Consider the following 115,343-nt stretch of genomic DNA (forward strand, 5'->3'; position numbering starts at 1 on the left):
GTCTACATGACCCCTTATTTTTACTTTGTCACAGCCCTTTTTGACCCACGGATCCCACTCTGTTGCATAACTTTTTGCTTGTTTCCATTTAATAACCTACCTATCACTGTGCGCCTGACAACAAAATGGTAGCTCAGCAGTGACACGCCCATGGTGGCCGCAACACTGATAAAAAACTTGATACCAGCAGGCAGTGTCACACTTATGAGCGGCATTTGTATGTAAAGCAGCACGGGAACATGAACTAAATACACCCAATAAGAGGCGTCGGATAAATAGCGACTAATGCGATTGTCGTGATTTAAAAAGTGATGGCCAAGTAACAGTATTAGGGCTGTCCAGCTGACAATGGCCACCGCTTGAATGGCGACGATGTATACATGCTGTTTGCCGTTTGGTGTCAATGCGCCTTGCTTTGCCGCTGCGATGACTTGCTCGATAGTGGGGGGATCGGTTAAGTAAATTAAGTAGGCAGTGAGCGATAAAATCGCAACCAATAATAAGGGCAGGATTGCCCCAGCAGAGCGTGTTAACGCGCTTTTATGATGATACAGGATGATGCCAAATACATAGAATGCGCCATAAAAAGCCAGTGCCCAAGGTTGAGGAGAAAGTTTATCCGGTGCTGGAAATGGCGTGGGTTGCCAAAGCAGTGCCGCAAAGCTGATAACAACTAACGCTAAGCCCAACACTGGGCCCCAAGCAAACAAAGGCAGTGTTATTAGGGGAAGCTTTGCTTTGAAGGCGCTCATTGCACGGGATACAGACCAATGTATGAGGCAAAATTGCATTAATAGCCATAAAAACCATAGATGCGCAGTGCTTACTTGAGGCTCTGTCATGGCGCTAAAGGCGGCATAAATAGGCGGTAAAGGCTTGGCGATTTCAGCGCCCCAACTGAGGACGTGAATAAATGATGCAATGACTAGAGGTAAAAAGATCAAAAATGGCAGCAAGATCCGTTTTAACCTGTGCTTTATAAATAGCGTATTGCCCTGTTTGACTATCACTAACGCACTACAAAATCCGGCGATGACAAAAAAGAGTGGCATGCGAAATAGGTGCAGCCAATGGGTTAAGCCATCAAAGATAAAGGCTTTGTTGGGATCTGCACTGAGCCAAATGGTGTGAAAATAAGGGCTGTAGGCCAAAGCTGCATGAAATAGCACGCCAAGTAATAGCGCGATGCAACGTAAGTTATCGATAAAATAAAAGCGTGGTGTGGACGACATGCTTGCTTTCCTTGATGCTGAGAATGTTGACATGCTAGCGTGCACGGGGTTGTCTTCACCAGTCACAAATGGTCTATTTTACCTATGACATCTGTCACTGTTTTTGGCCCTTGATATTTGCAATAATGATGCAAAAAATAATAACCTCCCAACGGCAATGGATACTCAAATAAGACATACAACGGACTGGCGATTTTCAACCATCGCCTCGTGGTTAGGTGTAACCTCGGCCTGTGCCTATTTTGCTAATTCGCCAATAGCCTTGATGTTGCAGCTGCCAATCAGCTTGTCGATATTATTGCTCCTATTTTATGTGTTAAAACATCCAAATGAGCGTGTTATTGCTGTGTCGATAGGGTATTTTGTGTTGATACTTGCCCTTATCCCATTGACGTCGACCTCTCTAATTTTTATTCATTTAGTGATGTTTGCTGCGGTATTTAGCCCGCATTTTTCGTTGCTGAAAATCATGACAGCCATCATCTTGGCAATGAGTGTGTATGGCATTGAGCATGCTGATAGGTGGCAGGGGGATATCCCTTGGATCACATTTGTTGTTTGGCTGTTTTTTTGTAGCATGAACTGGTTTGTGAGCCGCCGCATTGTTGAGAGCTTAAATATGCATTATCAATCGCGGCAAAACTATAAAGAGCTTAAGGCGGCACAGCATGTGATGGGGGCCATGTCGGCGCAACAAACGCGTCAACATATTTCTCGAGAGCTGCACGACTCGCTGGGTCATAAACTTACCGCTTTGAGTATTCATCTTGATTTTGTAAAACGCACTGCGCCCCAGAGCGTGGCTGAAACCGTGAATACTTGCCATCAATTAAGCCAGCAAGCACTGTCTGAAGTGCGAGATATAGTGTCTACACAGCGCAGTAATAAACCTCTTTTAAAACAGGCGCTAGAGGGCATATTTGCATTGACGCCAACACTGGCGTGTAGTCTAGATGTTGAGGTAAAGGATACGCTTATTTCACAGCAGCACGCCTTATGTATCGTACGTTTTTGTCAAGAAATGGTCAGCAATACGCTAAAGCACACTCAGGCAAATCAGTTTCATTTTGAGGTTCACATTGTTAGTCAATCAAACAAACCCAGTGTATTGGCCAAGGCATGGCACAATCAGCCTGAGTCCAGCCTCCCTAAAGCGGGAAATGGACTGTCTGGGTTAAAAGATCGTATGGCGCAACATCACGGGCACTTTGAGCAGTTGATAGAAGGTAGAAGTTTAATCAGTGTGATTTCTTTGCCGCTTGAACAAGGAGATGAGCATTGATTTCCTGTTTGTTGGTTGAAGATCAGACGCTTGTGCGGCTAGGACTTGCAAACCTATTAAATTTAAGTGATGAGATTGTGGTTGATGGTCAAGCTCAAAATGGCGTAGAGGCACTGCAACAACTTGAACACAGAGATTTTGATGTGGTGCTTTTAGACATGCGCATGCCTGAGTTAGATGGCTTAGGGGTCTTAACTGCCTTACAAAAACGTGCCTGTCTTGCTCCGAAAGTGTTAATTATCACGACCTTTGAAGATTGCGACGTGCTGGTCGAAGCGATGGCTCTGGGCGCGAAGGGCTATGTACTGAAAAGCATCGAGCTCGAAGAACTCATTGATGCCATCAAGCTGGTGGTTGCTGGGGGAAAAGTGCTGCAACCTGCACTGACCGATTATCTGCTGCAAAAGCAGATAGCGCCACAAGTAATATTAACAGCCAAAGAGCTTCAGGTATTAAAGTGCTTATCGTTAGGAATGGCGAATAAGTCCATTGCCCATGCGTTAAATAACTCAGAGGGGACAATACGTAATCATGTGTCAAATATACTCGCCAAACTTGAAGTGAAAGATCGTACGCAAGCGGTATTAAAAGCGATAAGCAATGGTTTAGTCTAGCCTCCTGCCATTATGATAATGATTGCCTAGTCAGTGTTATATCTCGCCTATTCATCTCATTTTATTCATTCGACTTAGTAATAAAAAATCATTAGTATTTTGATGAGTTAATTACAAGGAGAAAGTAATAATGGCGGAACAGGTGATCCCACTTAATATTAAAACCAAATGTTTATTCTCAGCACTTGCTGAGCATGTTTTCTTGTTTATAGGAATTTTGGGGTTTTTCGCCTCAGGTGTACTGCTAATTTATGTAGGCTGGACTGATGATGAGGGCATCGTTTTTTTGCCAGTTTTTGCGGGCTGTGTATTTACGTGTGTTAGCTTTTTTATAGTGAAGTTATCCGGTTTATCAAGCATCCGTTATTACTACAACAAAAAGCTCTGTGAACTCTGTGGTATTGATTTTCGTGCTGTGATCACTGATAAGCGGGAAGAGGTAAACTCGTATATTGAAGAAGTCGACGGACGTAAAATAGAGAAAGAAGAGGTCTTTTATTTCGTCGGTTTTAAATATCAGTATAAAGGGGAGCACAGCAGTGAGTTCGTGTTGGACAGTGAAACTTTATACAGCAAATTATCCGAAGGGGATAACTTACCAATCAAGGTGCTGCAAAGCCAGCCAGAGACTGCCTTTCCTGAACTAGTGAAGCTTGGTAAAGCATACAGCTTAAAAGAGGAAGCGTGTTATTAGCGCCAGTACTGAGCGTCTGCAATGAGCATTAAAAAAGGTTAGGGGCCACTTTATTCCCTAACCTTTTGTGTTTTAGGCAGCTTGGTTTATCTTTTTGGCAGCACGAGCTGAGGTAATGGCAGGTTTATCGGCGCTTTGCTTGTATGGCGACCTGCTAAAAAGGCTTTCATGCGGGCAAGCACTTCAGGTGAGCTGGTATACAAGTTATGTCCAGCATGATTGACTGTGATATGGGTGAGGTTGCTAAGGCCCTTAACTGCTTGCGCTTGCGAGTCTGGATAGGTGCGACCATCTAGGCTCCCAGAAAACAGCAAAGTTGGGATTGGGGATTGCACCTCTGTTCTGAATTCATCGCCTAAATCGAGTTGGCTATCTAGCATGTTCAAGTGTGGCATAGGGAAGTTCAATTGCTCTGCTAGTAGTGATGTACGTGCTTGTTGCTTAACTTGTGCTAAGCGCTCAACGGAGATCCCTGATGCAATATCCATTGCCAGTGGCATCAGTTTAAACGTGATGGGCTCATCGTTAAACATACCACGCTGAAGCACCGCATTTAATAGCTCAGTATTGCCATTATCTAACCCAAGATAAATATGCAGCAGTATTGCTAAGAAGTGATTAGGGTCCGCTATCATTTTACTGGCCAGTGTTTGCAGGTGATGAGTTTGAAAAAGTAGCTTGGTAACAGAACCATCTCTATTTTGTATGGCAAGCTGCATGGGCGTTTCATCTAATTTTGCATGTACTCGTTTGATCAGTGCAGGCAAGTTCGGTATGTCCGTTTTTAGTGCTTGTTGATCGATGACTGTTTGTAACTTTTTGAAATAGAGGTCTGTTTGCGCAGGGAGCTTGACGGTTTGATTCAGTCCTTCCGCACTGGCCATGATCACCTTATCAATGTGCTTCGGCATCAGTTTCATGGCGGCCATGGCTAAGTGACTGCCATATGAAATGCCCCACAGAGTTACTTTATTAGCGTGTAAATGCTTGCGTATATCATCTATATCTAGCGCGTTCTGAATGGTGTTATATCCATAAATATCAATTCCTTGTGATTTCCATGACGCAAGGCATTCGTTTGCAGCAGCGCGGTAGCTTTGGGTTATTTGCGCTGAGCTACTGGGTTTATCTAACGGGGTTTTATAGTTTGATACGCAAGGTGCTGCCTGCTCAGAGAGGCCTGTGCCTCTTTGATCTAAGGCTATCACATCGCCAAATTCTCTGAGTGCTTGAAATAGCGGATAGCGTCGCCATTTAGCCGTGCCAATACCTGAACCACCGGGTCCTCCAGATAAATATATGATAGGTGGGCCTGATAGTTCACCCGTTGCTGGAAAGCGCACATAGTTGATCCTAATTTTACGGCTTTGCGGATTTGCTCTATTTTCGGGTACCCATAAGTGACCTTCAACGGCATCCGTTGTTTCACCACTGTTTGCTTTGAATTGAATTTGTTTTTCGTTTTCATAAAGCTGCATAGTGGATGTTTGCTCATTGGCGGTGTTATAAAAGCTACAAGCCAATGTTAAAGTGGCTACTAAATGATGTGTAAATCGCATAAGATTGCTCCTGTATTGGTCTGTGCTTATTAAACGCAATAGACACTTTACTGGGTAGCAAACTTCTTTGAATGGCCCTAAATTAAAGGGCTACAGGTTGAACGGTAGTGGATCTTCGGTAAGTGGTATAAGGAAAAACAAGCGGTTGTGAATAATCATTCTATATTTTATTTGGTGTTGCTATGGTTTGTGAGTGGCGTAGTCAATTTTGCTTATGGCGCTCAACAGCTGGTGCCTCTTTCTCGTAGTATGGAAGCGACGGTTTGTCCGTTCACTACTTCTTATCCTCCTGATTTTTTAAGCCCGCAATGTAAAACCACGCCATTATCAAAACTTGACCCGCAAAACCAAGCGATATGGGTGAAATTACAATTTGAGCGCACACCAAGGATGGATGAACTCGCGCCGCCATACGGGTTGTTTTTATTTGCCAAAGCGGCGTCTCGCGTTTACCTCAACGGGGTGTTTATCGGGCAAAATGGTCAGCCCGCTTTGGATAAATCAGAGCAAGCGGGAAAAATGGATGAGGTTTTGTATGTCCCCGAACACTTTTTAAAAGCGCAAAATACACTGGTTTTAGCCCTGTCGGCTCAGCACAGTTTAATTACGCTCAATTATCCCATTCATTACCTAGGAATTGGCCAATTTGGCGATCCTAAGCAATATATTCAATCATTTAGTAGTCTTGGTCTGATCTTGGTTGGGGCTTTTTTACTTGGCGCTTTATATTTTTTGAGTATCAGTTTTGGACAGCAGGGAAGGCGAAATTTTAAATTATTTTCTGCGTTATGTTTGCTTGGTGCTATGCAGCTGAGCGTGGAGATGTCTCGCGGATTATTGAATTACGATTACCCTTGGCAAGACATCCGGTTACTTTTGGTGTCAGGGTTGTCGTTTTTATTTGGCATTGTTTTACTGGTCTATAGTTCGTTTAAAGTGGCAGGCAGCCGTGCTTGGCATTGGATTTATATTGGTGGTTTTTCATCTTTAACTATTTTTGCATTTGCACCGGGCTTTGATGTTAAAACCACTGCGGGCATATTTATTCCTTTGCTGATTAGTTTGTTGCAAATTGGAGTATTTTGGCGACAAAGTCGCGAACAATCGCTGTTAGTTTGGTTTGGCGTTCAGTGTGTGGTGGCTGTGACCATTTGTATTGCAACAGTCAGCTTTCATGAAATTATCTATTTTGTGATCATTGCCCTTTTGCTGGCTTACTTGTTTGTGCGCCAAGCAAGGGAGTACAACGCGCAACAAGTGCAGAATACACTTGACCAGACCCACATCGCAAAGCTGGAGTTTAAGCTTGCTCAGAATGTGCAAGAGAATACACCGACTAAACTTGAATTGTCGGTGGCGGGTAAAACAGATTATGTCACGATGACGGATATCGTCTATTGCAAAGCCGCAGGTGATTATGTTGAGCTGTATTTGAAAGGCGGCACTGAGAAGCTCTATTCCGGTACCTTAAAGCAGTTAGAGTCTATTTTGCCTTCAATTTTTGTGAAAACACACCGCTCATACCTAGTTAATTTAAACGAGGTCGTCACATTAGGCGGGCCAAATAACCAGCATATTTTATCGCTCAGTGGTGGTGAGTCTGTGCCCGTGAGCCGCCGCTTGGTGCCCAGTGTGCGGGCAACGCTCAAGGAGTCGGTGAGTTAGGCTAGCAATGCCATTACTAAATGTATTAGTACACGGAAGATTTTATAAAGGATGCTTATTTTAAAAAGGATGTCTATTTTGAGTATATTAAAAACCATATTTAGAGGCGTCGCTGCGCTTGTCGTTTTGAGCATAGTGGCACTCGCTATACTTGCTGTGTTTATATTTGCTGACTTTTCGACAACCCCACCAACGCCCAAGCAAGAAAAAAACTGGATTAATGACGTCACTCAATTAAACCCCATTAAAGTCGCCAAGGTGATTCAGCCCACCAGTATTGAGGAAGTGCAAAAAGCGATTACATCGAGTACCGGTGAGATTTCTATTGGTGGTGGTCGGTATAGCCAAGGTGGCCAAATCGGTAAGGAAAACAGCTTGCACATAGACATGAGGGCACTTAATCAGGTTGTTCACTTTGCACCAGAGCAGCAGCTGATCACGGTACAAAGCGGTATGCGGTGGCGGGATTTACAAGAAGTGATAGACCGAGAAAACTTATCAATCAAAATCATGCAGACGTATGCCAATTTTACAGTGGGCGGATCTCTAAGCGTCAATGTTCACGGTCGATATATGGGGGAAGGTCCCATCATTCGCTCTGTAAAGTCTATTAAGGTGGTATTGGCCGACGGTCTAGTCGTGACAGCTTCTGCCAAGGAAAATACAGAGATTTTTTATGGGGTGATTGGTGGCTATGGTGGACTAGGTGTGATTGTTGAGGCGACGCTTGAGTTGGTTAAAAATGTCAAAGTCGCCAGAGAAACCCAGACAATGAACATTGCTGAATATAGCGCTTATTTTCAGCAAAACATTAAAAATGACAGTCGTGTGATTTTTCATAATGCTGATATTTACCCACCAAATTACACCCAAGTAAACAGTGTTAGTTGGCTAGTATCGGATAAACCACTGAGTGTTCAAACGCGTTTAATCCCCAAAGATACCAATTACTGGTGGCAACCTAAAGTTGCCGAGTTTGTTGCTGATTATAAGTTTGGCAAGTGGCTGCGCCAGTACTTGTTTGACCCAGTTCAATATGCGTTTGAGGTAGTTCAGTGGCGTAATTTTGAGGCGAGTTATGATGTTAAAGAACTTGAACCAAGTAGCCGAGTAAACACCACGTATGCATTGCGGGAGTACTTTGTGCCAGTTGCGCATTTTGACCGCTTCTCGACAAAGATGGCGGATATATTTACACGCTATGAGGTGAATGTCCTTAATGTATCTGTTCGACATGCCTATGCGGATACGGGGTCGCTACTAGCATGGGCAAAAGAAGAGGTGTTTGCATTTGTTGTTTATTATCGACAGGGCACATCAGAGCATGCGCAGCAGCAGGTGCAAACCTGGAGTAGAGCTTTGGTTGACGCAGCCATTGCTGAGGGAGGCACTTATTACTTGCCTTATCAATTACATGCGACGACAGCGCAATTTCATTCGGCTTATCCAAATGCAGAGGCGTTTTTTGCACTTAAACATCGTCTCGACCCCAATAACCGCTTTAATAACAAGCTGTGGGCACAGCATTACACCCCAAAGAGTGAGTGATCTTTGCAAGCTCTGTGCTGATTGATTTTCACGACATATTTTGAGTGAGGCGAGTGGTGCATGCTCGCCTGTTCATTTTCACGTTTAATATTTCAGCTGAATAAAAGGTTTCTAGGGTCAGGAGGTTAGAGCAAGTTTTTACTTTTTAATTGTGACTCTAGTGCGGCTTCGTTAAAGCCTCTGATCAAGCCATCAGAGACTAAAATAATGGGTAAAACTTCGCCCCCCAATGCTTCAAATTCTTTCAGTGCTTCGGGGTTTTTCTCAATGTCTACTTTGATAAATTCGATTTTTCGACTGATTAAATATTCGGTGGCTTTTTTACAAAACGGGCACCATTGTGTTGTATACAGCTTCACCGGTGTCTGCTCATTTATCCCATACAATGCATAATCGCCTTTTTCTATTTGTTGGCTGGCGAAAATATTTTGCACTGCTTGTAAGCCATAAGTGCCACCGAACCAGCCTAGTCCTAAAGTGACCACAAATAAGGCGAGGTATTTTATTATATTCATTAGGTTACCTACTTATAAACAAGTGAGCGATAACGACAGTTATCGCTCTGTGTTGTGCATACTATGCACAGTCACGCATACATTGAGCTTTAATGGTGCGGCAGTTATAGCCCGGTGTACCACCCCACTGACATACATAAAACTGATAACCACAGTAGTTTTCTAATGTACCAAACCTTTTCCAGTTACATCCATCGGTATAATTAGCAAAATTGCTTGCTGATACAGCAAGTGAAGTACCCAGTCCCATTGCTGCGCCGATCACCGCCATTGCGATTTTTTTGTTCATGTTATTTCCTTTATCATTGTTTTAGTGAACGAAATTTGTTCACCTTTGAGAAGGTAATGTTTTTGTGTATTTTTTGTCAATAAATAAGGTGGTGATTTAAATTCATATATATTCGAGATATATGGATCCTAGTTTTTTAAAGTGAAAAATGTGCATAATAAATTTAAGTTTATGACATTATTTATTTAAGGAGCTAATGAATTTATCAGGCTATTTTGTTCACGTGTGGGCGTGATGCATTTGAATGAGTGATAAGCTAGCTTATCACTCAGGTTAGGTTTATGCGCAATCAATCATGCATTGTGCTTTAATAGTGCGGCAGTTATGCCCAGGGGTTCCTCCCCATTGGCAAACATAAGCTTGGTAGCCACAGTATGCTTCTAAAGTGCCATGTACCTGCCAATTACAGCCATGTGTATAGCCGTGACCATTACTTGCAAGTACCGCTATCGAAGTACCCAATCCCATTGCTAGACCTACCACTGTGGTTGCTAATTTCTTGTTCATTTTATTTCCTTTATCATTTGACTGTTGGTTAATAATTAATCTTATTTGTGTATCTAACCCTGCTATGTGTTTTTGATCAATTCAAATTAGTCATTTCAGAAGTGAGAAATGTTCAGGTATTACCATTGTCAATAGTGAGTTTGATTATTGTGAATAATAATTAAGTCAGCTCGTTTTAGTAAGGTGACTAAAAACTGGTTGAATAAACTCCATACTTATAAAAGTTTGCTGTTTTTAAAAGAATATGGTGCTTTTACTTGTAAGGATTACCATAATCACCACTCTCTTTCTGGAATTAAAATTCACATTTTAAGAATAAAAATTCTTTTATTTTGACTTTTAATTCCTTATGATAAAGCGCTATGTGATTGTGATTTGTCAGTGCTAAAAAGGTAACTAGCTCGTGCGTACTACTGAACTTGTCGATGGTTTTCGTCAATCTACCCCTTATGTGAATGCTCACCGTGGTAAAACATTTGTCGTCATGCTTGGCGGGGAGGCTGTTGATCAGCCTGGTTATCGCAGCATTATTAATGATGTGGCCCTGTTAACTAGCCTAGGTATTAAAATTGTGTTGGTGTTTGGGGCAAGGCCTCAATTTGATACTGCATTGGCTAATGCTGGGGTCCACAGTGAATTTCATAATGAGATCCGCGTCACTGACAGTGATTCATTACAGATAATCAAGCAAGTCAGCGGTGCAATGCAGCTTGATATTACCGCAATGTTGTCCATGTCATTGAGCAGTACGCCAATGTCGGGCACATCACTGAATGTTGTTAGTGGTAACTTTGTGATTGCGCAACCGATTGGTATTGATGAAGGTGTTGATTATCACCACTCCGGTCGCGTAAGGCGCATTGATGTTGAGGGCATTCGTCATCAGCTGGACAACAATAGTATTGTTTTACTTGGACCTATTTCAGCCTCTGTGACAGGAGAGAGTTTTAACTTAACCGCAGAGGAGATAGCAACTCAAGTTGCTTTGCGTCTTGATGCAGACAAAATGCTTGGATTTTGTCATGAAGCAGGCATCTTAGATGAACATGGTGAAGCCGTCGCTGAATTAATGCCGAATGAAGCGGAACAGTTGTTAGCCACAGAACATGGTGGCAACTCACCTTGTAAAAGCGCAGCGGTATTTTTGCAAGCCGCAATTGATGCATGCCGCGGTGGGGTGCATCGCTGCCACCTTGTTAGTTATCAAGAGGATGGCGCTTTACTACAAGAGCTATTTTCTCTCGATGGGATCGGAACGCAGATAGCGCCGCAAAGCTCTGAGCAATTGCGTAGTGCGACTATTTCAGACATTAATGGTGTCTTGAATTTACTAAGGCCTCTGGAAGAACAAGGGTATTTAGTTAGACGCTCTCGAGAGCAGCTTGAGATGGAGATTGAGCAATTCACAGTCATTGAGCGGGATGGCGTGATCATTGCCTGCGCAGCACTTTATCCATTTGCTGAGGAACAGGTTGGGGAGTTTGCCAGTTTAGCCGTTCATCCCCAATACCGCGATGCTGACAGAGGCAGCTTTTTACTGCGTTCTGTCATTAATAAAGCTCGTCGTAAAGGCTATAAAGCTCTATTTGCGCTCACTACGCGCAGCATTCATTGGTTTTTAGAGCAGGGCTTTGACTGTGCAAGCATTGAAGATTTACCAGCGAAGAAAAAGTCGCTATACAACTATCAGCGGCGCTCTAAAGTTTTGAAGTTAGACTTGACTCGGTTACCTAAAAACAGAGAAAGGGTATGAAAAAGGGGCCTAGTTAGGCCCCTTTCACGTCAACATGCTATACATTTGGTTTATTGTTCAATAAACATGTCTTCCATTTTTAACCCAGTGAGCTTTTTCAGTGAGTTAATGAGGTAATAAAGTGCAACGAAGAAAATCACCATGGTGGGCAGCACGATAACTGGATAACTCAATGCGGTCATGCGACCTAATTCATTGTTGTAGGCTTCGGTGCCTGCTGGACTAACGACAATCATTTTTGCAAGTGCATAGTTCAGTACTGAAGATAAAAAGAATGAGCCTGCCAAAATATTTGACGCAACAATTTGTACTTTAGGCAGTTTGTCTAAATTTCCTTTCTCTTTTAACGCAGAGTCAATTTTGGGGATGTCCATGACATTTTCATTAAACAGCATGGTTTTTAATAATGGGTATTTAGTATATTGACTTACCACAATGGCAACCCCTATCACACCTGGGATCAAGGCTTCTTTGATAGCAATATATTTTGCATCTAGCTCGAGCAAACTGATACCGCCTGTTAATAACACAGACACGATCCCTAAACCGGATATAAAGTTAAACTTGCCTGTTTTTTTACGTTCCCATAGGCCAAAACCGACCGGGAAAGCTAAAGCGACAATGACACCAAGAGATGGGCCTAAATGTTCCTCTCCAGAAAATCGCGTCAGGATCACAACTGGGAGTATGATGTTAAATAGCATCTGACTAAAGAAGCCAGAAGGTTTATTGTCAGGTTCAGCCATTACAACCTCAAAAATAAATGCATTAATGGTCATGAGTGTACGGCAAGAGTGGGTTGCGCGGCAATCCCAATGATGGATTGTGATACTTTAATCATACTTTTTAGGCGTTTTGATGCTCAGCCTATAAATGCCGAAGTGGCTGGTGCGCATAATGCGGGATATAATGGCCTTAAAGACCTATGTGCTTGTGTTATCAATTCAAATAATGATAACCAATAAGTAAAACAGAGCATTAAGAGAGTAAATAGATATGATCACTGATCAAGATGAAATAACGAGCTTAGCAGAATTAGAAGCATTTTTACTGTTAGTTGAAAACGGTGGACTAGGTTTAGAAAACGTCGAAGGGGTTGCATTAGCCACGCATAATAGTAATGGTCGTCCATTTGTTGCCGTGCTTGATGATAAGCATCAACTGTTACTAGGTCGTTGGGTAACCCAAGATGTATTTGAAAATGGTAAAGACTTGGTGCGAATGGGGCCTAGAAAACGTCATTGATCGCCACTTTGAAAGCGATTTTTACAATTTTTTCAGGTCATAATAAATGGGGGTAGCTACCCCCATCGTACTACTATTTTGCTTCAATAAAGTTTATTAGGTCTTGTTCTAAAGAAAGATCAAGTAGTGAAGACTTGGTAAATCCTGATGAGCCTTCTGCGCTTTGCGCTGATGCTATACGTGAATGAGTGAATTCATTATTTTGACTAAGTATTTTCACTTGCTCATTACTAAGGAGCACTTTGTCACCTGCATTAAAATAAATGCCCTCAACATCATCGATTAATATCCCAGAATAACCTAGTTTTCCTGGTAGCAGAGGTTCACTTGGTTGTGCTACTTCTTTACGAATAATGGACGTCTCTTGCAACGCTGCGACTTCAGAGAGACGGTATTTTAAATAATCATCAAGTTGTGAAATGGGTACGGATGGGTTTTCACGACCTGAGTATTTAAGCAGTGTGACAGTCGACTGTGGTTGCTCTACGGTGTTTGCAAGGCTTGGGTTGAGAGAGTCATTAGATCTGGCTCTGAACTGGCCTGTTACATAAGTCCGACCACGGTTCTGCGTAATGTAGATCTGTAAGCGATGTAGTAAAATAGATGATTGCCCTTCATAATAACCGCAAAATGTCGTGTATATCCCGCGATCAGCCCTTTCCGGATCCGTAATGATGCGGCCAGAATTATCTAAGTTAGTCACGGCTGTACTCCCTGGTTTATGAGACCATTTACCATTACCATCTCTACGGTACCAGTGATAGTCTCTATTTGGTGCCAGTACTAAAGCCATGAGCGTTTTGGTACCGCTCGTGTCGGCTTTTTTACTTGCCCATTGAGAGCGGGGGACTGGCGTAAAACCATCTCTTCTAGCACCTTCCATAACACCCGCACAAGAGCGTCTGTTCGAATCAAAGCCTCTATGTCCACTGGCATAGCCCGGTTGAGATTTAGCATTGGTAGGTGAAGTGCGATTTGCAGCATAGTTATAGCAGTTGTTATACCACTGGTGAGCATTCCCTGTGTTCCAATAACCAGCATTGTATGCGGGAACAAAATGTTCCACTTTTGGGTATTCACCTAACCAGTCTCCTGGCAGGCTAATATTTTTAGTAGGACTTGCATTTACATTAAAACAGGCCAAAGCAAGCAGGGACAAAGTACATATTTTATTTGTTTTTTTCATGTTTATTTCCTTTTTGTTCCTTTTTTATAACAACACTAATTGAAAAGTTTGTAAACTGTTTACTTATTGAACATTGCTTATTTTAGATTATGATTTTATTAAATTTATTTAATTCATGGGTTTAGGTGTTTTGTTCGTTTGACTGGCTGAAAGGGTAGAAAGTATTTCATTAAAAAAATTAATGTTTAGAACGATAGTACCTAAGTTGAAATATATTATTCATTGGTTGTTCAAACTCATTAAAAGCGCTATTCAACTAAAAATTTTCTCAATTGAGTAAAAATTGAGTAGAATGCCATGTTTGTACCTTGTGAAAGTACAGCTAATTATAAATTTTTTAATACTGAGGAGGTTAAGTGTCAGCGACTGATACAGCAAAAATGAATGGCGGTGGGGTGATATCATTCATTGAAAAAGCAGGTAAAAAAATTCCAGATCCCATTATTATTTTTATGTGGTTTATAGTTGGTGCATTTGCGCTGACGGCTATGATCGGCGGGTTAACATTCGAAATCCAAGGTGCCGATGGTAGCCCAATCACGCATACCATCAAAAATATGACTGATGCTGAACATGTTGTTTGGTTTTTTGATAATGCATTACTGCAAAACTGGCTAGGCTTTGGCAATGGCATTTTAGGCGTGATCCTAATTGTTATGCTGGGTGTAGGTGTTGCAGAAAGCTCAGGGCTGTTTAATGCGATTATCAAAAAACTAGGTACTCGTCTAAAAGACACTTACTTAGCACCGGCTTTGATTTTTTTGGGGATCATGAGTTCCATTGCGACTGACGCTGGCTACTTAATTTTAATCCCATTGGCAGGCTTACTCTATGCAGGGCTTGGAAAGAATCCATTAATTGGGATGGCGGCAGCATTTGCCGGTGTGTCAGCAGGTTTTAGTGCTAACTTGATCCCAGCTACGCCGGTTGATGTGATCATCGGTTTGAATGCGCAAATCTTTGCTGAGTCTCAAGGCGTGCCATTTGAGTCCTCTACAGGTGAGGGGCTTACGCCAGCTACTATGCATTATTACTTTATTTTTGTTTCGACATTTATGTTGGTAGGTATTGGTGCATGGGTTACGAAAAAGTTTGTTGAGCCACGATTTAAAAATGTACCTTATGAATTACCAGAGGGCATGGACCTATCAAACTTTGCTGTAACTGAAGAAGAGAAAAAAGGACTAAGAGCGGCGTTTTGGGGCTTGTTGTTATCACTTGGGCTTGTTGTTGCACTTGCTTTAGGGCCATTGGCACCATACGAAACGGCTTCAGGTAAAGTTGTCACACCTTATTTGAACAATGTAATCCTATTGATCACCTTAGTTTTTACCATTGTTGGTGCTGCATTTGGTGTGGCAACAGGTAAATTCAAGAGCTTGATGGATGTAGTACAAGCGATGATCGCGCAAATGAACACCATGGGCTATATCCTAGTGCTGACATTCTTTTGTTATAACTTTTTGGGTATTTTAGGGTATTCAGGTTTAGGCACTTATATTACCTATATTGGTGCAAGTGGCTTATCAGCACTTGGCTTACAAGAGTTCCCAATCCTTCTTATTATCGGCTTTGTGATCACCACGGGTCTGATCAACTTGTTTGTTGGTGGGTTAACGTCTAAATGGATGCTACTTGGTCCCATCTTCGTTCCAATGTTGTATCAAGTAAACCCAGCGATGACGCCTGATCTGGTTGCTGCGGCTTACCGTGTTGCAGACTCCTCAACGAATATCATTACACCTATGATGACTTATGCTGGGGTTATTTTAGCCTTTATGCGTAAGTACAAGCCTGATTTGAGCTTTGGTGACGTGATCATGATGATGGTTCCTTATTCAGTGGCATTTTTACTGTTTTGGACTTCACTATTAGTTGGTTTCTTTGCATTTAATATCCCGCTAGGTTTCTAATTCTTTCTATTTCCAGTGCAGTGGCACCGCGACTGCACTGCTTTTCAATATAAATACTGATTTTTCTTACTTTAGAACAATTAATCAGCTAGACATTAATTAATCTAAATTTGTAAGTGGTAATGATTTGCGTTAGCATTTGGTTGTGTTTAAGTTTAGGTATTTGATATGAGAAAAGAACGGCCGACTAACTTGGCGATCCAGACAATGGCGCTCCCTATTACAGCCTATGCGTCTATTTTGCATCGCGTCAGTGGTGTCATAGTATGGGCAGCTTTGGTTGTTTTATTGCCACTATTAATTTTTGCAATTCAATCGCAAGATAACTTCACTACATTATCAGCCTTGTTCACTGAGAACTTTCTTGCACAGTTCATCGTGTGGGGATTGCTTACTGCACTTGGCTACTATTGCCTAGGTACAGTGAAGCATATCATTCAAGAATTTGGTTACTTTGAAGAGCTGGCAAGTGGCTGCATGATTTCCCGTGTCGCTATTGGTCTTGGCATTGTATTGAGTGTTGGAATTGGAGTGTGGATATGGCTATAACTGGAATTGCGCGCTCAGGGACTAAACAGTGGGTATTACAGCGCTTCAGTAATGCTTTAATTGTTTTATATACGTTGATTTTGATAGGCCTTTTGATTAATCAGCCTGTTACCGATCACCAAAGTTTGCTGGCTTTTTTAGAGCCTATTTGGTTCAAAGTTGCGACCACGTTATGTGTCATTATTTTTGCTTTGAATGGCATACTAGCTGGATGGCAAATTGCGGGTGACTATGTGAAAAGTGCAGGTGTATATAAGTTATTTAATACGCTTTGCGCTGTATTGAGCTTCACCATTATAGTTACTGGCATTAAGCTACTTTGGCTTTAAGCCTTATTGAGAGTGCTCTTCTTCTAGTGAGAAGAGCAAATCCAATGCCGGTAATAACACACTGACGGCTAATAAAGCGGCGCATAATGCCCATGCATAACTGAGTTCGGTATGGGTTTTTATCAGTCCTGATACACAGGTGCTGAGCCAAAAAGTATTGATCAGCATAATGCTAAAGTTAGGCTTCAATGACTTTGCACAGTATTTACACGTCAATGGCTCTCGATTAAGCAATGCCAGCCTATCACTCAGCTTGAGTGGTTTGTTGCAACATGGGCAAGTTCGAGTAGAAAAATCTTTAATCATACGCGTAGACTTGAATGATAATTGTTATCATTCAAGTCTACGCGTATTGTATCTGAATTAAAACCCCTAACAAGGATATATTTGGCTTTGTCCTCGGTCACCATGAGCACATACGCCAGAGCGCAAATAAAGGTTGAGGGAGGAAGTCGCTAAAGTAGTATTAATTAACTGCAAACCTCCCTATTTGCAGTAGAGGGCATTAGATGAGGCTCATTAGCGCGCCTGCCGACATGAAAGTAATGACTAGCCAGATGATGGGCAGTTTTATTTGCTTCATTAAGAAAAAGCCAAAGAGTACCAACGCGATATCGATAGGCGTAAATACCGCACTGATAAACACAGGTTGATATAAAGCCGCAGCTAATAGGCCGACAACCGCAGCGTTAACACCCGTGAGTGCACCTGCTACTTTTGGTTTTTGCGCCAGCGCCTGCCAGTTTTTTAGTACCGCGAGAAGCAGTAAAAAGCCGGGTAAAAAGACCGCTATGGTTGCAATTAGTGCGCCCATAATTGGACTGCTAGGCAGTAGCTCATAGCCTATGTAGGTTGCAAAGGTAAACATGGGTCCAGGCACTGCTTGTGCGGCCGCATATCCAGTTAAAAAGGCATCTTGGCTAAGCTGATCGCCAACAATATTCTGCAGTAATGGCAGTACAACATGCCCTCCACCAAATACCAAGCTACCCGCTTGATAAAAGTCATTGAATAAAGCAATTGACGGCAGAATATGTGCGGCGAGAGGTAATCCAAGCAACAGCGCAATAAACAAGCACAGTGGCCCATAGCTTGGTTTAAATGTGGCATTGACTTGCTCCGTCGCTGTGCTTTTTAAATAGCTGGCACCAATCATAGCTGCGATGGATAGCACCGTGATTTGCATCAAGATACTGGGTGCGATAAGCAAAGCAATGGCGGTGACTAAGCAGAGGCTGGTGGTGAGGGTGTTTTTACAAAAGTTTTTGTACATACCCCAAGCTGCGTCAGCAACAACGACGACGGCCAATAACTTTAAGCCATGGACGATGCTTTGAAATACATAGTGCTGCGTTACTTGGCTTGCCACAACGGCCAGCCCAATCATGATGAATACAGAGGGCAGCGTAAAGCCTAAAAAGGCTGCGAGCGCACCTGGTAGTCCGCCGCGTTTGTAACCGAGCGCAAAACCTACTTGGCTAGAACCGGGACCTGGTAAGAACTGACTTAAGGCAACAACTTGACCGTATTCTTGGTCATCAAGCCATTTGAGCTTTTCGACAAAGGTTTGTCTAAAGTAGCCAATATGTGCTGCGGGTCCGCCGAAGCTAACCCAGCCGAGCATAAAAAAAAGTTTAAATATGGTAAACATGTTTGGCACCGTGTTGGATGCAGCTGTTGAGAATACCACTAGGTTAGAAAATGCATTATAATTAATCAAATTAATAGTATTGATTGTAAATATGAATAATATGGGATTTAGATGAGTTTTACTGATGTGCCGTGGCGCAATATTGATTTAAACCTACTCGTAGCTTTTGCTTATTTGTATCGATATCAAAGTGTGAGTATTGCCGCTGAAAAAAGTTATGTGAGCCAATCGGCAATGAGCCATAGTTTATCTCGATTACGCGCCTTGTTTGATGATGTATTATTTGAGCGCAGAGGACATAAAATGATGGCCACAGAGCGTGCTCATCAATTAGCCCCAACGGTTAACAAGTTACTTGATTGTGTGAGCAACGACCTATTAACCAGTGCACCATTTGATCCCGCTGATTATGAAGGTATTTGTCGTATTGGGCTTACTGACTATGCCGAGTTTATATTTGCTCCGGCCATTTTTGATGCTATCAGATTACAAGCACCACAGGCGCAGGTAAGCTTTGTGAACGTCAATCGCAGCAATTATCTTGCTTTGGCTGAGCAGGAAAAACTTGATATCGTCATTGGCAGCATTACTGCGCCGGCTCCCGCTTTTCAATCCCAGCATTTATACACAGAAAGGCATGTATGTATTGCCGATCCGCATTGCATTGCATTTGAGCAAGGCTTGTCAAAATCTGATTTTGCCAATATTGAGCATGCGCTAGTCAGCCCGGATGGACGTCTAGCCACTGGGGTTGATGATACATTGCAAGCTGAGGGATTGAATCGCAAAGTCACGGTGGCAACACGCAACTTTATGACGATTCAAAGCTTGCTCAAAGGTCGCAAGTTGATCGCAATCGTGCCGAAGAAAATGGCTGATGTAGCGTGTGAACAAAGTCAGCTGCGTTATTTTGACCCGCCTATAAGGGTGCCGGATTTTGATATTTCGATACTGTGGTTCCAACGTAAAAACGTCGATGATAAAAGCATATGGCTTAGAACATTGTTGATGTCACTGATGGCACAGCAGTAACTTGCCGCCATATTGTATGGCGGCAAGTACTTTTATTGCATGCGTTTAATGGTGATAAAACCGATATATTCGCCACTATTAAAATGTACGCCCTCAGTAAAGTCGGTATCGCTTCTTGCGCTATTAAGCAAAGCAATTGCGGTTTGTGGATCCGTGGTTGAGTTTGCGGCGTTAAATGTAACGCCATTGTCACTGCCTGCGTCATACACTTTAAGCTGTATGGTTTGCTCATCTATCCATTGGTTGTCGTTAAAAAGCAGTAGACTATCTATTCCAATAAACCAATCTGGGCTGGGTGCAACCATAGAGACAATGCTTAGGTGAGGGTAGGCTTGGCTGGCCTCAAAGGTCAAGGTCACACTTTTACTGCCCTGGGGGATCCCCGCCTCATCAATCAGGTAGCTTGAGTGACCAAGGTTCTGTATGTCACTTATCTCGCTTTTAAGTAGCGTTTTTGAGCCTGTTTCTGCCATGCTGACAATACCTGCACTCGCAGTGCTATCGCGCTGAAAAATACGCCCTTGATCATTGTGTGTTAATCCAATCAAAGGGGAAAAATGTGTATTGCTGGGAAAGTTGGTTGGAAAAACATTCTGCTCCCAAGTTTGAGTAAATGTGAGTTCATAATTCACAGAAAGTGGCGGAGGTGGAGTTGTTGAATCGTCTGTAGATGAATCGCCAGAGGATGAACCGTCAGTAGTTGAACTGTCTGTAGTTGAACTGTCTGTAGTTGAACTGTCTGTAGTTGAACTGTCTGTAGTTGAACTGTCTGTAGATGCAGAGGTCTGGCTTGAGGTGGTCGATGAGCTCTCTGCCGTCATATTACTGTTGTTTGTTGGTGATGAGCTGCTACTTCCTCCGCATGCAGTTAATCCTAAAACCATAAACAGTGGTGCTAATTTCAGCGGGTATGACATAGTTTATTCCTCGCGGTTAAAAATACCATTCTTTCAACAGACCTGACTAACTGAGATTAACTTTCACTCATGTGTATTTTTTTTGAGCTTTTCTATATTCTAATGGCGTTTTGCATGATCTCACGCCCTTCGGTCTCCACATACGTTAAAAACACACTGGCGATGGGCGACAGCGTTTTGCGTTTGGTCCATGAAAATGACCATTTAGATCGAATGGGTAAAGACTCGACATTGATAACATTTACATCATGGATCTCACCAAAGGCTAGCGTATGAGAGGATAAAATGGAAACCCCAAGACGTGATAATACGGAATGAATAATGGCTTCATTACTGGCAATCGTCATTTTTATGTTTGGCGTCACAGCTTGGTTTTTGAAAAATGCTTCTGTGGCGTAGCGGGTTCCCGAACCTAATTCTCGAATGAGGAAGTCCTCTTGGCAAAACTCTTCTAAGGGCACGGTGTCTTTTTGGCTAAATGGATGAGAAGCGGGCGCTATAGCGACTAAGTCATTGGACATAAATTCAATGACTTCTAAATCTAGCCCTTCAGGCAGGTGGCTGAATACATAAAAGTCATCTAGTCCTTGCTCAAGGCGCTCAATGACTTGCTGTCTATTGGCCACCGTAAATTGTATATCTATGCCAGGATATCGTTCGCAAAAGGGCCCGAGTAAATGCGGGATAAAGTATTTAGCCGTGGTGACGCTGGATAGCCGCAACGTACCTGACTTGAGCCCTCTCAGATTCGAGAGGTGCATGTCCAACTCTTCGCAACTTTGCAATATTTGCTTTGCCGTCGCAACGGTAGCAAGGCCTGCATCGGTAAATTTTAACTGTTTACCGACTTGTTCATAAAGCGGCAGGCCAATTGCTTCAGCCAGTTTTTTTAGCTGCATTGATACCGTCGGTTGAGTTAAAAATAGCTTTTCTGATGCCGCTTTGACACTACCGCCTTGGTGTAGCGCTAAGAGGATTTCAAGTTGTCTAAAAGTCCCGATATGGGCATGTAATCTTGAAGCCATATTGCAACTAAATCCTTAAATTAGAGTTTTATCTATGATTACCTTAGTTACTATCTATTTTTATCTATATTTGGACTTTTGTAAAATCTTCAAAAATACAGAGGAGAGAGTTATGACATTTAAAAGTTTGGCATTACCTTTAATAACGTGCTTAAGTCTGTTGGCATTTTCGTATTTGAGCAGTGTACTTGGTCATGGCAGTACGGGTTTTATTCTGCTGGCTTTATCTATTTTCAGCTTTTCAATTGTCAGTTTGATACAGTCTTCACGTGAGACTCACACACCAATGCGCACCTCGTCTAGCCAGTTAAAAGAGGCAAAGTAGGTCATGATAGATGCGGTCGTCGCTTTTTTTTTACTTGGGATCATTGCGCAATTATTAGGTGCAAAAATCCCCTTTCCTGATGGGTTATATAAAACACTCAGTCTTTTTTTGATGGTCGCAATTGGTCTAAAAGGCGGTATTGCATTACAGCAGCATGTCGATCCTGCGCTATTAACCATGTCTATCGCCGTTGTGGCCTTTGGTTTATTGTTGCCGCTCGTTGCCTACCCATTATTACGCTACTTTGGTCAGTTAGATAAAATTAATGCAGGCGCCATTGCTGCGCATTATGGCTCGGTCAGTGTGGCCACTTATGCAGTTGCTGTCGCTTTACTTGAAGCGGGTAATATCGCGTATGAAGCTTATTTCCCCTTGTTTGTAGTGTTGTTAGAGATGCCAGCGATCTTGGTTGGATTAGTACTCGCTAAAGGTAACTTAAAGGTCATAAACCGTGCTTTTATTAAGAAAGAGCTGGTGGCTAATCAAAGTATTTTACTCATGGTGGGCAGCTTGGTGATTGGTTTTGTTGGCGGCGATAGCGTACAAAAACTCACGCCATTTTTTGTTGAGCTATTCTCAGGCGTATTAGCGCTATTCTTACTAAAAATGGGCTTGGTGGCAGGTGAGCAATTAGGTACTTTAAAGAAGAACAGTTTGTTTTTAATCAGTTTTGCGATATTGATGCCAATGTTAGGTGGCTTAGCTGGGACTGGTTTGGGCGTGCTATTGGAGTTAAGCGCGGGGGGCATTGCACTGATGGCCGTATTGGGGGCGAGTGCTTCGTATATTGCAGTGCCTGCGGCAATGAAAGAGAGCTTGCCAGAAGCCAATGCCGGTATGTCTATCACAGCGTCACTGGGTATCACTTTTCCATTCAATGTGTTGTTGGGAGTACCATTTTTCATCGCTTTGGGGCAATACCTTGGTGCTTAAGCGTTTAGCATTTTGATACCATTTGGGATTAATTAACGGTTTTATGCTGACGTCTATTGGGCGTCAGTGTAAATTAGGCACACAGCAATGAAGAAAGTACTTTAGGTTAATATTTGTGCCGGAAAAAAACTTACTAAAAGCGGAGCGCGTAGCGTATATCTTGGCAGATTTACAAGCACGTTATCCAAAGCCTCCTATTCCTCTGGATCATAAAGACCCTTATACCTTGCTAGTGGCCGTTTTACTCTCTGCGCAATGTACTGATGAGCGCGTGAATCAGGTGACGCCATCGCTATGGCAATTGGCAGATAACCCCTTTGATATGGCCAAGCAATCGGTTGAAGATATTAAGCAGATCATCCGTCCGTGTGGTTTATCGCCGCAAAAATCGAAAGCCATCAAAAAGCTTTCTGAAATCTTAGTTGCAGACTATGATGGCATTGTGCCCGAAGATATGGATGCATTGGAAACGCTACCTGGGGTTGGGCATAAAACGGCAGGGGTGGTGATGGCGCAGGCATTTGGTGTCCCCGCTTTCCCTGTGGATACCCACATTCATCGCTTAGCCCAGCGCTGGGGATTGACCAATGGTAAAAACGTGGCGCAAACAGAAAAAGATTTAAAGCGACTGTTTCCTAAAGAATGCTGGAATGATCTGCATTTGCAGTTTATTTACTATGGCCGAGAATTTTGTACAGCCAGAGGCTGTGACGGTACGGTTTGCCCAATGTGTACGACTTGCTATCCTAATCGCAAGCGACCTAAATTGGTTAAAAAGCCTTAATGTTTGTGTTTTGGCTTTGGGCATGCAGCCCAAAGCACATTATACGCTTATACACATGGCATTGACGTGCATTTGACCGGACCTCTTGAATAGCATTCCATGTAGGTAGCTTGTACTTCATATTTACCGCCGCCAATTTGCTTGGTTTGTTCAGTACGGATAACGCTAGTTCTCAATACCTTGATAGACTTTTTATTTAGTTTCATTTTCATTGCTATTTCCTTCGCATGGTTAAATTACATACTATCTTTACGGAAGGCCTCTGAAGTTATCAATTGAGTTTTTTTAATAGTAAGCCAGCAGAAGTATGGCTTGTATCAAATTGGTTTGGTTGAGAAATGCCTAGCTCGAGAGGGTTGGGGTTAATATAATCAATGATTAATTAAGTCGTGTTTAGGCGTGACCAAAAGCAGGTTACAGTGAGTAATTTTATACCATGGGATCACGCCTATTTATGGCTGATTAAGATACTTTACATTCTCTAAATTAGTACTTTAAATGGTTGCAAGCTGTTGATGGATAGAGTGCACTAACTCCTTAGGGATGCAAAGCTGATTCGCCAGAGTTTGCAAATATTGCTGTGAAATCGTTTGTTGCAGATCGATGGCACTGGCACTAGCAGCATAAACTTCAATGCCTGTTTGTGCATTAGGCACTGCTTGCACCAGCTCAGAGAGACTCATGGGTTGTCTTAATTCATCAAATAACATGGCTTTTTCTTGCACGCTGAGCGTCATGGTTTCAACTTGGGCAAATATTTTCTGGCGCTCATTGTCATCTATGTGCCCATCTGCATAAGCTGCTGCTATCATGGCCCGCATAAGTAAGAGTTGCCCAGAGCCACTTTCATCTTCGACAACCTGTTCGAAGCTGTGCTCTTGTATGGTGGCAGGTTTAAAATCGAAGTGACGCGCTGGTTGTGAGCGTGTTGCCATGGCTTTATCAAAGGCTGCGCTATCTCGCTTTTGTGCAGCTACTTCATTTTGTTCGCTATATTGCTTGTAAGCTTTCCAAGCGAGTCCGCCTACAGCTGCAAGCGCGCCATATTTTACGGCTTTTTTACCCGTTTTTTTTCCTTTTTTACTGCTTAATAAGCTACTTACGCCACCGCCAGCAACGCCGCCCAGTAAGCCACTCAATGCGCCTGATTTGTTTAAACCACTGACCAATTTTTGTAAATCTTTCATCGCGTTCTCCATTTGCTCTTATGTTTCTAGAGTAGGGCAAAGTCATCAGTTTGAGAACACTCAATTTGTTACAAATCGATTCAAATTGAATTAGTTGGTTTGCTCATACAGTAGCTCTTTTACGGGGATTTGATAAAAACGGGCAAGCTCTCTGGCGGTGCGGTGGTAAACTTTACAGCCGCATTCAGCGCGTTTTAGTGTTGCGATGGAGACGCATAGGGCTTGCTCTTGGCAGGCGCAAGCCAGTTTCTCCTGACTCAGTCCCATATTTCGTCTCAGTTGCTTAAGGATTTTACAATCCAGCGTCACTCTGCCATCCATTATTTGACTCCTTGAGTAGGGTTTTAAAGCCTAGCAATGACCGATGACTTTCGCCAATGCCCTCGCACTGAATGGGTGTGCGTTTTGGTGTACACATAAAGCGCAAAAGTTGCGTTAAATTTACGCTTTTTATCTGATACCAAAGTGATACTAAACTGATGCCAAAAAACCAACTCATTACGCCTAGACTAGGTCGCATCTAAAGTCGCTCCACAGACTGGAGCACCCATTCATCTATGACATAAAAGGATAAAACAATGTCTGAAGCAAATCGTATTTTAGGTGGTTTTGGTCCAATCGTTTTAGCACAGGATTTTGATAAAGAGTACATCAATGCATTTGAGCATATTAATAAACGTGATGGTGTCGAAATAAAGCCGTTGGCAGCACAGTCTCAAGTGGTTAATGGTAAAAACTTTGCGTTTTACTGCTTTGTTTCACCTGTGGTTGCGCCAAATGTGCCTAAAGTAAATCGCTTAGAGCTGATTGTTGTTAATCAACAAGGTGAGCACTTTACTCAATTGTCAGATCGCACATTCAGCGAGCCAGTATTAGTGCCGCCGATTGGTTCTTTTGATTCAGTTGCACTGCGTGAAAACTTCACTGATGCTGAGAAAAGTGCTGCTGAGCAAATTGAGTCGTTAGTTGGCGTGAACTACATGATTTTAGCCGCACAGCAGCAAGTGGTGGCAGGATTAAACTTTGCGTTTTACTCAGTCGTTATCCCAGTAACGCCGAATGCGCAGGCTTTCTTCGCGCGAATTGATGCGCACCGTAATTTTGAAGGCAAATTGGTTGATACCGAGCTGCATCATATCAACCCTTAATTTTGCACGGCCAAGGTGTTAGGTGATGCGACACTTTGGCCATTATCTTCTCCATCTATTCTATGAGCTGGCCAGAGACACTGGCGTTGAGGTTTGTGATTTGATCGCATTTAATACGCTCACCAATGTGTTGTGCTCACTTTGCTCATGCGCCTTTAAACTGATAGAGGTGATCTCCCCTTGTGCAGCAAGTCGAGCAATATTGACCGCGATGGCATCAACTTCAATGCGCTTGTGATTTAAATAAATACGATTTTGCTGGTCAATACGAAACTGTGGTACGACTGATTGGTTTAATGCCTGATTTGATTTCGCGGGCTTATTAATATCAAGTACATGGGCTTTTTGAAAGCTGGCAGTCACGATAAAAAAGATAAGTAAAATAAACACAATATCGAGCATTGGGTTCATGTCTACATCCGAATTAGCGGGAGCTTTGGGCTGATATTTTTTCTTCATTATTGTCACCTTACGTCATTAAACATGGCTATTTAGTATGGGTAAAACGACACAGCGTCCAAAAAGGGGTGAAATCACCAGCAATTAAAATGCGACACGCTAGCCATTATGTTTTGTCTCATCGAGACGCTCAAGAATATTAATGGCACTGGCGTGAGCGTTTTTTGATGCCTGTGTGTGGCCTCCTAGGGCATTTGAAAGCTTGAAGGTATGCTTCATATCATTGAGCAGGTCATGCTTTTTCAGCTTCGAGCCGTCCATTGAAGAAGGCGCCATGAGTATCATCATTTGTGTGGTATTGATAAAGCCTGAATCGAATAACTCGCGAGACATAGCCCCAGCTTCAGCGTCTGAAATATTGTGCACATCGTATTGATTGGCAATAGATTGCCACTTTTCTTGGGCATGTTTTGCATTATCGCTGATTTGCACTTGTGTTGAAGCCGATTGCATGGTGCTTTGTGGTACCTCAACGTCAGAGGGCTTGCTTGATGGGGTGTGTGGCGCATAAAAAGTATGGTGTGTACTGTTTACATTCATGGCTTGCGTATCCTTTGCTTTCGTAGAGTGTAAAAATTAAGCAGGGTTGATGCCATGTATTTACTGACAGTTTTATAAACTTTGTCACAATAGTGAACGTTTATTAGACAGCTTTGTCATGCGTCCGATGTTTCAATAGCTGTGACTACCAACCAACAAGGATAGCAAGATGAAACTTTCGATGATTGTTACTGTACTCGCCGCCACTTTTTCTTTAACTGCTGCAGATGTGATAGCGAGTGATGTAGACACACCCAAAAAAGAATACCTTAAAGTCATGCGTAGTGAGTTAAGTAAAAATGAACCTGGTGCCGCAGCACTTGTTAGCCAAGATGGTGAAGTGCTGTTTAAAAAGGCTATAGGGCGCGCTAATTTAGAGTTAAATGTGCCTTTAAAAGCGAAAAGTGTATTTAAAATTGGTTCTATCACTAAACAGTTCACTGCTGCGGCCATTATGATTTTACACGAACGCGGCAAATTATCTGTGTATGATGACATTCACAAGTATATCCCTGATTTCCCAACGGAAGGTCATGTCGTGACCATAGAGCAGTTACTAACTCATACCTCGGGGATTGCAAATTACACCGAGGATCATGATTTAATGCTCAAAGAGGCCACAGCCCCCGCGACCTTGGATGAAATCATTACCCGATTTGCACAGCACCCGATGAAGTTTCAACCGGGGGATGAAATGGCCTATTCAAATACGGGCTATGTGTTACTGGGTAAGATCATAGAGGTGGCGAGCGGTCAGTCATATGCTGAATTCATAAACGAACATATTTTCCAAAAACTAGGTATGAAAAATAGCCATTATGCGGGCCGGCAGATCATTAAAAACCATGCATCTGGTTACGATATGTCTGCAGATGGCTATGTAAATACCATCCATATTGATACTTCTTGGCCGCATGCAGCAGGTGCCTTGTCATCTAATGTGTTTGATTTGAATGCTTGGTATCATGCCCTTGCAAATGAGAAGCTGATTTCTAAAGAGAGTTATCAGCAGATGTTGGCACCTGTGACGTTAAATGATGGTCGTGTTTCGACATATGGGTATGGGATAGCGGTATCAACATTGGGTGACTATCAAGTGATCACCCACAATGGGGGTATTAATGGCTTTTTATCTGATGCGCTTTACGTGCCGGAAGAGGGCCTTTATGTAGCGGTACTTGCTAACAATACCGATATTAATCCTCAATTGCTGAGCCAGCGTTTAACTGCAAGAGCACTGGATATCGATATGCCAAGTTTTAAAGAAGTGACGTTAGATGATGCACAATTAAAAGCATTTGAAGGGCAGTATTCAATGCAAAGTGGTGCAACGTATGGCGTTATGTATTCTCAAGGAGAATTGTATTTCCATCGAGGTAATGAAAATTATCAAGAATTGGTGGCGATGTCCTCAGACAGCTTCTTTTTTGAAGGTAATAATGTGTATATCAAGTTTACTGACAACGAAGGGCAGTTGATACTCAACGAGTACATTAATTTTTCTTCAACACCTCACACAGGAGTTAAGCACTAGGCAGTTTATTGACGGCTTTATTAAATGTGCAAAAGGCTTGCGTAGCCTTTGCACATGTTCGGCTGATTAATTTAACAGTGTTAACTTACTGACACTGCGCACGCCGGGGTGACTCATATAGTCATTTTTAATGCCCTCAACTCTTAAGCTTTTGCCAATAAGCTGCAGGTTCAACAATGGACTAAATGTATCACGCTGAGATGATTCCAGTTTGATGTATAGCTTATTCCCCGCATTATTCGGGTCGCTCAGCTCAAGTGCATACTTATTATTAATGGGGGCCGTGATGGTGCCTGATACCACAACAGGCTGGCCATTACTCATTCCAAGGACCTCAGATACTGACAGGTCATTGCCTTGATCAGGGTTGCTGCCATTGTCGCTCGATGCTTGAGTAATACTAGATACCTGACGCACACCTGGTTGACTCATGTAACTATCGCGTACGCCTTTGATCACAAGCGTTGCATTCAGAATATCTGGGTTCAATACAGGACTAAATTCTGCACGTTGACTGCTTTCAAGCTTAATATTAATGGTAAAACTTGGGTCGTTCAGATCTTCTAAAACCAGTGCATAGATATTGTTTAAACCAGATTTTACACGTCCTGTCAGTTCAATTGACTCACCTTGTGCAGTTGCCAAAGCTTGTTCAACGGACATGAAAGAGGGAGCAATTTGTAAATCAGTGACATAGCGTATACCCGGCTCACCCATGTAACTATTGCGTTTACCTGTCACTATGATGTTCTGATTTAAAATGGCCGGGTTGAGTTGCGGATTAAAATCAGCCCTTTGATTGCTTTCCAATTTCACATAAATGTGCGCAGCGGGATTATTAAGGTCGCTCAGCTCTAGACCATAAATACCGTTGACAGCATTCGTGACTTTACCAATGACAACCAGTGACGTGTTTTGCGCCGCAGCGAGTGCATCACTGACTGAGACTGTATCACCCGGTGTTGGCGTCGGATCTGGGTCTGGATCGGTTTGGCCATCGCCATAAGGGGCATTAAAAGAGTTGTTTTTGTAAGTATCTGTATCCCATGGATTAAAGCCATTTGCTGGGGTGCCCCAAGGCTGTCCACTGTTTGGATCAGACATTTCTTGCGGGTCCATTGGTGTCGGTGTCGCAAAACCGCTAGTATGGCCATTTTGTCCATCAAAGTACTGGTAGCTTTCAGGTGTTGCAAGCCAGTTTATGATGTTGACTGCCAGTACCGAAGCGTGACCAGGGTCTGTCCATCCCGGGTAGGTTTTTTTGGTACTGCCGCTGTCTTGGCGACGATATTTAGGCGTGGCATCTTCGATTGGAGAAGAGTCGCCAATAAAGGCTGCTTTACCCGCACCAGATTTTGCAATCGCGACATAAGGCCCTTCGGCTTTGCCACCAAAATATAATCCGTCATCTTTGGCATGTCGCCACTTCACGGGTGTATCAGTTTCTGAAAAATAAACTAAGCCTTTGGCTTTTTGGGGGTCGACAATAGCAAGTGTCGCACCTGCGGCCATAAGAATAGGGTCAACGCCTTGGGTGATCCCTTCAGTTTCTGTGCTTGGCTCTACACCACTGACACCTTGCTTGTAGTCTACGCCATTGAAGCGAAAACGTATCCCGAAGTTTTCGACTAACCAACCAGCATAGGCTGATTTTGGATTACGCCAATCGCCATAAGCGCCACCCATGTTGTATTTGCTTAAATCTGAGCGGTTATAACCATTGAAGACTTCAGTGGCATCCCATGTATTGAGATTGCGGTCAGCATCATAATGATCGGCGACGAAAAAGATCCCTTTGCCACTTGCAACATATTGCTCAAGCGCAGCCTGCTCAGCAAGTGTAAAAGGTCTGTTTGTTTCTGCGAGTACAAAGACGTCCGAGTCTTTAATTGCGTCATAAGTAATGATGGCTTCGTTGTTTTGGTTACCTGTGCGGTCGTCAAAAAAGCGAATACGGCCATCGTTATTTAGGTCAACACCGCGATACTCTTTTACCGTGTAGCCTTGCTGGACCAGTGCATCTGCAAAATCTGAAAACGCACCATCGATAACCCAGTCTGCATTGCCTTCTACACCGCCGTGGGATACGTCAAAGTATACGGTTTTACCATTATTGTTTGCGGCACTCGGTACTTTAACTGGTGCAGTGTTATTCCAATCATAGGCGGCTGCCATGGCAAAGCCAGAATGTACAAGCAAGCCTGCACCGAGCAATACCGAAAGGGTCAGTTTATTTACAGTCATTTTTCAATTCCCGTTGGTTTGGTTTGTTGTTACAGCCAACTTCCAAATAGCTGTAGAGGAGGAGAGGTATGCGTTTGGGCATACCTCAATTGGGTCTTTTTCTGGGTTTTATTATTGGTTTTGAGATAAGTTCAATAGGTACAGTGCAAAGCCGTCTTCATTGGTTTTCTCCATTGGTTGGATATGACCAAACTGTTCACTGTAAGCTTTTGCATTGTCACTGTTTGAGGTTGTGAATTGGATCTGGACGTTTTCAATCGCCGTGAATGACCAGTTCATATCCGCCGATGGATCAAGACCTTTGCCATCATTTTCCTCACTTTGATGCGTAATATAGTTTGCGACCACTTGGCGGTTTTCATCAGGTGAGTCGACCACGATTTTATCTGCGCCGATCGCGGGGAAGTTGCCGCCGCCGGATGCACGATAGTTATTAGTGACCACAAGGAACTCTTGCCCATCAGCAACGGGCTTATCTTGGTAAGATAGCGCCACAATACGCTGACTATCAGACACCTTTTCACCTTTACTGTTGTATCTTGCAGGCTGAGTGAGGTCGATTTGATAGGTCACACCATCGATAACATCAAAGTTGTAAGACGGGAAGTCTGGATTGATTAAAGACTGCATATCAGCAGAGTCTGGGTTGATTTGATTAAATTGCCCAGCAGACATTTCTAGCCACTCTTTGACCTGAGTGCCGTTTAGTTTTAGCACTTTCAGGATGTTAGGGTAGATATAAAGGTCTGCTACGTTACGATAGGCAATGTCACCTGTGGCGATGTAGGTATAGTCGTCCGCGCCGCCACGACCTGCTCTAAATGGCGCACCGGCTGAGAGAATTGGCAGGCCTTCTAATTCAGTGCCTTGCACTATTTTTTGCGTGTACCAAGCTTGGGCATCGGTGACGATTTGAATTGAAGGATCATCATTGACCAGCGCAAAGAAGCTATTAACTTGATTGGTCACTTTTGCAAAAGGCTTGTTGACCCAAGTGCGGGTTTCTTCGTGCTCATGGTGCACAGCGGCTTCAACATCAGCGTCATTATCAACTAATGCGGTGATGTTTCTATCAGCATCTTGCTCAAATATCGGCATCAAAGAAGACTGAGAATCAGTCACTTGCCAAGCACCTGCTTGATAGGTCAACGTGACATCAATCACCCCTAAGTGATTACCCCAAAAGCCCGGCATGACCGCTGCCACACCATTGATGGTGCCTTTTTTTAAATCGATGCCTTTATCTTCCATCCCCTCGTAGCGCGAGCTTGGGAAGTTTGCATGAGCGTGACCAAACATGATTGCATCTATGCCTTCCACTTTTGATAGATGATAACTGGCGTTTTCTTTTTTATCCGTGTGTGCTGAGGTATCCAATCCTGAATGTGGAATCGCAATAATAATGTCCGCGCCTTTTTCTTTCATTTCTGGTACATATTTATTGGCCATAGCAATGATGTCTTTGGCGATAACTTTACCTTCAAGGTTGGCCTTATCCCACTGCATGATCTGTGGCGGTACAAATCCGATGTAACCGACCTTTATTGTGTGCGTATTTCCGTCATTATCTACAAATGCTTTATCTTGAATGAGGTAGGGTGAGAAAAGCGGTTCGTCGTTACTTTCATCCTCATCGCCATCGTATTTAAAGACGTTGGCTGAGATGTATGGGAAGTTGGCATCATCGATGGCTTCTTGTAAAAACTCTAAACCAAAATTGAACTCATGATTACCAATGTTTGCAACGTCATAGTCTAAGGTATTCATGGCTTTATAAACAGGATGCACTTCACCGTCTTGAAGGTTTTTAATTTTTGCCATGTAGTCACCTAGTGGACTACCTTGAATTAAGTCACCATTGTCTACCAGTACAGAGTTTTGTACTGCATTTCTTGCTTTGTGAATTAATGCCGCAGTTTTAACCAAGCCAACCTTGTCATCTTGGCTGTCAGAAAAGTAGTTAAAGTTTAAAACATTGGCATGTAAGTCTGTGGTTTCAAGTAAGCGCAGCTCGATAGCAGTGCCCTCAATCACTTCTTGATTTGGCGTTTTTGCTTGTGCTTTAACATCATTGTCATTTGAATCAAAACACCCGGTGAGTAATGAGCTTGCACCACATAAAATTGCCAGCGGCAGTAATTTTGTTTTCATATTCCTTTCCATTTATCGGTTTTAGTGCCGCTACTATAGAGAGCGAAAAAGACAAATAGGCTAAGGAAAAATGGCAAGTTGGTTCCAAAATTATGACAAAATGATGAGAGTCCCCTATATTCTGTTAGGTGCAGGTGGTGTTTGTTATTTTATTAATTTTTATGACTTTTTTCATACTCTCAATCGCTAGTAATTAACTCAATACTCATGGTGTTACGCTTATCTGATTCAACCTACATTAGGTAGAGTAAATTGTTTATTTAAGCATTGGTGCGGCTTTGTGTCGTCGATATGACAAGCGTTGTGCAAAGATTTTGGCGGTTTTGATTAGGAGTGGAACCTGCTTGTTTTTTAATGCGTTAGTGAATGATCCAACTGACGCAAGTGCGCCTTTTTAACTGAATATTAGAATCGAATAATGCTGTTTATCAATTTAAAGCACATAAATTTGCTGGGTAAGTATGGGTGATGTTTATGCATGATTTTATTGAAACATTTGCCTAGGGCAGGCTAGGCGCATCTAGTTACCTGCCTTTTGTAGGATAGATATGTTATTTGCTCACTTTTTCATTAAATCGGGTATAACCTTTGTGCGCTATTTTCCACTTGCCTTCTACCTCGAGGAAAAATAAATAGTCTGTATAGGCGATACCAGTTTCAATATTGACGTTATAAACTTTCGCAATTGCAGAGTCACGAGTAATGTCAATAAAGTAGATTTTTGTTTTTAACTTTTCTGGCTCACGAGATTTTAAACCTTCCGCTAATTTACTGCCTTCAAATTTCCAAGGTTTCCCTCTGACATTACCTATCATATCCATATTAGGCAAAAAAACGTTGTGTAAGTTTTCCGGTTTTGCTTCGGAAAATGCTTGGAAATAGGTATGGATAACTTCTCTGATTTTTACTTCATCGTCGGTTTGAGCCCAGCTAATAGAGGTATGAAGTAGCGTGAGGAATAATAAGCAATATCGCGTTGCAGTTTTCATGTATAAATCCTTCTTCTTTATAGTTAGTATCATCTTATGATGCTTTAGGGGCATCTCTAATAGCCTATGCTGTTAATATACAAGGAACAAGTCGCGCTGGCTCAAAAAATAGGCAGTCTAACGATAAATTACGAGAAGAGGGGCGTGAGAAATTTAAAATGGATGACCAAAAAGCGGTCATCCAATCGTTTCTTCGCGGTTATAAATTACCGTCATTAACCAATTGATGAAGCTCCTCAAGTGAAGCCGCAATTTTTACGCCTGGTACATTAGTACCGATGGTTGCCTCAAATGAGCCTTCAACTTGTGAGCGGAATGAGGTAAAAGAAATGCGGTAGACGCCACGAACAAGAGATTCCGTAGGGTTGTTTAAGTTTGTGGTTTGTCTTAGCAGTGAGTTGTAGTATGCGCCACTTGGATTAGCGGGTAATTCTCGCGTGTCATCATTGTATCCCAGCGGTTGCAGTACTTTTCCGCCCTTAGCAATGCTTTTACTATCGATTATATTCATGCGATCAAACACAATGTAAGTATCGAAAAACTTTGCTTTGTCTTTTTCCATACCTGGTGCAAAGTTGGTATGAACAAAGTCCTTCTCCGTTGGTTTTGATTCAACGGGAGATTGCATTGAAATGCCAATCTCATCTACTGCTGCTGGCACCCATGCATATAAGTAATAGGTATCTTTGCCTTTATACACGCCCTCTGGCTTTACAGTGACATCAACGTAGCCGAAATAATTCACGTAATTGGCGTAGGGGGCGCGCACTTCAAGCGGTCCAACCCCTTCAGAAATAGAGCTTTTTAAATAGGGTGACGATGAAGTACTCATACATGCAGTTAAAGTAGTGAGAGAAAGTACAGCAATTACCTTTCCAGTGGATTTAAGCGTCATTAAATAACTCCTTGTTCTGATTAAAATCAAAGCAAGCATAGTTGTGTTTTAAGGCATTGCAATGTGAATTGGGTGGTTTTTTTCTTACAGAGAAGGTGTAGGAATTTTACGTGATTAAACGCTTTATTCGGAGAGGTATTTTAGGTACATTGAATATAAATAAAAAGGGATACATACCAATCACTTAGTGGATTTGATGCAGGTAGAATCGTAATGTGTCAATGCACTATTTAGTTGTGGAGAAGCAATCATGTCAAAGGTAGCCATTATACTTGGTGGGTATGGTAATTTTGGTAAACGCATTGCTGAGTCATTATCACATCATGACATTACTTTGCTGATAGCAGGAAGAAGCGAGGCTAAGGCACAGCAAAGTATTGCGCAGCTACAAAACAAATCACGTGCAGTGCTCAAACCTTGGCAAGTGGATATTCACGCAGATGACTTTACCGAACGACTTGCTGCCCAGAATCCTTTTCTGGTGATCCATACCAGTGGGCCTTACCAAGGTCAGAATTATACTGTGCCGCAAGCGTGCATTGCCTCTGGCGCTCATTACATAGATTTGGCTGATGATAGACGGTATGTGTGTGATATCAGCACTCTTAATGGGGCTGCGAACACTAAAGGGGTGTTGATTATCAGCGGTGCCAGCTCAGTGCCTGGGTTATCCTCAGCTGTCATTGATAAGTACTCAACTGCTTTCAAGCGTATTCAAAGTATCGATATTGCCATTGCACCGGGCAACCAAGCGCAAAGAGGTGTGGCGACAATTGCAGCCATTTTAACCTACACAGGTCATCCATTTGAGGCGTTTAAAGAGGGGCGGTGGCAATCAATCCATGGTTGGATGGATGCAAAGAGTCATGACTTTAAAGGTATCGCCAAACGCCGACTTTTAGCCAATGTTGATGTGCCAGATTTGGCACTTTTCCCTAAGCGGTATGCGGTCGCTGAGCGAGTGAGCTTTCAAGCAGGGTTGGAGCTGCCATTGTTGCATTGGGGCATGGTGGGTATGGCTGCATTAGCCAAGTGGGGCATAGTAAAAAATTGGTCTCCACTTGCAAAACAGCTGGATAAACTGAGTAATTGCTTTTTACGTTTTGGCAGTGATATTGGTGCCATGGAAGTGTCTATATCAGGGCTGGCAGACAGTGAAAAACCGCGTAAAGTGACTTGGCGTCTCTATGCACCAAATGGACAAGGACCTTATATTCCAACACTTTCCACCATTATTATTGCAAAAAAGCTTCTCAATGAAACACTGGATATAACGGGGGCGCTACCCTGTTCAGGGGTGTTAGAATTATCTGAATTTGAACCGTATTTTAAAACGTTTGGAATATATCAAAAGACGCAGGTGGAGGAGTGATGGAACCGTACTTTATCGCAAAGTTTATTCATATTTTGGCCGCGATAGTGGTGATGGGGACAGGCGCGGGCATTGCTTTTTTTATGTTTATGGCGAATCGCTCCAACAATCCTCAAGCAATTTATGTGACAACGCAGCATGTTGTTTTAGGAGATTGGCTATTCACAACCCCAGCGGTGATCACGCAAATAATCAGTGGCCTATACTTGATGCATTTGCTCGGTTACGCTTTTGACTCGCCTTGGTTTTTAACGGTTGCAGGGCTGTTTTCGTTCATAGGCTTGTGCTGGCTTCCTGTGTTGAAAATACAGTATCGCTTGCGTGCGTTGGCACAGCTCGAGCAGCAAAAAGGTGAAATCTCCGCCGAGTTTAAAAAACTGATGCGACGATGGACGTTATTGGGTATTCTTGCGTTTGCAGCCATTTTGATATTACTTGCCTTGATGGTATTTAAGCCTTTATCGGTCGTGTGATTATGATAATGAAAGCCCATAAACTTGACCTATATGCGAGTTATAGCTTGGCGTTTGTTTGGGTGTTTACCGGTCTTACATCGGTATTTTTTGCCCCCGAGGTTGGCTTTGATATTTTGGCAAGCGCAGATATTACTGGGCTTGTTGCACAAGCGGCTGTGTATGGCGGTGGCGCACTGGATGTTGCGCTAGGATTGTGGATTTTGACAAGGCGCTACGTCAGACTATGTTGCTTGGTGCAGGTGAGTGTGATCCTCGTGTACAGTGCTCTTTTGACTCTTATTGATGCTTCATTTTGGTTGCACCCTTTTGGTCCTGTGACTAAAAACTTCCCTATCATCCTACTGATTATGTGTGTGTACCACACTGCCGCTAAAAGTGAGAAATAGCGCGATTTATGTGTTCGGCATATTCGATATTTTGAATATTATCCACCATCTATCTATATTTTATAAGTATCGGAACAATGAGGAGGTGGTGTGCGAACAGCTGCTCAGTTTATCTTGGTTGGACTGTTATCCAGTTCAGTGGTTGCGGCACCGCTTGATGAGATAATCAAAGAGGCGGAGGATTACTTGCGTGTCGAACCTTCCCGCTCATTAAAGCTGCTCAACGCGATACCTCATGTGCATTCGTTAACCGATATTCAGCAATTGAGATGGCATATAGCGGCCATGCGAGCGTCGGTACCCACGGGGGATATGACACAGCTAATTGATTCTTTAGAGGTGATTTTTCACCACCAAAAACACCCTTATTTTATTGATAAACTGGTTTCTATCACCAGTGCGACAGGTATTTGGCTGCGAAAAAACCATTATATCAATGATGCGCAAGTCAGCCTTGAATGTTCTTACAAGCATGCCATCAATGATCGCCAAAAATTGACGATAACTAATAGCCTCGCGTTGCTTGCACGGCAGCTTGATGAGTTAGAAAAAGCTAAGTCGTTATATGTCAAAGCGAAGCGGCTTGCACGTATCGCGGATAGGAAAAATTTACTGGCAATCATAGAGAATAACCAAGGCATGATAGCGTTGGAAGAGGGTAATATTGGGCAAGCTGAGCAGCATTTTAGAATTGCGTTAGCTGGATATCAAAATATAGATAAGCGTTCAGGTCAAATATCGGCGGGAATCAACTTACTGTTTGTTTTTGCTGTTCAGCAGCAGTGGGTAAACTTCCAAAGGCTATATAGCCCGACTGAAACCTTGGCACATGCTTTTCCCAATAAGGCCAAGCAGGCATTATTGTTTTGGCTTAATACCCGCTTTAAACATATGCATGGAGAGCCTTTATCTCGAGAAGAAAAAGCGCAGCTTATCAATGCCTTTAGGCAATTAGATGACGATAGAATTAGGGCCTTAGTATCGCTGCATTTGACTTCAGGCATGGATATATCAGTCCCAGTGATTGATAAGTCGAAAATCAAACGTTTTAATCGCCCCTGGTTCGAAAAAGTAAAGCGTTGTGAATGGTAATTGAATGTTTATTTTTAGCTGGGTTAACATACTTATCAATGCCGTACAGCAAACGCGGCATTCATTAACAGGGGAATCGGCTAGAGATTAATAATCTTGACACCAGCCACGTGTATTACAGCCCTTGTATGGCGTTGTGATACATGGCCCATTCGTCCAACATGGCATTTGGCCAGACTGACACCAATAATCTTTAGATTCAATGGCACCGCCCCCTACTTGTTTTGTCGCATCTGAGTTAATTTGTTTTTGGCTCAGTTGCTTAATGCCTTTTTTGTTTAATTTTAATTTCATTGTTATATCCTTTTGTTTGTTTTTTGTACTGCGCAATAAGAGTCACAATTTACCCAATATCAGTCAATTGCAATTTTTTGATAATCGTACTTTTAGATTAGTTGGTATGTGGATTGCTAGCGTTTAATTGTTGATGATGTGACCATGAAATGACACAAATACACTCAGTCATCGGGTGTGGTGGTGATTAGTCGCAGTTGCTTTGAATCGCAGTTCAGTTTAAGGCATCTTAGAATTGACGATGAAATTGATATAACATAACAAAAACAATCGCCTTAAGAGGGATACATTAGGTATTCAGGCGGTGAGTATAAAATTAAGAGCTTGATTATGAAAAATAACAATAAACTATCACTGACATTGCTTGGCGCTCAAATGCTTGCTTTACCCGCGCTGGCAAGTGATATCAATACTGACAAGACGTGGCAGTATGAAGATGTATTCAATATCGAATACGCAGCGGCGCCACAAGTACACCCTGATGGCTACAAGGTCATTTATGAGCGCAGAGCCATGGATATTATGGCTGACAGCACACGCATAAATTTATGGGAAGTGGATTTAAAAACCAATACACATCAGCCGATTTTATCTGGTAAAAACCAGTACCGTAGTGCCAAATATTCACCAGATGGCAAGCGACTCGCTTATATCACCAATGCCGAAGGAGATAATCAATTATATGTACGCTGGTTAGATTCGGGACAAACCGCACGTGTCACCAACGTACATCAAAGTGTTGGAAACATAAGTTGGTCACCAGACGGTAAGTGGATAGCATTTACCATGTTTAAGCCCGAGAGCAAAAGTGGCTTGTTTAAGGAGATGCCTAAAAAGCCGAAAGGCGCGCAATGGGCTGGGAATGCAACTTATATCGATGAGATGATTTATAAGCGTGATGGCAGCGGTTTTGTTAAGCCGGGTTATCATCATGTGTACGTTGTGCCAGCTGAAGGGGGGACGCCGCGTCAATTAACGCAAGGTGCGTTCCATCATCGTTCATACCTCACTTGGAGTGAGGATGGTAAATCACTCTATTTTAACGCTAACCGACACGATAATTGGCAAAATAAACCGCGCCAGTCAGACATATATCGAGTTGATATTCACGATCGTCAGATCACACAAATCACGGATGTGGATGGCCCAGAATATCGCCCAAAAGTGAGTTATCAAAGAGATAAGATTGCTTATTTAGGCTATGAAAATAAGCATTTATCAAGCCAAAACTTTGATATTTTCATGATGGATTTAGATGGTAAAAACCCAGTTAACCTAACCGCGTCGTTAGACCGGCCAATTAGCTCACATCAGTGGGATAAAAAAGGGCGCGGGCTTTATTTTAGCTATGATGACCATGGTCAAAAGTATGTTGGTCACGTGACTTTAAAGGGCAAAGTGACGGAAAAACTGGCTAAACTAGGTGGGCAGTCTTTAGGGCGTCCATACACATCTGGTCAATTTGCCGTTGCAGGCAGTAGTCGCTTGGTAGTAACAACCGGTGATACAGAGCGTCCAGCTGATCTGGCCTTGGTTGATAAGCGCCAGAAGGTCACTCAGCTAACAGATTTAAATGCTGACTTATTAGATCATAAAAATATCGCAAAAGTTGAGCCTATCACTGTAAAGTCATCTGTAGATGGCCGTGATATTCAAGCTTGGTATGCATTACCGCCTAATTTTGATGCTACTAAAAAGTACCCGATGATTTTAGAGATACATGGCGGACCACACACGGCATATGGGCCAAACTACAGTACAGAAGTTCAGCTGATGGCATCTAAGGGCTATGTTGTGGTGTGGGCAAATCCACGAGGCAGTACGTCTTATGGTCAGGAGTTTGCAAATCTAATTCATCACGATTACCCATCAAAAGATTACAATGACTTGATAGATGTTGTAGATGGTATGGTCGCTAAAAAGTTTGTTGATGAAGATAATTTATTTGTCACAGGTGGTTCAGGCGGCGGTGTGTTAACGGCGTGGATCATTGGTAATACAGATCGCTTTAAAGCGGCGGTGGTTGCCAAGCCTGTGATTAACTGGATAAGCTTTGCTTTAACCGCAGATGCCTACAACTACTATGCGAAATATTGGATGCCGGGCATGCCATGGGAAGCAACAGAGCATTTATGGAAGCATTCACCGTTGTCGCTGGTGGGTAATGTGAAAACACCAACCATGTTGTTAACGGGTGAGAATGACTACCGTACTCCGATGAGTGAAACAGAGCAATACTATCAAGCATTGCAGTTACGTAATGTGGAAACTGCCATGGTACGTATTCCCAAAGCGGGCCATGGTATTGCTGCAAGGCCAAGTAACTTGATCCAAAAAGTGGGTCATATTGTGGCGTGGTTTGAAAAATACCGCAAAGCGGATAAGTAAAAATATATTAGGGCAGTGTTTTACTGCCCTAATTTTAGTTAAGCCAGACTCACTTGTGGCTTCCCCTCGACAGACACACTGCGTTTGGCAACTAGCCATAAGCTGACTGTGATGGTGATGCTCATCATCACAAAAATAGCCAACATAATCATCAGCTGATATTTAATCGCCACCATAGGCGATGCCCCGCCAAGTATTTGACCTGTCATCATACCTGGAATTGTCACCAGTCCCGTCGTTGCCATCGTGGCGAGAATGGGTGACATCGCCTTGGTCAAAGCATCCTGTACAAAAGGTTTCGTCGCATCGCTTGGTGATGCGCCCAGCGCCAATGCGGCTTGATACTCGGGCCAGCGTTCTTGCAGTGCACTAAAGTAACTTTGTAGGCAGATGATATTGCTAGAAATGCTGTTGCCAAGGAGCATACCGGCTAAAGGGATAACGTAGCGGGCATGGTAAAAAGGTTCTGGCTGAATAATTCCCAAGGCAAGAATAGCCATTAGCGGCAAGAGCCCCGCAACTAAGCTAAGCACCACAGGAAATAAAATCATAGATTTTGGAAAAGGCACTTTGTTGATAATGGCACTGCTGCCGACAAGTACCATGGCCATCATCCAGGCGAGGTTTACCCAAACACTGTTGAGATCGAAAAGTAACTCCAAGTATAGGCCGATTAATATGAGCTGCAATGTCATTCTACTCAGGCTGACTATGGTTTCTTTTAATAAGCCCAGCTGATAGTGACTATTTATGTAATAAGGGATGATCAACGTGAGGCTGAAAAGAGCCAACTGCCACCACTGAATATCTATGACGCTTTGCATACTGCCAACTACTTTGTCTGAGCCTAAAACAGGAATTAATTAACTGAGCGCTCACGCTAACATGCCTGTATGACACTTTTATTTTAAGTGTCATACAGGCATATGTATCGGCGTTGTCTGGTTATGTAGTCTGCAGGGTATTAAATTACACCACTTTGGCTAACACAATATCGTAGCGATATTGATTGGCGATTTCAGTGGTTTTTGCGGTCATTAAGGCTTGCTCTTCAGGTGTTTTGCGTCTGAATAAGCCATCTTTTTGGTTGAGTGGGTGATCGGGAAAATACATTTGCGTAAGCAGCGAGTGATAGCCTCTTTTTGATATTTTGAGATGAATATGGGGGGTTCTCTGCTGCGCTGCATTGAGCGGGTAAGCCCCCGGGAACACAGTTTTAAAACGAAAGTGCCCTTTTGCTTTGGTTTGTATAATAGCCCAAGCCTGAAAGTGGGCATCAATTGGGGCATCACTGTTGTCATGAGGGTGATGGTATTTTCCAAAGCTGTTGGCTTGCCACAGATCAATGGTGACATCCTCTATGGCATTGCCTTGGTCATCGAACACTTGGCCAAATATGTCTATGACGGTGCCGTTTGCTATACCTTTTTTACCGGCAACTTGCGTTAAGTCAGCATCTTTGTCTTTTTGTGGCGTAATTGGATAGTAAGGTCCCTCCATCTCTTTTGGTGTTATGGTGCGCGCTTGTACATGTGTTCCAACAAGGCCCGCAAGTGAACCGAGCGTTAGATTGCGAATAAAGTGACGGCGATTGAGTGTTGTCATTATTAATCCTTCTGCAAGATGGTTAAAGCACCCTTAAAGACGTTACGTCATGCCCGCGCAATTGGCCAGTAATGACCATTGTCACGTTTGAATGTAAATTGGGTGCATAAAGCAAATGGAGTATTAGATGCTGAGGTCAGCCGCGTCTTAGTATTTCTCTATTATTTTAAATCATAGAGTTTTAATAGAGTTTTAGTGTTTTGAAATTTAAGCTTATTTTTTATTTAAAGACTGTGGTCGGTATTGGTAGTTGTCAAAGGTCATGGTGGATGTTTCTTCTATGTCAATAAAGAAGGAAAATGTCCCCCGCATGTCCATTTGGGTTTGCTGTATAAGAACAGTATCACTTACCGTCATAAATTGCATATCAAGGTTAAACTCGCTGATCTCTGCCAGTGCAACAGGGCTGAATGAGGCTGTATTGTGTACAGAAATTTGCTCAATGTGCTGATTGCTTTTATCAATTTTAATGTGACCGGTTAGTTTGCCAATGGCATCACTGCCGAGATCGGCCAGCTCAACAGGGTAGCTTAAGGTGATACTGTTGGGGGTTTCTTGAACAAGGGTGAGAGAGTGCGTTTTCACCAGCTCCTTAATGCTGATCGAAAAGCCTTCATTTTCACGTTTTTGTGCAAACTCTTTGGCTTGTTTTGGTGATGGCTGTTGGCCATTAAGCTGAAGCAGTTGCCAGCGCAGATAGGGGGCGTTGTTGGGCTGGTGTTTGGCATGAATTTCGGTTTTGTTACCTTCTTCAATTTCAATACTATGAATTGTGTAAGACCAGTGTTGCTTGTTGGTTTGAGAAAAATGCTCAAGTGCAGACTCCACTAACTGAACATGTTCGCTGGATGCAGACATTGCAGGTTTAGTGAATACAATAAGTGAGCAAATGATGGCAATACATCTGAACTGTTGAAACATAAAACGGCCTCCTTTTTGCGTATTACTTTGCAGGCCGTAGCGTGAAATAGACGTGAAGATGAAAGGCGAATGTGCCTTATAAAATTATCAAGGCGCTGTAAACTCCTCGAGCGCTAAGAGGATCTCTTTTCTCAAAACTTCAGTGAGTTGCCCATTTGGATAGTGGCCAGCTAGGTGCCTATCGACACTGGTGGAAGCATGCGGGTCGTAGCGGTTATCAGCACCTGCAAGTTGATAAAATTGATTGACGATTGCGGTTGTGTCATGAGGATCAGCTTCTATCATGATCATTGCTTGTGCCAAAACAGCGCGGTATAAACCCTGTTCATTCTTTGGTGATAGAGCGACTCGCTGCGCAGTTCCCGTGACTTTCAATGCATCTATATTGAGATTAAAGCGACCATCACAATACGCGCCAGGTGTTTCACCATATTCACTTTGCAAGCCAAGACTGCGCAGTGCGCTGCGAATGGGCTCACATAAAGCGATATAAATGGCATCCAAGTCCAGAGGCTGTGACTTTGTTTGCGCAAAAATTACAGAGAAGTTTAAAATGCCTGGACCATGAGGGACGGCAGTCCCACCACTTTGCCTCACTGACACTGGCCAATCTAATTGTGCGAGAGTATCGCAGGCATCATTAAACATCGGTAACTTAGCCTCTTTACGACTGACGATCAGTGATTGAGGGCACTCCCATAACCTAATTGTGGCAGGCTGTATGCCTTTAGCAACTTGCATCAGTAGTATTGAGTCTTGCTCTAATGCGCGCTCAGTAGATGTTTCAATGGGTTCATTAAGGACAGTCCATGAATAGGCGCTATACAGCTGGGTTGCTAGTCTTTTTTCATTCATATGTACTTGTCCCTAATTATCATGTGACCTTATCTAGTATAGACGCCGTTATGGCATGGTGATTTACTATGAGTTTGATGTCTCTGCCGTTGGCATCATCATACTTTGATAACGCAATTCACCTAAAAACGCCCTGGCTGCTGGGCCTAGGCTATCACCATCGACAAAGGTGAGATGCAGCTGAACTTTTCGTGTCTGACCCGATTGCAGGTTGAGTGGGACAAGCTCACCACTTTGCAGTTCTTTTGCAATTAAAGGCACTGGCAGCCACGCAAAACCAAAGCCATTTTTTATCATATCAATAGAAGTGCGCATATGGCTTACTGTCCAGCGCTGAGAGGCCTGCAGCCAGCCTGAGTCATGACTTTTTGATACTGCAGAGTCCCTCACGACAATCTGGCGATGAGACTTTAAATCTTCTAAGGTCAGTGCTTTTTCAGTTTGATTGAGAGTGTGTTCGGGGCTTGCAACGGCAATAAATTCAATTTGGCATAACTCTTCACTAAATAAACCTTCAAGGGTAAAAGCAGAGACGGCGATATCAACTAAGCCACCTTGCAACTGCTCATTGGCCCCATTGAGTACAGACTCGACAAGTTCGATGCGCAGAAATGGGAATTCTTGCGATACTTTATCAAGCACCTTATACAGTAAGTGCGATGGGAAAATGGCATCGATGGCGATACGCAGTTTAGTCTCAATGCCTTCTGCGAGCGTCTCTGCAATGGTTTCGACTTTTGAAGCTTCCTCTAACAGGTAGTCAACCCGGCGCAGCATTAATTCACCGGCAGGCGTTAAGAGCGTTTTACGGCCTTCGACACGAAATAGCTTTACGCCAAGAGAGGTTTCAATTTTATTCACGGCGTTGTGAATACTTGATTGGCTCTTATGAATTTGAGCCGAAGCTTGGTTAAATCCGCCATGCTCGACGACGGCTTTAAACATACGCCACTGCTCGAGCGTTACTTTAAGCATGAGCCACCTATTTGCTGTATGTATAAGGATTGAGTGATAAGCATATTACACAAAAAAAGCATCAGGTTCATATTGTTCAGACAAAATTAGTTGCGCTGCCATAAAGCGTTTATTTTCATTTTTTTGAGTACTTTAGCGGAAAAGCTTTCTAGTATTCAGGTACAGTAAACTTTCTCTCGCGTAATTTAGGTGCTCCCAAGCAGTGAGGCTCATTCGTTCGTGAATGGGCTTTTTTTATTGCTAGAAGGGCGCTGATCCCCAATGCGCTTTTTGCTTTTTTTGAGCCTGTTTTTTAGCGCGTTTAAGCTCACTTTTACGCACGTGCTTCGTTATCCACTTGATCATTTTGGGCGCCAACTCTGGCGGAATGTTGTGACCCATTCCTGGGACGATTTTTAGTTTTGATTTCCGGATCTGCTGTGCCGTTTTCATCCCTTCTAGGCTGGGAATTATGGGGTCGGACTCACCGTGTATCACTAAAGTCGGTGCCTTAACTTTGGCCATCAGATCCTGACGACTACCGCTTGCAGCCATTGCGGCAAATTGGCGATGAAAGCCATGGGGGTTGTTTGCGCGCTCAACGGTATCGATTGCCTGACTTTTCAGTGTTTTTTCATCTTGGGGGTAAGCTGGGCTGCCGATCAACTGATTAAGGCGGATATTGTAGCGAATTGCGGCATCTCTATTTGGTTTGTTAGGGCGAATTTTAGCGAGCTGGAAGAAGACTTTGAGGTTGGATTGAGTCAATTTTAGAGAGGAAGAGGAAGACATAATAGAGGTAAGGCTAAGCACCTTTTTCTTCTGCTTAGCGGCGATAATCTGTGCAATCATACCGCCCATGGAGGCACCGACAAGATGAGCTTTTTTTATTTTCAACGCTTTCATTAATGCTAAAGTATCTTCGGCCATTTCTTCTAACGTGTAGGGGGCTTTAGTGCGCATCGGCAACCGCGCGCTTACCCAGGTTTTAAATAAGTTAGGGGTACCATATTGCTCTAACTGAGTTGAGAGGCCGGCATCTCGGTTATCGAATCGTACGACTCTAAAGCCTTGCTCAACCAAGCCATAAAAGAGTTTATCGGGCCAGAGTGTCATCTGCGCACCAAGCCCCATGATCAAGACAATAGCAGGCCTGTTTTTATCCCCTTCATCTTGATAGCTAATAGAAATATTGCTGCTGATAGAGATTGATTTCATAGTGATATAATTGCAAAAGCCCTGAGTGCAGTTTAGGCGTAAAAATAGCAAATGCCTATGAACTAATTTGTTTTAGAAGGGTGTATACTTGATGCTGATAGCGCCGACTATGGCACAAATCAGGCCATAGAAATTGGCCGTTATTCTTAGTATCAATAGTTATTTTACAACCGTATTAATAGGATGAATGATGAATAAAAAAGTACATCATAGCCATGAACATCAGCGTGGCGAGATTAAAGGTAATGCCTTAAAAGCTTTGGTAACTAGCCCAGTATTTAAGAGCAAAGTTGAGAAAGCGAAAAAAGGTAAGGGGAGCTTTCGTCGTAAAGCAAAACATCAAGGCCAAGAGCCTTATTTTATGGCAGCGTAATACACGCGGCGAGCCATAAAATAAGGCTTTTTAAATCGTATTCATGGCATGAAATTTTGGAGATAAAATGCGTAAAAGGACGTGTGTACTGACTATTATCGCTATTGGACTTACCGGATGCCAAGCCGCGCCTTTTACTTATAATCCAAAAGGGATAGAGCAAGCGCGTTTAGCACACATCGTTTTAGAGCAAGGGCCTCGTCAGTATGCACAGGATTATCTTGCTAAAATTGAATTCATTTGGAATGAACAAGGTGAGGAGCTCAGTGGGCGGCTGCCTTATGTCAGTGCCAAGTTTGATAGCATGCAAATTTCACCTGGGGTTTATCGTATTCAGGCGTCCTGTGCCAACAATCAATACAAGGGCAGTGTGGAAGGGATTTTTAATTTTGAGCCAGCTAACCACTATCGCTTAGTGTGTGAACCGAAAAAAGACCGCCACACACTGGGGTTTGCGGTCTCAACGCATGTTGCACTTAAGCTGGAGCAGCTAGCTGATTAATCTGTGCTTTGAATTTGCTCCGATGTGGTTGTGTCAGGCAAGGCTTGTTTACTCCAGAAGCTTGCTAGTATTGACCCACTGATATTATGCCATATTGAAAAAACAGTCCCCGCAATGGCCGCAGCCGGTGAGAAAAACTTCATTGCTAACGCCACTGCCAGTCCTGAGTTCTGTAACCCAACTTCAAAGGCAATAGTTCGACAGACGACTTCTTGAAATCCACACCACCTTGCAGCCCAATAGCCACTTAACAAGCCAATACCGTTGTGCAAAATAACTGCACATAAAATTACAGGCCCTACCGAAGAAAGCTGTGCTTGATTGAGCGCCACAATGATGGCGATGATAAAGACAATGGCCAACATAGAAAGAAGTGGCAAAACAGTGTGTATTTTTGCTACTTGCTTTCGTAATAAGGTATTGATCAATAAACCAATGATCACAGGCGCGAGCACTATTTTTAGTAGGTTTACAATCATCGCTTGGATGGGAATATCCACTAGCTGCTGGGCATACAATGAGATTAAAAATGGCGTGAATAAAACACCTAATAAGGTGCTGATGGCTGTCATCGTTATGGATAAAGCAACGTCTCCTTTGGCCAAAAAACACATCACGTTACTTGCCGTTCCACCCGCTACACAGCCCACCAGAATAATGCCAAGGCTCACTGTATCGTCTAACCCAAATGCATAAACAATGGCCAGGGCCACTAAGGGCATGACTAAATATTGCAGTAGTACGCCCAGCATGATGGCTTTGGGCGTTTTAATCACGTTACTAAAGTCTGACCAAGTGAGTGTCAAACCCATGCTGAGCATGATCACAGTTAACAGTGGAATGATGGCAGATTTAAAGGGAGTAAAAAAATCTGGGTTGATATAGGCGATGGCACTGAGCAAAAGTGCCCATAGAGGGAAAAGTTGAATGACTCGATTTAACATAGAGCTCTCATTTGGACTGATTAGTTTGATCATTGAATCGCGAAATTGTGGAGTGAGTATGTTGCTGTGCATCTATTTATGCGTTTGTATATTTTTCACCCCACTGTTATGTTAACAAGCAGTAAACCTTAGTCAATCATGTTCATTCGACTTCATTAAATTTGATGTGTATTGGGTGGCATTCACAGTGATAGGAAACTCTATGGTCGAGCAGAGTGTGACATTCATAAACCAGTTATTGTGGGGAAAAGGGCAGCTCCTGATTTATGTACTCCTATTTGCCGGTGTTTGGTTTACATATAAATTGCGTGCTATTCAATTTACGGGCTTTAAACATATGTTTTCGCTTGCAAAAGGTAGTGGTAGTGCAAACCCCAATGGGATCAGTTCATTTCAAGCTTTATGTACAGGACTAAGTGCCCGTGTGGGGACTGGGAACTTGGCAGGTGTTGCCATGGCCATTTCTTTGGGTGGCAGTGGGGCCGTTTTTTGGATGTGGGTGATTGCATTACTTGGGATGGCGACTGGATTTGCTGAGAGTGTGCTTGGGCAGCTTTATAAAGTAAAAGATAGCCGCAAAGAGTTTCGTGGTGGGCCTGCTTACTATATTCGAGCTGGACTGGGTAAAACATGGCTTGCGGTGTTGTTTTCGCTGTGCTTATTTTTGGGCTATGGCGCTAGCTTTAGTGCGATGCAGGCAAACACCATGGCGGAGGCATTGAACAATACATTCGCCATACCAACTTATCTTAGCGGGCTAGTCATAGCAGGTGTTGCGGGAATTATTGTACTGGGGGGGCTTAAGCGAATAGCCCGTTTTGCAGAGATAATAGTACCTTGGATGGGGGCGGCATTTATATTCACTGCAATCATGATCAGTGCTCTCAATCTTAATCTATTACCTGGGCTTTTTACTGATATTGTGCTGTCTGCGTTTGGACTGACAGAAGCCTCTGCAGGGGCGCTGGGAGCAGCAATCAAAAGTGGTATCCAACGCGGTATGTATTCTAATGAGGCCGGTGCTGGCAGTGTGCCCCATGCAGCAGCGGGGGCTGCGCCCAACCCAAATCATCCGGTTGTGCAAGGTTATATCCAAATGTTAGGCGTGTTTGTGGACACCATTGTGCTGTGCAGCTGCACTGCTGTGATCGTATTACTCGCGGGAGTTGGTGCGACTGGAGAGATGGCGGGGATCAGTTTGACACAGCAAGCGATGGCAGTGCATTTTGGCGAGTATGGAGATGATTTTATTGCTTTGGCTATTACGTTATTTGCATTCACTTCTGTGGTCGCTAACTATGCTTATGCTGAGAGCAACCTGCACTTTTTTAAACTCGACAATACCTTGGGTAGGTTAAGCTATACGGGTATTTATCTTGCTATGGTCGTATGGGGAGCAAATGCCAGTTTGCAGCAGGTATGGAACTTGGCAGATATGTCTTTGGGGTTGATGACTTTGGTAAATGTCTATGCCATTGTGTTACTCACGCCAACAATAAAGAGCCTGACTCAGGACTATTTGGATAAGAAGCGAGCGGGAGTGAACGCCGAGTTCCACCAAGGGGATGCAAGCATACAAGGTAACACTGCGCCCGGGGTTTGGAGTGAAAAGCGTATATAGTGCAAGTTAGCTAGCAGCGGCAGCCTTGCCGCCGCTACCAATCGTTAAGTGTTGAACCACGCAGCGAGTTGTTGCTGATACGGCGTAATATCCCCAATGTTATTTTTAACCCATTCTGGATTGTAATAGGTATCTAAATAGCGCTCGCCACTGTCGCAAATTAAAGTGACGATGGCACCGCCTTTATTTTGATTTTTCATTTTTTCTGCACTTATTAAAGCACCCCACAAGTTGGTGCCTGTGGATGGCCCTGCTTTACGCCCCGTGAATTGTTCAAGCCATAACATCGCAGCAATACTTGCGGCATCCGGCACCTGCATCATATGGTCTATGACATCGGGCTGAAAAGACTTCTCTACTTTGGGGCGGCCAATGCCTTCGATACGGCTAGAGCGACCAGTACAAATAGTGTCATCATGTGTTGTATAGCCTTGATAAAAAGCGGAAAACTGGGGATCGACGACCATGAGTTCCGTATCATAGCCTTTGTACAGAATGTAACGGCCAAGTGTTGCTGAGGTACCGCCTGTACCAGCGCCCATGACAACTAGGCTGGGCACAGGGTAGGGTTCACACTTCATTTGATTAAAAATACTTTCGGCAATGTTGTTATTACCACGCCAGTCTGTCGCCCGCTCGGCGTACATGAATTGATCCATAAAATAGCCATCGCACTGCTTTGCAAGCGCTGCGGCGGTGTCATGCATTTGCGTTGCGCAATCAACAAAGTGGCATTGCCCGCCATAAAATTGGATTTGATCTATTTTACTTTGCGCCGTTGATGCCGGCATCACGGCAATAAAAGGCACGCCTATCATTTGTGCAAAGTAGGCTTCGGACACTGCAGTGCTACCAGAGGACGCTTCAATGACGGTAGTGCCCTCTTTTATTTTGCCATTGCACAGCGCATACAGAAATAACGAGCGGGCAAGGCGGTGTTTTAAGCTACCAGTTGGGTGGGTGCTTTCGTCTTTTAGGTATAAATAAATATCATTGAACTGTGGTAGTTGAAACTTAAACAAATGCGTGTCTGCAGAGCGATTTTGATCGGCTTCTATTTTCGCAATGCTTTGCTTTACCCAGTTTTTCATATTTATGAACTCCTATTGTGCGTTACCCAGGTGAAAAATCATATTTATTCTTTTTGGTTATAACTTATTCTATATCTAATTTGGAGATAATTTAAGCTTTATTTTTGCCTGCAAAGGTCGGGTTGTCGTTTTGCCTTGTTACTTTTTGTAGCAAATTAATATTCATCAAAGCCAAGGGCGCATTTTGATCATGCAGTGAATATGGCACACTGAGCATCATAAGTTGACGTGTTTGCCAGCGCATTTATCTAGGTAAAGGAAAGAAATTGAGCGATACACCCCAAAAAAAACAGCAAAAAGCCATTGCAAGCTTGCTACCCATAGTTGCGTTTATTAAGCCGTATAAGTGGGTTGCCTTGTTAGCACTGCTGGTCTTGTTAATTACCGCAGGTCTTAATTTGTCCATTGGTCAGGGGGTGAAATTTGTCATTGATAGCGGTTTTATCGCTGGTTCAAAAGAACAATTAACGCAAGCTATTTCTGGGTTAGTGGTTTTGATCTCGTTAGTTGCTGTAGGTACATTTTGTCGCTTTTATTTGATGAGCTGGCTTGGCGAGCGCGTCAGTGCGGATATTCGTAAAGCGGTATTTAATCAAATTGTGCATTTACATCCGAGCTATTTTGAAGAGAACCGCAGTGGCGAGATGATGTCACGTTTGACGACGGATACGACTTTGCTGCAATCCATTGTCGGGTCTTCTTTTTCGATGGCGCTACGCAGTGCTTTGGTGTTGCTCGGCGGCTTAATTATGTTACTTGTCACCAATATTAAACTGACTTTATTGGTGGTTGCCTGTGTGCCATTGACACTAATACCGATTATGATTTTTGGTAAACGGGTACGCAAGCTATCAGAGAATAATCAAAGTGCCATCGCGGATATTAGTACCTATGCTGGCGAGATCATTCAACATATCAAAGTGGTGCAAAGTTATACCCACGAAGAAAAAGAAAAACACGCTTTTGGTGGTGAGGTAGAGAAAGCGTTTAATGTCGCAAGGCAAAGTATTAAGCAGCGCTCTTTTTTAATCGCGGCTGTGATTTTCCTGACTTTTGGTGCCATCAGTGTGATGCTGTGGGTCGGTGGCATGGATGTGCTTGAAGGACGTATGACAGGCGGCGAGTTAGGCGCTTTTATCTTTTATGCCATTATGGTGGCGATGTCGGTAGCAACCATTGCAGAAGTGTACGGCGAATTGCAACGTGCAGCGGGCGCAGCCAGTCGCTTATTGGAGCTATTACAAATCGATAGTGCAATTAAGGATGTGGCTGAGCCAAAGCCAATGCATCATGGAAATGAGGTGAGTATTGCATTTAAAAAGGTGGATTTTTACTATCCCTCAAGGCCAGATACACCAGCACTCAAAGATATCAACTTATCTATTTTGAAAGGGAAAATAGTGGCTTTGGTTGGCCCATCTGGTGCAGGTAAAACCACTTTGTTTGAGCTATTACAGCGTTTTTATGATCCTCAGCAAGGAACTATTGAGTTTAATAATGAAGTGATAACACAAGTATCACTGACCGAATTACGCCACTCAATGGGTATGGTGCCACAACATCCTGTGCTCTTTAGTTCAGACGTATGGCATAACATTCGTTACGGTAACCCTGACGCGTCTGATGAGCAAGTGATAGAGGCAGCAAAGCGTGCCCATGCCCATGACTTCATCGAGCAATTACCAGATGGCTATGGCAGCTTTTTAGGGGAGCAAGGTGTGAGATTATCTGGTGGTCAAAAACAACGTATCGCCATTGCGCGCGCTATTTTGAAAGACCCAGATGTTTTGTTATTAGACGAAGCCACCAGTGCATTGGATGCGCAGAGTGAATTTCATGTGCAAGCAGCACTCAATGAATTAATGCAAAACAGAACAACTCTGATTATTGCCCACCGCTTGGCAACCGTGACCCATGCGGATGTGATCGTGGTGATGGATAAAGGTCAAATTGTTGATATGGGTACGCATCAAGGGTTACTTGAGAGCTCCGTGCTTTATCAAAAGTTATGCGAATTACAGTTTGATAAAGCACAGAGTATTGAGAGTCACACTATTTAGAACTGGAAGGTCAGTTTACCGTTAACTAGTGTGTCGTCCTCGTTACGATTGAACCAATTTGAGCGACTGTGAACAGCTTCTATCGAGCCGAGAAAGTATTTTGTAAACGCATACTCCAAGCTGATGCTTAGTCCAAAAGCAGAACCGTCATCGATAAAATAGCTTTGAGCGCATTCAGGTGCGTAGTTGTCTTTACAGCGAGTGTTATAATACGCACCATCGATGTCGCCGGTTTGATAAAAAATACTGCCATATAATAATGCATCAGGAGATAGGCGGTACCCTGTTATCCAAGCAATATCAATCAGATCCTGTGTAAGTTTCCAGTCTTTGTCTAATTCTGGTGTGTATTTGTTAGGGTATTTTGTCTCGAGACCGGTTTCTGTATCTGTCAGATATCCAAGCGTAACAGCATGGGAGATATTGCCCGTTTGTGCTGTTTCAGCATGTTGCCCAAATAGCTGGTACTTCAATGTTGCTTTAATTGCTTTTCCGATTTGGTACTTGGCTGAAAAGCCGCCCCCTAAAGTAGTTTCAGCATTAATAAAGAGACCTGTATCATTTGAACCCAGCGGGGCATCCCCTTTTGGAATTGGCTGGCCTTTGTCTAATCCTAAAGCTAATTTAAAATGGAAAGGTTCGCTATGCACTTCTGGGCTATCTAGTCGCACCGAGCCAGTGTCAGCTTCAGGCGTTGAGTTACAGCCTGCGAGTATGAATAAAGATGCCAAAGCTGCTGTGCATTTTTGCATGTTTTTTAATTCCTATTGAGATTTTTAATGATATTTATCACGGTGTGGATAGTATCTTTTTTTCCTTTAATAGCAACAAAGTGAATTGAAAATAGCTCATTTAATGAAAAACTATATCTATTTAGTCAGGTTGTGCTGATTGAGGTAAGGTGGTGACCCATGCGCGTGTGGTTGTGGTAATAGATAAGGGTCAAATGGTTAATATGGGCACTCATCAGGGGCCAGTTGAAAGCTCCGTACTTTATCAGAGTTTATGTGAGTTGCAGCTTGATAAAGTACAGAGTATTGAGCGCATTACTGCTTAAAATTGGTAGATAAAATTACCATTAACGAGGGTGTCATTTTCGTTGCGATTAAACCAATTAAAGCGGCTGTGACTTACTTCCATTGAGTACAGAAAATGCTTAGTCAATGCATATTCTACGGCCACGCTGAGGCCATATGCAGAGCCATCATCTGAAAAGTGGTTTTGGGCGCACTCTGGCGTATGTGGTCCGCTACAGCTGTTATAGAAAGCACCATCGATTTCGCCAAATTGATAAAATGCGCTGCCATATATAAGCGCGTCCTCTGAAAAGCGATAACCTGTTATCCATGCAACATCAATAAAGTCATGGTCAAGTTCCCAATCTCCATGAATTGTGGCGGAGTTGTGATTCTTATATTCTCCGTGACCTGACTCTTGATCGGATAAGTATCCAACAGCGATTGCATGAGAGATATTACCAGCTTGTGCTGTTTCTGCATGTTGTCCGGAAAATTGGTATTTTATAGACCACTTGACTGCTTTGCCCACTTGATATTTTGCAGAAAAGCCGCCTCCTAGAGACATCTCTGCACCGGCATAAAAATCTGATTCATTTGATTCAAGCGGGGCATCACCGATTGGAATGGGGCGACCTTTATCTGTACCGATTGCCAATTTTACATTGAAGGGCTGGCTATGTACTTCTGGACTATCTAAGCGCACAGAACCAGGGTCTGCTTCTGGTGGTGTCGATTGGCAACCAGTTAAGACGATTAAGGAGGTCAAAGCTGCAGCACATTTTTTCATATACTTCTGATCCATCTTGAGATTTTAAATGAGAATTATCGCGGTTGTGGATGGTATCTGTTTTTCCTGTAATAGCAACATAATGAAATGAAAATATGCGATTTTATGAAACACGTCATTTCATCAAGGTTGAGAAGGTTGGGGTTAGATGCAATCATAGAGTCAGCTTGTTGATGACTTATCAAAAAAGGAAAGGCAATGAAAAAATACATGGTGTTAGCTATGGGGCTACTCCTCACAGGGTGTTCAGACAGTGAAGTTGGTGACGTTTCTTTGGGGTTATTTACGCTAAAAGACATTAAATTAGACTCTATGATTGACCCTGTGGTGACAGGTGTCACATGCCATGTTGCCAGTGTTGAGGCTGACTTAAGCTTATCGGACCCAAGTGATAGTTCTATCTCATGTCGTCAAACGGGTGAGATCACAGCCGCCATGATAGCCAGTATTGATAAATCGAAATCTGGAGAAGTGGTATTTAAAAAGTCCAAGAGCATCTTTTTAAAAAGCATGAAGGTGCGTCGAATTTATGATGCAAAAAGTCAGACGCTGATGTACTTATCATATAGTACAAAAGAAACATCTGGCAGTTTTAAGCACAGTCTATCGACGGTGCCTTTGTGGGGCACTTCCGCTTATATCACTGCAAAGACAGAGCAATAAATGGATGTCATGGTCGAGCTGAATTCGACCATGACAAACAACTACTTTTCGCCTAATACTTCAAACTCGTCATATATTAGACGTGCATGGCCATCTTCTTCAATGACCCAATGCTCTTTATGCACCACCCCATAGGCTTTGTTCATGGTCCATTTTGAAGTCAGAATATAGCCGCCTTCAGGGGACGGCTGCCAATCAACTTCGCTGTATTCCACACTGTGAAAACCTTGATCCATGATATCTTGCCAAAACTGTGCGATTTGCTCACGACCAGTGAATTCTCCAAATGGCAGTGCTTTCATCGTGGCATGTTTTGTATATTGCTGTGCACACGCTTGTGCATCTTGACGGTTAAAAGCTTGTTGCCATGCGCTAATACCAGCTTTACAAAGTGCCAGTTGCGTTGTGTGAGTGCTCATTCGATTGCTCCGATAAATTAAACTTGTTTTAGCATAGCGATTTAATTAGATTTAAAAAACAAGGTAAAAAGAACGCACTGTTTACTCTAGGAGAACAATCAATGAATAAGTTGCGGCATATGTCTTTGTTTGCACAGATTGTTGAAAGTGGATCGATTACAGCAGCCGCCAATGCCCTCGGGTTATCCAAATCTGTATTGAGCCAGCATTTAAAAGAGCTTGAGCAATCGCTTGGGGTAATGCTACTGCGACGCACAACGCGTAAGCAAAGCCTAACCGTTGCTGGGCAGGGGTTTTATGAGCAATGTAAGTTAATCAATCAAACTGCTCAGTTAGCTTGGCTAGAGACGGCACAATTTAATGATGTGCCCAAAGGCAAGGTCAAAATAACCGCACCGAACGTGCTAATGACGACCTTAGTCGCGCCCGCTCTGGTTGGGGTATGTATCGAGTATCCAGCGCTTGAACTTGAGCTGGTTGCTGATGATCAGCAGCTAGACCTGCAAGCGCAAAATATCGATTTGGCAATTCGTGTCGGGCGCTCGAAAAACAGCGATGCGAAGCAGCGTTGGGTGGGAGAATTTAAAGATGTGCTGTGCGGCTCATCAACTCTCTTAAAAACGCAGCCTCCTGAAGCGTTACGCTATATTGCTAATATTTGGCAAGATCAGCACATAGAGCATGTTTTTACCTCCTCCACAGGGCAGGAAAAAGTATTTTCAACTCGCGCAAGCTGCCAAGTAAACACGTTTGATACGTGCTTTGCCATGATAGCGCAAGGAGCGGGAATTGGCTTGGTGCCAGACTTTAAGTTGCCAGAGCTCGCCACGCAAATATGTGAGGTTTTTCCAGAGTACAGCCTAAAGGCAAATCCGATATTTGCACTGCACACATTTGATAAGCAAATACCACTGAGTATCAAAGTCTGTTTGCAAGCGATTGAAAACAAACTAGCCCAGAGCATGGACTAGCTTATTATTTTACTGACTTTAATTGGTTGTACGTGATTGTGCGTCGCTATAAGCTTCAAAGTCTTGCTGCGGCACATAAACAGTGTAACCTCGGCTGGGCGCCGTGAAATACCCTCTGCCATCGTCATAGATGGTGACTCTGTCATTCGTATCGAATGCATTCACGAGCGTTTGACCCGCTAAATCACTAAACCCGGTTGCATGGGTTGTCACCCATACGCCTTTTCGTTCGGCGTCATGATTGTTTAATACAATAATGGCACCTTGCTTGTTGTGTTTGCCAAATCGCCTTGCAATATACACATGTTGTACATCACCATAGGGAGCGCCCTGCTCTGAAAGTACCACTAAGCCACCATCCATATAGGTGTTACGAGCGAACATCAATTGCTTAATATCCCGTTGTAAACTCATAGGGGCGGTCGTTGTAAGGGCTGGATCATGATAGTCGTGTTGTTTTACCGCAAAATAATGGGAATAGAATACAGTGGGCTTTCCCTCATGAGTTAAAATATAGGCATAGGCCAATTTATGATCTTGATGCACCCATTTGTCGTGCTCTTTACCTGTGTCGTGGTTTTCAACAAAGGTGACCACTGATGTCCCCGGTAGGTGATTACCGCGATTATTTCGTACAAGCCCAGCATGATTGAGTGAGCGCATATCAAAACTTTGATCTTGATTGCTCATTTGCGTTAGCACTGATTTTAGAGGGAAATCAAACGCATCGATATCTGCGCCCGCGTTTTGTACAGACTCTATCCATGACTTAATACTGCTATCGCCGCCCCAATATTCAGCGACGATAAATGGCTGCTTGCCATGACTTTTTGGCAAGCTATTGACCCATTTTGCTGCAAATTCTGGCTGAAAACCGCGTACAAAATCGAGTCGAAAGCCATCAAATTTATGCTGTGTTTTGAGCCATTTCCCCCAATCAATTAACTTTCGCTGCACGCGTGGTGAAAAGGTATTGGTATCATTACCAAAAAACTTGGTATTGGTGATGACTTCATCATTGCCCAGCTCTCCTAACCAGTCATCACCATTCACTGGATGAAAGTCATCATATTGCCAGCCATCATCGCTACTGGGGTAATTACCGTCAGTATGTCTTTCTGGTGGTGTTATCCGAGTATTGGTATAAGCATATAAATGTGTATGCGTGATGTTTTGGGCAGTTTGATTGGGGGCGTCTTGTTGCCACACTTCAATTGGTAAAAAGCCATTATTTTGCGACGCATCAAACCAAGCTGTGGGGCTATTTATGTCTCCTTGCTTTGCGCTAAGCTTGATATATAAATCCGTTTTGTGTGGTACATCCAACCAGTATTCATCGATATCAGCTTGGTCAATAATGCGCCCACGTAGTGTGGTATTTAAACCAGAAAAAGCGTTACTGCCAGGGCGGGTAGTTGCATAATTACCGTCATTTGGTTCTTGCTCTATGTAAATCGTAGTTGGCGTGACGGTATTTTTAGCCTCGGTGATGCTCAGGTTATACCCTCTGGAGCTGATGTGTTGGGTCCATGGCATGGTAGTGCCATAGCCTTGAATCTTAATATAAATTCGTCCATGTACATCTTTGAGTTGCCAGCTAATCTCATTACTAGGGTAGGCAACGTGCTGATGTTGGTGCGCTTTGCTCATGGCATATGCTTTGACCGCAGGGTTAATTTCACTGTCTTGTTCATTGCTGTAGATATGATTGAGTACCACATCGGCATAGACTTCGATTTGATGGTGTTGCATGGTATTGATCATGTTTGTTAGCTCACTTTGGCTGCCAAAACGCGTTTCAATACTGCCTTTTTGCAGGTAACGGCCAAGATCATAATGGTCGTATACACCATAGCCCATATCGATGATCCCCCAATTACCTTTAGAAGGTGGTGGGATCCAAATACTAGAAAAACCCGCACGGGATAAGCTGGGTGCTTGCTCAGTTAAATGTTCCCACCAAATGCCATTTTTGTTTTTTTCATCTACAGGCACATCCCAGTAAAAACCTTGTAACATCACATCATCGGTCGCCAAACATAACGTTGGCGTACAGCAGAGCAGCGCGCCGCAAAGCAGATATTGTGCAGCAGTTGGAGAGTAAAAGGTTTGGGGTTGAATATTTTTTATCATATTGCATGTCCTTGCAGAGTTAATTTGAGATGTTTTTTATTCAGTTCAATTTTAACCTAGCATGTTTGGCGAGGATCTGTGTTGAATACGTATGCAAAGTCACATTGGTGGGCATAAAGTACAATGCTTCAGTCTGTTCGGATAAATTTGCCTCACTATTTTTGATGTGTTATATCATATCTATTAGGGTGTTTTTTAGGGACTGATTATGAGAGCTTTGGCATTGTTTATACTTTTTATGGGCGTTCAATTTTCGCCTTTGGCTGCCAAAGATATGTTGATCCCGCTTCGTGATAACACCCAATTGGCGGCCACGCTATATTTGCCTGAACAAAAGCAAAATCAATTTAAGAAGTTTCCAGTCATTGTGCAATTTACTCCTTATGGGCGGGCCGAAGCTAAGTCGAGAGGTGAATACTTCAGTCAACATGGATATATATTTGTTGCGGTAGATAGCAGAGGTTTAGGCGATTCTGCTGGACAATTTTTGCCTTTTATTGATGAGGGGAAAGATGGTTACGATGTCATTGAGTACTTGGCTCAGTACCCACTAAGTAATGGTAAAGTAGGGACTCTAGGTGGTTCATATCGAGGCTTTGCGCAGTGGGCGATACAGAAATACCGACCGCCTTCACTACACTCTATGGTTGCCATTGCATCTGTGTATCCGGGATATGACTTTCCCATAAGAAACAATATTTTTTCTGATTATGCCATATCGTGGTTGGACTTTGTGCTATCCAAAGATGAGAGTAAGCGCTATGGCTCAGGAGATGGTTGGAGCAATGCATATTTACAGCAAAAAAATAATGGCACAGCATTTAAAGATTTAGATAAATATAACAGCCATTTATCCAAGGTTTACCAAGCTTGGCTAGCGCGCCCGAATTACGATAAATATTGGCAAAATATGGTGCCAGAGCGGAGTAATTATACCGAGATATCAACGCCGATTTTGTCGATAACAGGTCATTATGATGGCGATCAGCGAGGCACTTTAAAATATTACAAAAACCATCTGCAATGGGCAAAGCAGCAGGTGTTTGAGCAACATTATTTAATCATGGGACCTTGGGATCATAGTGGCACGAGAGTGCCTAAAAGGCAGGTACATCAAGCACAGTTTAAACCCCAATCTATGCTTGATATGCCAAAGGTTTATTTAGATTGGTTTAATTGGACATTGAAAGGGAGGAATAAGCCTATGTACTTAAGCTTGCCTGTGCTCCAGTACATACAAAGTAAAGGACAGTGGCTTGGCCAGCATAGCCTGCGATCCGGCTCCAATTTAGAACATGCATCTTTACAAAGCATGCTAATAAATCAGAGGGAGCATAGCGTTAGTCCAGTGCCATACAGCAGTTATGATTATGATCCAAAAAAAGAGATTACTTTGCCTGAGGCATTTGATATGACTGGCTCGGTGGACTTACCGAGCGAGCAAAGCAGTTATGTGGCGTTTGAAACTCCGGCACTTGAGCAAAATAAAGTGCTTTTTGGGCAATTTGAAGCACACATTTGGCTTAGCATGAATGTTGCCGATACAGATGTATATCTAGAGGCCTTTGAAGCCTGCCCAGATAGCGCAATGCGTTTATTGAGCCAAGCACAGCGGCGTATTAAATATAGAGATACGCTATCCTCACCTGTTTCAACCCCTATCAATGTCCCTTTCTCTGTCAAATTTGATGATTTTGATTGGGTCGCAAGAGAGATTAATCAGGGGTGTAAATTACGGTTTCTCTTTCGCTCATCAAAGTGGCATCAACAAAAACACTTTAATAGTGCTTTACCCGTCGCTTTTCACACCATGGCAAATGCGCAAGAAGCTGAGATACGCATACTACATAGCGATGATTATTCCAGCCATATTCAGATCCCGTGGTTAGATCCAAACGCCGATGTGGTAAAGCCTTTAAACCTGCCACTTAGCCAATAAATGATTACGCCATGGGGATACTGACAAAGACAGAGGTGCCTGATTGCTCGTCGCTGCGATACTCGATATAGCCTTTTTGCTGCTCAGTGAGCAGTTTGGCGGTGTAGGTACCTAGGCCTGAGCGAGTCCCCTTACCATGAGATACAAACTTGTCTAAAAAGTTTTGTCGAATTGGCTGAGCAATCACATCTGAGTTATGTATTTCTATGGTATGAAATTGATTGTCACTTTGTGCACTGACTGTGACTGCTTTGTCTTTTGATGAGGCCTCGAGTGCATTTTGCAGCAGGTGGGTAAATACAGCGAACAACAATGACTGCTCCGCTTTTACTTGCAAGCCATCAGGCACGGTATTGGCTATTTTTATTTGCTGCTTGGAGATGATGTGACTTAATCCTAGTATCACTTTATCGAGAATGCTATGGACTGACAGTGACGACGGGTTGTAAGAATATTCATTGCGTTCAATTTTTTGCAGCGCTTGCATATTATCAAGGTGTAATTGTAATTGTTGGCAGTTTTGCTGAATAAAGTCTAAATACTGCTGTGCTTTTTGCGGGTCATTTAAATGGGTTGATAGCGCGTTGCTGGCGGTTTGGATTTCTTTAATGGGGTTAACGACTTCTTGTTGGTTTACCGTATCAAATTGATCTCTCAGTTTGGCATTTTCCATCATGGTATCAATTTGTGCACGCATGAGGCGATTAGAGTCGATGGCACGGCAGTGGGCTTTTACCCGTGACCGTACAATAGAGGGGTTGGCAGGTTTGGTAATGTAATCTACAGCCCCTAATTCTAATCCTTTGACGATGTGCTCTGTTTGTTCTAATGCAGATAAAAATATCACCGTAATATGTTGCGTATTGGGATCGGCTTTAAGGCGTTTGCACACTTCAATACCATCCATATCTGGCATCATGATATCCAGCAGTACCAAATCAGGCTGCGGTTCCATTGCGCATATTTGAAGTGCTTTTTTACCGTTCAGTGCCGCTTTTACTTTGTAATCTTTACGCAAAATATCACTGATCACTTTAATGTTATCAGCGACATCATCAACCACTAAGACTTGTGTAATGTGTTCTTTTTGCTCTGTTTGCTCAGTTGCCTCGGCTTTCATGGGGCGCACAGGCTTACTCAATGCACGTTGTAAACGTGATAGTAAAATTTGGCTTGAGAAGGGTTTGACTATGTACTCGGATACGCCGCATTGAATCGCTTGCATTACATTGCCTTGATCTATGGTGGCAGACGTCATAACGAATGGGATCTGGGCTGTGCGCGGATTACTACGCACATATTGCAATAGTGAAATGCCATCGAGCTTTGGCAGTTTCCACTCTGAGATGATTAATTGTATATCGTTGTAATTGAGTTTTTCTCTCGCATCCACGCCGTTAGAGCTTTGTACAACGGTGACGCTTGGCGCTAGTTTTTTTGCCGTACTGGCTATCATGGAACGGATGGTTTCATGAGGTTCCACAATTAACACCGTCAGTGGTTGAGGGTTATCACTCCAAGTCATTGAGCTCTCCGCGTCAAATTTGCTTAATGAGAATTACTGGCTAATTGACTGTCCTTAGCACGCGACTGCATAACTGAGTGATTGATAGACAAAAATTAACTTCTTCTTATTTTGCACATGTTATCGAAAAGTGTCTAATAATTATGCATACACTTACCCAATTTGAAAAGTACGCACTATGCTAATTGAGCGTGGTGAAACCGTAAGGTTTAGTGTGTCATTCAAATGATTCAAGGAGTCAGATATGCGCCTTTGGCGGCTGTGTTTTGTTTTGCTAGTTTTATGTGTGTTTGCAGGAAGTGCCAAGGGCACCACTGAGGTTAAAGTGGAGGCTATCTCCGCTTATAACGGGTTGGCTAACCCGCAGATTTACGCGGTATCAAAAGATCCCCAAGGGTTTATGTGGTTTGGCAGTGCTGATGGAGTAAAGCGCTATGATGGCTATCAATTTGTCAGTTTTAATCATGATCCGAATGACGACAATTCTCTCTCAGCAAACAGTGTTGGGGCGCTACTGTTTGATAAACAAGGTCGGCTTTGGGCGGGCACTTGGGGCGGCGGATTAAACTTATTTAATCGAGATAAGCAGCAATTTACCCATTTTAAACATGATGAGGCAAACCCCAATTCACTGGGCGCAAATAAAGTACAAACGCTATTTGAAAGCCGAGACGGCACCTTGTGGGTGGGCACAAATGGCGGCGGCCTTAATCGCTTGAAAGAAGATCAACAAAGCTTTGAGCGCTTTGTGATGCAGCAAGACAATCCATATAGTTTGGGTAGTGATCGGGTTTGGAGTATTAGTGAAGGGAGTAAAGGCGGTATTTGGGTAGGGACCTCTAATGGTTTGTATCGATTAGACCGAGATACAGGGCAATTTCAGGGGTTTAGTGTGGCACCTAATTCTTTGGATCATGCTGAGGTGCGCCAGGTTTCTGTTGATAACCTTGGCAGGGTGTGGGTAGCGACTCGCACCAGTTTTGGTTTGTTCAACCCGGAAACTGCCGAGTATCGAATTTATAATATTCCATCAGGTGCATTGCCAAGCGTGACGCGCTTACATCATTTTAATGAAGATATATTATTGGCGACTTTTGCCGGAGTTTATCGTTTTTCGCCCCGAGAAAATCAATTTGTGCCTGTGATTGAAAACGGCGACCTCACCTTATTACAAAATCGCGATGTAAGACAAATCTTGATTGATGACAGTGGCTTATTATGGGCAGCTACGCGCTACTCTGGCGTGCAAAAAGTTTTTCCAAATCCTCCAGCGTTTATTTCGTGGCAAAACTTTTTAAGTGAGCAGTTACTCTCTGGGTTATTCAATCAAGTCTTAACGATTGAACAAGCCAAAGCGGGCGGCGTGTGGCTTGGCACTGGCCGAGGCTTGGTGCATTTTGATGGTCAAACTCAGTTCACGCCATTTGCGGATGAAAAAACCTTACAGGGAAACTATCGATTGCGTGTACACAGTATGGCTCGAGATCTTAATGGGCAACTGTTTGCGGCGACAAGTTTTGGTGTGTATCGCGTCGATGAAAATAATAAATCTTTGACCATAGTTCCGCTGTCATGGCTTGAGGATTCGCGCCGCTCTGTTGAGCATATTAGCTTTGATAAGCAGGGCAGTATGTGGTTAGTCCTATCTGGACGAAGTGGCTTAACAAAGCTGGATACGGGTAATAACACAATAGTACATTTTCTCGAAGGGCAAGATCTAGAGTTTACATTTCATGATAGTGAAGGGTATGTATGGGCGGGTAGTGATGGAGAGGGAGTGTTTAGAATAAATCCTGCTACCTCCAACTTCGAGCAATATACTGCTCATGGTAAACAGGTGGGGCCAAATGGGAATTATGTCAGTCATGTTATGCAGCAAGGCGATTATATTTGGTTGGCAACTAATTTAGGGATCACCCGTTTTGACATTGCCACTAAGCAATTTAAGCAATATGACAATACCGCCTCCCAGGTAAATTTTGCCGTGCAATCGATAGCCCAAGATAAAGAGGGCTTTTTGTGGTTTGCCAGTGCTAGTGGTGTATTCAAATTTGATCCTATTTATGGCATTTTTCATCAATTTACCACCAATGATGGTTTGATAAACCATCATTTTTTAGCGCGCTCCTTTATTGTCTTTGACGAGCAAATTTTATTTGGCAGCATTGATGGAGTCACGGGATTTAACCCAAAAGACGTCAAAGTCAATACCAGTGCGCCTCCTGTTGCATTTACACAGGCTTTTATCGATGGTAATCCCATCGAAATCGACAGTGGTGAAATTCGTTTAGGCCATCAAGACAAAAATTTATCAATTCATTTTGCTGCACTGGATTTTCAAGCGACAGATGATAACCGCTACCGTACTTGGCTGGTTGGATATCATGAACAATGGAGTGATATCACACCTGAGCACATTGTTAACTACCGAGAGCTCCCGCCAGGAGAGTATCGTTTTAGGGTGCAAGGGAGTAACAATCATGGAGTTTGGAATCAAGTTGGGATTGAGCTTAAGGTGATAAGCGTGCCTGCATGGTATCAAACTCTGTGGTTTCAAATTTCCATGCCGGTCATTGTCGTGATTGCTTTGCTGCTTGGATTTTGGCTGAGGGTTAGGCAATTGCGTGAAAATAGCATTGAGTTAGAGCGCAAAATAGCTAAGCGTACACGCGACATTGTGGTTCTTGGTGAAGTAGGAAAAGAGGTTGCCGCTACCTACGACATGCATGTGATCAGTGAAACCATTTACACGCACCTAAGCGATATCCTACATTGTGAATTTTTTGCCGTTGGTGTGTTTTATCCTGAGAAAAACTATATAGATTATATTTATGCCATGCAACAAGGCGAGCTCTATGAAGCATTGGAGAGCCATACTAGGGTGGTGAGTAGTGCCGATGTTTATTGTGTATCTAGTGGTCAAGAGTTTTATGCTGCCAGTGATGAAAGTTGGCAAAAAGTGGGGCTCAAAGCCTGTAATAACCTTTATGGTGAGCAAACCAAATCTGTATTTTGTGCGCCACTGATTGTCGATGGCAAGGTGATTGGAGTATTTACAGTACAGTCAAACAAACCTCGGGCGTATAAAGAAGTGCATTTAAATGTTTTGCGCTCTGTGGCCAATCATATTGCGGTGGCGCTTGCCAATTCATTGTCGTACAGCGAACTTAAAGAAGCGGAGCAGCGACTAGACTTGGCCATGCAAGGCGCTAATGCAGGCACATGGGAATGGGATTGCCAAAGTGATTTACTCGTGACCAATGGTATTTGGTCGACCATGCTGGGGTACCAAGAAGGGGAGCTTGAGCTGCGCTATGGCAACACCATCAAGCGCTGGCGGGAGCTTATTCACCCAGATGATGTGGCAGTGGTAGAAAGTGCACTTCAGGCGCATCTTAGCAAGCAGTCAGATACTTACCGCTGTGAACTGCGCATGAAAACCGCCAGTGGAGAGTGGAAATGGATTTTGAGCATGGGACAAAGTGTATTTGTGAATCAAGATAGCAGGCGCAAAGAAATGTTCGGTATTCATATGGACATCTCAGATTCGAAAGGGCTAGAAGCTGCACTAAAGCAAGCTAAAGAGCGCGCAGAAAGTGCCACTCAAGCGAAGTCAGATTTTCTGTCGAATATGTCTCATGAAATACGTACACCGATGAATGCCATTATTGGCATGAGCTATTTGGCATTAGAGACAGAGCTGAATTTTAAGCAGCGTAACTATGTGGAGAAAATCCATCGCAGTGCAGAGTCTTTACTTGGCATCATCAATGATATTTTGGACTTTTCTAAAATTGAAGCCGGAAAGCTAGATATTGAGCAGGTAGAATTTTCAATACAAGAGACCTTGCGCAGCTGTTTAGATTTAATTGCAGTGAAAGCGAAAGAGAAGGGGTTGGAGCTATGTGCGCATATTGACCCCAACGTGCCTAGCAAGTTAGTTGGCGATCCACTGCGTTTGTCGCAAATATTGCTTAATCTCGGTAGTAACGCGGTGAAGTTCACCGAACAAGGTGGCGAAGTGCTGGTGGATGTGCGTGTGGAGCAGCAACTGGCAGGAGAGTTAACCTTAAAGTTTGCTGTGGTTGACTCGGGTATTGGCATGACACAAGAACAGCAAGCGAAATTATTCAGCTCTTTCTCTCAAGCCGATACGTCGACGACGAGAAAATATGGTGGTACAGGACTTGGGCTGGCCATTTGTAAAAAGCTAGTGGAGTTAATGCAAGGTGAGATCCATTGCCAAAGCGCGCAGGGAGTGGGCAGTACTTTTAGTTTTACACTGGTACTTGATGATGCGCTGTGTGAACCTGCAGTGCTAGAGAGGTTACCAGCGACACAGGCGCTGATCATTGATGATAACTTCAGTTCAAGCCGTTATCTAGGCTCTTGCTTATCCCGCTTTGAAATTGAATCACGCAGTGTATCGTCTGCCGATATGACGGATTTAGGTGACTTATTACTGTCTGTAGACATAGTGTTCATTGATATGCGCGTTGAACAGGCCCATGGTTACCTTCAGCAAGTGCAGCAGGCAAAGCCTGCAATCCCTTGTATTTTGATGCCCTTATATGATGCGCAAAATGTTGACGCTTATTTGAAGCATATTGAGAGAGGGAGCTATTTACTCAAGCCATTTTTAGCAGATGATGTGTATAGTGCGATGCAGCGAGCGTTTGGGTTCATCGAACAGCCAGCTGAACAAAGTTACGAGCAAGATGAACAAGCACATCAGTTGGCTGGTGCTCGATTGTTGTTGGTAGAAGATAATGATTTAAATCAAGAGCTAGCAGTCACCTTATTAACAAGCAAAGGCATCGAAGTTGACGTGGCTGAGCATGGGCAGCAAGCACTAGATATGTTGGCGAAAAGCACATTCGACGGTGTATTGATGGATTGTCAGATGCCGGTGATGGATGGGTATACGGCGACGCGAAAAATACGTGAGCAAAGCCAGTTTGAGTCTTTGCCTGTAATTGCGATGACCGCCAGTGTTATGATGGATAATCAAGATGCGGCACTTGCTTGCGGCATGAATGACATAATTAGCAAGCCGCTCAATATCGAAAAAATGTTTGAAACTTTACGAAAGTGGATTTCAGTCTCTAAGCCGCCTAAAACCGATTCAGAACAGCCTCAAACTGCGATGGGCGATACTGATTATCCCGATATAGAAGGCATCGACACCGGTATTGCCATCTCTATTTCACAGGGGGATTCAGCCCTTTTTAAACGCTTACTCAAGCGTTTTGTTGATCGTCAGCAGCATTTTCATGCGCACTTTGAAGAGGCGTTGGAGCAACAACATACCGATCCCGATGCGCCGATGCGTTGTGCTCACACACTAAAAGGGACTGCAGGTAATATAGGTGCGACGCAAGTACAGGCTGTAGCAGATGAGTTGGAGCAGTTGTGTGCTGATAAACAGCCACATACATCTGCACTGAATCAAGTACATGAAAAACTAGAGCCCTTAATCTTTGCGATTCAGCAGGTTTTAAATAATCAGTCCAATGAAGTTAAATCACCAGTACTTCAATCGAGTGCCTTAACGGAGCAACAAGTCGCACAGATGTTGGAACAACTAACCGTATTACTTGAAGATTATGATACCGAGGCCATTGATTTAGTCAGTGAATTGTTACCTGTATATGAAGGTACAAAATTTGTTGATGCGTTCCAGCAACTGGTGAGCTTGATTGATGATTACGATTTTGATGCAGCTAAGGCACTGTTGGCAAAGATCCAACCTGAATTGATGGTATCAGAGCAAGTATAAGGCTAACTTAGGTGATTTGACGCGAATTTGAGAAGCTATGTGTGTCCTGAATTGTCAAACTTGCTGATATTCGTTGGAAAATGCGGTACGCATTGGTCAAGGTATTTGGGCAAGGATTGACGAAGTGCACGCTCAGCTAAAAGCGCGTTTAAATTGTCATTAATTCATCTGGATTAAAAATGCTGGGCGTACTGGTCAAGGTATGTTGGCAAGGATTGACGAGGTGCACGCCCAGTTAAAAGCGCGTTTAAATTGTCATTAATTCATCTTGGTTAAAAATGCTGGGCGTACTGGTCAAGGTATGTTGGCAAGGATTGACGAGGTGCACGCCCAGCTAAAAGCCCATGTAAATTGTAATTAATCCATCTTGGTTAAAAATGCTGGGCGTACTGGTCAAGGTATGTTGGCAAGGATTGACGAGGTGCACGCCCAGCTAAAAGCTCATGTAAATTGTAATTAATCCATCTTGGTTAAAAATGCTGGGCGTACTGGTCAAGGTATGTTGGCAAGGATTGACGAGGTGCACGCCCAGCTAAAAGCTTATGTAAATTGTAATTAATCCATCTTGGTTAAAAATGCTGAGTGTGCCAGTCAAGGTTATAAGCAAGGATTGACACTGCGGCACACTCAGCGAGACGATGCAAACTCAATCAGGTTTTACTGTGCTTGCTGGTATGCTGATTGAGTGACATAGTGATGGTTGTTCAATTCATGGCGTATTACTGTGTCATTTAAATAAGAAAAGGTCTTTGGCCTTCCTGCTGAGTCTAATGTGCCATCGTTTTCTATGCTGTTTTCAATGATTAAGTGTGCTGAATTGGTGTTGACGGCATATAACTTCAATGCATAGCTGCCTGGATGAACGATTAAATTTCCCTTATAAGCATGTGGTAAGCCATTGCTGATAGCACTATTTTGTTGTGCAGCATTACGTGCAAATATGCCATTTTCACCCGCATATATAATATGGTTATTGAGCACTTTAATCCCATCTCCATCTATCATCATGCCGTTACCTCCGCTGCGATAAATTAAGTTATCTCTTACTTCAACACCATCGCCGCCAACTTGGATGCCGGTGTTTTGCCAGTGTGGGTCAAATGGACTGACTCCAGTGCGGTATATGGTGTTATTGGTGATAAATGCGTTGCCTTGCACTGAGTTAAGCTGTACGCCATCGGCAGCGATGTTCTCAAGTTTATTATCAAAAATATGTACATCTTGAATTTTGTGTGGGTAGACCGTAGTCAGTGCATTGTCACATATCAAGTTACGGGATTTTCCCGTATATCCAATGTACATGCCTTCGCCGCTTTCAGTACTGTGAATATAGTTATTATGAATACGTAGGCCTGTCATGGTGAAATTCTCAGCCCATGTATTGGCATCGCAAGTGGGATCTGTTTTTATTAACATGCCAGCAAAACGAGCACGATAAATTTCGAGGTGGTCGATTTCGACTTGTTCGCTCAAGGCGCCAATTCCTAATGTACCGCCCAGTCTCAGTCCATACTCTGACTCACCCTCGACTGGGTTTGAGGTAACCCTTAGCCATTGGCTATTTTCAATCGCGATGCTGTATTCATAAGGAGAAAAAGTCACAACACCATTTTGGTTACGTATGGTGATAGGTGCAGATGCTGTTCCTTGCATATTGCGCACTCTTAGTGGCCCACGCGTGCCGGCTTCTAAGCACACGGTCTCACCAGCTTTAATTGCCATACTTTGGCCATCAATCAAGTGCTGTGCGCTGCGAATGTAATGGTCACAGTGTAAATTATTTGTTTGTACTGCGAGGTTGTTTTGCGTGGGGATACTTGCAAAACTTGGCGCTGTTATGAGTATATTTATTAGTAACGTGGCTGTGTGAGCAGGCTTTTTTGTATTCGTCATTGGACACTCCATTATCAAATGTTTGAATTTATTGTTGATTCAAAGTGAATAAGAAATTGCGTTTATATTGGTAACAAGATGCAGAAAAAACTAGAAAAACAGGGTAAATAAAGAGTAAAATTACTTTTACCGGATTTGGGTAAGTGTTACTTATTGATATGTATGGATAAATTTTTTATGGATGAAAAAAAGTTTAGATTAGAAAATTGTAAAGGTTTGTGGATAGGTGATGTTTATGCCGATTTAAACACTAAATCATTACATAAAGAGACCTCGAGCCAGCCTTTGTCAGAGCTGTCTTTCTCGCTTCTTTTGACCTTAGTCGAGCATCAAAGTACGCCTCTAACTGCTGAACAGCTGCAAAATATGGTTTGGCAAGGTGTTGTCACAGGTAATGAAAATGTAAAACAGCGAATAAGTATTCTAAGGAAAGCTTTTTCTACTTTAGATGACCTAGAACATATCAAAAATATCCGAGGTAAAGGGTACCTGCTTGTTCAGCCTGTGAAGCTGGATTATGTAGATAAAAGCGTCAATATCTGGCCAATTGTCGTGGTAGGCATCATTTTGACGCTTTTCGTCATTATTGGGCTGTTTTGGCATAATAACTCAACATCAAAAGTGTTGAAAAGTGAGCAATATCAGCTATCAGTTGAAACAGGCGATAGCATAAAACTTGCGAATAAAAAATCAAATTTGGCTTTTTGCTTAGATGGTTTTGATGATTATGTCGAGGTGTTTGACTCAGAGCTTGACGTGAGAACAGGGGATTTCTCGTTATCCACTTGGGTTAAAACCTCATCGCAAGGTCAGCATATCATCGTGGATAAGCGTTACGAAGATCAAGTGTCGGATGTCCAAGGGTATGCTTTTTATATCGATGAAGGGTACTTGGCGTTGCAACTCGCTGATGGCGATGGCAGCTGGTATTGCCAAGAGCCTGACTCTTCTTGTACTTTCTACGACTCGAATGCATTCGTCTCTGATGGTCAGTGGCACCATGTTGCTGTGAGTATCGATCGGGACCGCAGTAAAGGGCTGCGTTTTTATCTCAATGGTCAGCTCAATAGCGCTTTTGACCCAACAGGTCGCCAAGGCTCTTTAAGTAATGAAAAGCCGCTGCGTATTGGCAGTCGTTCATCGTTTAAAACTGGGTTGTTCCATGGTGCAATAGGTGAAATACAGCTTTACCATCGGGTTCTGACCCCATCAGAGATACGACAGCAGTATAACAAGGGGAACTCTCGTAATTGCAGTGGCTCAGGCAGTAAAGGCGGTATTTAGCGAGCATGTAAAGTGAACGGCTTTCGCTTGGGAGAAGCTGTTCACTCGTTCAGAGTTTGTCTCCCAAGGAGGCGTATTATTTATACTTTTTACGCTCTTCTAAAATGAGGTTAATCATTTCGGTGCGGATCTCAGCTTCTTGGGTTTTAAGGTCATTCAGTTGCTGCTCCAACACTTCAATTAGGTCTTCTTCTTGCGTGTTTTTGTAAGCTTTACTGCCGATATGCTCTGGTGCTTCATTGCTTTTGGCCATATCTGGTACTGAGTCCCCAGAGCCAGCCGCGGGGGCGTGTATGGTTAAGGTTCGCTGTAACGGTGGTTTTTTTAATTCGTTGATTTCTTTTTGAAGATTGCGGATTTTTTCTTGTACAAGCTCTACAACTTTTTCCAGGTTCTCATATTGTTCTTTGAAAACGGGGTTGCGCCTTTTATAGGCCGCAGCTTCTTTGTCTAGTTCCTTACTAACGAGTGGCTGCTTTTCCTCATCGTCTTTTTCGCCCTTTCGATACGCTGACTTTTCACGTGGTGTAGGCTTTAGGACATTTTCAGGTAACTCACTGGTTCTTTTATGACTCGGAACATAGGACTGAGATGCTTTTTTTTCAATGACTTTAGGCTCTGTAATATGAGTGTGATGCAGGATTTTAGATAACATGATGATTCCTTATCTGTGTGTTATTTACCTCTAGTATGTATCGGCTGACTATCCCTTTTATAAAGTTGTATAAGTTGATATTCTTCAAAAAAATTGCCGGAGATCCCCGGCAATTTATGTTTTAAGCTATTTTATTTTTTATACATATCAAACCAAGCAAGGGTGTGCTCAATTTTTGAAATCATGCGTGATGGTCGGCCTGCAATACCGTGCGGCGCGCCCGGTACGCGAATAAGCACCGTGTCTACTTTGCGTAGTTTCAATGCTTGGTAAAACTGCTCTGATTCGGACATTGGAGTGCGTCGGTCTAATTCACCTGTCATAATTAATGATGGCGTAGTGACATTGCCGACTAGAGATAGCGGTGAACGTTGCCAATAATGAGCAAGGTTTTCCCAAGGAAGGCCTGGGAATTGGTTGCGAATTTGACCTAGGTAGCTGTCTGCTGTCAGTACTTTACTGATCCAGTTAATCACTGGCTTTGTGATGGCAGCTGCATTAAACCTGTCTGTTAAACCGACTGCATAAGCTGTTGCAATACCGCCCGCAGAACCACCAGCAATGAACAAGTTGTTTTCATCGATAAAGCCTTTTTCGATCAGGGTATCTACGGCTGAGTTATGATCTGCAAAGTCTTCTTTAGAGCTATATTTGCCGTCCAGTAACAATGCAAAACGTTCGCCATAGCTGGTTGAGCCACGATAGTTGACGTAAACCACAACGTAACCTTCGGCTGCATAACGTTGCAATTCTGCACTAAAGTGAGGGCCATATGCTAAATGTGGACCGCCATGAATTTCTACTAATAGTGGGTATTTTTTTGATTTATCAAAGTTAGGAGGCGTGATGTACCAACCTTGGATCTGCTCACCATCAAACTCTGATTTATAATTGAGTTCATGTACTTCACCTAATGTGCGATGGGCTAATAGGTCTTGGTTTAACTGTGTTAATGTTGTTGTTTTACCCTTTCGCCAGTAAGCCACATCTGCTGGTGCTTGACTGCTGCCTTGGGTGTAAGCCAATGTCCCATTGTTAGCCATGGTGAAGCTACCGCTGACATAAGGGCGACCCAATGTTGTACCTGATACATCATCTACTAACGGCTTAACTTTGCCACGTGAAGACACTTTTGCTAAGACGCGCTTACCTAGGTCATCATACTGGATAACAAAGTCACCTTTACCAGCCCAGCGGTAATCCGCAACAGAGCGGTCTAAGTCTTCGGTCAATGACTTAAGCTTTTTATCTTTGATAGACAGCAAGGTTAATTGGCTATTGATGTATGGCACTGGTGCATTGCCACGACTAATAAATGCTAATTTATCACCTTTAGCGGAGAAGGTCGGGCTGTACTCAGCTCCCGGTAAGTCTGTTAGTTGTGTCAGTGATTGGTTCGCTAGATTAACCTGATATAAATCCGTTTCTGTAACTCGGTATTCCCATTCAGGGTGTTGATCTGATGAGAAAACGATACTTTGGTTATTTGGACTCCAAGCCAAGGGTCCTCGGTGTTGAAAGTCTCCTTTCGTAAGTTGCCTTGGTGTGCCGCCATTCGCTGGTAAGACAAAAACATGTCTGAAAGTAGGTTCAAGATAACCTCGTCCATCGGCTTGGTATCTGGCTTTTTCGAAAATCTTAACTGGCTCAGACCACTGAGCACCTTTTGGTTTGCTTGGTAGTTTAACTGATTTTGCAAACTTAGATTTACCTTGAGGTACATTCATGGTGAATGCAATTTGTTCCCCGTCAGGCGACCACGTTATATCGCCAATGGCCTTGGGCAGCTGAGTCAGTACAGCTTGCTTATCTTGCTCTACCCAATACACATGTAATTGACGAGAGCCGCTACTGTTACTGGTAAATGCAATTTTACTGCTATCAGGTGACCAGCGAGCTTGGCTATAGCTATATTGATCAGCAAAGAGCGGATAGTGGCTCTTTTTCGCTATGTCATATAACCATAAAGTGCGTTTTGGCACATCTTTCATGATGTCATAGCTGCTGCGCTCATAAACAATTTTTTTGCCATCTGGGCTGATCTGTGTGCTGGCTGCATATTCAAGAGCAAAAATATCATCAGACTTAAATATTGTTGTGCTTGCTGAGCTGTCTGTTGCTGCTAATGCAAGCATCACGCCGCTGAGGGCGAGAGAAGTGATTGGCTTCATAAGTAGAACTTTTATTTTTAATTTTCTCTACAGTAAATTTGAATCGTCTGATTAACAAGCATTATGAGATGGGCTGACCTAGCCTGTGGTCGAATGGAGGAGGTGAGATGATTTAAATCAACGATAGCGTACTTTTGATTATTGCTAATTCTAAAGTATTAATTCACCTGCTCACGTGCTCTGATCTCATTAAAACATAGGTGGTAGTTGAAATAGGGTCACACTGATCTTTTATCATTATTGGGAATATCACATTTTTTTGCTTTTTAATTAATCGGTTATTCCATGTTAGGTAAAATGGGAAGGTAATATATTTCTTGATTTTTGATTCTTTTGAGGTATTTTATTCCCACCATTTAGGTGGTGTATTAATTTAATTAAATAAGGAAATTATTATGAAACTTAATCTTAAAACTAAAAAGCTAGCTAATTTATCTAATAAAGTTGTAACTGAGCAACTGACAGACAAAGTTGCAGGTGGTGCGGTTATTACAGGTTGTTACTTTCCATGCAAACCACAAACGAATACAGGCAAATAAGCGCGTGCTGATCAACGCGCAATAAAGTGAGGTGCGCTATGCGCACCTATTTACGAGTCTACCTTGTATGCGGCTGTATAACTTTAGCGCTGATCTTGTGATATGTAGGCTGCAGGGAGATGGCGCTCCATTAAAAACTCAGAAGATTACACATCATCAACCCCAAATAGCTGATAAAGCGTATGGGCATTGAGCGTTATCAGTGTAAAGTGTTTAAGTCCTTGTTATTTAGTAGTGTGACCACAGTATCTAGCTGATGTTTGCCATACCTCATTCCGCTAAGAGGCTCCAAAACAAATACATCGAGTAGATTTGCAAATGTTATATAGTCTGTGACGACACGGGTAAATGCAATGAGCTGATTGTGTTATACCAGTGCAAAACACAGAGAGTTATCTATGGCTGTTTGTCACCTCTCAGTGGTTATGCCCTTGCTCCAATAGTTCCGCTTAGACAAAAATGCATGAACTTGTTTGGACTTTGATTGCAAAAGTCGATTGACGAGCTGCATCTTTAAACTCCTATTGCGCACTGAGGTGGATAAGAGGAAGACAAGCGAGTAACAGACTGGCCATTGCATAGTTAAAACGCTGCATATGAGCGGGGTTTTGTAATTTGTGACTGAGCACTTTGCCAAAATAGATCCAGCTTAAACCACTGCCAAGGGCCACGATGTTGAACACCACAACACCGAGTATGGCTGAGTGCCAATAATAATCTCCAGGGAGTGTCAAAGCAGTCGTCAATGATAGTAAGGTTGCCATCGATTTTGGGTTAATAAGCTGAAAGAGCGCACCTTGCATAAATGAAAGCGGCTGTGCTTGCTGCTGTTTTTGTGAAGATTTGGCGTGCTTAAATGCAATTTTATAGGCCAGATATATGATATATCCACTTGCCAACAGCTTAAAGGTAAAGTGTAAAGACGGTATGGCCAGCACCAAGTGACCTAGCCCCATCAGCATCATAATGTGAATGATGGTCATTCCTGCTCGGATCCCGACAATATGAGGAAGTGTTTTTTTAATGCCAAATTTCGACCCAGAATATGTCAGTAAAATATTATTTGGCCCGGGTGTAATTGAAGCGGTGAAACTGAAGAGTATCAGCGCAGGTAACAGTGTTGATAGTTCAATCAATGGCAAAATAACCTCTCTTAATTGTATTGATACAATTGTTGTTTTTTGTTCCGTGTTTAATTATTTTCTAACTACAAATAGGCATCAATTTATTTATTGTTATGGGTACAATTTGGCGCGCCAGCAAAGAGCAGTACCTACGCTTAGTTGCTTCATAAACAAGATACATGGCGTGAGCTGAACTCATTAAGCAGGCGATGGCGTATAAACAGCTCGTATTTGATCAGCGCCTTCCTGCGCAAAGAGTCCTTGCTGATCTTTTGCATATCACTCATGGCACGGTAACAAGAACGTATGATTTATTGGAGCTGTGCGGATATGTTCGAGCAAAATTAGGGACAGGCACTGATGTGTCACAGGCAAATAAGCGCGTGCTGTTTAACACGCATTAAAGTGATGTGCATCGTGCGCCCCTCTTTATGAGGCTGGCTTGTACGCAGCAGGGATGTAGCGCTCCATTAAAAACTCGGGAGATTGCACATCATCAAAGCCAAATTGTCGATAAAGCGTATGGGCATCATGCGTTACCAGTGTAAAACGCCTAAGTCCCTGTAATTTAGGATGTGTTACCACAGCATCTAGCAGCTGCTTGCCATGCCCCATTCCTCTAAATGGTTCTAAAACGAAAACATCGAGAAGATTTGCAAATGTTGCGCAGTCTGTGACGACACGGGCAAATGCAATGAGCTGGTTGTTTTGTACCAGTGCAAAGCACAGCGAATTATCGATGGCTGCTTGTAACCTTTCAGCGGTTATGCCCTTACTCCAATAGCTCCGCTCTGACAAAAATGCATGAACTTGTTTGAATTGTGATTGCGAAAGTTGATTGATGAGCTGCATCTTTAAATTCCTATTGCGCACTGAGGTGGATAAGTGGAAGACAAGCGAGTAACAGACTGGCCATCGCATAGTTAAAACGCTTCATATGAGCGGGGTTTTGTAATTTTTTATTGAGTACTTTGCCAAAATAGATCCAGCTTAAACCACTGCCAAAGGCCACGATGTTGAACACCACAACACCGAGTATGGCTGAGTGCCAATAATAATCTCCAGGGAGTGTCAAAGCCGTCGTCAAGGATAGTAAGGTCGCTATCGACTTTGGATTAATAAGCTGAAAGAGTGCACCTTGCATAAATGAAAGCGGTTGTGCTTGCTGCTGTTTTTGTGAAGGTTTGGTGTGCTTAAATGCAATTTTATAGGCCAGATATACGATATAGCTACTCGCTAACAGTTTAAAGATAAAATGTAAGGGCGGTATGGTCAGCACCAAGTGACCCAGCCCCATCAGCATCATAATGTGAATGATGGTCATCCCTGCTAGGAGCCCAACAATATGAGGGAGTGTTTTTTTAATGCCAAATTTCGACCCAGAATATGTCAGTAAAATATTATTTGGCCCGGGTGTAATTGTAGCGGTGAAACTGAAGAGTATCAGCGCAGGTAACAGTGTTGATAGTTCAATCAATGGCAAAATAACCCCCCTTTAATCGTATTGATACAATTGTTGCTTTTTGTTCCGTATTTAATTATTGTCATAACTACAAATAGGCATCAATTTATTTATTGTTATGGATACAATTTGGCACCCTAGTAAAGATCAATATCAACACTTAGCTGCTTCGCAACCAAAATACATGGCGTTAGCGGAACTCATTGAGCAGGCGATTGAGCATAAACAGCTCGCATATGATCAGCGTCTTCCTGCGCAAAGAGTTCTTGCTGACCTTTTGCATATCACCCATGGCACGGTGACAAGGGCTTATGATTTATTGGAGCAGCGCGGATATGTTCGAGCAAAATTAGGGGCAGGTACTTATGTGTCAAAAAATAACAGCTTGCACCACGACATGCAGATAAGCGATTTGGCAGCCAGTGTTCAGCCTTTAATGGGTCAAGAAAGCATCATAGCGAGAGCAATGCAGTCTCTGTCGCAAAGCCAAACGGAGCTTGGGGAGCTACTGATATACAAATTGAATGGTCTACCTAGGCATCAAAAATTTTATCGGGATTGGCTATTGCAACGCGGCTTTGCCTGTGAGCAACACGAAGTTATCTTCACCCAAGGCGCGCAGCAGGGAATTTACAGCTGTTTATCAGCCTTGTGTGAACCTGGAGATCTCGTCTTACATGAATCGCTCACGTATCCTGGTTTTTTTAGAGCATGTAAAAGCCTAAAGTTGCAATCACAAGGAGTGCCTGTTAATTCGCAAGGCATTGACTTGGATAAGCTTGAGTCTATTTGTCAAAACAACATGGTCAAAGCGATTTATATTACCCCAAATTGTCAAAATCCAACTAACGTACAGTACAGTGACGAAACACTGCAAGCGATATTGGCGCTGAGTCGTAAATATCATTTTTTTATTCTCGAAGATGATGTGAACTACTGCTTATCAGAAAACTGGCGCTTGCCATTGTGGCAACAAGCACCAGATCGTGTGTTCTATATAGCCAGTTTCTCAAAATATTTTAGTGGTGGCCTAAGAGCTGGTTATATGTTGGCACCTCAGCTGTGGCAACAGCAGATCATTGCAACAGTGCATGCCCAGTGCTGGTCTGTGTCTATGACAAACTTTGAGTTGATGATGCGCGCACTGCAAAGTAAAGAGTATCAATATGTGCAAGTTAAATTAGAAGAAGAGATCCGTTATAGACAAGCAGCGCTTGAAAAGACCCTGAACCGTTATGGTTTCGAGGCGGTGTTTTTTGGCTTGAATGTGTGTTGGTATCTACCTGCACATCTGAATATGCATTATGTCGCGGCGCAGTTTAAGGCTCAGCTGGTTGAGGTGCGTGCACTGGACGTGTTTGCCTCGCCGAATGAGGTGTGTGAGATAAATGGTATTCGTTTTACACTGGGTGGGCCGACGACAAGAGCCGCCTTTGATGTTGCGATAACTCGCATTGATACCGTACTAAAAGAGCTGCTGGTTCGTAATGATGTGGTGATATAAAAAGTTAGCCGATATATCGGCTAACTCATCAAGATTAGTCTTGCTTTACGGCTGCAACAACAGAGACTTCTACCAATAGTTCAGGTCTTGCCATGGCCGCTTGCACACAGGCTCTTGCCGGTGCGTATCCCTCTGGTACCCATGCATCCCATACTTCATTCATTTGTGCAAAATATTGCATGTCGCTGATATAAACTGTGGCGCTTAAAATATGCTTTCTATCGCTGTTCGCTTCTTCAAGAAGTGCATCAACCTTGTCTAACATGGTTTGCGTTTGCTCTTTGATCCCTTGCGTTGCGTCTTTACACACTTGGCCACACAGATAAATCGTATCATTATGTACCACAATTCGACTCATTCTCTGGTTGGTGTGTTTGCGAGTAATGCTCATGTTTTTACCCTCGGTAACGGGCTGACTAGTCGCCCTAATTTACTGACTGATGCGTGGTGGCACTGTTTAAGGTGTAAATATTTATTGGCCACCTAGCGGTTTATATGGCTACGATTATATGGTAAGTCAGTGAATTATTTAAGCACTAGAAATTGAATATTGTTAGGGAGTTATAAAAGAGGTGTCATCAAGACCAAACGGAGTGAGCTGTTTGGTCTCATTCAATCAATGCTTTATCAGCAGTTGCAGGTAGGGATATTGGTGGTTGCCGTTGTTTTGCATTTCGGTTCATCCGTTAGACACAAATATGGACCAAATGAAAAGTCTCTGCAAAATTGATCATGTGTATATTGGTAACCGCCAGCAATCGCAGGCGTTGCCTTTACAGGCAGTGACTTTGCATCTGCTGTTAGTGATTTGATCTTCTTTTTATTAAGCTTCAATTTCATTTTTTGACCTTTTCCTTAGTTTAAATGAGTGGTTTGTCTAATATTTAGACGGAATTAAGCTATCGTGTAAGTAATAAATTTACAATGATTTATTTCATTTTGTGAGGTTTAGGCGCAGAGAAAATCTTTATTTTGAAGACGTGAACATGTAATGCGGGGTCATGGATTGACCAGCTATTCTCAGCTGGTCAAGTGCTTTGTAGATATGTTTATACAGAAATCATTAATAAGCCAATGGCACAGATGATAGTCAAGCCAATAAAAATATTGGCGAGGTTACCTGTATCAGCTATCGGTTCTGGGACAAATTCAGGTTGGGGGATGTCTTGCTGCGTCATCCGGTAGTAAAACCCTTCACCATAACGTGCTTTTAAATCTTCTCGTGTAGTCCATTCAAGTTGCTCAGTCAGAAAAACCAGCACTTCACTGGAGACCATTTCTTTATCATTTTGGCAGGTTTTTTGATGATTCAATACGTTATCAAATACCAATGCCGCTAAGTCATTTCTCAAAGACACAACCTCGCAGGCAGGGTGATCAACCAGTAATTGCCATGAAGATACCTGAGTATGTCTATGTGCATTGCCAAGCAGCTCGGTCAGTTCATCACGAAATTCGTTAAACAACGGATTGGCTAAGCTGTCATCAGATGGAGTAAAAGGCGCTACTAGGCTGTTTATAATTGACTGATATGCAGCATGGAGCGCAGATTCTCGCTCAGCGCGAATGTCATCTGATTCAGTACTTAAGTTTTCGAGTTTTTGTTGATACGCCGCTTCAATAGCTTGTTTATCTGAAGTGGGCGCCAATTCTAATTCATTCCAAGGATCTGTCGACACGGTTTAGCTCACCTTTTTCAATCTGTTAGTTTACGCTGTCATAATTTATGACATTAAGACTACAGCCATGAGCTGAGTGTAGCAGACTCACCTTACTTTTCTAAACTAGAGGCGATGGGTTGTGTGGTGATTTTCGGTAAAACCACAAAACGAGCGTTAAATTAAGGATGAATATAGATGGTTTGCTTGTCACATTGTGACCGCACACAAGCCGATATTGTCGTCTCGCCCAAATATTGGTCGAGTGCGATTTCGGGTTTCGCGGTGGGCTTATGGTTGATAAACCAGCTTACCTGATCTGTGTGCGTTGACTCTAATGGTAGCGTACCGATCTGCGAACGATAGTAATGCTGGCCGCTGCGCACCGATGTGATAGCAATGGTTTGGTGTGAAGCTGAATCCAACCGGCGAGAGTGTTTACTGCCCAGCCAGTGGGTCAGTTTTTCGGGCCAGCTTAGTGTGGTCGTGAAGTCGCCATAAATATCCATACTTGGCGGGGTCATGTGGTCAATGGTCATTGCTTGATGTTGTGAGTCACATTGCTCTTTTGGAATATGTGCAAGCGCTAAACCACTGGGCCAGCAAATTAGCGTGTGGGTGACAGAGTCAGGTTGGGCGAGCTGTTGGCGGTCAGGGGGCAACAAGTCAAATGCGTCGAACATCAAAGGCGCGGCTTGTGTGGCACCTAGGTAGCCAAGCATGGGGCTTGCATCTGGGCGACCGACCCAGACCGCAACGGTATAATCATGGCTCACGCCAACTGCCCAAAAGTCACGATAACCGTAACTGGTGCCAGTTTTCCATGCTATTTTACGGCGTACTGATGGTACGACACGATCGGGCGCGCTCTGTGCACTGAGCATTTGAAACGTGATCCAGCTACTTTGTGGGCTTAATATTTGCTTGCTGGTTATGTCGTTTAGCTCATTGCTGAGTATTTTTAGTGGGGCGACATGCCCTTGGCTGGCCAATGCACGGTATAATTTGGCCAGTGTTAATAATTGCGTGCCCGTACCCCCTAATCCAACAGATAAGTTAGCATGTTTATGGGCGAGGTGAATGCCCGCACTGGCAAGGTTTTGTTCAAAGCGCGCAGGGGTAATGCGATTGAGAAGTTGAATTGCCGGCACATTTAACGATTGCTGCAATGCGCGCTGGGCACTGATAGGTCCACTAAAAGTGCCATTTAGGTTTTGTGGCTTATAACCATCAAAATCAGCAGGAATGTCACTTAATAAGCTTTGACTATGAATAAGGCCTAAATCTAACGCTTGCGCATAGATAAAAGGTTTCAGAGTTGAACCTGGTGAGCGCGTTGCACGTGCCATATCAACGTGGGCAAAGCGGCTCAGATCACTGAAGTCAACGGAGCCTTGGTATGCGCGGATCTCAGCGCTGGGATTATGCAAAATGACCAATGCAGCAGATGCTTTATGCGGCAAGCGCTGACTGGTTTGTTGCAGCAGCGAGGACAAACGTTTTTGCAGGGCATAGTCTATTGTGGTGTGCAGTTTATGCGCATTTGGATAGCGCACTTTTAAATAGCGGCTTAGCAAAGGTGCAAGTACTGCTGGCCTATTCGGTTGAAGGTTCATCTGCTCCTTTACCATTAGGCTGTGCTGCTCAGTATTGATTAAGCCTCCTTGGTAGAGGCGTGTTAGTACTTTATTGCGCATTGCGATTGCACGCACAGGATATTTATCAGGACGGTATTGTGAGGGCTTTTGCGGTAGTACAACCAGCAAGGCGGCCTCATTTTTTGTGAGCAACAGTGGAGATTTGCCAAAATACTTATTGGCCGCTGCTGCAACGCCCTCAATGTTGCCGCCAAATGGGGCTAAATTGAGGTAAAAGGTGAGTATTTCCTCTTTGCTGTAATGCCACTCAAGTTGAATTGCTCTGGCGATTTGGTGCAGCTTTCCTGCAATGGTTCTTGAATGTGGGTCGATAAGGCGTGCAACCTGCATGGTCAAAGTTGAGCCACCTGATATCACCCGACCATATCTGATCCATTGCCCAGCTGCGCGTAATAATGAAAACGGATTCACGCCATAGTGATGATAAAACCAGCGATCTTCATAGTGCAGCAAGGCCTGTAAATAAAATGGGTGAACTTCTTTGGGCGTGATGTGATAGCGATGCACACCTTGTTTATCGCCAAAAGAGCGCAAAGTTTGCTGGTTGCTCGCCGTGATGAGGGTTGCAGGACCATCTGGGTAGATAGGGGGTAATGGGTTATTGGTATGCCAAACAATCGCACCCATCACAATAAGTAGGCAAGTATAGGCTGCAATGAGTAATGTTTTTTTAATGGTCATTTGGCATCAATTAGTTGGTAGTGGTAAGCGCCCATATCAGGGCGCTTGAAGTTACCTTTCGATAGTGAGTGTAGATGGGAATTGACTATAGAGCACATGTTTTTGCGGTCTGTACATTGATTCCATGAAACTTGGCGGGTTGGCATAGGTGCCCGGTACTTCTGCACGCAACAAGTAAGCAAATTGCTGCCTTGGTCTATCATCACTGTACCTATGATATTGCTGGCGTGGTTTTAAATCCGTTACTGCGACATATCTATCATGACGATATTCTTGGTGCTCAATTTGGCTTAGTACTACGCCTTCAGGGAGTAATTTTTGAATATCTAAATCTTGCAGCAAAGCGGGGTTTTCAAGTACAAATCCTGCAGGGATCCTATCTACAATCATGGCATCATGAATGCGTTCTTTACTTTCCACATCGAGTACGACAAGGACGCGATCACCTACTTTTAAAGATACTTGTTCATCAATTGGTTTGCCTTCAAGCGTAAACCAGCGCCTTAAAAAATGCTTCATTTTAACGGTATTAAAAGGGTTAATTTGGTTAGCGATAGCGGGGTTAAAATCTAGGTAACCGGTATGCAGCTGCTGTACATGCAATGGACTATTAGTGGTATTTTCTAACACCAGCCCGGCTGTAAGCGGGTGCGTTAATAGCCCTTGATGCTCAATTGTATTGCCATTGATCACCACGCTCAGAGGTTGTTGATTTTGCTCATCAATGGCAATGGCTGAGCGCAATAGTGCCGCTTGTTCCTGTGTACTGAGCCATTGCTTATTGATGGCGAGTGCAGGTAAAGAGGTTGCCAGTGTATTTGCAATACGACGTGCTTTGCTTTGTATACCTCTTAATTGCGCCATTTGATTCAAAGCGATAATAGCCATGGCATCATCACGCACTTGGCTGCCATAATCGTAAATATAGTCGTCGGCTCTGGTTTGCGCATCAAATTGGTTGAGTAGCGCAGATGCTTGTGCAATAGCGCCTGTATTGGCCAGTGCAGCGGCAAATTGTATCAAACTCAATTGTGATGGGAATGTGCTGATTTGCAGTGCTTCAATGTCACTGTAACTGAGTTTTCCAAGGCTACTCGATAGGTAGGCCGCATAAGTCGTTGCGGCTATGGCGGCCTCGGGTTGTGAGGTCAAAGTATTTACAAAATCGCCCCTTGCGTAGCGTAATACGCGATATTGGGCTTCTTGAAGCATGTCTTTTGGCACAATTTCTGGGTATTGTGTACTGACTTGAGTGAGAAAGTCAGTGACATAAACGCTCAGCCATGGGGATTCTTGGCTGTAGCTGCCCCAAGTACCAAACCCGCCAGTGGCCTTCTGCATGGTTTTTAATCGGCTCACGGCGGCACTGAGGTAGTCTTTGCTACTGGTTAATTTGCTACTTTGTTGCAGCGCGCTTTGCTGAAATTTATCAAGCTGCGAGTTCTGTAAAATAAAGGGCCATGCCTTACTGGTGGTTTGCTCAGCGCATCCATATGGGTAGCTATGAAGACCTGATGCAAATTGCGCGATATTGAGAATGGGGGTATGGCTGATGAGCAGTTTGCCCTCTTTGCCACCAATGACTTTGAGGCCACCCCAATTGGATATATCTGCCGTTAAGGTCTCATTTGGTTGTAATTGCGTGTTTTTAGCTAGGGTCACCCAGGGTTCAATGTAGCCAACAGGCACCCGCCAACTGCGCGTCACATCTAAGTTGCCCCCAGTAACACGGAGGGTAAATGTCGCGATGCCATCTGGATTGTTAGCTTGGGTATGAATTGCAGCTGTTTTGCTCCAATGCTGCCCCTCGCCTAACGTCTCAGTATATGTCGTTTGCTCTGCAATTGTCACATGATTATCAACGCTGAGCGTCACATCAAATGTTTGAGCCTGACCACTGAGGTTATGAATATCCAATGTGACCGATGACGCATCACCTGGTACCAAAAAACGTGGCACACTGAGCTCTGCCACCAGTGGCATGCGGATTATTTGATCTTGTACGAGTTGACCTACTTGGCTGTCGTTAAATGCGGTAACAATAAGTTGCGCTTGTCCGTTATAGTCAGGCAGTGTGAGCTCAACAAGGGCTTTACCCTGTTCCAGTCGCACTGGCCGTGACATCAATTGAATGGTTTTACTTTCGACCAAGTCATCGTTCCGGTTGGTATTGTTTTCAATACTGTCACTACCAAATCTGGACTGTGCAAACGGGTTAGGGCGCGGATCGTATTGCCGAGAGTAGAGATCGATTATGTCGCCACTGTAGCGGCGCTGTGCAAAAAAGTAATCAAACGGGTTTTCTGGCCTAAAGCGGCTGAGATTAATGATCCCTTTGTCAACCATAGAGACGGTTACCCAAGTTGAACCTTGATCTGTTAAACCTTCTGCTGTCACTGGGATCTGTAAGGTTTGCAGTGGCTCAACATGATCAGGGAGGTCGATTTTTAGCTGGATCTGACGCGCGCTTCTTTCTAGAGGAAGTGGTATCACGCCTAAGTAGCGTTTAGGTGCCCCTTGCTGCTGACCAAATACGGTGGCAGTGACATACAGATCATGGCGACTCGGTAGCTTGTTAAGTGGAATGACAACTTGGTTTTGGCCTTTTTTTACGGCAAGCTTTTGTGACCAGATGACTTTATGGGATTCAAGGGTCACCATGAGTTCGCCACTGATGGGTGAGGTCAGAGTCAGTGCAGCTTGCTCACCCGTGTTGTAAGCTTTTTTATTGAGAGTGAGTTGTAGATGCTCTGGTTTAACAGCGTATTGGCCATAACCGCGATACCAGCCAGCATAGAATTCATAGTGAGTTTTACTCCCTGTGTTTAGATCTGTGGCTTCAAGGCGGTAATTTCCCCATTTAACCGGTAGTTCGATGCGAGCGATATCGGCATTTAAGTCAATAACACTTTGTTGTTCCTGTCGCCATCTATCTTGCTTTTTGCGTTGCCACCCGATGCCTTCTTCGTACATCCAGTAGTAGTTGCCCTGATCATAGTAAAGCTCTAATTTGACGCTACCAGTAGAGAGGGTTTGGCCATCTGCGGAGAGCAAAGCGATTTCAAAACCTGCATCAGAGCTGTATTTAACATTTTTGCTTAGCGGTTTGATCCCTGGAATTGTACTTTTTCGCCAGCTAGTGAAAGTACTTGTGCGTTGCACAGCTGCGCCACCGGCTTCTTGCAGGGCAATAAAAACTTGGGTCTTTATCGGGCTTTTAATTTGCCCCGCACGGGGTGTGCTTATTTTAACTTGTGCTTCGCCTTGCTCAGAGAGTTGTTTATTTTCAAGTGACTTATAACGACCAGATAAGTAAAAATCTTGGCCGACAACAAAGGCTTTGTAAGGTCCAGTAAAGTGCCTTACTGGCTGATGGCTTACGTCTGTTTTAAATGTATTTCCCGCAGCAGGGCTACCAAATAAGTATTTACCATTTAATGTGAGGGTATTTTCTTGGCCAGCGAAAACAAAGGGAGCCTGCTCTGTTACCTTAAGATCCATACGCTCAGGTACGAACTCTTCCAATTGAAAGGTCATCTCAGCGATAAAGTTGCGGGCACTTGGGTCAAGTTTAACGCCAACTGTATAACGACCTGTTGGCCAGTCATTGGCGGTTTTGAGTGATTTGCTGAAAAAACCTGCTTCTTGAGCTTGCAAAGTTTCTGTGAGGATTTGCTCTTGGCGTGAATTCTTGACCGATAGGGTCAGTGCCTCAATACTGGTCTTATTGCCATCAAAGTCGCGCAGTAAGATATTGATAGGCAGGCTGTCCCCAGGCCTAACAAGATCTCGGTTACTGTAAATATAGGCTTCGGTTTCTTGATATAAACGACCGCCAAGTTGATAGGCTGACAGATCAAGTGGTACTTCTTTGAGAGGTAAAATGGCCAGGTGGGGAGGGCTGTCTTCTTGTTCTAATTCAGCAATAACGATGTCGTTTTGTTCTAAGGTGACCGTAAAGTCTATGTTGCCTTGTGCATTTGTTGTGCCTTGACGTATGAGTTCGTGTTTACGATAAATACTGACTTTGGCACCTTTCGCGCTGCGGCCATTTTGTAAATAATTGACGCTGAATGTGGCATGATGCTTTTGTACTCTTGCCTGAATACCTAGCTCTGTCAGGAGCATGTGCTTTGCTTGCAAGTCACCAAACTGACCAGCGGCTTTGAGTGTCACAATATACCATCCAGACGGTAAGTTTTTTGGAACAGGCAATTTCGCGGAGTGTATTTTATCTTCTTGCCCTGCTGGTAAGGTATAGCGGTCAGCAAAGACACTTTCGTAACTGTAACTCAATCTATCTAATGAACTTGGATAGATTTTATCGTTCAAATAGTGACGTTGTAAAAAATCATGGGCACTGGTGATATGTAAAATTTCGATATCGACTTCACGGGTATTTTTGTAACTAATGGGGATCGCTTGTGTGCTACTTTTTGGTACCAATGGTCCCGAACCGACAATTGCAATTTGAGGTGTTTGTCGCTTTTTAGATTCGGCTACAGCGGCGTGATGCCAGCCAATAGTGACAAATAATAAAGAGATGATTAACCAGCTGGTATACACACTCCTTGCGTTCATGACTTTCCCCTAACAATACTGATATGAAATAAGTTTACGCAACTTACATGAATATAGGGTGATTATCGTATTAATATCGTATACGAGTAAAGGATTAGTACAAATTTATCAGTAACTTAATGGGGTTTAGTACGAAATGTATGCTGTATAGCGAAAATACTGGTGCCCGTGCGTCTAAATCATAAGGGAGGATGTATACCAGCCACGGGCATAGGTGGCTGATATACATGTATGTTTTATTCGGCGACTAAAAAGTTAATTCGCGTAAGTAACTCTTGTGGTGCGGTGTCTTTTAAATCGTTTAAATACTCTTCAAATGGCGGAAAGTCAGCGAGCTCAAATTGGCTCTGGGGAAGCCATTGGCCGTATAGCCAGTTGTAAGGTTTTTCCAGTTCAGTGTAATCACCTTTAAAGAGAATGCTGACAGTCTTTCCTGCTGGGATGGTCAGGCGTTCAAAATCATGCTGCTCTGGCAGCTTAGTTTTATCGACTGCAATACAGGCCATAGATTTGAGGTTGGCATGAGGCACAGACTCAGGATCATCAAAGTAAATGCCAAAAAAGCACGTATCTTGGTCAATCAAATTTGCTTTTGCGGCCATGACAGAAAGCTTTTCGAATGCTTGGCCAATTTGCATGTAATCACCGTGATGATTTAAACCAATTAATTCAATAGATTCAATATTTTGTTGTTCAACTGTGTACATGGGGTGATACTCCTTAGAAGACGTTGGGTACAGCGCAGTGACCTCAGGCGTGGCATAAGCACGTCGCTGGCGATATTGATTCGGTGTTTCGCCATAATGCTTGGTAAAGGCTCGGTTAAATGCCTCAACACTGCCATAGCAAACTTGCTTGGCGATTTGCTGCTGGCTTAAGTCGCTGCGAACTAGATAAGTTGCCGCCTTCAACATACGCATTCTTCTCACTGTGACATTGATTGTCTCTCCCGCATACTCACGATAAATACGATGAAAGTGATAAGCAGACATACAGGCGATATCTGCCAATGTATTCACATCAAGTTCTGAACCAGCATGCTCGTATAGGTAGTCGATAACCCTGAGCATTCGGTCTTCGTAATAATGTTGTGTACTTAACTTGTGTTTCATGTGTCGCTACTCGTTACGGTTAAGTGTTGCAATGCGTCTAATTGATTTTGACGACATGGCTAAAGTAGCGCAAGCTGGATTGATAATGTTTGCGAATTTTGGCGATAAGGAAAAATAGGGGCCCGACATGGGAACCCCTCAGGAAGGATCACAAACGTGTGTTGAAAAATGGCAGCATATGGTGCTCTAGACGCTCAAGTGCTTTATCACTGTGACCACCGGGGAACACTTCAAAGTGAATGGGCACCTTGTTAGCCTCTGCTTTTTCTTTGAGTGCAAGGACACCTTCGGTGATCCAGATATAATCATCTTTGTCGCCCACATCGATGCGTACTGAGCTGAGCTGCTCAACAACAGCAGAGGTTGAATACAACTCTACTAGCTCTCCAAACCCTTTGAACCACAGCGGTTTTTGAGATGCGTCAACGCTGTAATGCACACCAAAAGGTTGTCCTGTATGGCCTGCAAAGGCGCCTGCATAAGCCATTAAGTAGGCGCTGTAGCTATTTTCTTGACCGTTGTTCCAAATCTCACGACCTTGGAAAGAGGCAAACTCAGCTTCCATCACAGCTTTTGGATCTTGTGTCGTCGCGAGTTTTTGCTTAAATGCTTGGTAGCGCTTAATTGCTGCTTCTGAAGTTAGGTATGATTTAGCCATGCCTTTTTCATCAAACATACCTGGGCTTAATGCGTATACATGTGAGAACAAGTCAGGGTGTTTTGCTGCAAATCGAAGCGCACCCGTACCGCCCATTGAAAACCCTGCGATACCGCGATGTTTAGTTTGAGCCTTAGTGCGATAGGTACGATCTACCCAAGGCAATACTTCTTTGATGACGTAGTCGCTAAAATTACCATGGACCTCTGAGTTGACGTAAAAGCTGCCTCTGAGCGGTGTGTTGCCTTCCAACATAACAATGATCATCTCCATGTTTTGGCCATTTTTTTTATGGTTTTCTAGCATGGGTTCAATGCGCGCACTGTATTTTACTGGCCAACTATAGGCGCCTAGTAAATATAAGACAGGGTAGCGTTTGTTGCTTTCGTGGTAGCCGTCAGGCAAATAGATATGAATATCACGGGTACTTTTGGTGCCAATTAAGCTGTTTTCCAATGATTTTGAGTGAAAAGGTACGTTGATGATTTCGGCTTTAAGTGTACTACTGGTAAAAATAAGCAGTAAAAATATTAGTGTTTTCATTATTATGACTCCTGCTGATAAAGCTTGCAGTTAACTTACAATGTGCCTAAATTAATAACAAATATAAAAATAGATTGATTTATATGTAATGAATATAAATTGGATGGATATAAAAAAGCTCCACTATGTGGTGACCGTGGCGCAGGAGCTCAGTTTTAGCCGAGCAGCATTGAAATTGCATATGTCTCAACCTCCTTTGAGTCAACAGATCAGGCAAATCGAAAGCCATTTAGGCATGGCTTTATTTGAGCGTTCAACCCGTTCGGTGTGCTTGACGCCTTTTGGGGCGATATTTGTTAAAAAAGCTCAGCGCGTACTCGCAGCGCATGCTGAGCTCGGTGAGTGCGTGCAAAGCTTTCAAACGGGTAAGCTGCAGCCGATTAAGCTGGGTTGTATTGGCTTAGCATTTGAAGCCTTGGTGGCAAATAAGATGACTGTGTTATCTGCCCAGTCCCCCAAATTAAATTTGGCATTGGAAGAGGGAACAAGTGCAGAGTTGGTATCGCGATGCCAATCAGGACAACTACACGGAGCGATCATTCGCTTATTTGACCCAGAATTACCTGCAAGTGATATTCACTACTTATGCAGTGAGCAATATGTCTTTGCCTGTCCCAAGCAATGGCAGTTGAGCCTGACCAAGACATCGATAAAGACCTTTAGTGGCAAACCATTTATTCACTACCCAAAGGCATTACAGCCTAAATTATATGAGACGATAGCAGCGGCGTTTACTCAGGCAAAGGCAACAATGAATGTTGTACAAGAAGTCAAAACCAAGTCAACGACTCTGTCTTTGGTAGCGGCGGGAATGGGGTTTGCGATTGTGCCTCAATCTATGCGGGGAAAATATGCATCTCAGGTTGATTTTATTGAGATAACTGAGCACTTGCCGAGTGTTGACTACTTTCTCTATTGCCAAGATTGGCAAGTGCATGATCGAATGAGCCGTTTATATGAACTACTCAGAACTTAGTGCATTACTTAAAAAAGTCATCTTCATTTTTCGCGAGCATTGCCTCGATGTCTTCGATGAGCGCTTGCGGATCGGGCTGGGCAAGATCTGTACTTTGCACGGGGCTAGAAATTTTATTGTTTTCTTCAGACCACTCACCTAAGTCGATAAGTTGACAGCGCTTAGAGCAAAATGGACGGTGCGGGCTTTGTGCCGACCAGATCACCTCTTTTTGACATGTTGGGCATTGGACAGCTGTTGGCATAATGGATACTCATGGTGTGATAGACCCATATAGTTTACTGCTTTGCAGCAAACTATACTAGTGAGTCTGAACGCAATTAGTAGTTTGTGACGCGGTTGATTTCAGCTAACGAAGTCACGCCGGATGCCGCTTTTTTCAAACCTGATTTACGTAGATTATCAAACCCTAATTTGTCAGCAAGTGCTGCAATCTCCAAAGAGTTCGCTCCCTCCATAATTTTGTGCGACATGTCAGGGGTAATTTTTACCACTTCATATACCCCGACACGGCCTTTATATCCGTCTGTGCAGTGGTCGCAGCCTTTGGGTGCATATAGCGTAAGGTCTTTAACTTGGTCTTCAGTAAAGCCTTGCTTGAGTAATTCTTCTTTTGGTAACTCTTCTGGCTCCTTGCACTTTGGACACAGGCGTCGTGCTAGACGCTGAGCGATAATTAAGCTCACAGAGCTTGCCACGTTATAGGCTGGTACACCCATATTGAGCAATCGTGTGAGTGTTTCAGGCGCTGAGTTGGTGTGCAGGGTACTCATTACTAAGTGGCCTGTTTGGGCTGCTTTGATGGAGATCTCAGCTGTTTCCAGATCTCGGATCTCACCCACCATGACCACATCGGGATCTTGACGTAAAAATGCTTTAAGCGCGTTAGCAAAAGTCATATCGGCTTTTGTGTTGATCTGAACCTGGTTTATCCCTTCCAGGTTGATTTCAACTGGATCTTCCGCTGTACTGATGTTGCGCTCGGGCTTATTTAAAATATTGAGGCCAGTGTAAAGGGATACGGTTTTACCAGAGCCTGTGGGACCGGTAACTAAGATCATGCCTTGTGGCTGCTCAAGGGCATTTAAATACAAATCTTTTTGTTCTGGCTCATAACCTAATACATCAATTCCCAATTTAGCGGCAGACGAGTCGAGTATCCGCATTACGATTTTTTCACCCCACATGGTGGGCAAAGTACTGACACGAAAATCGATGCTTTTACGCTCGGATATTTTGAGCTTAATACGGCCATCTTGCGGCTTTCGTTTCTCAGCAATATCGAGGTGAGACATAACTTTGATACGAGCAGACAAACGGCTTGCTAAGGTATTGGGTGGGCTTGCCATCTCATGCAAAATACCATCGATACGAAAGCGCACTCGGTATTTTTTCTCGTAGGGTTCAAAGTGTAAGTCTGAGGCCCCTTTTTTAATCGCATCCATGAGAATTTTGTTGATGTAGACAATAATCGGCGCATCGTCTTTTTCTTCATCTTGCTGCTGTGACGGCGATTCATCCTCTACATCTAGACTGGCAAACTCTTTAAATTCGTCCTCACTGAGTGACAGGCCTGAGCTGGAGTCAAAGAGTTGATCTATTTTTTGTTCTAATAGCTTGTGATCAACAACCACAATTTCGCACTGTAACCCCGTGCTGAACTCGAAGTTTTCAAACGCCCCATAATCGGTTGGATCGGAGGTTGCGATAAACAGTTTGCGATCTTTTTTGACTAAAGGAAGAAGGTAGTGTTGCCTGATTAACTTTTCTTTGATCAGTTCTTTAGGCACATTTTCTACATCAAAACCATTGAGATCAAAGTATGGCACGCGGAACAAATCAAGGCATTGTTCAGCTAATTCTTGTCCAGACATACCGCTACATAAGCAGATTAGCTCAGCAGTGGTCGTTGCCTCGGATTGCTTCGCCTTTATTTGATCTGGCGTAATTCTACCTAAGGTAATGAATTTTCTCAGTAATGGAGAGTGATGTTCCATAATGTCCTTTAATACTTCAACAGCTTACACTAATGTAGCAAATAATCAGTGACTGCGCTTACACAAAGCAAGCGCAATTATTATCATTCTAGAGAATGATATAAAATTCAACAAATAAAGTGTTTAATTGGTTTTAGATGCAGCTAAAAAAATGTGATGTAAGTTATCTAAATCAACTTGAACCTCGGTTAATGGTCGGTTGTTATCGATAATATAATCGGCTTTGAGGCACTTATCTTCCCGCCTCATTTGTGCGGCAATGATATTTTTGACTTGCTCTTGTGAGACCTTATCTCTAGCGCTAGTACGTGCGATTTGAACGTCGTTAGGTACATCAATCAATAATGTTTTATGGCATAGCTTTTCTAAACCATTTTCAAACAATAGAGGGGCGCATAAAATACAATAAGGGCTGGCAGCGTTCGCTAACTGCGAGAGCATCTGTGCTCGGATCAAAGGGTGTAATAACTCGTTGAGCCAGGATTTTTCTGTTTCATCATTAAAAATGATATTCCGAAGTTTGGCTCTGTCCAGAGTACCATCAGATGATAAAATACTGCTGCCAAATCGCTCTACAATGCTGTTTAATCCAGTCGTCCCTGGCATCACGACTTCTCTTGCCACAATATCGGCATCAACAACATCAATGCCTAAACTTTCAAAGTGGCGTGTCGCAGCTGTTTTTCCGGCGCCAATGCCACCCGTGAGGCCCAAGATCCAAGATGACATATTACACCCCTAATAAATTCAAGTACCAGCTTTTTAACGATTCACCATAAAATAGGCATAACCATCCAGCAATGGCTAAGTAAGGTCCAAATGGAATGGGGGTGGCTTTGTCTTTGCCTTGCACACTTAATTGAACGCTGCCTATAACCGCTCCGACGACGCTAGAAAGCAAAATAATGGTAATAATTGCTTCCCAGCCAAGTAGCGCACCAAAAATGGCTAACAGTTTGAAGTCGCCATAGCCCATGCCTTCTTTACCGGTGAGTAATTTAAAGAGCCAGTACACACTCCATAAGCTGAGATACCCAAGGGCTGCGCCCCATAAAGCATCGACAGGGGCTATGGTATAACCTACAGCTGCACTTAATAAAGCGAGCCACAACATAGGTTGGGTGATTTGGTCAGGGAGCAACATCTTATCAATATCAATGAAGATCAGTGCAATCAAGCCCCAAGTGATAAGGATGTATAACAGCGATAAAGAAGTGGCACCAAAATGCCAAGCGACCCACAGTGAAGAGATGGCAGTCAGCATTTCTATACTTGGGTATCTCACTGAAATCGGCGTATCGCAGTTTGCACAGCGGCCTTTTAAAAACAACCAACTCAGAATTGGAATATTGTGCTGTACTTTAATTTGCGTGCTACAACTGGGGCAGGTCGACCTTGGGGTGATTAAATTAAATGATTTAGAGTTGGTTTGTGCATTATTGTCATTGGACTCTTGCTGCCCAAGAATGACCTTACATTCGGATTTCCACTCGGTTTCCATCATGACTGGAAGGCGATAAATGACGACATTTAAAAAGCTGCCAATACAGGTGCTTACTAAGCCAACCGACAACAAAAAAAACCAAGGTTGTTGCTGCATTAAATGCCAGACATCTTGCATAGGAATACTCTTATTATTGTTAAACAGTGAGTTTTATTAGATAACGCTACCTAATTGGAATATGGGTAGGTACATGGCTATGATTAAGCCGCCAACTAAAACGCCAAGTATGGCCATAATGAGAGGCTCAAGTAAGGTAGATAAGCCATCAACAGCATCGTCTACTTCTTGCTCGTAAATACTGGCTACTTTGCCAAGCATGCTATCAAGTGCACCAGACTCTTCACCAATGGCAACCATTTGCACCACCATATCTGGAAATATTTTTGAGTTACGCATTGCCCAGTTCATTTGGTTACCTGAGCTGACTTCACCTTTGATATCTAAAATGGCGTTTTTATATATTACATTGCCAGCGGCACCGGCCGCCGAATCTAGCGCATCGACGAGAGGGACACCTGCTGCAAAGGTCGTTGACAGCGTACGCGCATATCGTGCTACGGCTGCTTTTCTCAATATCTCGCCAATTACTGGGAGTCGTAAAATCATGCGGTCGTTGGCGTGTTTGACGTTTTTATTACGAATGAGCATCTCTTTATATATGTATCCGCCACCGCCAATGGCGATTAACATGATCCACCAATACTCCTGCATAAACTCAGAAATACTGATCACTAAACGTGTAAAAGCGGGGAGTTCTGCACCAAATCCGTTGAAGATGTCTTCAAACTGCGGTACCACAAAAATCAGTAAGATAGAGGTTACAATTAATGCCACAGTGATGACCGCGACAGGGTAAAACATGGCTTTTTTTATTTTTGATTTTAAGGCTTCGGCTTTTTCTTTGTACAGGGCGACACGGTCAAAAATGCGGTCCAAAGCACCTGATTGCTCACCGGATTGGATCAGATCACAATATAATTCATCAAAATAACGCGGATGGGCACGCAGGCTTTTTGCTAAAGGCTGACCAGCTTTGACTTCATCAGCGATAGAGCCGACGAGTTTACTGACACTTTTATTTTTTGCACCAGAGGCAATCATATCTAGTGACTGTACTAAGGATACACCTGCAGTAAGCATAGTGGCGATTTGCCGAGTAACAATAGAAATATCCTTTGGGGTAATTTTTTGTACGCTTTTCATGCCAAAAAGCGGCTTTGGCTTGCGCTTTACTTTGGATGGAGTAATTCCTTGTTTACGTAACTGTGCTTTGACTAGGGCAACGCTGGTGCCTGTCATCTCACCTTCGAGCTTTTTACCACGCGCACTGACACCCACCCAGACAAAGGTATCTATTTTTGCTGAATTATCTTTAGAGGAGAGAGCCATAAAACCTGTTCATAAAAAATAAGAAAAGGGGCTGGCACTAATGCCAGCCCGCAAAGTAATGATGCTTATTAAGTTTAGCCGCCGCCAGTTGATGCTGCTACTGTACATGTTGCAGGAAGCCAGTTTGCATTGGCTGTTGAGCTCGAACCGATTGTGGCTTGACACTCCCATTTATGAACCGAAAATGCTGAATTGAAGCTATCGCTGGTCGCTTTAGCAGTGCCGCTAGTATATGGGGTAAGGGTGAGTGATAATCCACTTAAGTCACTAGTACCCGTAATTGTGATTTCACCAGTACCATCAACAGCTACCGCTGATACATATTGGCTTGTTGAATCACCTGCCGCGCAGGTAGCAGGACTTGCTGAAAGTTGTGCTCTTTCTTCCACACACGCTTTTGGCATGGTAGAAGCCGCCAGCATTTCAGTGACTTTTGCACGGTTAACATAATCTGTGTAAGCTGGCAGGGCTACTGCTGCTAAAATACCGATGATTGCGATTACAATCATTAGTTCTATAAGGGTAAAACCACCCTGTCGTTGTTGCGTCATGATGTGTCTCCTAAGGGATGTTAGACCCGGTGGCCGTGTTTACTTACACCAGGATTTTTTAAATTAGTTCAATGGCATTGGCCCACTGTGATTAAAGTTAAAGGCCAAATACAGTATGTACCTTTTTTAATTGTAAAGAATTAATCTATATCACTAATTTAATTCTTTTTTATTAAAAAAGTTTTGTAAATAAATGTCAATATTAAAATGACACATTTAGTTACATTTACATTACATACACGATTATATTATTCAAAGCGCATTGATAAATCGATGCTTTGCACGTGCTTTGTAAGCGCGCCGCTTGAAATATAATCGACGCCTGCTTGTGCATACTGCGCCAAAATATCTAATGTCATATTACCCGACACTTCTAGCTTTGCTCTACCTGAGGTTAGTCTAACGGCGTTTTGAATGTCCTCAACGGTAAAATTGTCCAGCATAATGATGTCACTACCTGCATTTAAGGCTTGTTCAAGCTCATCTAGGTTTTCCACTTCCACTTCTACAGGCTTATCTGGGTGAGTGCTTTTAGCCTGTGCGACCGCTTTATCAATACCACCACATGCGGCAATGTGATTCTCTTTAATTAAAAACGCGTCAAACAATCCGATACGATGGTTTTTACCGCCACCACAGGTAACCGCATATTTTTGTAATGCTCTTAAACCTGGGATGGTTTTTCTGGTATCCAGTAATTGCGTACGGCTACCATCAAGCGCTTTGACATAGTGCGCTGTGGTCGTTGCTGTACCAGAAAGGGTTTGTACAAAGTTCAAAGCAGTACGCTCTGCGGTCAAAATGGCGCGAGCAGATCCCGTCGCGGTAAAAATACGTGAGTTCGCTTTTAATATATCGCCATCGTTGACTAAAACCGCGACTTCAACGCTCGGATCTACCTGTTTAAAGACTTCTAAAATAAGATCTTTACCACAAAATACACAGTCTTCTCTGGTTATTACATAAGCATTAGCTTGCTGTTGTTCTGGAATTAAGGCTGCGGTGATATCACCTTGTGCAGCTGATTGATGGTTAAGGTCTTCATCGAGTGCACTTTTAACAAGTTGCGAAATAAGTTCTGATTGCATAGGTAGATCATCATTGTTTTTACTACCTTAAATTCTACTGTGATTAACGCAATGAAACAATTTTCTTTAACAAAAGTATGTATACTTTTGCAAAATAAATTTGCCATAGTGCTTGGAAGGAATTCTTGTTATGGTAGGTGTGATGCAATTTAAAGTTAATTTTTTATATGGAAAATCAACACCAATGGCTTAATTATGCCAATCAGAGACCTTCACCGCATTACGATGAGCGACCCGTTGACTGTGATGTTGATTTATTAGTCATTCATAATATTTCCTTACCAGCAGGTCATTTTGGAACGACTTTCGTTGATGATTTATTTATGGGACGTATTAATTGTCACGCGCACGAAAGCTTTACGTCTTTAAAGGGGATTCGTGTTTCAGCGCATTGTTTTATTCGCAGAGATGGCTCGGTCAATCAATATGTCCCTTTTTCGAAAAGAGCATGGCATGCGGGCGTGTCGAGTTTTGATGGGCGGCAAAGGTGTAATGATTTTAGTATTGGAATTGAGCTAGAAGGGACAGATAACACCCCGTATACCCAAGCACAATATGATGCGTTGGTGAGGGTGAGCCAATCTATTATGGTGCAATTTCCAAAAATAACGCCTCAGCGCATTGTCGGACACTGTGATATTGCCCCAACACGTAAAACTGATCCCGGTGAGGCGTTTGATTGGCAGTATTATTTAAATTTATTACAACGTGAATTAAGAGTAATAGAGTAAAAATCATGATATTAATTTCGATATTAGTGGCATTGATCATTGAGCGTTTGGGTGCCAAGTCAACGCGTTGGCAGATTGACTACTATTTGGCGCAGTATCAAACACTGAGTTATCAAAAAGGCGCAGGTGCTTGGTTATTTAAATCGAGTATTGGCGCTGTACTGTGGCTGATGTTACCTGCACTGTTAGTGGCATTTATATACAGCTTGTCCGACTTTGTTTTATGGCAGTTGGCACTCAATGTAGTGGTCTTATTGGTGTGTTTTGGCTGCGCAAAATACCGTAAATCATATAAGGGGTATCTTAATGCCCTTGCTCGAGATGATAATGAAGCGGCAACCTTGTATGCCTTGCAGATGGGTCAGACTAAAACAGAGGAAGAACCCAATGGGGAGACATTTGGTCAGACATTGGCATGGATTAATTTTACGCACTATTGTGCGGTGATGTTTTGGTTTGTGCTGCTTGGCGCACCCGGCGCAATTATGTACGCAGTAACCCGTGCGGTAGTTGAGGTGTTAAGAGACGAGGTGAGTGGTGAGCCTACCGACAGCGACAAAAGGTGCATTGAGCTGATGTCAGCCCATTCGCAGCGCTTTTCTTTATTATTTCACTGCTTTAATTGGTTACCAGCCCGCCTTGCTGGATTTGGTTATCTGATTATTGGCAACTTCTCCAAAGGCACGGGTAGTTGGCTTAAATACTTGTTAGATTTTCAAACGTGTAATCGCAAAGTGGTAACCGAAACAGCATTGGCAGCTGAGCAGATCGAACAGCAATACTTTGGCTGCACCTATGAGGCTGCTTGTATGATGCGCCTCGTCAAACGCAATGTACTGTTTTACTTGTTCTTAGTCGCTGCATTGACTTTATTCGCTGGACTGAACTAATTTGAGATATGGCTGACTAAAAGTGTTTAGTCAGCCACTCTTTTTTGCGCTGCTGCATTCTTTCAATCATGTGTGGTTCCAAGTCTAAGACTGGCATCATTACATCCGTCACATCCACCACATCACACACACCATTTACTGACCATAGTGCTTCTTCCAACCCTTTAGCTTTATGCAGAGCATAGTGGCTTACATAGCGTAATTCATTGGCCAAATGATCCATATCGGGCCTACCTGTCTTGGAGACATACAGGTGGCAAATAAACAACATGCCATTTTTAAGTGCCTTTTTAGCAAATAAAAACAGTTGCTCAATCGGTTCTCCAAAGGGAATACATTGAGATTTAACACCGTGATTTGGCTCATTGATTTGTTTTTCATCAAAATGAATGAAAAGGGTAAACCTGAGCGGTTTATCTTGGCGTGATTTTTCTCTTAAAAGCTCACTGAGAGGATCTGCAATATAGTTACTTGGGAACAGTTTCCCTGGGAAGAGAAGTTCTTGGCCGTTGTGGTGTACCAAGTGAGGAAGCAAAATATTGTGCAGCGGTGACGGGTATAAGCCGTGGCCCACAGCGCCAATTTCCATGTGAGATGATTTTTTGTGCAAATACAAAGGAAGCTGACAAATGCTTTTTGTAACCATATTCCTCAAAGCCGTCGAGAGTCCGGGTATTTTAGGGGCTTCTTCGCTTGGCTGCAGTTTATCTTTGTTGTTTTCAATTAATGCAGTGAAAAACTCCATTGCGGTGTGTGTGCCCCCGGCGACCTGCTTTACTTTGAGGTTAATAATGGTCTTGGATTTACTGACAGCCATAATTTCATACCTCAAACCAGACAAGACATGTTGCTTGGTGATTTTTTGCAGATCAGGTAAGTCTAGCGTAACAAGATCGCCTTTTGTCACATCAACAGCTTGCTCTACTTCAATTTGCAGCCCCATGACGGAAAAATCTCTGGTATTTCCGCTCACGGAGAGAGTGTCTGAGATGTGTAAGGTGGTACCAGTGCGGTATAAAAACCGTTTGTGTGATCTCAGGTTGACATATTCTAAAGCGACTTTTTCTAGATGAGGAGGGTTTTTTGATTTGCCATGACCGAATTCTTTTAAGCGATTAATGCTCTCCTGAGGATAGGATAATTTATTACAATGTGATTTGTGTTCAGCGGTGGTAATTTCTGTGAGTAGCATCAAATGGTGCACAGGCTGAATCATACCTTGAGCGCGAGGAGGAGGACGCTTGTTGAGCTTCTCTACGTTTTTCCCTGCGCTTTTTGGCAGAGATAGTGGAATAAATGCATCTTCATGGTGGCTGGGCATGAGCTGCACTTTAAAAACACGCCAACTTTCTTTTTCGCTGCCAAACCCCAAAAATAAGTTTTTCAGTTCTGGTCGTTGATCTAACTCCCAGTCAAATGCCGAATAAAAGTATATTTTACCGTTATTTGAATGGGTGAATGTATAACAGTAAGCTTCTTTCACTGGTGCCGATTGCAGTAGCATCTTTTGTAGGCGTTTATTATGAAATATGCTATACAAGCAAGAAGTTTTACGCTCGTCCTCAAAGTAATAGTTAATAAACGCATTGTTTTCGTTGGTGAGCGTCATGCTGGGTAATAGCATGTTATTGATTCGGCTAAAAAAGACAAACAGCGAGCTTACTCTGGGTAAGTAATACTGCTCATAACCTTTGCATACCACCGCGTCCATGGTGTTGTCTAAATTAATTTTATAGCGTCGTTTGTTACCGTGAATAAAGCTTTCTAAAAACTCATCGAACCCAGAGTTATTCTCAACGAACGTTCGCTTTAAGCGAACGTAATTGTAATCCGCACTAGACTCTTCTACTGCAACGACCTCATATTGAATACCTTCTTTCAAGCCTAATTCGAAATCTTGCTCCAACCCAACTAAACGAAGCGTGATTACATTCTTAGCTTGCACATGATAATTTTTCCCCAGCTTTATTTTGGCACCACTTAACGAGATATCTGAAGTACTTGCGGGAATCGTGGTGCCGCTTTTCAATTCAACCGTGATTTTGATTGAATAGTTCATGCGCTCTTCTATGCGACTTTCATAAGACGCGAAGCGGATCAACTGTGCTTCATGCTCATAAACAACTTCAGGCTTTACATCCTCTTTATCCTGCGCATTCTTTTGCATGACTTTGTAATTGTTGTCAGTATGCATGACGGCTTCATAAACCGCCATCGTATAACCTCCATGCTGGGCCACTTCACGTTCAAATACGCTGATCGCCAGGTCGTCCATGAAGTGTTGTTTGCCGTCATGTTCGTAGGGTTTAACATCTCCTGATACTTGCCCTCGTAAATCAATGAAGCGTGCAACGGGTTGTGAAAGACGCGTCATTTCCATTTTAAGTAAAAACTGATCGGGTTTGCTCAGATGGGATGTTTTTTGTTTGAAGATAAAATCAAAATTTGGATCGCCTAAATCTCCTTTTAGGTCATTAATAAGGTCTTGATGTAGTTCTAGTTTATCTTCACTCATAGCCGTTCGCAGTTTGTCCGTAGACAATATCTCTTTGTTATTATTTCAGCCTTCGCCAATTTTATGTCAGTATAGCTACATTCTTAACTTATAAGCTTAACTGGGTTTTCCATTTAAGCAATAACTATGCCTTGATTTATATGGGAAAAAAGAAAACCGCATTTGTATGTAGTGATTGTGGAGCGGAATTTGCTCGTTGGCAAGGACAATGTTCTGAATGTAAAGCTTGGAACACAGTAACAGAGTTTCGTGTCCCGTCTGTGAAAGCTGCGCCACGCAGTGCTGGCACCACAGGCTATGCAGGTGTTGTAGAAGCAAAAATACAGACATTAGATGAAGTAAATTTAGAATCTTTACCAAGATTTTCAACGGGTTTTAAAGAGTTTGATCGCGTTTTAGGTGGTGGGGTTGTGCCTGGCAGTGCCATCTTAATTGGTGGTGAGCCTGGGGCCGGCAAAAGTACACTGTTATTACAGACTATGTGTTTGTTGGCGCAATCGATGCCAACGTTATATGTCACTGGTGAAGAATCATTACAGCAAGTTGCGATGCGTGCAAAGCGTTTAGGGCTGCCGACAGATAAATTGAAAACACTGGCAGAAACCAATGTTGAAACGATTTGCCAGCTAGCATTGAGAGAGAAGCCAGCCATCATGGTTATTGACTCTATCCAGGTTATGCATATGACTGATGTACAATCAGCGCCGGGTAGTGTGTCTCAAGTACGAGAAAGTGCAGCTTATCTAACGCGCTTTGCGAAGCAAAACCAAGTGGCAATCATTATGGTTGGCCATGTAACTAAAGATGGCACACTGGCTGGCCCTAAAGTATTAGAGCATTGTATTGACTGTTCAATATTACTTGAAGGCAGCAGCGATAGCCGTTTTCGGACACTGCGCGGAAATAAAAATCGCTTTGGTGCAGTGAATGAACTTGGGGTTTTTGCAATGACGGGGCAGGGCCTCAAAGAAGTAAATAACCCTTCGGCTATTTTTTTGAATCGAGGTGAGGAGCAAACACCTGGTTCATTAGTGATGGTGATTTGGGAAGGTACTCGGCCGTTGTTGGTTGAGGTGCAAGCGTTGGTTGACTATTCTCAGCTGGCCAACCCAAGGCGTGTCACCGTTGGTCTAGAACAAAACCGTCTTGCAATGCTGTTGGCTGTTTTGCATCGTCATGGCGGCTTGCAGGTCGCAGACCAAGATGTATTCGTCAATGTTGTGGGCGGTGTAAAAGTAAATGAAACAAGCGCAGATTTAGCCTTGATCACGGCATTGGTTTCGAGTTTTAAAAATTATGCATTGGATAAGCAGCTAGTCGTCTTTGGAGAAGTTGGCTTAGGTGGAGAGATCCGCCCTGTGCCTAGTGGTCAAGAAAGGTTACGAGAAGCTGCGAAACATGGCTTTAAACGTGCTATTGTACCAGTCGCTAATAAACCGAAAGAAGATATCGAAGGCATGGAAGTGATTGGTGTTTCCAGCTTAAACGATGCATTACAAGCGCTATTTTAAGGAATTACTATGAATAAAGCGGCTTTCACAGGCGTAGCACTTGCAGTTGCAGGTGGTGTGATTGGTGTTAACTGGTATGCAAACAAAACTGCCAGCGATGTTGTAGCACAGCAAGTAAAGCAGTTCTCAGAGCAAACAGGTTTTGAAGTAAACTATCAAAATGTTGATTACAGTCTGCTTAGCAATACTGTTGTATTGGAAAACATCTCGTTTAAAGAGCAAGACGGTGAGCATGTATTACTTGATATTGAGCGCTTTTCTCTTAAGGGCTATGAAGAAGGAAAAGTGAGCCCATTAACTGAGTTACAAATCTCTGGCTTGTCTATGGCTAGCGAATTAAAATCGGTTTCCGCTCCCGTAATGCCCAGTACATTGCTCAATGCGAAATACAATTTGAATTCGACCATGCGCTATGAAGAGAGCACGGGCAATAGTCAATTTGACTTTGCTGTATCAGCTGAGCAAGTTGTTAACTTTGCGATGGATATTGCTTTGTCCAATAGTAAAGACTTAATGGATTTACAAACTGAAATTCAGCAGATGCATAGCCAAGGTGAGATGTCATTAGAAGCCGAATTGCAAATGCAGAGTAAGATGCTCAGTGCATTACAGTCCTTGCAACCAGTAGATATGTCTTTTTCATTAAAAAATGAAGGCGAACTCAAAGCGTTAGTTGATGAGCTATTAATGAAAAATGGTTTAGATCATGAGCAGCTCAAAGCAACGCTTGCGATGCAAATGGCACATGTGCCTGCAAGTGAAAATGCAAAACAGGCGATACAGGCATTTGTTGCTGGGCTTTCGTTATTAGAGATCAGCATGCAGTTTCCAGAGAATACTAGCTTTATGCAGTTGGGCATGCAGCTGCAACCACTTGCTGGCAACCCACAGGCGCTAGAAGAGTTTCTTAAACTGAAAATTGTGGGCAGATAACAAATAGCGAAAAGGCGAGGAATACCTCGCCTTTTTGTGTTTTAACTTTGATTACTTGTCGTTTAGAGCAAGCATTAACTCTCGTTTGCGCTCAAGTCTTACTAACATCTGCTCAGCCAGTGGTTTAAACTTAGCAAGCTCTTGTTTAGGCAGTGGTAACGACTTCGGTAACTTAACTGTTCTTGGGTTGCGGTGTGTACCGTCAACCAAAAATTCATAGTGTAAATGAGGGCCTGTTACACGGCCTGTCGCGCCTACAGTACCAATTTTTTGTCCCTGTTTAACCTTTTGTCCAGACTTTACATGTAGCTTATGCAAGTGAAGATACTTAGTTGTGTATTGGCTGCCATGTTCAATAAACACATAGTTACCATTGAGGCGATTAAAGCCAGCTTTGGTTACGCGACCATTACCCGCTGCGACGACAGGAGTACCTACTTTGGCTGCGTAGTCAATACCTCTGTGTGGACGTACTTGCTTAGTAACAGGGTGTAATCTGCGAGGGTTAAAGTTAGAGCTAATATATTTAAAGTTTACTGGTGCACGTAAGAAGGCTTTTTTCATACTGCGGCCTTCTGGTGTATAAAACTCACCATTGGTGTGTCTAATAGCCGTGTAGCGGTCGCCTTGGTTCATAAATTCTGCGGCAATGATTTTACCATTACCAATTTCTTCACCATCCACATAATGAGACTCATAAACTAATGTAAACGAGTCGCCTTCACGAATATCGTTGGCAAAGTCAACATCCCACCCAAAGATATTGGCAAAATTCATGATCTGTCTTTGCGTTAAACCTGCCGAAATGCCCGCAGTCCAAAAGCTTGAGCGGATCTTTCCGCCAGCTGTTTTTTCACGAGTTTCAATTTCTTTACTGGTAATTTGTGTCGCGTACTGGCCGCTTTCGTTACGTGTGACGTAAAGCGTATCCGTTTTTGATAACACGTATTTGAGTTGAGCAAGGTTGCCCTGTGCATCACTTGCAAAGCTGAGTGTTTCACCGGGGTGGATTTTTGTCAGTTTGCGGGTTTCTTCATTAGTATTGACTAAATTATGTAGCGTTTGTGCTGAGTATCCTGCGCGTTTAAATAAAACAGCAAGGCTATCACCCGAGCGTACTTTATGATCTACATAGTCATAACTAATTGTATTTTCTTGCTTTTCATGTTTTTCAACTTCAGCACTTAGCGTCGTTAATTGCTCTGGCTGTTGCTCTTCAACTTTGATTGGAAGCTCATAACGTTTGCCAACTTCTAATGCATCATCTTTATGATCTTTAGATGCAGTGGCTTTTTCAGAGGGCAGCAAGGCTATCCCAGCCATCGCAGCTAGCAAGCCGACAATAAGCATTTTGTGTTTTTTGGGAAGCTTATTTACTGCAGGTACCATAACGTGCCTTTTTCGCTGTCAAGAAATTTTATGAATAATAGTGCAGCATATACGTAATAAAGCGTTAATACCAGTATTTTGTGCATTTAAACTCCGTGCAATATAGGCTAGAATCGAGCGATAAACTGAATATTGTGTTGGAGTGATAATGGTGGACATTGAAACTGCATTTGCTGAAATAAAGCGCGGTGCAGAAGACATATTGATTGAAGACGAACTGAAAGAGAAATTAAAGTCAGGGAAAAAGCTGCGTATTAAGGCTGGATTTGATCCAACAGCGCCTGATTTGCATTTAGGCCACACAGTACTAATTAATAAATTAAAAACTTTCCAAGATTTAGGTCACGAGGTCATTTTCTTAATTGGTGATTTTACCGGCATGATTGGTGACCCAACTGGTAAAAATGTCACTCGTAAGCCACTTACTCGTGAAGACGTACTTGCAAATGCAGAAACGTATAAAGAGCAGGTATTTAAAATTCTAGACCCTGAAAAAACGACGGTTGCGTTCAATTCTCAGTGGATGGAGAAATTAAGCAGTGCGGACATGATTAAGCTTGCATCACGTCAAACTGTGGCTCGTATGCTAGAGCGTGATGATTTTAAAAAGCGTTACGCTGGCGGTCAGGCAATTGCTATCCATGAATTCTTATATCCTCTTGTACAGGGGTGGGATTCTGTTGCATTGGAAGCGGATGTTGAGCTTGGTGGTACGGATCAACGCTTTAACCTATTGATGGGCAGAGAGTTACAAAAAGAAGAAGGCCAAAAGCCGCAAACAGTTCTAATGATGCCTCTGCTTGAAGGTACTGATGGTGTGCAAAAGATGTCAAAATCGTTAGGCAACTACATTGGTATCACAGATGCATCAACGGAAATGTTTGGTAAAGTCATGTCGATTTCTGATGATCTAATGTGGCGTTATTATGAGCTACTAAGTGCTAAGTCGCTATCAGACATTGAAGCATTAAAAGAAGAAGTGACTGCTGGTCGTAATCCACGTGATATCAAAATTGATTTCGCAAAAGAAATGATCGCTCGTTTCCATAGTGAAGAAGACGCACAAGCTGCTCATCAGGACTTCATTAAGCGCTTCCAGAAGAATGCATTGCCAGACGATATCCCTGAAGTATCAATTAGCATTGAAGGCGACACCACGTTTATCGCTAATTTATTAAAAGAAGCTGGGCTCGTGGCGAGTACGTCAGAAGCCATGCGTATGATCAAACAAGGTGCAGTGAAACTCAACGGCGAAGAGAAAATCACTGATACTAAGTTAGAAGTGGCTAAAGGCAGCAGTGAGATTTACCAAGTTGGTAAACGTAAATTTGCTAAAGTAACTGTAAACTAGCTGTCAGACTAGATAACCAAGTAGCGGCGCTACTTGGTTATATCAAATTAATTGCAAACCAAATTAAAACGGTCAATCCCAACCAAAACAATCGCATACTACCGAGCAGTTTAAGCATTTGCTGTATATCATTTATCTCAGGCTGCCTATCACTACCAATCCGGATGTTGTCAAAACGCTCGTTGTTGTAGAACCTTGGTCCCGCAAGCTGCACATTTAAGTTGGCCGAGAATAATGCGAGTACCCACCCTGAGTTCTTATTCGCATAATGCTGTGCATAGTGCTTTAGATAGTGATTTGTCTTAGAGAGGTTTTGTGTGAGTGCCATGATAAGGGTAAAGCTACGAAGTGGCAGCCACTCTAAGATATAGATAGTGCGTTGTACTGGTCGCATAAAAGGATGCTGTATGCTGAGTTGTTGACGCCAACTATGGTCGGATAACAATAAAAGCTTATAAACTAAAGAAAGGTAGGGTCCCGCAACGATGTAAAAAATTAGGATAAGATAAAAGTGACGTACGGTATTCAATGCCAGTGAGTCTAGGCTGGCTTTGATTATCCCGACCTCGGAGAGTTTGTCTGTATCTCTATTGACTATGCTGGATAAGAGTTGTTTTGCGGATCCCTTTTGGCCCTGAGATAAAAGCTTTGCTATGCGTTTGGCGCGTCCTTCAAAGTGGGTATCTAGGCATAAAAATAAGATTAGACCGCCAAACCATTGGGGGTAGAAAGAAATATATGACAATGTATAAAGTAAAACGACAATAGTGAAAATTGGTAAAAAACAGGCCAGTGTGCCACTGAGAGTGTGATGAGCGTCAGAGTTCTTTTGCCGTACTACACGTTTCGCTAAATTACTTGCAAGCAGACAAAACACCGTATTAGGGTGATAGAGTTTAGATAGTTTTAAGCCAAATGCACACAAGGCTGCTATGCAAAAGATAAGCAAGCCCTCTTGGGCTTGCAATAAAGCGAGTGTCACTTACAGAGTTACCTGTTGTAGCTCTTCAAGTAAAGCAACTACTAATTTTGAAGAGTTCACAGAAGCAACTTCCAAGTATTCATCAAAAGACTGCGGAGACTCTTTGCCTGCAATATCAGACAGTGAGCGGATCACGACAAATGGTGTATTTAGTACGTGACATGCTTGTGCAATTGCTGCGCCTTCCATTTCCACGGCAAGCATATTTGGGAAGTCTTGACGGGTTTTTTCAATGCGCACTGGGTCACACATAAATGAATCCCCTGTACAAATTTGACCAACCATGGTTTGAATATCACCCACAGCATGAATGCTTGCTTCAGATGCTTTGATAAGAGTTGGGTGAGCTGCAAAGCCTGCTGGCATTTGTGGCACTTGACCTATTTCATAACCAAATGCAGTGACGTCAACATCATGGTGACGAACTTCGCTTGAGATCACCACATCACCCACATTCAAAGAGGGTTCAAAACCACCGGCAGAACCAGTATTAATGACACAATCAGGCTCAAAGTTGTCGATAAGTAATGTTGTTGCCACTGTCGCAGCTACTTTACCAATGCCTGATTGCACAAGTGTTACTTCATGGCCACCAAGCTCACCGGTATAAAATGTGAACCCGCCTTTTGTAAGTGTTTTAGGAGATTGCATAGTGTTACGTAAAATTGTAACTTCTTGCTCCATCGCACCGATAATGCCAATCTTCATAATTAATCTCTTTGTATTTTAGTTACTGCTCATTATATACATTCTTATTTTGAAAGCATTATTTTGGTAGTAAAACTGTGAAAGTCACTGCTGAGATGATCAGCAGCGACTAGAGGGTTAGATTTCAGCAAGCTGTGTACTCGCTGCTTTTGCTTGAGATGGAGATAGAACAGCAGGTTTGTTGTTACGATTGCGGACTGGTTTGGTCTTGTCAGGTTTTTGACCTAGCTTAAACAAAATAGCTGCACGTACTTCAGGGCTTTTATAACCAGACTTTATTTTCATCCTAATGTGCGGGATGCCCGCAGACTCTAATGCACCACTGACAAACCAGTCTTTTTGTGCCTTGTGGCCATTTTTATTTGAATTGTTTACCAGATCTACTGCTGCAACGATATTTAAAGTGCTTTTGTCGACTAGGACGTAGTCCAGTTGCTTATTCTGTGCTTTTGTAATCGCAGAACGGCGTGCTTTTTTTGATAGACCAGGCTTGCATTCAATAACATCAACCAGTTTTACTCGGCTAACAATTTTGTACCTATCACCGACTGCGCGTTCGAGAAGTTGTAAAAAAGATGCTTCGACAGTGGTAAAAACCGACTCTTTTCGATTAAACGGATAAGGATTGCCACCCACGTCGGTATATTTAGAAATTACGATAGAGGCAATAACTACGAGCGCTAAAATAGCTAAAAGTGTTAATTCCATAAATCACTCCACGACAACAATTTGACTTTGATAATTTATAAGCAAAGAGCGTGCCGAAAGTGATTTAATGGCGTTAAAAACGATATTTAACGCCAGTCAAATGGTTAAGCTGTGTAACCTTGTTCTACGCCCTTGACTGCGTAGGCAACTGCATCGTGTGCATGCAGTGATTCGTAATGATTAATTTTGACGTAAAAATCTCTGTAGTCCTGCTTATCAAGGAGTGCTTTGAGCTTTCTTGCCGCGTCCTCACAGAACATTAAATTTTGACCATTTAATCTTGCAAACTCTTGTTCGTCTTCTCTTTTAACTGCCGCTTGAACAGGGGTTTTAAGTTCTTGCTCTGCAATATCAATTAAGCCCTTAATATCAAACTCTTTTACATCAGTTGGTAGTTGTACCTTGATATTGGCAATAGAGCGTTGTGAGTGTGGTGTGGCAAGGATCCCTTCAGTTGTACCAAGCCAAGCATGCACACTTTCGTGGTCTAATGGTTGACCTGCAAACTTTTCCTCAAATGCATTTTGGATAAGCTGCCTTGCAAGTGCTGCAGAGCAAGGGCAGGTTGATGAATAGGTGACATCAACAGCCAGTTCAATGCTAAGTGCTTGTTCTTTCATAGTAGCAGTAATAGTTACAGGGTAGCTTTTCCAGCCTTGTTTTCCGCTTAATAATGAAGCTCTGCGCAAAGGTAGTTCGAAATTAAGGACAACTTTTGCCGCATTACTGAGATCTTTATGCGTTGTCACAAACTGGTCAAGTACAGCCGCTAATGTAGTTGGTGTTAATGTCTGTTCACAAGAAAGTGTATCTAAAGCTAAAAACAACCGAGACATATGAATGCCCTTTGCATCAGGCTTGTCTAAACTGACAAAGGCATCGGCCTTAGCATTAACTGGGATCTCATTGAGGTCTTTACTTGCTAACTGCAGTGGTAGCTCGATATCCCCCATTCCTACCCATTCTAAAGTTCCCGTTTGCAGCGCATCTGCACTGTGCGCAATGTCCGGCATTGAAGTTGGCATTTAAACTCTCTTTAATCACGACATCAAAAATGCTTTCATATTACACTAAAACGAGTTTTTTTTCCGTGGATATTCTCATTTTGAATAAAGAAAATGTCATATACTGTGCAATATTTGATACATTATCACATTTTTTGTAAGGTTAATTGTGGTCGACATTTGGCTAAGCATCTGAGACTTTTAAACAAAGTTACTCTCCTAGGTTGCTCGCATATGTGCTCAGCTGAGGTATAATAGCAGCGTTAACAAGGTGACTATTATTATGCTTGATTCTTCATTCGGGTCTTGGGCTCGAATTCTTTCTAATTTGGTTCGAAAATACGGTGAGCGAAAAGCTGGCGCCATTGCTTATGTGCTCGTTTTGGTCGCGTCATTGGTTTTATCCTGTATGTTCTTTTATGTGGCATTAGGTTCGGTCACACTCGTGAATGTACTATCTGTCGTTGTGTTTGCTGCGCTCACTTCGCCACTACTGATATCTGTTGCTGTATTTGCCATTCGTCAATTGGAAAGTTCAAAAGAATATCTGGAGTCTGCAACACAGCAAGAAAAGCTCTTAAATCAGACTTTAAAAGATAATATTAATCGCCTTAACAATGAAATTGATGAACGGAAAATGGCGTTGCATGCTAAGCATCGTGCAATCGCAGAACTGAGAAATGAAATAACAGAACGTCGAAAAGCTGAGCAAGAGCTTGCACAGCAAAGTATGTTACTGCGCTCGATTGTAGACTCCTCCCCTGATTTATTTTATTACCGAGATGAGCATGGTGTGTTCGCTGGGTGTAATAAAAAGTTTGAACAAGTGATCGGAATAGACAGTGAGGGGCTAATAGGTAAAACAGCAGATGAAATATTCGCAGATCAAGTTATTCCGAAAGTGCTGGAAACTGATGCACAAGTGAGCGCAACTCAACAAACGCTATCGTTGGACGTTGAGTACCCTGTCAAGGACGAAAATCGCTGGTTTGAAATGCGTAAACTCCCCTTCATTAATAACGAAGGGGAGTATATTGGTTTGCTTGCATTTGGGCGTGATATAACTAGCCGTAAAGAAGCTGAACAAGCTTTAGAAACAGCTTATAAGGATAAAGGTAAGTTTATTGCTACTTTGAGTCATGAACTTAGAACACCACTTAATGGTATTGTTGGTTTGACTAGAATGTTGCTAGATACTGAGCTGACGCAACAGCAAAAAAGTTGGTGTAATACGGTATTTTCGAGTGCTGAAACGCTTGGGAATATTTTCAATGACATCATAGATTTAGATAAGATTGATAGAGAGCAATTAGATATTGCGACTGACAGTATTAATGTCTCTGATTTTATAAATGATGTAGTCAATTTTTCGGATCTGATAGCTGGTCAAAAAGGGTTGGAATTTAAGATCCAACGCTCAGGTGTTTTGGATGTCTATGCGCTTTTAGATCCAACTCGATTACGTCAAGTCTTATGGAACCTTATCAATAACGCAGTGAAGTTTACGCATCGTGGTAATGTGACATTAGAGTGTCGTAGAGAAAATCGCGAAAGTGGTCCTTGGCTATCGATGAGTATTATTGATACTGGGGTTGGGATCTCTGCTGAGCAACAAGATAAGATCTTTGATATGTATTACAAGGCACCAGATGCAGAAGGTAATAATGCGATTGGTTCTGGAATTGGTTTAGCCGTGACTAAGGCTTTGGTGTTGGCAATGAAAGGAACAATCGCTGTGAGTAGTCTACCGGGTCAAGGCAGCCGTTTTGATGTTGAAATACCATTGGAGCTATGTACTGCGCCAAGTCAGCAAAGTTATGCCGGAAGAGAGTTGTATATATTATTAGTTGAAGATGTTCCTCTTAACGCTGAAATTGCCACCAATCTATTAGAGCAACGAGGGCATGAGGTAATATGGGCTGAGACGGGTGAAGATGCCTTATCATTGGTACAGACAGAAGATGATTTGGACCTTATTTTATTAGATATGCAGTTACCTGATCTGAACGGTGATGAAGTTGCAAGACAGATCCGATCGGACAGCCATTTTGATGCACTTCCTATCGTGGCCTTAACAGCCAATGTGCGTAGTGCTGAGCAAGAGCTACAAGGGATCAGTATACAGGGAGCCCTAGCAAAGCCAATCAACACCACTAAGCTTGATAAAATGTTGGCTGAGTTATTTGGCATAGATAGTGTCAAAGACGATGTCAATGCACCTCAACAAAATACGATTGAAGTATTAGAAATAGAGCGAACCTTGCTGGATATAGAAACGATCACCGATTTTGTTGCCTCGATGGGAGTCGATACTTTCAAACGTAGCTGTGAGCTTTTTGCTAAGCTTAACCCTACTTATTGCAACGAGTTGAAAGAAGCAAATAAAGAGGGTGATGTGGCTGAGTACGGTTCGGTCGCGCATAAATTAAAGGGCGCTGCGGGGTCTGTTGGCCTCAAGTCTGTTCAGCAACATGCCAAGGTAATGGAAAATGAATGTGAAGCTGTGGTTGGTGAAGTACGTGAACAGTGGGTGGAAGAATTGGAAGAATTAATAAGAGAAGGGCAGGGTGCCCTTCACTCATTAATTGCAAAACTCGCTGAAAACTCTTAGCGAACTATGGTTGAGTGCTATCGATTTTACCGATAAAACGGTAGCCTTCACCATGAATAGTGCTGATAAGCTCAGGTGTGTTACTGTCAGTTTCGAAGTGCTTACGAATACGACGGATAGTAACATCAACAGTACGGTCGTTTGCGCGTAGCTCACGGCCAGTCATGTGCTTGATAAGCTGTTCGCGGCTGAAAATCCTACCCGGAGAGTCAAGCATCAAGCGAAGGGCTCTATACTCACCTTTTGGAAGACGCTTAGATTCACCTGTTGGTGAAGTCAGACAGCGACTGTTTTCATCTAGTTCCCACCCGTTGAAAGTGATCACACCATTGCTGTCGATAGCCGACTCTTCTGGTGTTGAACCTGTTCGTGAGATTAAGTTACGTACACGAATTGTTAGCTCACGAGGGTTAAACGGTTTTGTGACATAGTCATCAGCACCGATCTCTAAACCTAAGATCCTATCGACATCGTTATCACGACCTGTTAAGAAAATTAAGCCTACATTTTTTTTCTGGCGTAACTCACGAGCCAAAATTAGGCCGTTTCTACCAGGAAGGTTTATATCCATGATTACACAGTTGACATCGTCGTTTGCTGTCAATTTTTCATGCATATCATCGCCATCAATGGCTTCAATTACCTTATGACCTTCGGCTTCAAATAAACTAACGAGGTTCAGTCGAGTTACGTCTTCATCCTCAACAATTAGAATGACTGGCGTTTGCATTATTAATTAACCTTTTCGGAATGTTTTATTTACAAAAACTTCGGTGTTATATAATAAAACCGAATGTTAACGATTATAGGAGTATATTCAATTGTTAACAAGTAAAATCAGTCAGGATAGAACTTAGAAACTGCGAGTAGTCTAGAGAGCACTTTAAAATTATGTTGTGCAACTTCTTGCCTGTTAATATATAACCGAATTTTACTCCCTTCTTGGACCAAGGAAGCAATCCCACCCCCTTCTAAAAATTCGATACTTTCGCCTACAGTCACCATGTTTAAGGTAATTGTATCGGTCCAAGTGGATAGTATATCATCTTCCATTGTTTCATCAATGTATGTGATATCGCAGCGCTTGGAAAGTTCCCTAAACGGGTCAGAAAGATTAACTTTTATTATATCTATCGGTTTACCACGTATTTTTAAGTTATTATTTTTATTTAAAATAGCTCCTGGTCCATGAGTTAAATCATAAAAGCAAAATCTGGTTACTTGTTTATTTTTTTGTTCTGGAAAATCGATTAACTTAGCCATTTGATATAAAAAAGCTGAACGAATTTCATGGGGAGATTTTGCATCAACATTTAAACTACAAAAAATAAAAATAAATGCAGCTATCAGGTACATTATTTTCATTAAATTACCCCTTTTAGAGGCAAAGTTATAATAAATTCCGTACCTTTTTTATTGTCATCTGAAAGAATTATAGTTCCACCTAAAGCTTGTGTGATCAAGTTATAAACTAGGTGCATGCCCAGACCACTGCCGCCCTCTCCACGCTTGGTGGTGACAAATGGATCGAAGATACGTTTTTTTACCGCATTTGATACGCCAACCCCATTATCTTGATAGATAATCTCTAAAGTTTGGCTATGTTGCTCAACCTGAATGTAAATTTGATTGTCTTTTAAATCCAAGAAACCATGAATGAGAGAATTAGACAAAAGCTGTTCAAACACCTGTTGAAGCAAGCCCGCTTTGGTTCTAACAGTCAATTTTTCTGAACAGGAGAGTTGCCAGGTCACGTTTTTAATATCTATTTCAGCACGCATGCTGCTTATGATAGCTTGGAATAGTTTGTTGATATTGACTTCTGAACTGACCTCTACGTCTTGGCTGACTGCAACCTTTTTAAAGCTTGAGATGAGTTCCGCTGCGCGATTTAAGTTGCGGTAAATTAAATCTAGATTTTCAATGCCATCATGAATAAAGCGTTCTAGCTGTTTTGATGTTAAGGTCTTTTGCTCAAAAGCTGCGTTTATGTCAGCAAGCTTATCTCGTAATAAAGTTGAGCCTGTGACTCCCAAGCCTATCGGCGTATTTACTTCATGAGCCACACCTGCGACCATTTGACCAAGCGAAGCCATCTTTTCATTTTCAACAATTTGATTTTGGTATTGATGCATTCGCTCCAATGTATTTAGAAGCTCCTGGTTTGCCTCTCTGAGCGCAATAGTTCGTTGATTTACCTTTTCTTCTAGGTTTTGATTGAGCTGTTTTATTTCAAGTTTGTCAGCTTGGTGGCGCGCAAGTTGGTTTTGCGTTCGCGCAAGCATAATATTGAGGTTATTTGCCAACATGTTAACCTCTTCAATATCACTTTTTGTCGCCCTTGCGGAGTAGTTATGGTTTTTAGAAACATCCTGCAGCATTATCGATAGAGAGTCTATTGGATTGGCAATGCGCTTTTGAATTGCTCTTGCAACGAACAATACCAGTATGAGCACGATAAGTGTCAATGCGATGTCGACTAGTATCTTTTGATTTATATATTGTGACAGGCGTTCCAAGCCGCCTCTAACGTATACATATCCCTCTACTTTCCCTTCGTATTCAACGGGAATGATCAGCTCGACATAATCTGTTGATACCTTCGGCTCTTTTAAAGTTTCAATTTCGTTTACTTTTAAGGGAACTGGCGGTGTTTTACTTGCATTGTAACTGGTAAAAAAGACCGGTTTGTTGGTCACATCATCAATCGCATAAATATGAATATTTTTAACCAGTTCGACTTTATTAAAAGATTTAAGACGTTTCTCTTCTGTTTTTCTATCATCAAAAATAAGGGTGATCTGGGCGTTAAAAGCGATAATCTCAGCAATCATTTGTAGTTTGTTTACAATGAGCTTTTTTTGCTCTTTAACATCTAGGTAGGTTGAAATAGATATGGAA

General features: G+C 42.9%; 104 protein-coding genes (1 of these 104 running past the window's edge). 41 read left to right on the top strand and 63 right to left on the bottom strand.

Features of this window, described 5'->3' with window-relative positions:
- Positions 1 to 20: 20 nt before the first annotated feature.
- Positions 21 to 1,232: an acyltransferase family protein gene (locus L1077_RS10915; RefSeq protein WP_237136879.1), complete on the bottom strand. Its 1,212-nt coding sequence runs from the start codon at positions 1,230 to 1,232 to the stop codon at positions 21 to 23.
- Positions 1,233 to 1,389: 157 nt separating this feature from the next.
- On the opposite strand from L1077_RS10915, the gene L1077_RS10920 reads away from it, so the two are divergent.
- From L1077_RS10920 to L1077_RS10930, 3 genes are all read left to right on the top strand, one after another.
- Entirely contained in the window at positions 1,390 to 2,514 is a 1,125-nt protein-coding gene (locus L1077_RS10920; RefSeq protein WP_237136880.1) for a sensor histidine kinase, read from the top strand.
- Positions 2,511 to 3,128, top strand: a complete 618-nt coding sequence (locus L1077_RS10925) for a response regulator (protein WP_237136881.1) — start codon at positions 2,511 to 2,513, stop codon at positions 3,126 to 3,128. The genes L1077_RS10920 and L1077_RS10925 overlap by 4 nt, the downstream gene beginning before the upstream one ends.
- A gap of 130 nt (positions 3,129 to 3,258) precedes the next feature.
- Positions 3,259 to 3,822, top strand: coding sequence for a hypothetical protein (locus tag L1077_RS10930; protein ID WP_237136882.1), 564 nt, complete (start codon positions 3,259 to 3,261; stop codon positions 3,820 to 3,822).
- 86 nt (positions 3,823 to 3,908) lie between these two features.
- Here the strand turns inward: L1077_RS10930 and L1077_RS10935 are convergent, their stop codons facing one another.
- Positions 3,909 to 5,381: an alpha/beta fold hydrolase gene (locus L1077_RS10935; protein WP_237136883.1), complete on the bottom strand. Its 1,473-nt coding sequence runs from the start codon at positions 5,379 to 5,381 to the stop codon at positions 3,909 to 3,911.
- Between the two features lie 147 nt (positions 5,382 to 5,528).
- Here L1077_RS10935 and L1077_RS10940 point away from each other — a divergent pair, with 147 nt between their 5' ends.
- Complete coding sequence (locus L1077_RS10940; protein WP_237136884.1) at positions 5,529 to 7,046, top strand: LytR/AlgR family response regulator transcription factor; 1,518 nt, start codon at positions 5,529 to 5,531, stop codon at positions 7,044 to 7,046.
- Positions 7,047 to 7,124: 78 nt separating this feature from the next.
- A complete protein-coding gene (locus L1077_RS10945; RefSeq protein ID WP_237136885.1) occupies positions 7,125 to 8,594 on the top strand; it encodes an FAD-binding oxidoreductase in 1,470 nt (489 codons plus the stop codon).
- Between the two features lie 125 nt (positions 8,595 to 8,719).
- Here L1077_RS10945 and L1077_RS10950 read toward each other — a convergent pair whose 3' ends face one another.
- The 3 genes from L1077_RS10950 to L1077_RS10960 all read right to left on the bottom strand — a co-directional run bounded on the left by L1077_RS10950 (position 8,720) and on the right by L1077_RS10960 (position 9,905).
- Positions 8,720 to 9,109, bottom strand: coding sequence for a glutaredoxin family protein (locus L1077_RS10950; protein ID WP_237136886.1), 390 nt, complete (start codon positions 9,107 to 9,109; stop codon positions 8,720 to 8,722).
- 61 nt (positions 9,110 to 9,170) lie between these two features.
- A complete protein-coding gene (locus L1077_RS10955; protein ID WP_237136887.1) occupies positions 9,171 to 9,398 on the bottom strand; it encodes a hypothetical protein in 228 nt (75 codons plus the stop codon).
- Positions 9,399 to 9,677: 279 nt separating this feature from the next.
- Entirely contained in the window at positions 9,678 to 9,905 is a 228-nt protein-coding gene (locus L1077_RS10960; RefSeq protein ID WP_063362567.1) for a hypothetical protein, read from the bottom strand.
- A gap of 403 nt (positions 9,906 to 10,308) precedes the next feature.
- On the opposite strand from L1077_RS10960, the gene argA reads away from it, so the two are divergent.
- Positions 10,309 to 11,658 carry an amino-acid N-acetyltransferase gene (gene argA / locus L1077_RS10965; RefSeq protein WP_237136888.1) on the top strand — a complete coding sequence of 450 codons (1,350 nt, stop codon included), beginning with the start codon at positions 10,309 to 10,311 and terminating at the stop codon, positions 11,656 to 11,658.
- A 50-nt stretch (positions 11,659 to 11,708) separates the two neighbouring features.
- Here the strand turns inward: argA and L1077_RS10970 are convergent, their stop codons facing one another.
- On the bottom strand, positions 11,709 to 12,404 hold the full coding sequence (locus L1077_RS10970; RefSeq protein WP_237136889.1) for a VC0807 family protein: 696 nt from the start codon (positions 12,402 to 12,404) through the stop codon (positions 11,709 to 11,711).
- A gap of 250 nt (positions 12,405 to 12,654) precedes the next feature.
- On the opposite strand from L1077_RS10970, the gene L1077_RS10975 reads away from it, so the two are divergent.
- Complete coding sequence (locus L1077_RS10975) at positions 12,655 to 12,903, top strand: hypothetical protein (RefSeq protein WP_063362569.1); 249 nt, start codon at positions 12,655 to 12,657, stop codon at positions 12,901 to 12,903.
- Between the two features lie 73 nt (positions 12,904 to 12,976).
- On the opposite strand, the gene L1077_RS10980 is transcribed toward L1077_RS10975, so the two are convergent.
- Positions 12,977 to 14,089, bottom strand: a complete 1,113-nt coding sequence (locus tag L1077_RS10980) for a hypothetical protein (protein ID WP_237136890.1) — start codon at positions 14,087 to 14,089, stop codon at positions 12,977 to 12,979.
- 356 nt (positions 14,090 to 14,445) lie between these two features.
- Here L1077_RS10980 and L1077_RS10985 point away from each other — a divergent pair, with 356 nt between their 5' ends.
- The 3 genes from L1077_RS10985 to sdhD all read left to right on the top strand — a co-directional run bounded on the left by L1077_RS10985 (position 14,446) and on the right by sdhD (position 16,880).
- A complete protein-coding gene (locus L1077_RS10985) occupies positions 14,446 to 16,002 on the top strand; it encodes an AbgT family transporter (protein ID WP_237136891.1) in 1,557 nt (518 codons plus the stop codon).
- A 168-nt stretch (positions 16,003 to 16,170) separates the two neighbouring features.
- Positions 16,171 to 16,551, top strand: a complete 381-nt coding sequence (sdhC, locus tag L1077_RS10990) for a succinate dehydrogenase, cytochrome b556 subunit (protein WP_237136892.1) — start codon at positions 16,171 to 16,173, stop codon at positions 16,549 to 16,551.
- Positions 16,542 to 16,880, top strand: coding sequence for a succinate dehydrogenase, hydrophobic membrane anchor protein (gene sdhD / locus L1077_RS10995; protein ID WP_237136893.1), 339 nt, complete (start codon positions 16,542 to 16,544; stop codon positions 16,878 to 16,880). The genes sdhC and sdhD overlap by 10 nt, the downstream gene beginning before the upstream one ends.
- 3 nt (positions 16,881 to 16,883) lie before the next feature.
- On the opposite strand, the gene L1077_RS11000 is transcribed toward sdhD, so the two are convergent.
- Together L1077_RS11000 and chrA are read right to left on the bottom strand one after the other, a co-directional pair.
- On the bottom strand, positions 16,884 to 17,186 hold the full coding sequence (locus tag L1077_RS11000) for a hypothetical protein (protein ID WP_237136894.1): 303 nt from the start codon (positions 17,184 to 17,186) through the stop codon (positions 16,884 to 16,886).
- Positions 17,187 to 17,385: 199 nt separating this feature from the next.
- Positions 17,386 to 18,531 (bottom strand): chromate efflux transporter, encoded by a 1,146-nt coding sequence (gene chrA, locus L1077_RS11005; RefSeq protein ID WP_237136895.1) that lies wholly within the window; start codon positions 18,529 to 18,531, stop codon positions 17,386 to 17,388.
- 111 nt (positions 18,532 to 18,642) lie between these two features.
- On the opposite strand from chrA, the gene L1077_RS11010 reads away from it, so the two are divergent.
- On the top strand, positions 18,643 to 19,563 hold the full coding sequence (locus tag L1077_RS11010; protein WP_237136896.1) for a LysR family transcriptional regulator: 921 nt from the start codon (positions 18,643 to 18,645) through the stop codon (positions 19,561 to 19,563).
- A gap of 32 nt (positions 19,564 to 19,595) precedes the next feature.
- Here L1077_RS11010 and L1077_RS11015 read toward each other — a convergent pair whose 3' ends face one another.
- Both L1077_RS11015 and L1077_RS11020 read right to left on the bottom strand, forming a co-directional pair.
- A complete protein-coding gene (locus L1077_RS11015) occupies positions 19,596 to 20,480 on the bottom strand; it encodes a spondin domain-containing protein (protein WP_237136897.1) in 885 nt (294 codons plus the stop codon).
- A 92-nt stretch (positions 20,481 to 20,572) separates the two neighbouring features.
- Positions 20,573 to 21,505: a LysR family transcriptional regulator gene (locus L1077_RS11020; RefSeq protein WP_237136898.1), complete on the bottom strand. Its 933-nt coding sequence runs from the start codon at positions 21,503 to 21,505 to the stop codon at positions 20,573 to 20,575.
- Positions 21,506 to 21,617: 112 nt separating this feature from the next.
- Between L1077_RS11020 and L1077_RS11025 the strand changes: the two genes are divergently transcribed.
- The 3 genes from L1077_RS11025 to nth all read left to right on the top strand — a co-directional run bounded on the left by L1077_RS11025 (position 21,618) and on the right by nth (position 23,547).
- Entirely contained in the window at positions 21,618 to 21,830 is a 213-nt protein-coding gene (locus L1077_RS11025) for a hypothetical protein (protein ID WP_237136899.1), read from the top strand.
- Positions 21,831 to 21,833: 3 nt separating this feature from the next.
- Positions 21,834 to 22,763 carry a sodium-dependent bicarbonate transport family permease gene (locus L1077_RS11030; RefSeq protein ID WP_237136900.1) on the top strand — a complete coding sequence of 310 codons (930 nt, stop codon included), beginning with the start codon at positions 21,834 to 21,836 and terminating at the stop codon, positions 22,761 to 22,763.
- Positions 22,764 to 22,878: 115 nt separating this feature from the next.
- Positions 22,879 to 23,547, top strand: a complete 669-nt coding sequence (nth, locus tag L1077_RS11035) for an endonuclease III (protein ID WP_237136901.1) — start codon at positions 22,879 to 22,881, stop codon at positions 23,545 to 23,547.
- A gap of 47 nt (positions 23,548 to 23,594) precedes the next feature.
- Here nth and L1077_RS11040 read toward each other — a convergent pair whose 3' ends face one another.
- The 3 genes from L1077_RS11040 to L1077_RS11050 form a co-directional block, all read right to left on the bottom strand.
- A complete protein-coding gene (locus L1077_RS11040; protein ID WP_237136902.1) occupies positions 23,595 to 23,759 on the bottom strand; it encodes a hypothetical protein in 165 nt (54 codons plus the stop codon).
- Between the two features lie 282 nt (positions 23,760 to 24,041).
- Entirely contained in the window at positions 24,042 to 24,734 is a 693-nt protein-coding gene (locus tag L1077_RS11045; RefSeq protein WP_237136903.1) for a tellurite resistance TerB family protein, read from the bottom strand.
- Between the two features lie 90 nt (positions 24,735 to 24,824).
- Positions 24,825 to 25,055: a helix-turn-helix domain-containing protein gene (locus tag L1077_RS11050; protein ID WP_237136904.1), complete on the bottom strand. Its 231-nt coding sequence runs from the start codon at positions 25,053 to 25,055 to the stop codon at positions 24,825 to 24,827.
- Positions 25,056 to 25,312: 257 nt separating this feature from the next.
- Here L1077_RS11050 and L1077_RS11055 point away from each other — a divergent pair, with 257 nt between their 5' ends.
- Complete coding sequence (locus L1077_RS11055; protein ID WP_039611992.1) at positions 25,313 to 25,882, top strand: hypothetical protein; 570 nt, start codon at positions 25,313 to 25,315, stop codon at positions 25,880 to 25,882.
- A 60-nt stretch (positions 25,883 to 25,942) separates the two neighbouring features.
- On the opposite strand, the gene L1077_RS11060 is transcribed toward L1077_RS11055, so the two are convergent.
- Both L1077_RS11060 and L1077_RS11065 read right to left on the bottom strand, forming a co-directional pair.
- A complete protein-coding gene (locus L1077_RS11060) occupies positions 25,943 to 26,341 on the bottom strand; it encodes an ExbD/TolR family protein (RefSeq protein WP_237136905.1) in 399 nt (132 codons plus the stop codon).
- A gap of 99 nt (positions 26,342 to 26,440) precedes the next feature.
- A complete protein-coding gene (locus L1077_RS11065; protein ID WP_237136906.1) occupies positions 26,441 to 26,881 on the bottom strand; it encodes a hypothetical protein in 441 nt (146 codons plus the stop codon).
- Positions 26,882 to 27,050: 169 nt separating this feature from the next.
- On the opposite strand from L1077_RS11065, the gene L1077_RS11070 reads away from it, so the two are divergent.
- On the top strand, positions 27,051 to 28,415 hold the full coding sequence (locus L1077_RS11070) for a serine hydrolase domain-containing protein (RefSeq protein ID WP_237136907.1): 1,365 nt from the start codon (positions 27,051 to 27,053) through the stop codon (positions 28,413 to 28,415).
- 66 nt (positions 28,416 to 28,481) lie between these two features.
- Here the strand turns inward: L1077_RS11070 and L1077_RS11075 are convergent, their stop codons facing one another.
- The 4 genes from L1077_RS11075 to L1077_RS11090 all read right to left on the bottom strand — a co-directional run bounded on the left by L1077_RS11075 (position 28,482) and on the right by L1077_RS11090 (position 34,694).
- Complete coding sequence (locus L1077_RS11075) at positions 28,482 to 30,659, bottom strand: DUF6359 domain-containing protein (RefSeq protein WP_237136908.1); 2,178 nt, start codon at positions 30,657 to 30,659, stop codon at positions 28,482 to 28,484.
- Between the two features lie 111 nt (positions 30,660 to 30,770).
- A complete protein-coding gene (locus L1077_RS11080; RefSeq protein WP_237136909.1) occupies positions 30,771 to 32,810 on the bottom strand; it encodes a bifunctional 2',3'-cyclic-nucleotide 2'-phosphodiesterase/3'-nucleotidase in 2,040 nt (679 codons plus the stop codon).
- Between the two features lie 551 nt (positions 32,811 to 33,361).
- Complete coding sequence (locus tag L1077_RS11085; protein ID WP_237136910.1) at positions 33,362 to 33,799, bottom strand: nuclear transport factor 2 family protein; 438 nt, start codon at positions 33,797 to 33,799, stop codon at positions 33,362 to 33,364.
- Positions 33,800 to 33,998: 199 nt separating this feature from the next.
- A complete protein-coding gene (locus L1077_RS11090; protein WP_237136911.1) occupies positions 33,999 to 34,694 on the bottom strand; it encodes a LipL32 family surface lipoprotein in 696 nt (231 codons plus the stop codon).
- A gap of 250 nt (positions 34,695 to 34,944) precedes the next feature.
- On the opposite strand from L1077_RS11090, the gene L1077_RS11095 reads away from it, so the two are divergent.
- The 4 genes from L1077_RS11095 (at position 34,945) to L1077_RS11110 (ending at position 38,020) form a co-directional block, all read left to right on the top strand.
- Entirely contained in the window at positions 34,945 to 36,066 is a 1,122-nt protein-coding gene (locus tag L1077_RS11095; protein ID WP_237136912.1) for a saccharopine dehydrogenase family protein, read from the top strand.
- Positions 36,066 to 36,539: a DUF2269 family protein gene (locus tag L1077_RS11100; RefSeq protein WP_237136913.1), complete on the top strand. Its 474-nt coding sequence runs from the start codon at positions 36,066 to 36,068 to the stop codon at positions 36,537 to 36,539. The genes L1077_RS11095 and L1077_RS11100 overlap by 1 nt, the downstream gene beginning before the upstream one ends.
- A gap of 8 nt (positions 36,540 to 36,547) precedes the next feature.
- Positions 36,548 to 36,928 (top strand): DoxX-like family protein, encoded by a 381-nt coding sequence (locus L1077_RS11105; protein ID WP_237136914.1) that lies wholly within the window; start codon positions 36,548 to 36,550, stop codon positions 36,926 to 36,928.
- Positions 36,929 to 37,018: 90 nt separating this feature from the next.
- On the top strand, positions 37,019 to 38,020 hold the full coding sequence (locus L1077_RS11110; RefSeq protein ID WP_237136915.1) for a tetratricopeptide repeat protein: 1,002 nt from the start codon (positions 37,019 to 37,021) through the stop codon (positions 38,018 to 38,020).
- Between the two features lie 87 nt (positions 38,021 to 38,107).
- Here the strand turns inward: L1077_RS11110 and L1077_RS11115 are convergent, their stop codons facing one another.
- On the bottom strand, positions 38,108 to 38,314 hold the full coding sequence (locus L1077_RS11115; RefSeq protein ID WP_063361124.1) for a hypothetical protein: 207 nt from the start codon (positions 38,312 to 38,314) through the stop codon (positions 38,108 to 38,110).
- 330 nt (positions 38,315 to 38,644) lie between these two features.
- Here L1077_RS11115 and L1077_RS11120 point away from each other — a divergent pair, with 330 nt between their 5' ends.
- On the top strand, positions 38,645 to 40,702 hold the full coding sequence (locus L1077_RS11120) for a S9 family peptidase (protein WP_237136916.1): 2,058 nt from the start codon (positions 38,645 to 38,647) through the stop codon (positions 40,700 to 40,702).
- Positions 40,703 to 40,740: 38 nt separating this feature from the next.
- Here L1077_RS11120 and L1077_RS11125 read toward each other — a convergent pair whose 3' ends face one another.
- The 6 genes from L1077_RS11125 to L1077_RS11150 all read right to left on the bottom strand — a co-directional run bounded on the left by L1077_RS11125 (position 40,741) and on the right by L1077_RS11150 (position 46,255).
- On the bottom strand, positions 40,741 to 41,526 hold the full coding sequence (locus L1077_RS11125; protein ID WP_237136917.1) for an ABC transporter permease: 786 nt from the start codon (positions 41,524 to 41,526) through the stop codon (positions 40,741 to 40,743).
- A 145-nt stretch (positions 41,527 to 41,671) separates the two neighbouring features.
- The gene (locus tag L1077_RS11130; RefSeq protein ID WP_237136918.1) at positions 41,672 to 42,307 is read right to left on the bottom strand and encodes a protocatechuate 3,4-dioxygenase; all 636 of its coding nucleotides are present in this window, start codon (positions 42,305 to 42,307) and stop codon (positions 41,672 to 41,674) included.
- A gap of 213 nt (positions 42,308 to 42,520) precedes the next feature.
- Positions 42,521 to 43,228, bottom strand: coding sequence for a hypothetical protein (locus tag L1077_RS11135; protein WP_237136919.1), 708 nt, complete (start codon positions 43,226 to 43,228; stop codon positions 42,521 to 42,523).
- A gap of 87 nt (positions 43,229 to 43,315) precedes the next feature.
- On the bottom strand, positions 43,316 to 44,083 hold the full coding sequence (locus L1077_RS11140) for a lipoate--protein ligase family protein (protein WP_237136920.1): 768 nt from the start codon (positions 44,081 to 44,083) through the stop codon (positions 43,316 to 43,318).
- Between the two features lie 66 nt (positions 44,084 to 44,149).
- On the bottom strand, positions 44,150 to 45,058 hold the full coding sequence (locus L1077_RS11145; RefSeq protein ID WP_237136921.1) for a LysR family transcriptional regulator: 909 nt from the start codon (positions 45,056 to 45,058) through the stop codon (positions 44,150 to 44,152).
- 240 nt (positions 45,059 to 45,298) lie between these two features.
- Positions 45,299 to 46,255, bottom strand: coding sequence for an alpha/beta fold hydrolase (locus tag L1077_RS11150; protein ID WP_237136922.1), 957 nt, complete (start codon positions 46,253 to 46,255; stop codon positions 45,299 to 45,301).
- Between the two features lie 187 nt (positions 46,256 to 46,442).
- Between L1077_RS11150 and L1077_RS11155 the strand changes: the two genes are divergently transcribed.
- On the top strand, positions 46,443 to 46,628 hold the full coding sequence (locus L1077_RS11155) for an alternative ribosome-rescue factor A (RefSeq protein WP_440589544.1): 186 nt from the start codon (positions 46,443 to 46,445) through the stop codon (positions 46,626 to 46,628).
- A gap of 67 nt (positions 46,629 to 46,695) precedes the next feature.
- The gene (locus L1077_RS11160; protein ID WP_237136923.1) at positions 46,696 to 47,130 is read left to right on the top strand and encodes a hypothetical protein; all 435 of its coding nucleotides are present in this window, start codon (positions 46,696 to 46,698) and stop codon (positions 47,128 to 47,130) included.
- Here L1077_RS11160 and L1077_RS11165 read toward each other — a convergent pair.
- A complete protein-coding gene (locus L1077_RS11165) occupies positions 47,127 to 48,074 on the bottom strand; it encodes a bile acid:sodium symporter family protein (RefSeq protein ID WP_237136924.1) in 948 nt (315 codons plus the stop codon). The genes L1077_RS11160 and L1077_RS11165 overlap by 4 nt on opposite strands.
- A gap of 202 nt (positions 48,075 to 48,276) precedes the next feature.
- Between L1077_RS11165 and L1077_RS11170 the strand changes: the two genes are divergently transcribed.
- Positions 48,277 to 49,695, top strand: a complete 1,419-nt coding sequence (locus tag L1077_RS11170) for an alanine/glycine:cation symporter family protein (protein ID WP_237136925.1) — start codon at positions 48,277 to 48,279, stop codon at positions 49,693 to 49,695.
- Between the two features lie 44 nt (positions 49,696 to 49,739).
- Here the strand turns inward: L1077_RS11170 and L1077_RS11175 are convergent, their stop codons facing one another.
- Positions 49,740 to 50,786 (bottom strand): PLP-dependent cysteine synthase family protein, encoded by a 1,047-nt coding sequence (locus tag L1077_RS11175; RefSeq protein ID WP_239032965.1) that lies wholly within the window; start codon positions 50,784 to 50,786, stop codon positions 49,740 to 49,742.
- A gap of 266 nt (positions 50,787 to 51,052) precedes the next feature.
- Here L1077_RS11175 and L1077_RS11180 point away from each other — a divergent pair, with 266 nt between their 5' ends.
- Positions 51,053 to 52,846, top strand: coding sequence for an ABC transporter transmembrane domain-containing protein (locus L1077_RS11180; RefSeq protein WP_237136926.1), 1,794 nt, complete (start codon positions 51,053 to 51,055; stop codon positions 52,844 to 52,846).
- On the opposite strand, the gene L1077_RS11185 is transcribed toward L1077_RS11180, so the two are convergent.
- Complete coding sequence (locus L1077_RS11185) at positions 52,843 to 53,598, bottom strand: hypothetical protein (RefSeq protein ID WP_237136927.1); 756 nt, start codon at positions 53,596 to 53,598, stop codon at positions 52,843 to 52,845. The genes L1077_RS11180 and L1077_RS11185 overlap by 4 nt on opposite strands.
- Positions 53,599 to 53,750: 152 nt before the next feature.
- Between L1077_RS11185 and L1077_RS11190 the strand changes: the two genes are divergently transcribed.
- Positions 53,751 to 53,903 carry a hypothetical protein gene (locus L1077_RS11190; protein ID WP_237136928.1) on the top strand — a complete coding sequence of 51 codons (153 nt, stop codon included), beginning with the start codon at positions 53,751 to 53,753 and terminating at the stop codon, positions 53,901 to 53,903.
- On the opposite strand, the gene L1077_RS11195 is transcribed toward L1077_RS11190, so the two are convergent.
- The gene (locus L1077_RS11195; protein ID WP_237136929.1) at positions 53,900 to 54,652 is read right to left on the bottom strand and encodes a hypothetical protein; all 753 of its coding nucleotides are present in this window, start codon (positions 54,650 to 54,652) and stop codon (positions 53,900 to 53,902) included. The genes L1077_RS11190 and L1077_RS11195 overlap by 4 nt on opposite strands.
- A 198-nt stretch (positions 54,653 to 54,850) precedes the next feature.
- Here L1077_RS11195 and L1077_RS11200 point away from each other — a divergent pair, with 198 nt between their 5' ends.
- Positions 54,851 to 55,315: a CreA family protein gene (locus L1077_RS11200; RefSeq protein WP_211035608.1), complete on the top strand. Its 465-nt coding sequence runs from the start codon at positions 54,851 to 54,853 to the stop codon at positions 55,313 to 55,315.
- Positions 55,316 to 55,356: 41 nt separating this feature from the next.
- Here the strand turns inward: L1077_RS11200 and L1077_RS11205 are convergent, their stop codons facing one another.
- A complete protein-coding gene (locus L1077_RS11205) occupies positions 55,357 to 55,734 on the bottom strand; it encodes a YybH family protein (protein ID WP_237136930.1) in 378 nt (125 codons plus the stop codon).
- A gap of 101 nt (positions 55,735 to 55,835) precedes the next feature.
- Between L1077_RS11205 and L1077_RS11210 the strand changes: the two genes are divergently transcribed.
- On the top strand, positions 55,836 to 56,705 hold the full coding sequence (locus L1077_RS11210) for a LysR family transcriptional regulator (RefSeq protein WP_237136931.1): 870 nt from the start codon (positions 55,836 to 55,838) through the stop codon (positions 56,703 to 56,705).
- Between the two features lie 18 nt (positions 56,706 to 56,723).
- Here L1077_RS11210 and L1077_RS11215 read toward each other — a convergent pair whose 3' ends face one another.
- Positions 56,724 to 58,838, bottom strand: coding sequence for an alpha-amylase family glycosyl hydrolase (locus tag L1077_RS11215; RefSeq protein WP_237136932.1), 2,115 nt, complete (start codon positions 58,836 to 58,838; stop codon positions 56,724 to 56,726).
- 208 nt (positions 58,839 to 59,046) lie between these two features.
- On the opposite strand from L1077_RS11215, the gene L1077_RS11220 reads away from it, so the two are divergent.
- Positions 59,047 to 60,777 (top strand): CocE/NonD family hydrolase, encoded by a 1,731-nt coding sequence (locus L1077_RS11220; protein ID WP_237136933.1) that lies wholly within the window; start codon positions 59,047 to 59,049, stop codon positions 60,775 to 60,777.
- Positions 60,778 to 60,781: 4 nt separating this feature from the next.
- On the opposite strand, the gene L1077_RS11225 is transcribed toward L1077_RS11220, so the two are convergent.
- A complete protein-coding gene (locus tag L1077_RS11225) occupies positions 60,782 to 62,302 on the bottom strand; it encodes a response regulator (RefSeq protein ID WP_237136934.1) in 1,521 nt (506 codons plus the stop codon).
- Positions 62,303 to 62,546: 244 nt separating this feature from the next.
- Here L1077_RS11225 and L1077_RS11230 point away from each other — a divergent pair, with 244 nt between their 5' ends.
- The gene (locus L1077_RS11230; protein ID WP_237136935.1) at positions 62,547 to 68,081 is read left to right on the top strand and encodes a two-component regulator propeller domain-containing protein; all 5,535 of its coding nucleotides are present in this window, start codon (positions 62,547 to 62,549) and stop codon (positions 68,079 to 68,081) included.
- 657 nt (positions 68,082 to 68,738) lie between these two features.
- Here L1077_RS11230 and L1077_RS11235 read toward each other — a convergent pair.
- On the bottom strand, positions 68,739 to 69,974 hold the full coding sequence (locus L1077_RS11235) for a right-handed parallel beta-helix repeat-containing protein (protein ID WP_237136936.1): 1,236 nt from the start codon (positions 69,972 to 69,974) through the stop codon (positions 68,739 to 68,741).
- Positions 69,975 to 70,151: 177 nt separating this feature from the next.
- Between L1077_RS11235 and L1077_RS11240 the strand changes: the two genes are divergently transcribed.
- Entirely contained in the window at positions 70,152 to 71,258 is a 1,107-nt protein-coding gene (locus tag L1077_RS11240; protein ID WP_237136937.1) for a LamG-like jellyroll fold domain-containing protein, read from the top strand.
- 76 nt (positions 71,259 to 71,334) lie between these two features.
- Here L1077_RS11240 and L1077_RS11245 read toward each other — a convergent pair whose 3' ends face one another.
- A complete protein-coding gene (locus L1077_RS11245) occupies positions 71,335 to 71,913 on the bottom strand; it encodes a hypothetical protein (protein ID WP_237136938.1) in 579 nt (192 codons plus the stop codon).
- A gap of 131 nt (positions 71,914 to 72,044) precedes the next feature.
- Positions 72,045 to 74,084: a S9 family peptidase gene (locus L1077_RS11250; RefSeq protein ID WP_237136939.1), complete on the bottom strand. Its 2,040-nt coding sequence runs from the start codon at positions 74,082 to 74,084 to the stop codon at positions 72,045 to 72,047.
- Positions 74,085 to 74,479: 395 nt separating this feature from the next.
- Between L1077_RS11250 and L1077_RS11255 the strand changes: the two genes are divergently transcribed.
- The gene (locus L1077_RS11255) at positions 74,480 to 74,623 is read left to right on the top strand and encodes a hypothetical protein (protein WP_237136940.1); all 144 of its coding nucleotides are present in this window, start codon (positions 74,480 to 74,482) and stop codon (positions 74,621 to 74,623) included.
- Positions 74,624 to 75,144: 521 nt separating this feature from the next.
- Here L1077_RS11255 and L1077_RS11260 read toward each other — a convergent pair.
- A complete protein-coding gene (locus tag L1077_RS11260) occupies positions 75,145 to 75,765 on the bottom strand; it encodes a LysE family translocator (RefSeq protein ID WP_237136941.1) in 621 nt (206 codons plus the stop codon).
- Between the two features lie 191 nt (positions 75,766 to 75,956).
- On the opposite strand from L1077_RS11260, the gene L1077_RS11265 reads away from it, so the two are divergent.
- Complete coding sequence (locus L1077_RS11265; RefSeq protein WP_237136942.1) at positions 75,957 to 76,151, top strand: GntR family transcriptional regulator; 195 nt, start codon at positions 75,957 to 75,959, stop codon at positions 76,149 to 76,151.
- Positions 76,152 to 76,176: 25 nt separating this feature from the next.
- On the opposite strand, the gene L1077_RS11270 is transcribed toward L1077_RS11265, so the two are convergent.
- Together L1077_RS11270 and L1077_RS11275 are read right to left on the bottom strand one after the other, a co-directional pair.
- Positions 76,177 to 76,599 carry a GNAT family N-acetyltransferase gene (locus L1077_RS11270; RefSeq protein WP_237136943.1) on the bottom strand — a complete coding sequence of 141 codons (423 nt, stop codon included), beginning with the start codon at positions 76,597 to 76,599 and terminating at the stop codon, positions 76,177 to 76,179.
- 10 nt (positions 76,600 to 76,609) lie between these two features.
- Positions 76,610 to 77,230 carry a LysE family translocator gene (locus L1077_RS11275; RefSeq protein ID WP_237136944.1) on the bottom strand — a complete coding sequence of 207 codons (621 nt, stop codon included), beginning with the start codon at positions 77,228 to 77,230 and terminating at the stop codon, positions 76,610 to 76,612.
- 97 nt (positions 77,231 to 77,327) lie between these two features.
- On the opposite strand from L1077_RS11275, the gene L1077_RS11280 reads away from it, so the two are divergent.
- Complete coding sequence (locus tag L1077_RS11280; RefSeq protein ID WP_237136945.1) at positions 77,328 to 78,713, top strand: aminotransferase-like domain-containing protein; 1,386 nt, start codon at positions 77,328 to 77,330, stop codon at positions 78,711 to 78,713.
- A gap of 34 nt (positions 78,714 to 78,747) precedes the next feature.
- Here L1077_RS11280 and L1077_RS11285 read toward each other — a convergent pair whose 3' ends face one another.
- The 7 genes from L1077_RS11285 to L1077_RS11315 all read right to left on the bottom strand — a co-directional run bounded on the left by L1077_RS11285 (position 78,748) and on the right by L1077_RS11315 (position 89,604).
- Positions 78,748 to 79,104, bottom strand: coding sequence for a RidA family protein (locus L1077_RS11285; RefSeq protein ID WP_237136946.1), 357 nt, complete (start codon positions 79,102 to 79,104; stop codon positions 78,748 to 78,750).
- A 236-nt stretch (positions 79,105 to 79,340) separates the two neighbouring features.
- Positions 79,341 to 79,553 carry a hypothetical protein gene (locus tag L1077_RS11290; RefSeq protein WP_237136947.1) on the bottom strand — a complete coding sequence of 71 codons (213 nt, stop codon included), beginning with the start codon at positions 79,551 to 79,553 and terminating at the stop codon, positions 79,341 to 79,343.
- Positions 79,554 to 79,762: 209 nt separating this feature from the next.
- Positions 79,763 to 80,392, bottom strand: coding sequence for a hypothetical protein (locus L1077_RS11295; protein WP_237136948.1), 630 nt, complete (start codon positions 80,390 to 80,392; stop codon positions 79,763 to 79,765).
- Positions 80,393 to 80,553: 161 nt separating this feature from the next.
- Positions 80,554 to 82,710 carry a penicillin-binding protein 1C gene (gene pbpC / locus L1077_RS11300; protein ID WP_237136949.1) on the bottom strand — a complete coding sequence of 719 codons (2,157 nt, stop codon included), beginning with the start codon at positions 82,708 to 82,710 and terminating at the stop codon, positions 80,554 to 80,556.
- 51 nt (positions 82,711 to 82,761) lie between these two features.
- Entirely contained in the window at positions 82,762 to 87,291 is a 4,530-nt protein-coding gene (locus L1077_RS11305; protein WP_237136950.1) for an alpha-2-macroglobulin family protein, read from the bottom strand.
- Positions 87,292 to 87,527: 236 nt separating this feature from the next.
- The gene (locus tag L1077_RS11310; RefSeq protein ID WP_237136951.1) at positions 87,528 to 88,403 is read right to left on the bottom strand and encodes an AraC family transcriptional regulator; all 876 of its coding nucleotides are present in this window, start codon (positions 88,401 to 88,403) and stop codon (positions 87,528 to 87,530) included.
- Positions 88,404 to 88,551: 148 nt separating this feature from the next.
- Complete coding sequence (locus L1077_RS11315; protein ID WP_237136952.1) at positions 88,552 to 89,604, bottom strand: alpha/beta hydrolase; 1,053 nt, start codon at positions 89,602 to 89,604, stop codon at positions 88,552 to 88,554.
- Between the two features lie 103 nt (positions 89,605 to 89,707).
- On the opposite strand from L1077_RS11315, the gene L1077_RS11320 reads away from it, so the two are divergent.
- Positions 89,708 to 90,580: a LysR family transcriptional regulator gene (locus L1077_RS11320; RefSeq protein WP_237136953.1), complete on the top strand. Its 873-nt coding sequence runs from the start codon at positions 89,708 to 89,710 to the stop codon at positions 90,578 to 90,580.
- 4 nt (positions 90,581 to 90,584) lie between these two features.
- Here L1077_RS11320 and yacG read toward each other — a convergent pair whose 3' ends face one another.
- The 7 genes from yacG to nadC form a co-directional block, all read right to left on the bottom strand.
- On the bottom strand, positions 90,585 to 90,824 hold the full coding sequence (gene yacG, locus L1077_RS11325; RefSeq protein ID WP_063361085.1) for a DNA gyrase inhibitor YacG: 240 nt from the start codon (positions 90,822 to 90,824) through the stop codon (positions 90,585 to 90,587).
- A gap of 76 nt (positions 90,825 to 90,900) precedes the next feature.
- Positions 90,901 to 92,577, bottom strand: coding sequence for a type IV-A pilus assembly ATPase PilB (pilB, locus tag L1077_RS11330; RefSeq protein WP_237136954.1), 1,677 nt, complete (start codon positions 92,575 to 92,577; stop codon positions 90,901 to 90,903).
- 123 nt (positions 92,578 to 92,700) lie between these two features.
- Positions 92,701 to 93,306 carry a dephospho-CoA kinase gene (coaE, locus tag L1077_RS11335; protein ID WP_237136955.1) on the bottom strand — a complete coding sequence of 202 codons (606 nt, stop codon included), beginning with the start codon at positions 93,304 to 93,306 and terminating at the stop codon, positions 92,701 to 92,703.
- A 1-nt stretch (position 93,307) separates the two neighbouring features.
- The gene (locus L1077_RS11340; RefSeq protein ID WP_237136956.1) at positions 93,308 to 94,198 is read right to left on the bottom strand and encodes a prepilin peptidase; all 891 of its coding nucleotides are present in this window, start codon (positions 94,196 to 94,198) and stop codon (positions 93,308 to 93,310) included.
- A gap of 36 nt (positions 94,199 to 94,234) precedes the next feature.
- Positions 94,235 to 95,470 carry a type II secretion system F family protein gene (locus L1077_RS11345; RefSeq protein WP_237136957.1) on the bottom strand — a complete coding sequence of 412 codons (1,236 nt, stop codon included), beginning with the start codon at positions 95,468 to 95,470 and terminating at the stop codon, positions 94,235 to 94,237.
- 74 nt (positions 95,471 to 95,544) lie between these two features.
- Positions 95,545 to 96,021 carry a pilin gene (locus tag L1077_RS11350; RefSeq protein WP_275424217.1) on the bottom strand — a complete coding sequence of 159 codons (477 nt, stop codon included), beginning with the start codon at positions 96,019 to 96,021 and terminating at the stop codon, positions 95,545 to 95,547.
- 248 nt (positions 96,022 to 96,269) lie between these two features.
- Positions 96,270 to 97,109 (bottom strand): carboxylating nicotinate-nucleotide diphosphorylase, encoded by an 840-nt coding sequence (gene nadC / locus L1077_RS11360; RefSeq protein ID WP_237136958.1) that lies wholly within the window; start codon positions 97,107 to 97,109, stop codon positions 96,270 to 96,272.
- Between the two features lie 167 nt (positions 97,110 to 97,276).
- Here nadC and ampD point away from each other — a divergent pair, with 167 nt between their 5' ends.
- Entirely contained in the window at positions 97,277 to 97,840 is a 564-nt protein-coding gene (ampD, locus tag L1077_RS11365; protein WP_237136959.1) for a 1,6-anhydro-N-acetylmuramyl-L-alanine amidase AmpD, read from the top strand.
- A gap of 5 nt (positions 97,841 to 97,845) precedes the next feature.
- On the top strand, positions 97,846 to 98,730 hold the full coding sequence (ampE, locus tag L1077_RS11370) for a beta-lactamase regulator AmpE (protein ID WP_237136960.1): 885 nt from the start codon (positions 97,846 to 97,848) through the stop codon (positions 98,728 to 98,730).
- A 16-nt stretch (positions 98,731 to 98,746) separates the two neighbouring features.
- Here ampE and L1077_RS11375 read toward each other — a convergent pair whose 3' ends face one another.
- Positions 98,747 to 101,245 (bottom strand): PilZ domain-containing protein, encoded by a 2,499-nt coding sequence (locus tag L1077_RS11375; RefSeq protein ID WP_237136961.1) that lies wholly within the window; start codon positions 101,243 to 101,245, stop codon positions 98,747 to 98,749.
- A gap of 140 nt (positions 101,246 to 101,385) precedes the next feature.
- Between L1077_RS11375 and radA the strand changes: the two genes are divergently transcribed.
- Positions 101,386 to 102,756: a DNA repair protein RadA gene (gene radA, locus L1077_RS11380; RefSeq protein WP_039611945.1), complete on the top strand. Its 1,371-nt coding sequence runs from the start codon at positions 101,386 to 101,388 to the stop codon at positions 102,754 to 102,756.
- A gap of 9 nt (positions 102,757 to 102,765) precedes the next feature.
- On the top strand, positions 102,766 to 103,689 hold the full coding sequence (locus L1077_RS11385; protein WP_237136962.1) for a hypothetical protein: 924 nt from the start codon (positions 102,766 to 102,768) through the stop codon (positions 103,687 to 103,689).
- Between the two features lie 51 nt (positions 103,690 to 103,740).
- On the opposite strand, the gene L1077_RS11390 is transcribed toward L1077_RS11385, so the two are convergent.
- On the bottom strand, positions 103,741 to 105,078 hold the full coding sequence (locus L1077_RS11390) for a peptidoglycan DD-metalloendopeptidase family protein (protein WP_237136963.1): 1,338 nt from the start codon (positions 105,076 to 105,078) through the stop codon (positions 103,741 to 103,743).
- 151 nt (positions 105,079 to 105,229) lie between these two features.
- Between L1077_RS11390 and tyrS the strand changes: the two genes are divergently transcribed.
- On the top strand, positions 105,230 to 106,429 hold the full coding sequence (gene tyrS / locus L1077_RS11395) for a tyrosine--tRNA ligase (RefSeq protein ID WP_237137055.1): 1,200 nt from the start codon (positions 105,230 to 105,232) through the stop codon (positions 106,427 to 106,429).
- Positions 106,430 to 106,466: 37 nt separating this feature from the next.
- On the opposite strand, the gene L1077_RS11400 is transcribed toward tyrS, so the two are convergent.
- The 4 genes from L1077_RS11400 to folE2 form a co-directional block, all read right to left on the bottom strand.
- Positions 106,467 to 107,411 (bottom strand): cobalamin biosynthesis protein CobD/CbiB, encoded by a 945-nt coding sequence (locus tag L1077_RS11400; protein ID WP_237136964.1) that lies wholly within the window; start codon positions 107,409 to 107,411, stop codon positions 106,467 to 106,469.
- A complete protein-coding gene (gene mtnN, locus L1077_RS11405; protein ID WP_237136965.1) occupies positions 107,412 to 108,119 on the bottom strand; it encodes a 5'-methylthioadenosine/S-adenosylhomocysteine nucleosidase in 708 nt (235 codons plus the stop codon).
- A 117-nt stretch (positions 108,120 to 108,236) separates the two neighbouring features.
- Entirely contained in the window at positions 108,237 to 108,827 is a 591-nt protein-coding gene (locus tag L1077_RS11410) for a DUF2726 domain-containing protein (protein WP_063361072.1), read from the bottom strand.
- Between the two features lie 104 nt (positions 108,828 to 108,931).
- Complete coding sequence (gene folE2, locus L1077_RS11415; protein ID WP_237136966.1) at positions 108,932 to 109,852, bottom strand: GTP cyclohydrolase FolE2; 921 nt, start codon at positions 109,850 to 109,852, stop codon at positions 108,932 to 108,934.
- Positions 109,853 to 110,114: 262 nt separating this feature from the next.
- Here folE2 and arcB point away from each other — a divergent pair, with 262 nt between their 5' ends.
- Positions 110,115 to 112,442 carry an aerobic respiration two-component sensor histidine kinase ArcB gene (gene arcB, locus L1077_RS11420; RefSeq protein ID WP_237136967.1) on the top strand — a complete coding sequence of 776 codons (2,328 nt, stop codon included), beginning with the start codon at positions 110,115 to 110,117 and terminating at the stop codon, positions 112,440 to 112,442.
- 4 nt (positions 112,443 to 112,446) lie between these two features.
- On the opposite strand, the gene arcA is transcribed toward arcB, so the two are convergent.
- The 3 genes from arcA to L1077_RS11435 form a co-directional block, all read right to left on the bottom strand.
- Positions 112,447 to 113,172, bottom strand: a complete 726-nt coding sequence (arcA, locus tag L1077_RS11425; RefSeq protein ID WP_063361069.1) for a two-component system response regulator ArcA — start codon at positions 113,170 to 113,172, stop codon at positions 112,447 to 112,449.
- A gap of 107 nt (positions 113,173 to 113,279) precedes the next feature.
- Positions 113,280 to 113,807 carry a YfiR family protein gene (locus L1077_RS11430; protein WP_237136968.1) on the bottom strand — a complete coding sequence of 176 codons (528 nt, stop codon included), beginning with the start codon at positions 113,805 to 113,807 and terminating at the stop codon, positions 113,280 to 113,282.
- On the bottom strand, positions 113,807 to 115,343 hold the 3' portion of the coding sequence (locus L1077_RS11435) for a sensor histidine kinase (protein ID WP_237136969.1). 83 nt of this gene lie beyond the right edge of the window; only the last 1,537 of its 1,620 coding nucleotides appear in the window; its start codon lies beyond the right edge, outside the window; its stop codon occupies positions 113,807 to 113,809. Before L1077_RS11435 ends, L1077_RS11430 begins: the two co-directional genes overlap by 1 nt.

It is taken from the genome of Pseudoalteromonas luteoviolacea (genome assembly GCF_021654285.1).
Classification (GTDB): Bacteria; Pseudomonadota; Gammaproteobacteria; order Enterobacterales; family Alteromonadaceae; genus Pseudoalteromonas; species Pseudoalteromonas luteoviolacea_J.

Coding starts and splice junctions, on each gene's coding strand:
- L1077_RS10915 (WP_237136879.1), bottom strand. CDS start 1,232: ATGTCGTCCACACCACGCTTTTATTTTATCGATAACTTACGTTGCATC.
- L1077_RS10920 (WP_237136880.1), top strand. CDS start 1,390: ATGGATACTCAAATAAGACATACAACGGACTGGCGATTTTCAACCATC.
- L1077_RS10930 (WP_237136882.1), top strand. CDS start 3,259: ATGGCGGAACAGGTGATCCCACTTAATATTAAAACCAAATGTTTATTC.
- L1077_RS10935 (WP_237136883.1), bottom strand. CDS start 5,381: ATGCGATTTACACATCATTTAGTAGCCACTTTAACATTGGCTTGTAGC.
- L1077_RS10950 (WP_237136886.1), bottom strand. CDS start 9,109: ATGAATATAATAAAATACCTCGCCTTATTTGTGGTCACTTTAGGACTA.
- L1077_RS10955 (WP_237136887.1), bottom strand. CDS start 9,398: ATGAACAAAAAAATCGCAATGGCGGTGATCGGCGCAGCAATGGGACTG.
- L1077_RS10960 (WP_063362567.1), bottom strand. CDS start 9,905: ATGAACAAGAAATTAGCAACCACAGTGGTAGGTCTAGCAATGGGATTG.
- L1077_RS10970 (WP_237136889.1), bottom strand. CDS start 12,404: ATGGCTGAACCTGACAATAAACCTTCTGGCTTCTTTAGTCAGATGCTA.
- L1077_RS10975 (WP_063362569.1), top strand. CDS start 12,655: ATGATCACTGATCAAGATGAAATAACGAGCTTAGCAGAATTAGAAGCA.
- L1077_RS10980 (WP_237136890.1), bottom strand. CDS start 14,089: ATGAAAAAAACAAATAAAATATGTACTTTGTCCCTGCTTGCTTTGGCC.
- sdhC (WP_237136892.1), top strand. CDS start 16,171: ATGAGAAAAGAACGGCCGACTAACTTGGCGATCCAGACAATGGCGCTC.
- sdhD (WP_237136893.1), top strand. CDS start 16,542: ATGGCTATAACTGGAATTGCGCGCTCAGGGACTAAACAGTGGGTATTA.
- L1077_RS11000 (WP_237136894.1), bottom strand. CDS start 17,186: ATGATTAAAGATTTTTCTACTCGAACTTGCCCATGTTGCAACAAACCA.
- chrA (WP_237136895.1), bottom strand. CDS start 18,531: ATGTTTACCATATTTAAACTTTTTTTTATGCTCGGCTGGGTTAGCTTC.
- L1077_RS11010 (WP_237136896.1), top strand. CDS start 18,643: ATGAGTTTTACTGATGTGCCGTGGCGCAATATTGATTTAAACCTACTC.
- L1077_RS11015 (WP_237136897.1), bottom strand. CDS start 20,480: ATGTCATACCCGCTGAAATTAGCACCACTGTTTATGGTTTTAGGATTA.
- L1077_RS11020 (WP_237136898.1), bottom strand. CDS start 21,505: ATGGCTTCAAGATTACATGCCCATATCGGGACTTTTAGACAACTTGAA.
- L1077_RS11025 (WP_237136899.1), top strand. CDS start 21,618: ATGACATTTAAAAGTTTGGCATTACCTTTAATAACGTGCTTAAGTCTG.
- L1077_RS11030 (WP_237136900.1), top strand. CDS start 21,834: ATGATAGATGCGGTCGTCGCTTTTTTTTTACTTGGGATCATTGCGCAA.
- L1077_RS11040 (WP_237136902.1), bottom strand. CDS start 23,759: ATGAAAATGAAACTAAATAAAAAGTCTATCAAGGTATTGAGAACTAGC.
- L1077_RS11045 (WP_237136903.1), bottom strand. CDS start 24,734: ATGAAAGATTTACAAAAATTGGTCAGTGGTTTAAACAAATCAGGCGCA.
- L1077_RS11050 (WP_237136904.1), bottom strand. CDS start 25,055: ATGGATGGCAGAGTGACGCTGGATTGTAAAATCCTTAAGCAACTGAGA.
- L1077_RS11055 (WP_039611992.1), top strand. CDS start 25,313: ATGTCTGAAGCAAATCGTATTTTAGGTGGTTTTGGTCCAATCGTTTTA.
- L1077_RS11060 (WP_237136905.1), bottom strand. CDS start 26,341: ATGAAGAAAAAATATCAGCCCAAAGCTCCCGCTAATTCGGATGTAGAC.
- L1077_RS11065 (WP_237136906.1), bottom strand. CDS start 26,881: ATGAATGTAAACAGTACACACCATACTTTTTATGCGCCACACACCCCA.
- L1077_RS11070 (WP_237136907.1), top strand. CDS start 27,051: ATGAAACTTTCGATGATTGTTACTGTACTCGCCGCCACTTTTTCTTTA.
- L1077_RS11075 (WP_237136908.1), bottom strand. CDS start 30,659: ATGACTGTAAATAAACTGACCCTTTCGGTATTGCTCGGTGCAGGCTTG.
- L1077_RS11080 (WP_237136909.1), bottom strand. CDS start 32,810: ATGAAAACAAAATTACTGCCGCTGGCAATTTTATGTGGTGCAAGCTCA.
- L1077_RS11085 (WP_237136910.1), bottom strand. CDS start 33,799: ATGAAAACTGCAACGCGATATTGCTTATTATTCCTCACGCTACTTCAT.
- L1077_RS11090 (WP_237136911.1), bottom strand. CDS start 34,694: ATGACGCTTAAATCCACTGGAAAGGTAATTGCTGTACTTTCTCTCACT.
- L1077_RS11095 (WP_237136912.1), top strand. CDS start 34,945: ATGTCAAAGGTAGCCATTATACTTGGTGGGTATGGTAATTTTGGTAAA.
- L1077_RS11100 (WP_237136913.1), top strand. CDS start 36,066: ATGGAACCGTACTTTATCGCAAAGTTTATTCATATTTTGGCCGCGATA.
- L1077_RS11105 (WP_237136914.1), top strand. CDS start 36,548: ATGAAAGCCCATAAACTTGACCTATATGCGAGTTATAGCTTGGCGTTT.
- L1077_RS11115 (WP_063361124.1), bottom strand. CDS start 38,314: ATGAAATTAAAATTAAACAAAAAAGGCATTAAGCAACTGAGCCAAAAA.
- L1077_RS11120 (WP_237136916.1), top strand. CDS start 38,645: ATGAAAAATAACAATAAACTATCACTGACATTGCTTGGCGCTCAAATG.
- L1077_RS11125 (WP_237136917.1), bottom strand. CDS start 41,526: ATGCAAAGCGTCATAGATATTCAGTGGTGGCAGTTGGCTCTTTTCAGC.
- L1077_RS11130 (WP_237136918.1), bottom strand. CDS start 42,307: ATGACAACACTCAATCGCCGTCACTTTATTCGCAATCTAACGCTCGGT.
- L1077_RS11135 (WP_237136919.1), bottom strand. CDS start 43,228: ATGTTTCAACAGTTCAGATGTATTGCCATCATTTGCTCACTTATTGTA.
- L1077_RS11140 (WP_237136920.1), bottom strand. CDS start 44,083: ATGAATGAAAAAAGACTAGCAACCCAGCTGTATAGCGCCTATTCATGG.
- L1077_RS11145 (WP_237136921.1), bottom strand. CDS start 45,058: ATGCTTAAAGTAACGCTCGAGCAGTGGCGTATGTTTAAAGCCGTCGTC.
- L1077_RS11150 (WP_237136922.1), bottom strand. CDS start 46,255: ATGAAATCAATCTCTATCAGCAGCAATATTTCTATTAGCTATCAAGAT.
- L1077_RS11155 (WP_440589544.1), top strand. CDS start 46,443: ATGATGAATAAAAAAGTACATCATAGCCATGAACATCAGCGTGGCGAG.
- L1077_RS11160 (WP_237136923.1), top strand. CDS start 46,696: ATGCGTAAAAGGACGTGTGTACTGACTATTATCGCTATTGGACTTACC.
- L1077_RS11165 (WP_237136924.1), bottom strand. CDS start 48,074: ATGTTAAATCGAGTCATTCAACTTTTCCCTCTATGGGCACTTTTGCTC.
- L1077_RS11170 (WP_237136925.1), top strand. CDS start 48,277: ATGGTCGAGCAGAGTGTGACATTCATAAACCAGTTATTGTGGGGAAAA.
- L1077_RS11175 (WP_239032965.1), bottom strand. CDS start 50,786: ATGAAAAACTGGGTAAAGCAAAGCATTGCGAAAATAGAAGCCGATCAA.
- L1077_RS11185 (WP_237136927.1), bottom strand. CDS start 53,598: ATGCAAAAATGCACAGCAGCTTTGGCATCTTTATTCATACTCGCAGGC.
- L1077_RS11195 (WP_237136929.1), bottom strand. CDS start 54,652: ATGAAAAAATGTGCTGCAGCTTTGACCTCCTTAATCGTCTTAACTGGT.
- L1077_RS11200 (WP_211035608.1), top strand. CDS start 54,851: ATGAAAAAATACATGGTGTTAGCTATGGGGCTACTCCTCACAGGGTGT.
- L1077_RS11205 (WP_237136930.1), bottom strand. CDS start 55,734: ATGAGCACTCACACAACGCAACTGGCACTTTGTAAAGCTGGTATTAGC.
- L1077_RS11210 (WP_237136931.1), top strand. CDS start 55,836: ATGAATAAGTTGCGGCATATGTCTTTGTTTGCACAGATTGTTGAAAGT.
- L1077_RS11215 (WP_237136932.1), bottom strand. CDS start 58,838: ATGATAAAAAATATTCAACCCCAAACCTTTTACTCTCCAACTGCTGCA.
- L1077_RS11220 (WP_237136933.1), top strand. CDS start 59,047: ATGAGAGCTTTGGCATTGTTTATACTTTTTATGGGCGTTCAATTTTCG.
- L1077_RS11225 (WP_237136934.1), bottom strand. CDS start 62,302: ATGACTTGGAGTGATAACCCTCAACCACTGACGGTGTTAATTGTGGAA.
- L1077_RS11230 (WP_237136935.1), top strand. CDS start 62,547: ATGCGCCTTTGGCGGCTGTGTTTTGTTTTGCTAGTTTTATGTGTGTTT.
- L1077_RS11235 (WP_237136936.1), bottom strand. CDS start 69,974: ATGACGAATACAAAAAAGCCTGCTCACACAGCCACGTTACTAATAAAT.
- L1077_RS11240 (WP_237136937.1), top strand. CDS start 70,152: ATGGATGAAAAAAAGTTTAGATTAGAAAATTGTAAAGGTTTGTGGATA.
- L1077_RS11245 (WP_237136938.1), bottom strand. CDS start 71,913: ATGTTATCTAAAATCCTGCATCACACTCATATTACAGAGCCTAAAGTC.
- L1077_RS11250 (WP_237136939.1), bottom strand. CDS start 74,084: ATGAAGCCAATCACTTCTCTCGCCCTCAGCGGCGTGATGCTTGCATTA.
- L1077_RS11255 (WP_237136940.1), top strand. CDS start 74,480: ATGAAACTTAATCTTAAAACTAAAAAGCTAGCTAATTTATCTAATAAA.
- L1077_RS11265 (WP_237136942.1), top strand. CDS start 75,957: ATGGCGTATAAACAGCTCGTATTTGATCAGCGCCTTCCTGCGCAAAGA.
- L1077_RS11270 (WP_237136943.1), bottom strand. CDS start 76,599: ATGCAGCTCATCAATCAACTTTCGCAATCACAATTCAAACAAGTTCAT.
- L1077_RS11280 (WP_237136945.1), top strand. CDS start 77,328: ATGGATACAATTTGGCACCCTAGTAAAGATCAATATCAACACTTAGCT.
- L1077_RS11285 (WP_237136946.1), bottom strand. CDS start 79,104: ATGAGCATTACTCGCAAACACACCAACCAGAGAATGAGTCGAATTGTG.
- L1077_RS11290 (WP_237136947.1), bottom strand. CDS start 79,553: ATGAAATTGAAGCTTAATAAAAAGAAGATCAAATCACTAACAGCAGAT.
- pbpC (WP_237136949.1), bottom strand. CDS start 82,710: ATGACCATTAAAAAAACATTACTCATTGCAGCCTATACTTGCCTACTT.
- L1077_RS11305 (WP_237136950.1), bottom strand. CDS start 87,291: ATGAACGCAAGGAGTGTGTATACCAGCTGGTTAATCATCTCTTTATTA.
- L1077_RS11310 (WP_237136951.1), bottom strand. CDS start 88,403: ATGAAACACAAGTTAAGTACACAACATTATTACGAAGACCGAATGCTC.
- L1077_RS11315 (WP_237136952.1), bottom strand. CDS start 89,604: ATGAAAACACTAATATTTTTACTGCTTATTTTTACCAGTAGTACACTT.
- L1077_RS11320 (WP_237136953.1), top strand. CDS start 89,708: ATGGATATAAAAAAGCTCCACTATGTGGTGACCGTGGCGCAGGAGCTC.
- yacG (WP_063361085.1), bottom strand. CDS start 90,824: ATGCCAACAGCTGTCCAATGCCCAACATGTCAAAAAGAGGTGATCTGG.
- pilB (WP_237136954.1), bottom strand. CDS start 92,577: ATGGAACATCACTCTCCATTACTGAGAAAATTCATTACCTTAGGTAGA.
- coaE (WP_237136955.1), bottom strand. CDS start 93,306: ATGTCATCTTGGATCTTGGGCCTCACGGGTGGCATTGGCGCCGGAAAA.
- L1077_RS11340 (WP_237136956.1), bottom strand. CDS start 94,198: ATGCAAGATGTCTGGCATTTAATGCAGCAACAACCTTGGTTTTTTTTG.
- L1077_RS11345 (WP_237136957.1), bottom strand. CDS start 95,470: ATGGCTCTCTCCTCTAAAGATAATTCAGCAAAAATAGATACCTTTGTC.
- L1077_RS11350 (WP_275424217.1), bottom strand. CDS start 96,021: ATGACGCAACAACGACAGGGTGGTTTTACCCTTATAGAACTAATGATT.
- nadC (WP_237136958.1), bottom strand. CDS start 97,109: ATGCAATCAGAACTTATTTCGCAACTTGTTAAAAGTGCACTCGATGAA.
- ampD (WP_237136959.1), top strand. CDS start 97,277: ATGGAAAATCAACACCAATGGCTTAATTATGCCAATCAGAGACCTTCA.
- ampE (WP_237136960.1), top strand. CDS start 97,846: ATGATATTAATTTCGATATTAGTGGCATTGATCATTGAGCGTTTGGGT.
- L1077_RS11375 (WP_237136961.1), bottom strand. CDS start 101,245: ATGAGTGAAGATAAACTAGAACTACATCAAGACCTTATTAATGACCTA.
- radA (WP_039611945.1), top strand. CDS start 101,386: ATGGGAAAAAAGAAAACCGCATTTGTATGTAGTGATTGTGGAGCGGAA.
- L1077_RS11385 (WP_237136962.1), top strand. CDS start 102,766: ATGAATAAAGCGGCTTTCACAGGCGTAGCACTTGCAGTTGCAGGTGGT.
- L1077_RS11390 (WP_237136963.1), bottom strand. CDS start 105,078: ATGGTACCTGCAGTAAATAAGCTTCCCAAAAAACACAAAATGCTTATT.
- mtnN (WP_237136965.1), bottom strand. CDS start 108,119: ATGAAGATTGGCATTATCGGTGCGATGGAGCAAGAAGTTACAATTTTA.
- L1077_RS11410 (WP_063361072.1), bottom strand. CDS start 108,827: ATGGAATTAACACTTTTAGCTATTTTAGCGCTCGTAGTTATTGCCTCT.
- folE2 (WP_237136966.1), bottom strand. CDS start 109,852: ATGCCAACTTCAATGCCGGACATTGCGCACAGTGCAGATGCGCTGCAA.
- arcB (WP_237136967.1), top strand. CDS start 110,115: ATGCTTGATTCTTCATTCGGGTCTTGGGCTCGAATTCTTTCTAATTTG.
- arcA (WP_063361069.1), bottom strand. CDS start 113,172: ATGCAAACGCCAGTCATTCTAATTGTTGAGGATGAAGACGTAACTCGA.
- L1077_RS11430 (WP_237136968.1), bottom strand. CDS start 113,807: ATGAAAATAATGTACCTGATAGCTGCATTTATTTTTATTTTTTGTAGT.